Source organism: Micromonospora sp. NPDC000668 (genome assembly GCF_042897975.1).
Lineage (GTDB): Bacteria > Actinomycetota > Actinomycetes > Mycobacteriales > Micromonosporaceae > Micromonospora.
The window spans coordinates 821,848-937,190 of record NZ_JBIAYP010000001.1; the positions used below are offsets into that span (position 1 = coordinate 821,848).

At 69.0% G+C, this 115,343-nt stretch carries 101 protein-coding genes and 1 pseudogene (2 of these 102 only partly in view); 49 read left to right on the forward strand and 53 right to left on the reverse strand.

The genetic code is table 11. The annotated features are described in order from the left end of the window. Positions 1-1,178, forward strand: the 3' portion of a protein-coding gene (locus ACFY29_RS03720) for a carboxylesterase/lipase family protein (RefSeq protein ID WP_386983147.1). It extends 403 nt beyond the left edge of the window; only the last 1,178 of its 1,581 coding nucleotides appear in the window; its start codon lies beyond the left edge, outside the window; it ends in the stop codon at positions 1,176-1,178. Between the two features lie 80 nt (positions 1,179-1,258). Here ACFY29_RS03720 and ACFY29_RS03725 read toward each other — a convergent pair whose 3' ends face one another. Then, on the reverse strand, positions 1,259-2,320 hold the full coding sequence (locus tag ACFY29_RS03725) for a saccharopine dehydrogenase family protein (protein WP_386983148.1): 1,062 nt from the start codon (positions 2,318-2,320) through the stop codon (positions 1,259-1,261). A 104-nt stretch (positions 2,321-2,424) separates the two neighbouring features. On the opposite strand from ACFY29_RS03725, the gene ACFY29_RS03730 reads away from it, so the two are divergent. The 5 genes from ACFY29_RS03730 (at position 2,425) to ACFY29_RS03750 (ending at position 8,937) form a co-directional block, all read left to right on the forward strand. Beyond that, complete coding sequence (locus ACFY29_RS03730) at positions 2,425-3,363, forward strand: helix-turn-helix domain-containing protein (RefSeq protein WP_386983150.1); 939 nt, start codon at positions 2,425-2,427, stop codon at positions 3,361-3,363. A 71-nt stretch (positions 3,364-3,434) separates the two neighbouring features. Next, positions 3,435-3,983 carry a dihydrofolate reductase family protein gene (locus ACFY29_RS03735; protein WP_386983152.1) on the forward strand — a complete coding sequence of 183 codons (549 nt, stop codon included), beginning with the start codon at positions 3,435-3,437 and terminating at the stop codon, positions 3,981-3,983. An 83-nt stretch (positions 3,984-4,066) separates the two neighbouring features. Continuing rightward, positions 4,067-4,942, forward strand: a complete 876-nt coding sequence (locus ACFY29_RS03740) for an alpha/beta fold hydrolase (protein ID WP_386983154.1) — start codon at positions 4,067-4,069, stop codon at positions 4,940-4,942. Positions 4,943-5,082: 140 nt separating this feature from the next. After that, complete coding sequence (locus tag ACFY29_RS03745; protein ID WP_386983156.1) at positions 5,083-6,093, forward strand: Acg family FMN-binding oxidoreductase; 1,011 nt, start codon at positions 5,083-5,085, stop codon at positions 6,091-6,093. A gap of 93 nt (positions 6,094-6,186) precedes the next feature. Continuing rightward, the gene (locus ACFY29_RS03750) at positions 6,187-8,937 is read left to right on the forward strand and encodes a cation-translocating P-type ATPase (RefSeq protein WP_386983158.1); all 2,751 of its coding nucleotides are present in this window, start codon (positions 6,187-6,189) and stop codon (positions 8,935-8,937) included. A 22-nt stretch (positions 8,938-8,959) separates the two neighbouring features. Here ACFY29_RS03750 and ACFY29_RS03755 read toward each other — a convergent pair whose 3' ends face one another. Further along, positions 8,960-9,853, reverse strand: coding sequence for a universal stress protein (locus ACFY29_RS03755; protein ID WP_328418076.1), 894 nt, complete (start codon positions 9,851-9,853; stop codon positions 8,960-8,962). 437 nt (positions 9,854-10,290) lie between these two features. Further along, positions 10,291-11,355 (reverse strand): N-acetylmuramoyl-L-alanine amidase, encoded by a 1,065-nt coding sequence (locus tag ACFY29_RS03760; protein ID WP_386983160.1) that lies wholly within the window; start codon positions 11,353-11,355, stop codon positions 10,291-10,293. A gap of 227 nt (positions 11,356-11,582) precedes the next feature. Here ACFY29_RS03760 and ACFY29_RS03765 point away from each other — a divergent pair, with 227 nt between their 5' ends. Then, positions 11,583-12,293 carry a DNA alkylation repair protein gene (locus tag ACFY29_RS03765; protein ID WP_386983162.1) on the forward strand — a complete coding sequence of 237 codons (711 nt, stop codon included), beginning with the start codon at positions 11,583-11,585 and terminating at the stop codon, positions 12,291-12,293. 123 nt (positions 12,294-12,416) lie between these two features. On the opposite strand, the gene ACFY29_RS03770 is transcribed toward ACFY29_RS03765, so the two are convergent. From ACFY29_RS03770 to ACFY29_RS03790, 5 genes are all read right to left on the reverse strand, one after another. Further along, complete coding sequence (locus tag ACFY29_RS03770) at positions 12,417-13,529, reverse strand: RNA-guided endonuclease InsQ/TnpB family protein (protein ID WP_386983164.1); 1,113 nt, start codon at positions 13,527-13,529, stop codon at positions 12,417-12,419. Positions 13,530-13,649: 120 nt separating this feature from the next. Continuing rightward, positions 13,650-14,006: a nuclear transport factor 2 family protein gene (locus ACFY29_RS03775; protein WP_328418084.1), complete on the reverse strand. Its 357-nt coding sequence runs from the start codon at positions 14,004-14,006 to the stop codon at positions 13,650-13,652. Next, positions 14,003-14,470, reverse strand: coding sequence for an SRPBCC domain-containing protein (locus ACFY29_RS03780; RefSeq protein ID WP_386983166.1), 468 nt, complete (start codon positions 14,468-14,470; stop codon positions 14,003-14,005). Before ACFY29_RS03780 ends, ACFY29_RS03775 begins: the two co-directional genes overlap by 4 nt. Then, on the reverse strand, positions 14,467-14,814 hold the full coding sequence (locus ACFY29_RS03785) for a metalloregulator ArsR/SmtB family transcription factor (protein WP_328418088.1): 348 nt from the start codon (positions 14,812-14,814) through the stop codon (positions 14,467-14,469). The genes ACFY29_RS03780 and ACFY29_RS03785 overlap by 4 nt, the downstream gene beginning before the upstream one ends. 97 nt (positions 14,815-14,911) lie before the next feature. After that, a complete protein-coding gene (locus ACFY29_RS03790) occupies positions 14,912-15,118 on the reverse strand; it encodes a hypothetical protein (RefSeq protein ID WP_386983168.1) in 207 nt (68 codons plus the stop codon). A gap of 233 nt (positions 15,119-15,351) precedes the next feature. Between ACFY29_RS03790 and ACFY29_RS03795 the strand changes: the two genes are divergently transcribed. After that, positions 15,352-15,825 (forward strand): DUF2231 domain-containing protein, encoded by a 474-nt coding sequence (locus ACFY29_RS03795; RefSeq protein ID WP_386983170.1) that lies wholly within the window; start codon positions 15,352-15,354, stop codon positions 15,823-15,825. A gap of 29 nt (positions 15,826-15,854) precedes the next feature. Here the strand turns inward: ACFY29_RS03795 and ACFY29_RS03800 are convergent, their stop codons facing one another. The 4 genes from ACFY29_RS03800 to ACFY29_RS03815 all read right to left on the reverse strand — a co-directional run bounded on the left by ACFY29_RS03800 (position 15,855) and on the right by ACFY29_RS03815 (position 19,865). After that, positions 15,855-17,684 (reverse strand): glycoside hydrolase family 15 protein, encoded by a 1,830-nt coding sequence (locus ACFY29_RS03800; RefSeq protein ID WP_386983172.1) that lies wholly within the window; start codon positions 17,682-17,684, stop codon positions 15,855-15,857. A 73-nt stretch (positions 17,685-17,757) separates the two neighbouring features. Further along, on the reverse strand, positions 17,758-18,234 hold the full coding sequence (locus ACFY29_RS03805) for a hypothetical protein (protein WP_386983173.1): 477 nt from the start codon (positions 18,232-18,234) through the stop codon (positions 17,758-17,760). A 371-nt stretch (positions 18,235-18,605) separates the two neighbouring features. Beyond that, positions 18,606-19,220 (reverse strand): dihydrofolate reductase family protein, encoded by a 615-nt coding sequence (locus ACFY29_RS03810; protein ID WP_386983175.1) that lies wholly within the window; start codon positions 19,218-19,220, stop codon positions 18,606-18,608. A 147-nt stretch (positions 19,221-19,367) separates the two neighbouring features. Beyond that, positions 19,368-19,865 carry a DinB family protein gene (locus ACFY29_RS03815; RefSeq protein ID WP_355603835.1) on the reverse strand — a complete coding sequence of 166 codons (498 nt, stop codon included), beginning with the start codon at positions 19,863-19,865 and terminating at the stop codon, positions 19,368-19,370. Between the two features lie 181 nt (positions 19,866-20,046). Here ACFY29_RS03815 and ACFY29_RS03820 point away from each other — a divergent pair, with 181 nt between their 5' ends. Then, positions 20,047-20,535 (forward strand): nitroreductase/quinone reductase family protein, encoded by a 489-nt coding sequence (locus tag ACFY29_RS03820; RefSeq protein ID WP_386983177.1) that lies wholly within the window; start codon positions 20,047-20,049, stop codon positions 20,533-20,535. Between the two features lie 98 nt (positions 20,536-20,633). Here the strand turns inward: ACFY29_RS03820 and ACFY29_RS03825 are convergent, their stop codons facing one another. Continuing rightward, entirely contained in the window at positions 20,634-20,993 is a 360-nt protein-coding gene (locus ACFY29_RS03825) for a hypothetical protein (RefSeq protein ID WP_386983179.1), read from the reverse strand. 250 nt (positions 20,994-21,243) lie between these two features. On the opposite strand from ACFY29_RS03825, the gene ACFY29_RS03830 reads away from it, so the two are divergent. From ACFY29_RS03830 to ACFY29_RS03840, 3 genes are all read left to right on the forward strand, one after another. Next, entirely contained in the window at positions 21,244-22,185 is a 942-nt protein-coding gene (locus tag ACFY29_RS03830) for an ATP-binding cassette domain-containing protein (protein ID WP_386984621.1), read from the forward strand. Then, entirely contained in the window at positions 22,182-22,931 is a 750-nt protein-coding gene (locus ACFY29_RS03835) for an ABC transporter permease (protein ID WP_328418106.1), read from the forward strand. The genes ACFY29_RS03830 and ACFY29_RS03835 overlap by 4 nt, the downstream gene beginning before the upstream one ends. A gap of 186 nt (positions 22,932-23,117) precedes the next feature. Further along, the gene (locus tag ACFY29_RS03840; RefSeq protein ID WP_386983182.1) at positions 23,118-23,990 is read left to right on the forward strand and encodes a DUF4097 domain-containing protein; all 873 of its coding nucleotides are present in this window, start codon (positions 23,118-23,120) and stop codon (positions 23,988-23,990) included. On the opposite strand, the gene ACFY29_RS03845 is transcribed toward ACFY29_RS03840, so the two are convergent. Then, entirely contained in the window at positions 23,974-27,129 is a 3,156-nt protein-coding gene (locus ACFY29_RS03845; RefSeq protein WP_386983184.1) for a BTAD domain-containing putative transcriptional regulator, read from the reverse strand. The genes ACFY29_RS03840 and ACFY29_RS03845 overlap by 17 nt on opposite strands. Here ACFY29_RS03845 and ACFY29_RS03850 point away from each other — a divergent pair. After that, positions 27,105-28,049 carry an MBL fold metallo-hydrolase gene (locus tag ACFY29_RS03850; RefSeq protein WP_386983186.1) on the forward strand — a complete coding sequence of 315 codons (945 nt, stop codon included), beginning with the start codon at positions 27,105-27,107 and terminating at the stop codon, positions 28,047-28,049. The genes ACFY29_RS03845 and ACFY29_RS03850 overlap by 25 nt on opposite strands. 31 nt (positions 28,050-28,080) lie before the next feature. On the opposite strand, the gene ACFY29_RS03855 is transcribed toward ACFY29_RS03850, so the two are convergent. After that, a complete protein-coding gene (locus tag ACFY29_RS03855) occupies positions 28,081-28,773 on the reverse strand; it encodes a nitroreductase family protein (RefSeq protein WP_328418115.1) in 693 nt (230 codons plus the stop codon). After that, complete coding sequence (locus ACFY29_RS03860; protein ID WP_328418117.1) at positions 28,770-29,111, reverse strand: metalloregulator ArsR/SmtB family transcription factor; 342 nt, start codon at positions 29,109-29,111, stop codon at positions 28,770-28,772. Before ACFY29_RS03860 ends, ACFY29_RS03855 begins: the two co-directional genes overlap by 4 nt. A 182-nt stretch (positions 29,112-29,293) precedes the next feature. On the opposite strand from ACFY29_RS03860, the gene ACFY29_RS03865 reads away from it, so the two are divergent. After that, on the forward strand, positions 29,294-29,962 hold the full coding sequence (locus ACFY29_RS03865; protein ID WP_386983189.1) for a ThuA domain-containing protein: 669 nt from the start codon (positions 29,294-29,296) through the stop codon (positions 29,960-29,962). Positions 29,963-30,011: 49 nt separating this feature from the next. Continuing rightward, complete coding sequence (locus tag ACFY29_RS03870) at positions 30,012-30,404, forward strand: hypothetical protein (protein WP_386983191.1); 393 nt, start codon at positions 30,012-30,014, stop codon at positions 30,402-30,404. Positions 30,405-30,524: 120 nt separating this feature from the next. On the opposite strand, the gene ACFY29_RS03875 is transcribed toward ACFY29_RS03870, so the two are convergent. After that, complete coding sequence (locus tag ACFY29_RS03875) at positions 30,525-31,658, reverse strand: epoxide hydrolase family protein (protein WP_355604249.1); 1,134 nt, start codon at positions 31,656-31,658, stop codon at positions 30,525-30,527. A 75-nt stretch (positions 31,659-31,733) separates the two neighbouring features. On the opposite strand from ACFY29_RS03875, the pseudogene ACFY29_RS03880 reads away from it, so the two are divergent. After that, positions 31,734-32,675, forward strand: a pseudogene (locus tag ACFY29_RS03880) (helix-turn-helix transcriptional regulator); the annotation flags it as partial. 645 nt (positions 32,676-33,320) lie between these two features. Here ACFY29_RS03880 and ACFY29_RS03885 read toward each other — a convergent pair. Further along, entirely contained in the window at positions 33,321-34,850 is a 1,530-nt protein-coding gene (locus tag ACFY29_RS03885; RefSeq protein ID WP_386983193.1) for a hypothetical protein, read from the reverse strand. 63 nt (positions 34,851-34,913) lie between these two features. Beyond that, positions 34,914-35,492 (reverse strand): alpha/beta fold hydrolase, encoded by a 579-nt coding sequence (locus ACFY29_RS03890; protein WP_386983194.1) that lies wholly within the window; start codon positions 35,490-35,492, stop codon positions 34,914-34,916. A gap of 337 nt (positions 35,493-35,829) precedes the next feature. Here ACFY29_RS03890 and rph point away from each other — a divergent pair, with 337 nt between their 5' ends. Further along, positions 35,830-38,427 carry a rifamycin-inactivating phosphotransferase gene (gene rph / locus ACFY29_RS03895; RefSeq protein WP_386983196.1) on the forward strand — a complete coding sequence of 866 codons (2,598 nt, stop codon included), beginning with the start codon at positions 35,830-35,832 and terminating at the stop codon, positions 38,425-38,427. A 337-nt stretch (positions 38,428-38,764) separates the two neighbouring features. Here the strand turns inward: rph and ACFY29_RS03900 are convergent, their stop codons facing one another. Further along, positions 38,765-39,454 (reverse strand): NAD(P)-dependent oxidoreductase, encoded by a 690-nt coding sequence (locus ACFY29_RS03900; protein WP_386983198.1) that lies wholly within the window; start codon positions 39,452-39,454, stop codon positions 38,765-38,767. 60 nt (positions 39,455-39,514) lie between these two features. On the opposite strand from ACFY29_RS03900, the gene ACFY29_RS03905 reads away from it, so the two are divergent. Next, positions 39,515-39,886 (forward strand): winged helix-turn-helix transcriptional regulator, encoded by a 372-nt coding sequence (locus ACFY29_RS03905; protein WP_386983199.1) that lies wholly within the window; start codon positions 39,515-39,517, stop codon positions 39,884-39,886. Between the two features lie 87 nt (positions 39,887-39,973). On the opposite strand, the gene ACFY29_RS03910 is transcribed toward ACFY29_RS03905, so the two are convergent. The 5 genes from ACFY29_RS03910 to ACFY29_RS03930 all read right to left on the reverse strand — a co-directional run bounded on the left by ACFY29_RS03910 (position 39,974) and on the right by ACFY29_RS03930 (position 44,914). Then, positions 39,974-40,705, reverse strand: a complete 732-nt coding sequence (locus tag ACFY29_RS03910) for a cation diffusion facilitator family transporter (protein WP_386983201.1) — start codon at positions 40,703-40,705, stop codon at positions 39,974-39,976. Beyond that, complete coding sequence (locus tag ACFY29_RS03915) at positions 40,702-41,076, reverse strand: ArsR/SmtB family transcription factor (protein ID WP_386983203.1); 375 nt, start codon at positions 41,074-41,076, stop codon at positions 40,702-40,704. The genes ACFY29_RS03910 and ACFY29_RS03915 overlap by 4 nt, the downstream gene beginning before the upstream one ends. A 76-nt stretch (positions 41,077-41,152) precedes the next feature. Continuing rightward, positions 41,153-41,860, reverse strand: coding sequence for an alpha/beta hydrolase (locus ACFY29_RS03920; RefSeq protein ID WP_386983205.1), 708 nt, complete (start codon positions 41,858-41,860; stop codon positions 41,153-41,155). Between the two features lie 190 nt (positions 41,861-42,050). Further along, positions 42,051-42,893, reverse strand: coding sequence for an enoyl-CoA hydratase/isomerase family protein (locus ACFY29_RS03925; protein ID WP_328418143.1), 843 nt, complete (start codon positions 42,891-42,893; stop codon positions 42,051-42,053). Between the two features lie 185 nt (positions 42,894-43,078). Then, positions 43,079-44,914, reverse strand: a complete 1,836-nt coding sequence (locus tag ACFY29_RS03930) for a glycoside hydrolase family 15 protein (RefSeq protein ID WP_386983207.1) — start codon at positions 44,912-44,914, stop codon at positions 43,079-43,081. Between the two features lie 197 nt (positions 44,915-45,111). Between ACFY29_RS03930 and ACFY29_RS03935 the strand changes: the two genes are divergently transcribed. Next, entirely contained in the window at positions 45,112-45,720 is a 609-nt protein-coding gene (locus ACFY29_RS03935) for a DJ-1/PfpI family protein (protein WP_386983209.1), read from the forward strand. A 190-nt stretch (positions 45,721-45,910) separates the two neighbouring features. Further along, entirely contained in the window at positions 45,911-46,570 is a 660-nt protein-coding gene (locus tag ACFY29_RS03940; protein ID WP_386984624.1) for a DNA alkylation repair protein, read from the forward strand. Positions 46,571-46,590: 20 nt separating this feature from the next. Here ACFY29_RS03940 and ACFY29_RS03945 read toward each other — a convergent pair whose 3' ends face one another. From ACFY29_RS03945 to ACFY29_RS03980, 8 genes are all read right to left on the reverse strand, one after another. After that, complete coding sequence (locus ACFY29_RS03945) at positions 46,591-47,595, reverse strand: phosphotransferase family protein (RefSeq protein WP_386983211.1); 1,005 nt, start codon at positions 47,593-47,595, stop codon at positions 46,591-46,593. Positions 47,596-47,617: 22 nt separating this feature from the next. Continuing rightward, positions 47,618-48,244, reverse strand: coding sequence for an OmpA family protein (locus tag ACFY29_RS03950; protein ID WP_386983213.1), 627 nt, complete (start codon positions 48,242-48,244; stop codon positions 47,618-47,620). Then, the gene (locus ACFY29_RS03955; protein ID WP_386983215.1) at positions 48,228-48,809 is read right to left on the reverse strand and encodes a hypothetical protein; all 582 of its coding nucleotides are present in this window, start codon (positions 48,807-48,809) and stop codon (positions 48,228-48,230) included. The genes ACFY29_RS03950 and ACFY29_RS03955 overlap by 17 nt, the downstream gene beginning before the upstream one ends. Before the next feature lie 165 nt (positions 48,810-48,974). Then, positions 48,975-49,382 (reverse strand): hypothetical protein, encoded by a 408-nt coding sequence (locus ACFY29_RS03960; RefSeq protein ID WP_386983217.1) that lies wholly within the window; start codon positions 49,380-49,382, stop codon positions 48,975-48,977. Between the two features lie 39 nt (positions 49,383-49,421). Further along, positions 49,422-49,868 carry a hypothetical protein gene (locus tag ACFY29_RS03965; protein WP_386983219.1) on the reverse strand — a complete coding sequence of 149 codons (447 nt, stop codon included), beginning with the start codon at positions 49,866-49,868 and terminating at the stop codon, positions 49,422-49,424. Between the two features lie 262 nt (positions 49,869-50,130). Next, positions 50,131-53,949 (reverse strand): carboxypeptidase regulatory-like domain-containing protein, encoded by a 3,819-nt coding sequence (locus tag ACFY29_RS03970; RefSeq protein ID WP_386983221.1) that lies wholly within the window; start codon positions 53,947-53,949, stop codon positions 50,131-50,133. Between the two features lie 101 nt (positions 53,950-54,050). After that, a complete protein-coding gene (locus ACFY29_RS03975) occupies positions 54,051-56,645 on the reverse strand; it encodes a M4 family metallopeptidase (RefSeq protein ID WP_386983223.1) in 2,595 nt (864 codons plus the stop codon). A gap of 370 nt (positions 56,646-57,015) precedes the next feature. Next, the gene (locus ACFY29_RS03980) at positions 57,016-59,850 is read right to left on the reverse strand and encodes a BTAD domain-containing putative transcriptional regulator (protein WP_386983225.1); all 2,835 of its coding nucleotides are present in this window, start codon (positions 59,848-59,850) and stop codon (positions 57,016-57,018) included. A gap of 192 nt (positions 59,851-60,042) precedes the next feature. Here ACFY29_RS03980 and ACFY29_RS03985 point away from each other — a divergent pair, with 192 nt between their 5' ends. The 5 genes from ACFY29_RS03985 to ACFY29_RS04005 all read left to right on the forward strand — a co-directional run bounded on the left by ACFY29_RS03985 (position 60,043) and on the right by ACFY29_RS04005 (position 63,246). After that, positions 60,043-60,513 carry a PLAT/LH2 domain-containing protein gene (locus tag ACFY29_RS03985; RefSeq protein ID WP_386983226.1) on the forward strand — a complete coding sequence of 157 codons (471 nt, stop codon included), beginning with the start codon at positions 60,043-60,045 and terminating at the stop codon, positions 60,511-60,513. A 179-nt stretch (positions 60,514-60,692) separates the two neighbouring features. Next, complete coding sequence (locus tag ACFY29_RS03990) at positions 60,693-61,121, forward strand: hypothetical protein (protein WP_386983227.1); 429 nt, start codon at positions 60,693-60,695, stop codon at positions 61,119-61,121. After that, a complete protein-coding gene (locus ACFY29_RS03995) occupies positions 61,115-61,348 on the forward strand; it encodes a helix-turn-helix transcriptional regulator (RefSeq protein WP_386983229.1) in 234 nt (77 codons plus the stop codon). The genes ACFY29_RS03990 and ACFY29_RS03995 overlap by 7 nt, the downstream gene beginning before the upstream one ends. Continuing rightward, a complete protein-coding gene (locus ACFY29_RS04000) occupies positions 61,345-62,316 on the forward strand; it encodes an NAD(P)-dependent alcohol dehydrogenase (protein ID WP_386983230.1) in 972 nt (323 codons plus the stop codon). The genes ACFY29_RS03995 and ACFY29_RS04000 overlap by 4 nt, the downstream gene beginning before the upstream one ends. Before the next feature lie 78 nt (positions 62,317-62,394). Then, positions 62,395-63,246, forward strand: a complete 852-nt coding sequence (locus ACFY29_RS04005) for an SDR family oxidoreductase (RefSeq protein WP_386984626.1) — start codon at positions 62,395-62,397, stop codon at positions 63,244-63,246. Between the two features lie 146 nt (positions 63,247-63,392). Here ACFY29_RS04005 and ACFY29_RS04010 read toward each other — a convergent pair whose 3' ends face one another. Beyond that, on the reverse strand, positions 63,393-63,785 hold the full coding sequence (locus ACFY29_RS04010) for a YybH family protein (RefSeq protein ID WP_386983232.1): 393 nt from the start codon (positions 63,783-63,785) through the stop codon (positions 63,393-63,395). A 255-nt stretch (positions 63,786-64,040) separates the two neighbouring features. On the opposite strand from ACFY29_RS04010, the gene ACFY29_RS04015 reads away from it, so the two are divergent. Continuing rightward, positions 64,041-65,888: a glycoside hydrolase family 15 protein gene (locus ACFY29_RS04015; protein ID WP_386984628.1), complete on the forward strand. Its 1,848-nt coding sequence runs from the start codon at positions 64,041-64,043 to the stop codon at positions 65,886-65,888. Between the two features lie 77 nt (positions 65,889-65,965). On the opposite strand, the gene ACFY29_RS04020 is transcribed toward ACFY29_RS04015, so the two are convergent. Continuing rightward, on the reverse strand, positions 65,966-66,670 hold the full coding sequence (locus ACFY29_RS04020; protein WP_386983233.1) for a GntR family transcriptional regulator: 705 nt from the start codon (positions 66,668-66,670) through the stop codon (positions 65,966-65,968). A gap of 156 nt (positions 66,671-66,826) precedes the next feature. Here ACFY29_RS04020 and ACFY29_RS04025 point away from each other — a divergent pair, with 156 nt between their 5' ends. From ACFY29_RS04025 to ACFY29_RS04045, 5 genes are read left to right on the forward strand one after another with little or no spacing between them, the layout of a single operon-like run. Further along, entirely contained in the window at positions 66,827-68,026 is a 1,200-nt protein-coding gene (locus tag ACFY29_RS04025) for a CaiB/BaiF CoA transferase family protein (RefSeq protein ID WP_386983235.1), read from the forward strand. A 9-nt stretch (positions 68,027-68,035) separates the two neighbouring features. Then, a complete protein-coding gene (locus tag ACFY29_RS04030; RefSeq protein ID WP_386983237.1) occupies positions 68,036-70,111 on the forward strand; it encodes a hydantoinase/oxoprolinase family protein in 2,076 nt (691 codons plus the stop codon). 2 nt (positions 70,112-70,113) lie between these two features. Then, a complete protein-coding gene (locus ACFY29_RS04035; RefSeq protein WP_386983239.1) occupies positions 70,114-71,985 on the forward strand; it encodes a hydantoinase B/oxoprolinase family protein in 1,872 nt (623 codons plus the stop codon). Beyond that, positions 71,982-72,608: an isochorismatase family protein gene (locus ACFY29_RS04040; RefSeq protein WP_355613152.1), complete on the forward strand. Its 627-nt coding sequence runs from the start codon at positions 71,982-71,984 to the stop codon at positions 72,606-72,608. The genes ACFY29_RS04035 and ACFY29_RS04040 overlap by 4 nt, the downstream gene beginning before the upstream one ends. Before the next feature lie 5 nt (positions 72,609-72,613). Further along, positions 72,614-73,504: a hydroxymethylglutaryl-CoA lyase gene (locus tag ACFY29_RS04045; protein WP_386983241.1), complete on the forward strand. Its 891-nt coding sequence runs from the start codon at positions 72,614-72,616 to the stop codon at positions 73,502-73,504. 56 nt (positions 73,505-73,560) lie between these two features. Here ACFY29_RS04045 and ACFY29_RS04050 read toward each other — a convergent pair whose 3' ends face one another. From ACFY29_RS04050 to ACFY29_RS04080, 7 genes are all read right to left on the reverse strand, one after another. Further along, entirely contained in the window at positions 73,561-76,062 is a 2,502-nt protein-coding gene (locus tag ACFY29_RS04050) for a DUF4132 domain-containing protein (protein WP_386983242.1), read from the reverse strand. Between the two features lie 6 nt (positions 76,063-76,068). Further along, positions 76,069-76,497 (reverse strand): hypothetical protein, encoded by a 429-nt coding sequence (locus tag ACFY29_RS04055; protein ID WP_386983244.1) that lies wholly within the window; start codon positions 76,495-76,497, stop codon positions 76,069-76,071. 291 nt (positions 76,498-76,788) lie between these two features. After that, positions 76,789-78,312 (reverse strand): non-reducing end alpha-L-arabinofuranosidase family hydrolase, encoded by a 1,524-nt coding sequence (locus ACFY29_RS04060; protein ID WP_386983246.1) that lies wholly within the window; start codon positions 78,310-78,312, stop codon positions 76,789-76,791. A gap of 264 nt (positions 78,313-78,576) precedes the next feature. Continuing rightward, positions 78,577-80,190: an FAD-binding oxidoreductase gene (locus ACFY29_RS04065; RefSeq protein WP_386983248.1), complete on the reverse strand. Its 1,614-nt coding sequence runs from the start codon at positions 80,188-80,190 to the stop codon at positions 78,577-78,579. A gap of 137 nt (positions 80,191-80,327) precedes the next feature. Continuing rightward, positions 80,328-81,833, reverse strand: coding sequence for a tripartite tricarboxylate transporter permease (locus ACFY29_RS04070; protein ID WP_386983250.1), 1,506 nt, complete (start codon positions 81,831-81,833; stop codon positions 80,328-80,330). 20 nt (positions 81,834-81,853) lie between these two features. Then, positions 81,854-82,315: a tripartite tricarboxylate transporter TctB family protein gene (locus tag ACFY29_RS04075; RefSeq protein WP_386983252.1), complete on the reverse strand. Its 462-nt coding sequence runs from the start codon at positions 82,313-82,315 to the stop codon at positions 81,854-81,856. A gap of 1 nt (position 82,316) precedes the next feature. Next, positions 82,317-83,339: a tripartite tricarboxylate transporter substrate-binding protein gene (locus ACFY29_RS04080; RefSeq protein ID WP_328418185.1), complete on the reverse strand. Its 1,023-nt coding sequence runs from the start codon at positions 83,337-83,339 to the stop codon at positions 82,317-82,319. 145 nt (positions 83,340-83,484) lie between these two features. Between ACFY29_RS04080 and ACFY29_RS04085 the strand changes: the two genes are divergently transcribed. Further along, a complete protein-coding gene (locus ACFY29_RS04085) occupies positions 83,485-84,168 on the forward strand; it encodes a response regulator transcription factor (protein WP_386983254.1) in 684 nt (227 codons plus the stop codon). 6 nt (positions 84,169-84,174) lie between these two features. Further along, positions 84,175-85,656, forward strand: coding sequence for an ATP-binding protein (locus ACFY29_RS04090; RefSeq protein ID WP_386983256.1), 1,482 nt, complete (start codon positions 84,175-84,177; stop codon positions 85,654-85,656). Between the two features lie 26 nt (positions 85,657-85,682). On the opposite strand, the gene ACFY29_RS04095 is transcribed toward ACFY29_RS04090, so the two are convergent. The 4 genes from ACFY29_RS04095 to ACFY29_RS04110 form a co-directional block, all read right to left on the reverse strand. Next, positions 85,683-86,642 (reverse strand): TAXI family TRAP transporter solute-binding subunit, encoded by a 960-nt coding sequence (locus ACFY29_RS04095; RefSeq protein ID WP_386983258.1) that lies wholly within the window; start codon positions 86,640-86,642, stop codon positions 85,683-85,685. A gap of 190 nt (positions 86,643-86,832) precedes the next feature. Further along, positions 86,833-88,866 carry a hypothetical protein gene (locus ACFY29_RS04100; RefSeq protein ID WP_386983260.1) on the reverse strand — a complete coding sequence of 678 codons (2,034 nt, stop codon included), beginning with the start codon at positions 88,864-88,866 and terminating at the stop codon, positions 86,833-86,835. A gap of 104 nt (positions 88,867-88,970) precedes the next feature. Further along, the gene (locus tag ACFY29_RS04105) at positions 88,971-89,630 is read right to left on the reverse strand and encodes a LuxR C-terminal-related transcriptional regulator (protein WP_386983263.1); all 660 of its coding nucleotides are present in this window, start codon (positions 89,628-89,630) and stop codon (positions 88,971-88,973) included. Continuing rightward, entirely contained in the window at positions 89,621-90,805 is a 1,185-nt protein-coding gene (locus tag ACFY29_RS04110) for a histidine kinase (protein ID WP_386983265.1), read from the reverse strand. The genes ACFY29_RS04105 and ACFY29_RS04110 overlap by 10 nt, the downstream gene beginning before the upstream one ends. Positions 90,806-91,091: 286 nt before the next feature. Between ACFY29_RS04110 and ACFY29_RS04115 the strand changes: the two genes are divergently transcribed. Then, positions 91,092-91,793, forward strand: a complete 702-nt coding sequence (locus tag ACFY29_RS04115) for an ABC transporter ATP-binding protein (protein ID WP_386983267.1) — start codon at positions 91,092-91,094, stop codon at positions 91,791-91,793. Next, complete coding sequence (locus tag ACFY29_RS04120; protein ID WP_386983269.1) at positions 91,790-94,348, forward strand: FtsX-like permease family protein; 2,559 nt, start codon at positions 91,790-91,792, stop codon at positions 94,346-94,348. The genes ACFY29_RS04115 and ACFY29_RS04120 overlap by 4 nt, the downstream gene beginning before the upstream one ends. A gap of 40 nt (positions 94,349-94,388) precedes the next feature. On the opposite strand, the gene ACFY29_RS04125 is transcribed toward ACFY29_RS04120, so the two are convergent. From ACFY29_RS04125 to ACFY29_RS04135, 3 genes are all read right to left on the reverse strand, one after another. Beyond that, on the reverse strand, positions 94,389-94,832 hold the full coding sequence (locus ACFY29_RS04125) for an OsmC family protein (RefSeq protein ID WP_386983271.1): 444 nt from the start codon (positions 94,830-94,832) through the stop codon (positions 94,389-94,391). Between the two features lie 74 nt (positions 94,833-94,906). Then, positions 94,907-95,116 (reverse strand): VOC family protein, encoded by a 210-nt coding sequence (locus ACFY29_RS04130; protein ID WP_386983273.1) that lies wholly within the window; start codon positions 95,114-95,116, stop codon positions 94,907-94,909. A 133-nt stretch (positions 95,117-95,249) separates the two neighbouring features. Then, positions 95,250-96,461 carry a PucR family transcriptional regulator gene (locus tag ACFY29_RS04135; protein WP_386983275.1) on the reverse strand — a complete coding sequence of 404 codons (1,212 nt, stop codon included), beginning with the start codon at positions 96,459-96,461 and terminating at the stop codon, positions 95,250-95,252. A gap of 168 nt (positions 96,462-96,629) precedes the next feature. Here ACFY29_RS04135 and ACFY29_RS04140 point away from each other — a divergent pair, with 168 nt between their 5' ends. From ACFY29_RS04140 to ACFY29_RS04150, 3 genes are read left to right on the forward strand one after another with little or no spacing between them, the layout of a single operon-like run. Beyond that, positions 96,630-97,946, forward strand: a complete 1,317-nt coding sequence (locus ACFY29_RS04140) for a spinster family MFS transporter (RefSeq protein ID WP_386983277.1) — start codon at positions 96,630-96,632, stop codon at positions 97,944-97,946. Further along, complete coding sequence (locus ACFY29_RS04145) at positions 97,943-99,412, forward strand: flavin-containing monooxygenase (protein WP_386983279.1); 1,470 nt, start codon at positions 97,943-97,945, stop codon at positions 99,410-99,412. The genes ACFY29_RS04140 and ACFY29_RS04145 overlap by 4 nt, the downstream gene beginning before the upstream one ends. Next, positions 99,409-100,587, forward strand: a complete 1,179-nt coding sequence (locus ACFY29_RS04150) for a zinc-binding dehydrogenase (protein WP_386983281.1) — start codon at positions 99,409-99,411, stop codon at positions 100,585-100,587. Before ACFY29_RS04145 ends, ACFY29_RS04150 begins: the two co-directional genes overlap by 4 nt. 238 nt (positions 100,588-100,825) lie before the next feature. Here ACFY29_RS04150 and ACFY29_RS04155 read toward each other — a convergent pair whose 3' ends face one another. Next, positions 100,826-101,449, reverse strand: a complete 624-nt coding sequence (locus ACFY29_RS04155; RefSeq protein WP_386983283.1) for an HIT family protein — start codon at positions 101,447-101,449, stop codon at positions 100,826-100,828. A 191-nt stretch (positions 101,450-101,640) separates the two neighbouring features. Next, positions 101,641-102,255: a nucleotidyl transferase AbiEii/AbiGii toxin family protein gene (locus ACFY29_RS04160; protein WP_386983285.1), complete on the reverse strand. Its 615-nt coding sequence runs from the start codon at positions 102,253-102,255 to the stop codon at positions 101,641-101,643. Between the two features lie 116 nt (positions 102,256-102,371). Between ACFY29_RS04160 and ACFY29_RS04165 the strand changes: the two genes are divergently transcribed. Continuing rightward, complete coding sequence (locus tag ACFY29_RS04165; RefSeq protein WP_386983287.1) at positions 102,372-102,662, forward strand: hypothetical protein; 291 nt, start codon at positions 102,372-102,374, stop codon at positions 102,660-102,662. A gap of 286 nt (positions 102,663-102,948) precedes the next feature. On the opposite strand, the gene ACFY29_RS04170 is transcribed toward ACFY29_RS04165, so the two are convergent. Next, a complete protein-coding gene (locus ACFY29_RS04170; RefSeq protein ID WP_386983289.1) occupies positions 102,949-103,914 on the reverse strand; it encodes a GntR family transcriptional regulator in 966 nt (321 codons plus the stop codon). 136 nt (positions 103,915-104,050) lie between these two features. On the opposite strand from ACFY29_RS04170, the gene ACFY29_RS04175 reads away from it, so the two are divergent. The 5 genes from ACFY29_RS04175 (at position 104,051) to ACFY29_RS04195 (ending at position 108,578) form a co-directional block, all read left to right on the forward strand. Continuing rightward, positions 104,051-104,662: a GNAT family N-acetyltransferase gene (locus tag ACFY29_RS04175; protein ID WP_386983291.1), complete on the forward strand. Its 612-nt coding sequence runs from the start codon at positions 104,051-104,053 to the stop codon at positions 104,660-104,662. Between the two features lie 38 nt (positions 104,663-104,700). Next, positions 104,701-105,579, forward strand: a complete 879-nt coding sequence (locus ACFY29_RS04180; protein WP_386983293.1) for an alpha/beta fold hydrolase — start codon at positions 104,701-104,703, stop codon at positions 105,577-105,579. A gap of 318 nt (positions 105,580-105,897) precedes the next feature. Further along, positions 105,898-107,547 carry an MFS transporter gene (locus tag ACFY29_RS04185; protein ID WP_386983295.1) on the forward strand — a complete coding sequence of 550 codons (1,650 nt, stop codon included), beginning with the start codon at positions 105,898-105,900 and terminating at the stop codon, positions 107,545-107,547. 213 nt (positions 107,548-107,760) lie between these two features. Then, on the forward strand, positions 107,761-108,141 hold the full coding sequence (locus ACFY29_RS04190; RefSeq protein ID WP_386983297.1) for a hypothetical protein: 381 nt from the start codon (positions 107,761-107,763) through the stop codon (positions 108,139-108,141). Then, positions 108,138-108,578 (forward strand): MarR family winged helix-turn-helix transcriptional regulator, encoded by a 441-nt coding sequence (locus tag ACFY29_RS04195; RefSeq protein WP_386983299.1) that lies wholly within the window; start codon positions 108,138-108,140, stop codon positions 108,576-108,578. Before ACFY29_RS04190 ends, ACFY29_RS04195 begins: the two co-directional genes overlap by 4 nt. Before the next feature lie 82 nt (positions 108,579-108,660). Here ACFY29_RS04195 and ACFY29_RS04200 read toward each other — a convergent pair whose 3' ends face one another. Further along, the gene (locus ACFY29_RS04200) at positions 108,661-109,608 is read right to left on the reverse strand and encodes an RNA polymerase sigma-70 factor (protein ID WP_386983301.1); all 948 of its coding nucleotides are present in this window, start codon (positions 109,606-109,608) and stop codon (positions 108,661-108,663) included. Between the two features lie 199 nt (positions 109,609-109,807). On the opposite strand from ACFY29_RS04200, the gene ACFY29_RS04205 reads away from it, so the two are divergent. The 5 genes from ACFY29_RS04205 to ACFY29_RS04225 all read left to right on the forward strand — a co-directional run. After that, a complete protein-coding gene (locus tag ACFY29_RS04205; RefSeq protein ID WP_386983303.1) occupies positions 109,808-111,307 on the forward strand; it encodes an MFS transporter in 1,500 nt (499 codons plus the stop codon). Positions 111,308-111,538: 231 nt separating this feature from the next. Continuing rightward, positions 111,539-113,080 carry a phenylacetate--CoA ligase family protein gene (locus ACFY29_RS04210; protein ID WP_386983305.1) on the forward strand — a complete coding sequence of 514 codons (1,542 nt, stop codon included), beginning with the start codon at positions 111,539-111,541 and terminating at the stop codon, positions 113,078-113,080. Beyond that, the gene (locus ACFY29_RS04215) at positions 113,077-113,523 is read left to right on the forward strand and encodes a DUF4188 domain-containing protein (RefSeq protein ID WP_386983307.1); all 447 of its coding nucleotides are present in this window, start codon (positions 113,077-113,079) and stop codon (positions 113,521-113,523) included. The genes ACFY29_RS04210 and ACFY29_RS04215 overlap by 4 nt, the downstream gene beginning before the upstream one ends. Next, positions 113,520-114,674, forward strand: coding sequence for a GNAT family N-acetyltransferase (locus ACFY29_RS04220; RefSeq protein ID WP_386983309.1), 1,155 nt, complete (start codon positions 113,520-113,522; stop codon positions 114,672-114,674). The genes ACFY29_RS04215 and ACFY29_RS04220 overlap by 4 nt, the downstream gene beginning before the upstream one ends. Beyond that, positions 114,671-115,343 carry the 5' portion of a hypothetical protein gene (locus ACFY29_RS04225; RefSeq protein WP_386983310.1) on the forward strand. 221 nt of this gene lie beyond the right edge of the window, so only the first 673 of its 894 coding nucleotides appear in the window; the start codon lies at positions 114,671-114,673; its stop codon lies beyond the right edge, outside the window. Before ACFY29_RS04220 ends, ACFY29_RS04225 begins: the two co-directional genes overlap by 4 nt.

A 115,343-nucleotide genomic window follows, 5' to 3' on the forward strand; every position in this document is an offset into this window, starting at 1 on the left:
AGCTGCCGGTCATGGTCTGGTTCCACGGCGGGGGTCACACCCAGGGCACCGGCGTCATCTACGGCGGCGGAACGATGGCCGACAAGACTGACACCATCATCGTCTCGGTCAACTACCGCCTCGGGGCGCTCGGCTTCCTGGCCCACCCCGCACTCAGCGCGGTCACGAACGGCGGCTCCGGCAACTACGGCCGGATGGACCAGCTGGCGTCTGCCCAGTGGGTCCGCGACAACATCGCCAACTTCGGCGGCGACCGGAACAACGTGACGATCTACGGTCAGTCCGCCGGTGGACAGGCCGTCTGCGACATGCTGGCCATGCCGGCGGCCAAGGGGCTGTTCCACAAGGCGATCGTGCAGAGCCAGCAGTGCCTGGCCACCCGGAACACGCTCGCGGCCGGTGAGCAGCGGGGCGTCGGATTCGCCGAGTCGGTGGGTTGCACCGATGCCGCCACCGTCGTGAACTGCCTGCGCGCGGCGTGGCCCGCGAAGCTCATCGCCAACCAGGCGAACTACCTCGGCAACTCGAAGGTGGGCGGCTCGCTGCTCCCCAAGTCGTTCCCCGACGCGCTCGCCGACGGCACCTGGAACAAGGTGCCGGTGATGACCGGCACCACGCGCTCCGAGAACCGTCTCACCGAGACCGCCCTCGCCGGAATCACCGCGCAGGGCTACGTCGACACGATCAAGCGCGAGTACGGCGACAAGGCCGACCGCGTCCTCGAGCTGTACCCGCTGAGCAAGTTCAAGAGCCCGTGGGACGCCATCACCCAGGTGCACACCGACGCCGGGCGCGCGTGCCTCACCGAACGGGCCGCTCAGGTGATCTCGACCAAGACCCCGCTCTACCGCTACGAGTTCAACGACCCGACCTCGCCGACCCTCTACGGGTTCCGCGTCCCGGGTGAGGACGTCTCCAACGGACACAGCGGCGAGCTCGCCTACCTGTTCGACTTCACCCTCGGGGAGCGGCCCCTGACCGCGCAGCAGGAGCGGCTGTCGGACCAGATGATGCGGTACTGGGGCGCCTTCGCCCACAACGGGAACCCGAACTACCGGGGTGCCCCGGCGTGGCCGACCTACGGTGACGAGAACGTGCTGCAGCTGCGCACCGGCGGAGCGAGCCGCGTGATCAACACCTTCTCGGCGGACCACAACTGCGGCTTCTGGCTCAGCTGACCTCGCACGGCGCGCATCCATAGCAGAACAGTGCGGGCCCGCCCCGAACGGGGGCGGGCCCGCATCACGCCGCTGGGCGGTCAGGCGAACTGTGGCACGCGAGACTCCTGGCGCGGTTCGAGCGAGATGTACGCGGACAGCGCGCGGAGGAAGTCGGGCGCGTCGAAGATCTCGCCAGCGGAAGCGACGCCGCTCACCCTCGTCTGACTGCCGAGAATGCGATGGACCGCTTCCACCGCCAGCGGTGCGCTGATGGCGTAGATGTCCTGGCCGCTGGCGACGACGCGTCGCTGCGTGTCGCCGGAGCGCACGATGACGTCCACGGTGAACGTCTGCGCGGACCGGCCGCGCTTGTCGACCGCAGCCGGTGCGGGTGTGTCTCGCGCGGCCAGGTCCTTGGCCGCGTCGGTGGTCATGTACGTGCGCACCTCGGGGATGGACAGGTGGCTGGGGACGGTGACGACATCGGCCATCGCGAACTCACCGAGGACCGTCCGGGTGCCCATCGGAGCGGGGAAGTCCCACTCCAGAATCGGCAGGTCGCGCTCGTCGAGGTAATACTCCAGCCGGCCACCGGTGTAGCGGACACGTTGGCCATCGCGCCGTTGCCGGGAGACGGTGCCGGAGGCGAGGGTCCCGGCCGTAGGGTGCCAACTGCTCAGGCCGTACGCGACGTGCGCCTCGTCGGCCGCGACCCAATCGCCCATCGCCGTCGTGACCAGCAGATCGCCGAGTCCGCCGAAGAAGGCCATCGCCGGGACCACCGCGACGCCCGCGGCCTGAGCGCGGTCGGTGAAGTGCGTGAACGTGTCGAGGTTCGCCTCGATCTCGGCCGCCACGTCCACGTACGGGACCCCGGTCCGCAGGGCGGCCTCGATCACCGGCGCCGCCGTCGAGGCGAACGGGCCGGCGCAGTTGATGACCGCGGCCGCACCCCTCAATGCCTGGTCGAGCGAGGCCGGATCGTCTACCGACGCCACCCGGTACTCGAGCCCCGGATGCGACGCCGCCAGCGCCTGGAGCTTGCCCGCGTCGCGACCGAGGAGAAGCGGGACGTACCCGCGATCGCGCAACTCCGTCACCACGAACCGCCCGGTGTGTCCGTACGCACCGAATACCGCCACGGTCTGACCCGAACCCATCTGCGGTTCCTCCATGCTTTTCGAAAGATCGACTGAAGAGAGCCTGTCAGCAGCGCCCGACTCGGACGAGTGTCTGGAACGCCATGCCCCGTACAATTTCGGACATGGCCACTATCGCGCTCGCCGCCACCGAGGGGATGCTGCACTTCGAGCTCGCCATGGCCTGCGAGGTCTTCGTCCGCGACCCCTCCGGCCTGGCAGACCCGTGGTACGACCTCGTGGTCTGCGGCCCCGGCCCGGTCCGGATCGGCACATTCCATGTCGACCCTGACGACGGGTTGGACCGACTCGCCCGCGCCGACACCGTGATCATCCCTGCCGTGGAAGACATCGACGCGGACGTGCCATCCGACCTGCTCGACGCCGTCCGCACGGCCCACGAGGCGGGCGCTCGGATGGTCTCGCTGTGTACCGGTGCGTTCGTGCTGGCCGCAGCCGGGGTGCTGGACGGGCTGCACGCGACCACGCACTGGGCCCACACCGAAGCGCTGGCCGCCCGCTATCCCCGGGTGAAGGTCGACCCGGACGTGCTCTACGTCGACAACGGCAACGTGCTCGCCTCTGCCGGCAAGGCCGCCGCGATCGACCTGTGCCTGCACCTGATCCGCCGCGACCACGGCTCGACGGTCGCCAACGCCGTCGCCCGCCGCCTGGTCGTCCCGCCGCACCGCGCCGGCGGCCAGGCCCAGTTCGTCACCACCCCGGTGCCCGGCCGCGACGACCATCCCCTCGCCCACCTTCTTCCCTGGGCGATGGAGCGGCTGAACCGTCCGCTGACCGTGGAGGACCTGGCTCGCCAGGCGAATATGAGTTCGCGAAACCTGGCCCGCCACTTCAAATCGGTAACCGGCACCACCCCACTGCACTGGCTGTCAACGCAGCGGATCCGCCGGGCACAGGAACTGCTGGAGAACACCGACAACAGCATCGACGCCATCGCTCAGGCGGCCGGTATGGGAACCGCCACGACGCTACGCCGACACTTCAACCGCACCGTCGGTGTACCTCCGGACGCCTACCGTCGCACCTTCCGCAGCGCCTGACCCTCACGCCCACCGAACGGCGGGTACATTGATCGAACAATCGACCAACTCAGCAACGGGTGGGCCACGAGATGAGCAAGCTGCAGTACCAGTGCGCCATGTCTCTCGACGGCTTTATCGCCGGCCCAAACGGCGACATGTCCTGGCTCAGCAGCCAATCCGACGACACCCCCACTGACACAACCGAAACTGAAACCACGAACCCTCTCGTAGCGCAGGTCGGCGCGGTACTCACCGGGAACCGCACCTACCGTGGCGACGACCCGAACGCCGGCACCGACAAGGAAGGCGGCTACGACGGGCAGTACTTCGGGCCGTCCATTGTGCTCACCCACCACCTACCGGAAGTCTCCGAACCCGGCGTTACCTTCGTCGACAATCTCGACAAGGCCATATCCATGGCCAAAGAGGCCGCCGGGGAGAAGCTGGTCAGCGTACTCGGCGCCAACGTCGCCCGCCAATGCATCGAGATTGGCGCACTCGACGAGATCCTCGTCTACATCACACCGGTACTCCTTGGCGACGGCGTCCGGCTCTTCGATCACCCCGGCGGCTCTCTCGTCCGGCTCGAAGTCCTGGAAGCAGACAACCTGAGCATCCTCAGCCGCATCGTCTACTGACCGAGCGGCGCCATTTGAATGCCGCGCTGCGACCCGCACACATAGCACGCCGATCCGTTCCCGCCGGCCGTAGTCTCACCAGCATGACGAAAACGCAGACGCACACCCTCTCGGTACCCGGCGCCGACCTGGTCTACGACGTCCGCGGCCCGCTACCCCCGTCTGGCGGATCCCCCGCGCTGCTCATGATCGGCCAGCCGATGACGGCCGAGGGCTTCGAGGCGCTCGCCGAACACTTCACGGACCGCACAGTCGTCACCTACGACCCGCGCGGCCTGGGCCGCAGCATCCGCACGGACGGCCGGTCCGACCACACCCCGCAGCGTCAGGCGGCCGACCTGCACCTGCTGATCGAGGCGCTCGGTGCCGGCCCGGTTGACGTGTTCGCCAGCAGCGGCGGTGCGGTGACCGCACTCGAACTGGTCGCGACGCACCCCGGCGACGTCGTCACACTGGTGGCGCACGAGCCGCCGATCAACGCTGTGCTCCCCGACGCCACGGCCGCCGAGCGCGCCCGGGCTGCCTTCTACGAGGCGTACCAGGCGAAGGGCACCAGCGCAGGTATGGCCGCCTTCATCGCGATGACTTCCTGGCAGGGCGAGTTCACCGCGGCCTACTTCGCCCAGCCCACGCCCGACCCGGCGATGTTCGGCATGTCGACCGACGACGACGGCACCCGCGACGACCCGCTGCTGTCGAAGAACTCGTGGGCGATCAGCGACTACCGCCCCGACGCGAGCGTGCTCACCGCAGTACCGACCCGGATCGTGATCGCGGTCGGCGAAGAGTCGGCGGGAACGTACACCGCGCGTACAGCCCTGTGCACTGCGGCGTTGCTCGGCCAGGAGGCCACGGTGTTCCCGAGCCACCACGGAGGCTTCCTCGGTGGTCAGTTCGGTTACGCCGGCAAGCCCGAGGAGTTCGCGGCAAGGCTGCGCGACGTGCTGGACGCCGGCTGATCGTCGCGGGCCTGCGCAGCAAACGGGACGGCCACCGGCGACCGCCTGTCGCATCGCTGGTCGGTCCGCACGGACACGCCCGCAGCACCCCTGACTAGCCTGCGTAGGGTGATCATTCGAAGAGACGAAGGGGTCTGACGATGAGCCACGAGACGCCGGCTACCGATCACCCGCTGACCACCGCGCTCGCGGAAGCCGCCGGAATGGCCGGCCACGCACCCTCGGTGCACAACACCCAGCCGTGGCGCTGGACGGTCCTCCCCGACGCGCTGGAGCTGCGGGTGGTCCACGACCGCCAGCTCAGCACGACGGACCCTGAGGGCCGGCTGCAGGCGATCAGCTGCGGCGCCGCGCTGCACCACGCCCGGGTGGCGCTGGCCGCCAAGGGCTGGACACCGGTCGTGGAGCGGCTGCCCGACCCCGCCCAGTCCGACCTGCTGGCCCGGCTCACCAGCTTCCACCACACCGGCGCCGACCCGGACGCCACGCGTCTGGTCCAGGCCATTGAGGTGCGGCACACCGACCGCCGCCCGGTCAGTGACGAGCAGATTCCCCCGGCGACGCTCGGTGAGATCGAACGGGCGGCCACCCGCGAGGGCGCGAACCTCCAGGTCCTCGACGACACCCAGAAGCTCGAGCTGGCCAGCGCTGCCCAGCAGGCCGCCGCTGTCGAGGCGGCCAGCCCTGGGCTGCGCGAGGAGCTGGCGTACTGGACCAGCCGCGCCGGCGCCGGCACCGGGCTGCCGCCGGAGGTGCTGCCCGAACAGGCGCCACAGACCACCGTCCCGGTGCGCGACTTCGGCCGCGCGGGCACCCTGCCGGTCGGCTCCGGCCACGACCAGGCCGCCGTCTACGGGATCCTCTGGGGCAGCGAGGACGAACCGGACAGCTGGCTGCGCGCCGGCGAAGGGCTCTCCGCCGCCTGGCTCACGGCCACCCGGCTCGGGGTGTCCCTGGTGCCGCTCTCCGGCGTGGTGGAGGTCGACGGCACCCGCCAGACGCTGCGGCGAATGCTGTCCGGCCTGGGCTTCCCGTACCTCGCCATGCGGCTCGGCGTGGCCGACCCGACGCACGCGGACCTGCCGCACGCCCCGCGGCTGGAGACCGCGCAGACCGTCGACACCTCGGCGGTGGCCGGCCAGCTGCCATAGCACCGACGGTGACGCCGATCTCGTCCTGTCATGCGGGCAGCCGCAGACCTGGTCGGAAAGGATGGTCGGGTGATCAGTGGTAGTGATGGCCGCATGACCAAGACCGGCTCGGGCGATCCGGTCGCCTGGCACGCCGTCGCAGCAGACGGCGTCGCCACGGCCTTCGCGGTCGAGCCACCGTACGGGTTGACCGCGCTGGAGGTCGAGCGGCGGCGGAGTCAGTACGGGCTCAACCGCCTCGCCGAGGCACCCAGGGAGCCGTGGTGGAGGGCTCTCCTCCGGCAGTTCCAGGACCTGCTCATCGTGATTCTGCTGGTGGCGGCCGTGGTGAGCCTGCTGGTCAGCAGGGAGTGGGAGACACCGGCGGCGATCGCCGTCGTGGTGTTGCTCAACGCGACGATCGGGTTCGTGCAGGAGTCTCGGGCGGAGGCATCGCTGGAGGCGCTCAGACGGATGCTCGTGACGGCGGCGACCGTGCGCCGGGACGGTCGACTGCTTCGGGTCAACGCCGAAGAGCTGGTGCCGGGTGACGTGGTCGTGGTCGAGGCGGGCGACCGGATGCCGGCCGACGCGCGGTTGCTGCAGGCGATTTCGCTGGAGGTGCAGGAGTCCTCCCTGACCGGCGAGGCGCAACCCGTGACGAAGAAGGCGGAGGCCGACGTGCGGCCGGACGCCGCGCTGGGTGATCGCGTCACGTTGTTGTTCATGAACACAATGGCGACCCGCGGTCGTGGCGAGGCAGTCGTCACTGCCACGGGGATGGATACGGAAATCGGTCGGGTAGCCGGGTTGTTGCACGAGGCCCGGGCCGGTCTGACCCCGCTGCAACGGCAGATCAACGCCCTCGGTCGCACATTGGCGGTGACCGCCGGCATCGTCATCGCCATCGTGTTCGGCCTCGGACTGGCGCGAGGGCAGCAGTTCCACGAGCTTTTCGTCACCGCGGTCTCGCTCGCAGTGGCGACCATTCCCGAGGGACTGCCGGCGGTCGTGGCGTTCACCCTGGCGATGGGAACCGGCCGTCTCGCCCGCCGCGGAGCGATCATCAAGCGGCTGGCGTCGGTGGAGACGCTGGGCAGCACGTCGGAGATCTGCACGGACAAGACCGGCACGTTGACGTTGAACGAGATGACGGCGCGGGAAATGGTCTTCGCGGGCCGGCCGTTCACCGTCTCTGGTGAGGGTTACCGCACCGACGGGCAGATCCAGACCACCGACGGCGGCGTCGGGCCGGGTGGGCTGAAGGACGCGCTCACCGCGATGGCGCTGTGCAGTGACGCGGTGCTGCGGGACGATGCGCTGGTCGGTGACCCCACGGAGGGCGCCCTGGTGGTGCTCGCGGAGAAGGGTGACGTCGATGTCGCGCGCCTGCGCGCGCAACGTCCCCGACTCGCCGAGGTGCCGTTCGACGCCGATCAGAAATACATGATCACCTTCCACCTCTGGACCGGCGAGAACGGAGAGGAAATCGTCCGGGCCTTCATCAAGGGCGCGCCGGACGTCCTCGCCGAACGCGCCGACCGGCACCTTGACGGGGAGCACGTCGTCGCCTTCGACGACGACGCGCGGGTGCGATACGGCGAGGCCAACGCGGACCTTGCACGGCGCGGACTGCGAGTACTCGCGATCGGTGTGCAGGACCTGCCGGCGGCGGACTTCGATGCCGCAGCAGACCTGCGGAAACTACTCGATCGTGTGGTGCTGCTGGCGCTGGTGGGAATCGTCGATCCGCCACGCCCGGAGGCCCGCGACGCGATCGCCGCCTGCCGCGACGCCGGCATCCGAGTCCGGATGATCACCGGCGACCACGCCGTCACGGCAGCGGCCATCGCCGAGAATCTCGGCATCCAGGGCAGAGCCGTCACCGGCAGGGACCTGGACCGCATCGGCGACGACGACCTCGCCGACTACCTGGCCGACATCGGCGTCATCGCCCGTGTGTCCCCGGCCCACAAGATCCGGATCGTGCAGGCACTGCAGAACACCGGCAGCGTGGTCGCCATGACCGGCGACGGCGTCAACGACGCCCCCGCGTTGCGGGCCGCCGACATCGGCGTGGCGATGGGCGTCACCGGCACGGAGGTGGCCAAGGAAGCCTCCACCATGATCCTCACCGACGACAACTTCGCCACGATCGTCCGCGCCGTTCACGGCGGGCGGGGCATCTACGACAACATCGTCAACTTCACCCGATTTCAGGTGTCCACCGCGTTCGCATTCGTGATCACCTTCCTCGTCGCGTCGGTGACCGGCATCGCCGGCGGGGCACCCTTCACCGCTCTGCAAATCCTGTTCGTCAACCTCGTCATGGACGGTCCTCCCGCCATGTCGTTGGGTGTCGACCCGGTCAGCCCGGACGCGATGCGCCGACCACCACGGCCTGCGGGGGAACACATCCTCAACCGGCAGCGAATGGGTCGGATCGTGCTGGCCGCGGCCGTGATGGCTGCGGGAACGGTCGCGGTGCTGCAGTTGGCGCCCGGGCCCGCCCCGGCGGCGGCGCACGCCACGATCGCCGGCACCATGGCGTTCGTGACGTTCGTCTTCTTCCAGGTGTTCAACCTGCTCAACGTCCGCAGCTTCACCCGCAGCGTGTTCTCACGGGAAACGCTGCGCAACCGGTCTGCCTTCGTCGCCACCGGCGTAGTGGTGGCCCTGCTCGTGCTGGTCGTGGAACTCGACGTGCTGAACGGACTGTTCACCACGACCGACCTCAGCGCAGGCCAGTGGCTGGCCTGCGCTGCTGTCGGGTCAACGATCCTGATCGCCGGTGAAGTCGTCAAGGCACTGACGCGCAGCCGTCGGCACCGGCAGAGCCTGGCCGCCGGGGCTGGCGTGTCGTGACAGCACCCTAGGCGCAGGTGCCCTAGTCAGCTTCGTTGGCAGGAACCTCAGGGACCACCAGGACGGGCCGGTGGGCGCGGTGCAGGGTGGCCATGGCGACGCTGCCCAGCAGAATCTTGCGCACGGCCGAACGTCCGCGCGAGCCGACCACGAGCAGGCTCGCCTTTCGGTCCGCTGCGACCGCGGCCAGCGCGTCGGCCACGGCCCGCCCGGGGGCCCCAGCTCCAGCGCGCACACGGACGGTAGTCACGTGCTGATCGCCGGGCGCCGCCACCGCAGGGCTCTTCTCGCTGTCGCTGTCGCCGTCGCTCTCGACAGAGACCAGAACGACATCACGTTCGGGGAAGAGCCGCCGGGCGGTGGTGAGCGCAGCCTCGGCGCTTGCCGAGGAGTCCCAGCCGACCACGATCGGCCCGTCGGCGAGCGCGGCATGTTCGTCGGTCAACAGCGGGTGTGGCACCACCAGCACAGGACGCGGGCTGTAGTGCACGGCCATGTCCGACACGCTGCCGAGCACCGCCCGCGCGCCGCCCAGCCCTCGAGAGCCGATCAGCAGCACATCGGCCTGCTTCTCGTCGGCCGCCTCAGCCAGCTGCAGCCCTTCCCCGCCGTAGCTGCGGCACACGAGAGGCTCAGCGTCCCAGCCGGCAGCCCCGGCCAGCATCACGCCCATCGATGTCAAGCGATCGGCCTCGCGGCCGCCCTCACGCTCGACCGCCTGCACATACACATTGATGTTGCGGGTACCCGTCCACAGCCGCCGCCGCAACTCCTCGCTGGCGAACGGAGGCGTCCACAGATGCGCGATCCATGCGTGAGCCCCAGGAAACAACAGCCCCCCGGCTTCGATCGCAGAGCTCGCGGCCGGAGACCCGTCGTAACCCACCACTACTCGTCTGACGTTCGCGCCACTCACCGCACAACCTCCCTAACGTGCCCGAACAAAGCCGCGCCCCGGATGAGAGCGCGCGCCGCATGCCGATACCGACGCCTGCGGTGGCCGGCCGGCTGGATAAGTACGGCAGAAGGGCACAACCTGATCATATCTTCGGCGCAGGTCAGCACCGGCTCTCGCCCTGTCGCTACCAACCGGCGGCCCTATCGCGAAGCCTGACCGACCGCCGCGTCCGACGTGGCGATCACGGCGCCGCCCAAGGGGCCGATCAACGAAGACCAGCGCCCGACGTCGTTGGCAGTCGGGTGGTGATCGACCTCGCTGACAAGTACTACTGCGCGCAGGGCCGCCAGGGCCTGACGGAGAAAAGCCGTGGAGACCGGTCAGAGCATCTGACCTGTCTCCACGGCCGCCGGAAGGAATCGTGCAGCCGACTCTCCCTGTGGCTCCGCGGCGCGCTAGACCCGGGTGACCCGGACGGCGTCGGCCACGACGTAGCCGGCGGCGCTGGTCCACCGACTCACCGCGACCAGGTTGCGGTCGCCGGCAGCGAGCGAAAAGGTGCCGAGCGAACGCCAGACGCCACCGTTGGCACGCTGGTCCACGTTGACCGTCTGGGTGCCCGAGGCGGTGGCGATGACGTACGGGGTCGAGCTGTTGTACCCCGGATCGGCCGGGTGCCGTACCTCGATCCGGTAGTTTCCGGCCGCCGGGATGTCGACCTTGAACCAGGCGGCGTCGCTGGCGGGGGTGGGGTCGGCGAAGCGGTAGTCAGCGCCGTAGCGCTGGCTGGAGTAGCTCGAGGTCCCCCAGTTGGTGCTCGCCGTGAACCGCCCTGCGGTGGCGTTGTCCACGATGACGCTGAAGGTGGGCGGGGGGGTGCTGCCCAGCCCCAGATAGCTGGCGATGCCCTGAGCGTGCGCGCGGGCGGTGGCGGTGATGAAGTCGGCCCGTTTGAGCAGGTTCGCGTCGGCCAAGGTGTCGATGAAGAGATTCTCGGTGAGCACCGCGGGCATGTTCGTCTCGCGCAGCACGTGGAAGTTGGCCGTCTTCAGCCCCCGGTCGGTGACCGAACCGACCGACCGCATGCCGGCGATCACCTTCGGGTGCAACGCGTTGTGCAGATTGACGGTGGCGGCGTCCGCCGTCGGGTACCGGTAGCTCTCGAAGCCGGTGCCGCCCCCGGAGTTGATGTGCACACTCACGAAGAGGTTGGCACCCCAGGCGTTGGCGTCGTCGGTGCGGTAGGCCAGGCTGCGAGTGATGTCGGTCGTCCGGGACATGCGGACGTCGACGTTCCAGCTGGCCAGCAGGATACTGCGCAGTTGCAGGGAGATGTCGAGCGTCAGGGCCTTCTCCTGCAACCCGTTGCCGACCGCCCCAGAGTCGGTGCCGCCGTGGCCGGGGTCGATATAAATCTTGGGCAACGCGGCATGCGCGGCTCCCCCGAAGATGGGGGCGGCCGCAGCACCAGCGAGGGCCGCCAGCAGGGTACGCCGCCGTAGCGCCACGTCATCGAACATATGCACCTCTCATGGGGAACCGAAGAGATCAACGATGGACGGAATATAGCGGACCATCGATGGAGATGAAAGATGTCTTCGCCTAGCGATCCGACCGTCGGAGGTTTCCGCCACTGCGCCGCCGGTCAACCAACCGTGGGACGACGCAGGGCACTCAAGCGCACGGCGAGCAGTCCTCTTCGGATGCAGCACCGCAGCCACTGGCGGTCGCGGTAGGTTGCACAGTCATGGCCACGACCGCCGACGTCCGTCACGAACTCGCCAGCCTCGCCGACCCACGTCGAGCGGCGGCATCGAGCCAGTTTCTGCAGATGGTCCCGGGCGGGTATGGCGAGGGCGACAAGACCATCGGTGTCTCTGTGCCGGAACAGCGCAAGGTGGCCGCCCGCTACTGGCGCGAGCTCTCGCTGGCCGAAACGGCGAAGCTGCTGAGCAGCGGCGTGCATGAGGAGCGGCTGACGTCGCTGTTCATCCTGGTGCGCAAGTTCACCAAGGCAGATGAGGAGGAACGCGGCCGGATCTTCGGCATCATCCTGGCCAACACCGGCCGCATCAACAACTGGGACCTGGTGGACTCATCGGCGCCGTACATCGTCGGCCCTTGGCTGATCGACAAGGACCGGAGCGTCCTGGACCGGTTGGCCGAGTCGAGCCTGGTGTGGGACCGGCGCATCGCCATCATGGCAACTTTCGCCTTCATCAAGGCCGGTGACTTCCAGTGGACCTTCCGCCTCAGTGAACGGCTCCTGCGCGACCCACACGACCTCGTCCAGAAGGCGGTGGGCTGGATGCTGCGCGAGGTAGGCAACCGTGACAGAGCGGCGGAGGAGGAGTTCCTGGCCCGACGCTACCCAGTCATGCCGCGGGTCATGCTGCGCTACGCGATCGAAAAGTTTGAACCGCAGCGACGCAGGGAGTACCTGTCCGGCGTGGCCTAGTTGACATCCTCCATCGCCCTGAAGGGCGGGGATTCCCTCGGTCGCCCGAGGGGGTTCCTGTTTCACCGGGCCGCGCCTTCACCGCTTTCGCGGGTCGGGTCTTACCGTCCCTCCACAGGCGTTTTACCTCTCCGCCAGCCCGGCGGCGAGAATGTTCTTCGCGGCGTTGACGTCCCGGTCATGCACGGCGCCGCAGCCGGGACACGTCCAGACACGAACGCCAAGAGCCATGGCCGTGTTGATCCGCCCGCACGCAGAACAGGTCTTCGTGCTCGGATACCAGCGGTCAACGGCGATCACCGTCCGCCCATACCAGGCGGCCTTGTACTCGATCATGCTGCGCAGTTGCGTCCACGCCGCGTCGGAAATGGCGCGGGCCAGCGAGTGGTTGCGCAGCATATTGCGCACACTGAGATCCTCGATCACGACCGTTTGATTCTCACGGACGAGTCGAGTCGACAGCTTGTGCAGGTGATCCCGCCGCCGATCGCCGATACGGGCATGAATCCGGGCCACCGCCACGCGAGCTTTGGCCCGGTTGGCGGAGTCCTTGACCTTACGGGACAGGTTCCGTTGCGCCTTGGCCAACTTGCGCCGGTCAGCGCGCTCATGACGCGGGTTGGTGATCTTCTCCCCGGTGGACAGGGTGAGCAGACTGGTGATGCCCGCGTCCACCCCCACCGCCGTGCCGACCGGCGGGAGCGGCGTCACGGTGGGATCCTCGACCAGCAGGGAGATGAACCACCGACCGGCCGCGTCGCGGGACACCGTGACCGTGGACGGCTCGGCGCCGTCGGGCAGTGCCCGGGACCACACGATGGTCAGCGGCGCGTCCATCTTGGCCAGGGTGAGCTGTCCGTCACGCCAGCGGAACGCCGAGCGGGTGTACTCCGCCGACGCCCGGGATCTGCGCTTGGACTTGAAACGCGGGTAACGCGACCGCTTACCCCAAAACGCCGCGAACCCGGCTTGCAGATGCCGCAGCGCCTGCTGCAACGGCACGGAACTGACCTCATTGAGAAACGTCAGATCCTCGGTGCGCTTCCACTCGGTCAACCACGCCGACGACTGCACATAGGTGCTGCGCTGCCCGTGCACCGCCCACGCACGGGTCCGCGCATCCAGCGCCAGGTTGTAGACCTTGCGCACACACCCGAAGGTGCGGTTCAACTGCTCAGCCTGCAGCGGGGTCGGATAGAAGCGGTACTTGTACGCCCGCTTCACCACCTCACCCACGCCTCACATCCTACCAGTAGTTCATGTAAGTCTATCCCTGAGGGGAGGGAGCGGCGTTTCCTCCCCCGCCTGAAGGCAGGGGTATCCACGCCGCGACACCGAGGATTGATGCCCGCCGCTTCAGGGCAGCGGGACGAGGTAGGAGTCGACACGAGCGATGAGCCCGTCGCGGAATGTGAACAGGTCGTTGAAGGCGAACCGGAACGGCCCGTGCTCGACGCTGGCGCCGCGGCCCTCGCCCGTGGTGACGACGACTGGGCCGTCCTCGTGGACGCGGTGGACGTCGAGCTCGGGGCTGCCGGTGAACGCCGGATTCTCGATCTCGCCGTCGAACTCGGCCTTGCCCCGGGTGGTCCGATGGCCGTGGATGACCCACTCGACGTCGTCGGTGAGGGTCGCGAGGATTCGCGGGTGGTCGCTCGTCCGGAATCCGTCGAAGTACTCGGCAACGAGGTCGCGTTGGGTCGTCGGTGTCATGGCGTTCTCCACTCTGGTGTGGCCTCGTGGTGCTGCAGATGTGTGGCGAGGGCGTCGAGGATCGAGGCGAGCCCGTCGGCTGCTTGGGCGATCCGGAGCTCGGGGGGAAGCCTGCGCTGGTGGACGGTGAGGTTCGTGCCGCCGTTGGCGGGGCGGACGGTCACGGTCGTGCGGAGGCCGGTGACGGGCTCATCGAACACGAGTTCGTGCGGTGCGGTGATGCTCACGTAGACGAACCGGAGCCGGCGGGTCGCGCCGTCCGGCGCGCGGGTGTCGAGTGCGAACTCTCCCCCGGGACGCAGGTCGACGGTCACGGACTCAGGGGGCACGGTGGCGTGTGAGCCACCCCAGAACGCGGCGATGCTTGCCGGCGAGGTGAAGGCGGTCCAGACACGTTCAGGGTCCGCCGGGATGTGGCGTTTGGCGATCAGTTCGTCGCCGCGGAGCTCGGCGCTGGCGGTCAACGGACTGCTCCGTCGCCGGTGAGGTGCTGTTCGAGGGCGTCGAGCCGGTCGTCCCAGGCTCGGCGCTGGTCGTCGATCCACGTGCTGAGCAGCGACAGCTGATCGGCCCTCAGTCGGCAGGGGCGTCTGGTGCCCTCGCGTCGCTGCTCGACCAGGCCGCACCGCCGCAGGACACCGACGTGGTGGGAGATCGCCTGTGGGGTCAGGTCGAACGGTTCAGCCAGCTCTCCCACCGTGGCGTCACCCCGCGTGAGGCGAGTCACCAGGGCGCGACGGACCGGGTCACCGAGAGCGGCGAAGGCCGAATCGAGGTCTGGGCCAGGTGCCGCGAGCGAGGAGGGCATGGCTTCACCATAGCGCAAACGATCGTTTGCGCAAGCCATCTTTTTCAAAGATGGACCGCCGACCTCCACCCAAATCCAGGGCGGCCTGGCCCCACGACTACGGTCCGCTACGAAGCCGTCGGCGCATGGCTGTGGCGAAGCGGAGCATGGCCCGGTACATCCGGCGCGGCGCCGGCGGGGCCGGCAGGGGCTCGGCCGCCGTGGCGGCGCATGCCTGGAGGAAGTACGCGACCAGCCGGCGCGACGTTTCGGGTGCGGCGTCGGCGGTGGCGGTGAGGACGCCAGCGTTGGCCATCAGGAACATGACCATGTCCTCGGCGACCATAACCCCGTCGGGAGTTGCGGCCGGCGGTGTTCAGTGTCGAGGTCATCACGGCACCCTGCCCACCAGGCGCAACGCCTGGTGGGTCAGGCCGGCAACACCGCTAGATCCACTCCCCCGCCCCGACGAGGCACCGCGCGGAGCAAACGTGTAAACGCCGGATAAGCGGGTAACGGCTGCCTCGGCATCAGCGCCGCACGGCGAGGGGGACTTTGATGGAGAGCCGAGCCAAGGCCATGGGACACGGCATTCACCCAATGTTGATCGTTTTCCCGTTGGGGCTACTGGCCACCTCGGTGATCTTCGACATCCTGTATCTCATCACGGATCGAACCGGCTTTCAGATCTCCGCCGCGTACACCATCGCCGCCGGTGTGCTCGGCGGTCTCCTCGCCGCGCTGTTCGGCATGATCGACTGGAAAGCCATCCCGGCCGGGACTCGCGCCAAACGGGTCGGGGCCGCTCATGGGCTCGGGAACGTCGTCGTGGTGCTGCTCTTCGGCATCAGTTGGTTGTTGCGGCTGAATGCGGAGAACTGGGAGCCCCCTGCGGCGGCACTGGTCCTGAGCTTTGTCGGAATCGTTCTGTCCGGTGTCACGGCCTGGCTCGGTGGCGAACTCGTCGAGCGTTTGGGCATCGGGGTGAGCGCGGATGCCGGCGTCAATGCCCCGAGCTCCCTGGCCCGCTAGAAGCTGTCGGGATTGCGGGATGGGCGTGGTCAGCGCACGGTCTCCTGATCAACAGCCGGGGCATCTCGGATCGCGAGTGCGGCCTGGATGAGCGCGGCGTGGGTCAGCGTCTGCGGGTAGTTGCCGAGGAAAGCGCCGGTTGCGGGGTCCAACTCTTCGGCGTAGAGGCCGAGTGCGTTAGCGCGTCCGAGCAGTTCCTGGAACAATTCGACCGCCTCGGTGCGTCGTCCGGTGTGGGCGAGGGCCTGCACGAGCCAGAATGAGCAGGGCAGGAACGCGCCTTCGGAGCCGGGGAGGCCGTCGCGTCCTGGCGGGTAGCGGTAGAGAAGTGGGCCGCCGGCAGAAAGCCGGTCACGAATGGCGTCGATGGTGCCGCGTATGCGTGGCGACGCAATGTCGTCCATGCCCAGCAAGGGCAGGACGAGCAGAGCCGCGTCCAGTGCCGGTGAGCCGTAGCTGCCGACGTAGCTTTCCTGCGACGGGTCGAAGGCCCGGGCCCGGACATCGGTGGCGATGGCATCCCGGGCGCCCTGCCACCGGCGGCGCTGCCGCTCGGAGAGCCGGTGAGTAGCGGCGATGCGCAGGGCCCGGTCGAGAGCGAGCCAGCCCATGAGCTTGGAATGCACATGCTGGACGGGCTCGCGCACCTCCCAGATGCCGGCATCGGGCTCCGGCCAGCGCCGGGCGACCAGATCGGCAAAGCCGCGCACCGCCCGCCACGTCTCCGAATTCAGGCGGTGCCCGGCCTGCACGAGCACCCACGCGGCGTCGACCACCCAGCCATAGCCGTCGAGCTGGTGCTGCTCGGCGGCGGCATTGCCAACCCGTACCGGCGTGCTGTCGAGGTAGCCACCCCAGCCGGACAACTCCCGCTCTCGCGGTACGTGGCGGCCGTCCAAGGTGAGCAGCGCCGGCAGGCGCGGTCGCTGCAGCCGGCTGGCGTGCAGCAACCACGCGAGGAATCCGTAGGCCTCCCGGAGTTTGCCGACGCCGAGGAACGCGTTGACATTGATGCTGGCGTCTCGTGGCCAGACATAGCGGTAGTCCCAGTTGCGCACCCCGCCCGGATCCTCGGGCAACGATGTCGTCGGTGCGGCCACCGGCGCCTGCGACGGAGAGTAGGTCAACAACCGCAGGGTCAGCAGACTGCGTACGACGCTCTCCCGGAACGGCAGCGACGCGTCGATTTCTGCGGCCCAGTCCCGCCAACGGCCCTCGTCGGCGACGACAATTTCCCAGGCCGCGGCCGGCTCGACGTGGATCAACGGTTCGCGATAGGCGATGGCCAGGACGAGTGTGACCGGACGATCCGGCATGACGGTGACGGCGGTGGGCGTACCCGGTTCGACGGTGACTCCGGGGGCGCAGCCCAGCGACACCGCGAGCGACCCCCACTCACACACGAGATCCCGGCCGCGATGGTGGACCCGGGGTCGGCGGTGCTGGGCACCGAGCCGGGGATCGAACTCCACAACGGCGTCGACTGGACCTCCCTCGGCCGACAGGCGCCGCACGAGCATCGTCGTGGGCAGCAGGCGTCCGGCGAGCTCGGCCACCATGGCCTCGGTGAGGGTGAGCCGGCAGCCGTCCACCATCCAGGTCGTCTCCAGCGTGGCGGTGTGCTGCCGGTAACGCCGCTCGACGACTGTGGCGGGTCTGGCCGGCCCGACCCGAAAGGCCCCCGCCGCCGGGCCACCGACCAGCCGGCCGAACAGGGGGTCGCCGTCGAAGCGGGGCACGCAGAGCCAGTCAATCCCGCCGTCACTGGCGACGAGGGCAGCGGTGCGGGTGTCACTGAGCAGCCCATAGTCTCCGATCGGCGCCGGAGGCCGCTGACGGGTCGAGGGGACGGCGGTCATGAGGAATCTCCAGCGACGAGCTGCCGGCGGCGGCCGCGCGCCAGCCAGGAATGCTCATCGCGGCCGGTGCAGGTCAACGAGCCTGAAGGAGTAGCCCGAGGACCACCCCGTAGACGACATGGACGAGTGCCGTGACCGTCGGAGTCTGAACGCCATAGTTGAGGGCGAACAGGCCGGGCGGCTCCAGCACGGCGGTGCTGGCCGGGCCGGCCCGATGTGACGCCATGCGCGGATGGACACCAGGCAGCAGGGGCAGGAGCACAGTCAGCGCAATCGCGACGTGGAGTGCACCGAGCAGCGCCCCGATCCACCAGGTGGCGCGATGCAGCATGGCGAACACGGCCGCGTACCCGAGCGCGAAGCCCTGACCGGCAGCGAGGTGGATGAAGAACCCGACGACCCGGGCCCGGTCGGGATCCTCGGTGACGATGGTCCCGAGCACCAGAGGAAGGTCGAGACGGGTGAGCCCGGCCATCTGAGCAGTGATCGACGTCGCGGTGAGCGCCACGGTGGCGACCAACCCGAACAGTGCCCATCCAGCCCAGTCCATCTCAGCGAGAGCAGGCGGCCAACGCTGGCCCGGCCTGGCAGACATGCGCGGCCGCGCGTGAAGGTGACCGTGTCGGTACCGGTCGAACAAGCGCCGCCCCGCCCATCCGTACGCGGCAACGCGAATTGATCCCGGACATCGCACGCCTTCCGGCTAGCACAGGAAGAGTCATGTACGGCGCCGTCCGTAGCGCATGTGTTCGCACAGCTATCAGCCACGGTGGTCGCCCGGGTCTTACCCTAGGCGCACGGCACCTGCAGGACCGGCGGTTCGCCGGACGGCCTTGTTGAACACCAGAGCGACCGTGAACATCCGAAAGTTCCTCGGTGCTGGCTTCCTTGCCGACGCGGCGATCCTCCTCGTGGAGGCGACTAGTTCCCTCCGGGTACCTGGTCCTTGACCTCGTCGTAGCCTGCCTTGGTCGGTGCCGCGGTCGGCGAGTAGATCACCCGGATCACGCCCGTCGGAAACGCCTCCGTCGCCGTCAACTTCAGGTGGTACGCCGTATCGCCCTCGTCGAACAGCTTGCGGCCCTTACGCGCCGCTACCGGATGCACCAGCAGGCGCAGCTCGTCGACCAGCCCCGCGGCGAGCAGTTGCTGCACCACGGAGATCGACCCAGGGATGAGGATGCCCTTGATGCCGGCATCAGCCTTCAGTGAGGCGACCGCATCGAGGAGTTCCCCCTTGATCAGCTCGGAGTTGCGCCAGGAGAACTCCAGCGGCTGACGCGAGACGACCACCTTGCGTACGTCCCCGAGTTGCTTGGCGAACTGTGCATCCTCCCCACCGGCGGCCTCACGGTCGGGCCAGGCTCCGGCGAAGCTGTCGTACGTCTCGCGGCCGATGAGCAGCACGTCAGAGGTGTCATAGTCCTCGCCGACGGCGCGACCCATGTTCTCGTCGAAGTACGGAAAGTGCCAATCGGGGTCGATCTCGGCCACACCGTCGGCCGAGATGAACAGCGTGGAGATGACCTTTGCCATCGCGGTGATCCCTTCGAGTCAGGTGGTGTCGGCGGGTACACCGGCGCATCATCCCAAACTCATCGGCCAGCCACGGTCCGCCGCTACGAAGAGTTCGCGTGTCGAGCTCGTGAACGCCTGTCGGCGGCATGTGCGGACGCCCACGCGCTACTCGCTGAGGAGTTGCTCGCGCAGGATGTCTGCGTGCCCGCCGTGCTGAGCGAGCTCGCGCAGCACGTGGAGGTACACCCAGCGCAGCGGGAGCGGGCCGCGCCGGTTGCCGTGCACCGTGTCGTCCAGCCCGAGGGGTGACGTCGCGCGGCGTGACGCTTCGCATGCCTCGGCATGTGCTCGCCGAAGGGTAGCGATGGTGTCGTCGTCATCGAGGATGAACGACTCGTCTGGCGTCGCGGGGATGCCGATCTCGGCGCGCGATCGGCACGTGACGGCTTCGTCGAACCAGACCTTCTCGACGAAAGTCGCATGCTTTACCAAGCCCAGCAGCGTCGTCCGGGACGGCACCAACGATCGGCGCGCCTGCTCCTCGGTCAGCCCGTCCAAGCAGTCATTGAGCACGCGGCGGTGCTCATCGAGAAACGCCTCGAACTGGGCCTTCGCCGGCTGATTGATCACGTCTTCGGCGAATGTCGGCGGGAAGGAAGACATCTGCGCAGCATCTCAAGACCCGCCAACCAAGAGCAACTAGATCGGCTCTGGTGATTCAAGCTGGCGGGTGCCACGCTAGGCACCTGGCGAGGGAAAGCACGTTCATGGCCGATAGTCGTCGGCGCGGTGGTCAAACCCGCCGGGCCAGGCTGACCAGCCTGGCCCGCCAGAGGAGGTCGTGATGTCGGTAGAGAGTCGAGCGGAAAAACCAAAGCTTCCGCCACGCTGGTTCATCCGGCTGGCCTGGCACGTTCACCGGGGCCTGTATCGGGTCTTTCGCGGCCGGGTCGGACTCTGGCGGCCCCGCGCCAACCGCTGGGGCACCGTGCGGCTGACCACCACCGGGCGCCGCACCGGCCAGCAGCGCGGCGTCATCGTCGCGTACCTGGAGGATGGGCAGAATCTGTTCACGCTGGCGATGAATGGATGGGGTGAGGCTGAGCCCGCCTGGTGGCTCAACCTGCAGTCGCATCCGGATGCGACCGTCGACCTGGTCGACGGGCAGCGGCTGGTACGTGGGCGCGCCGCGACAGGCGAGGAGCGGGTGCGACTGTGGGCCCGGTGGCGCGAAATCGACACGAAACTCGACGCTTTCGCGGCACTGCGGTCGTCCGAGACCGCTGTGGTGGTCCTGGAGCCCCGGCCTGCCGTCGAGCACGTTACCGAGTAGTTGCGGCCCGGGTTCACGGCGCGGATCCGACGGGGTCTCCCCCGAGCGCCCGGTGGCAACTGGCCTTGATGGCGGGCCGGACGCTGTGGCCTGCTGGCCTACCGCAGCCACCGTAGTGCGGCGTCGGCAGTGTCCTCGGGGCTGCTGTTGAAGGCGATGGCCGCCCCGGGAGCACGCTGCCGAACGAGGTTGACCACCGTCTCGAAGAACTCGAGCAACGGCTCATGCTTGCGGATGCCGCCCCCAACCACCACGCAGGCGTAGTCCTTCCGGGTCAGCGCCTCGACGATCGCTCCCTCGGCGGTCTCGTCGGGCACCACCAAGCACAGGTCGGCCTCGATATCGAGATCAACGAAACGGGCCTGACCGCGTGCGATCGCCGCTACGACCGGCTCAGGGTCCCAGCCCGGGATCCTGACGGGATCGAGACCGATCACCAACACTGGCCCCCGTGCCATGCGTCCTCCTTCTTGCCATCGAAGGGTCTGGCCCTGGCGCTCGGTGCCCACAGGCACCGAGCGCGCGGAACACCGACACTTCGTCGGACGGCCATGTCACACGATCCCGATGCTGCCACAGGCGGCACCAGAGGTGCTGGACTCCCGACCGCCGCAGCGGACACCAACCGTTCCCTCGGACCAGACCGTGTCAGTGGCCGTGTCAGGGGCGTGTCAGGGCCGTGACAGGCCGGCTGCCGACAGTGGGCACATGACAAGTTCTGCGATTGCAGTTTCAGGGCTACGGAAAGCCTTCGGGGACAAGGTGGTGCTCGATGGCATCGATCTGGATGTGCGTGCGGGCACGGTGTTTTCCCTGCTCGGTCCGAATGGGGCGGGTAAGACCACGACGGTGAACGTGTTGACCACGTTGATGAAGGCCGACGCCGGGACGGTTCGGGTTGCCGGGCATGATGTCGCGACCGAGACCAAGGCGGTGCGGGCGGCGATCGGGGTCACCGGTCAGTTCGCGGCGGTGGACGAGCTGCTGACGGGGCAGGAAAACCTGCAGCTGATGGCGGACCTGAAGCGTCTGGGCTCTACCGCCGGCCGGCGGGTCGTCACCGACCTGCTGGAACGCTTCGACCTGGCCGAGTCGGCGCTGAAGCCGGTGTCCACCTATTCCGGGGGTATGCGCCGCAAGCTGGACCTGGCGATGACCCTGGTCGGCAAGCCCCGCATCATCTTCCTGGACGAGCCGACGACGGGACTGGACCCGCGCAGCCGCCGAACGATGTGGGACATCGTCCGCGAACTGGTCACCGACGGCGTGACCATTTTCCTCACCACCCAGTACCTCGAGGAAGCCGACCAGCTCGCCGACCGGATCGCCGTCCTCGACCAGGGCCGCCTGGTCGCCCAGGGCACCCCCGACGACCTCAAAGCCCAGGTCCCCGGCAGCCACGTCCGACTCCGGTTCACCACCGCCGCCGAACTCGACGCGGCCGCGCGGGTCCTCAGCGACTCCACCCGCGACAACGAAGCACTGACCCTGCGAGTGCCCAGCGACGGCGGAACCAAGTCACTGCGGGCCCTGCTCGACAGGCTCGACGAAAACACGATCAACGCCGAAGCGTTCTCCGTGCACACCCCAGACCTCGATGACGTTTTCCTCGCCCTGACCGGCCGCACCACGGAGGTAGCAGCGAAATGAGCACCCCATCCCACTCGATGGTCATGTTGCGTCGCAACTTCAAGCACATCGCCCGGAATCCGACGTCGGTGTTCAACGCGGTTTTGATGCCGATCGTGCTCATGTTGATGTTCGTGTACATGTTCGGAGACGCTTTCAACGTCGGTGTCGACTACATCGACTACGCCACGCCGGGGCTGATGCTGCTGGCCGTGTGTTACGGGCTGGGGGCCACCGCCACGGCGGTGAACTCCGACATGACCAAGGGCATCATCAACCGGTTCAAGGTCATGGACGTCTCCCGTGGTGCGGTGTTGACCGGTCACGTCATCGCCAGCCTGCTGACCAACCTGATCGCCATCGGATCCCTCCTCGGGGTGGCTTTCCTGCTGGGATTCAACCCGTCGGCGAGTTCCCTCGACTGGCTCGCTGTGCTCGGCATCATCGTGCTGCTCGGGTTCGCGGCCGGCTGGCTCACCGTCGCCCTCGGACTGTTCGCGAAATCCCCGGAAACCGCCGGTCTGGCCGCCGTGCCACTGGTCATGCTGCCGTTCTTCAGCAGCGCGATCGTCCCGGCGGAGAAGATGGGGCCGGGCCTCCGGCAGTTCGCCGAGTACCAGCCCTTCACGTCGATCATCGAAACCCTCCGCGGATTGCTCAACGGCACACCAACCACCAGCACCACGATCACCGCCATCGCCTGGTGCGTCGGCATCGCACTCATCGGGTACCTCTGGGCAGGCTCCACGTTCAAGAAGCGCGCGTGACCTCCCGGGCGATGACCTTCCGAGGACCGTGATCGGGCCGACCTCCAAGGCCGTGATCGACAGCTAACACGGCGCGCGCTCGCCAGCGACGAGCGCGCGCCGTGGCCGTGCGGATCGATGCTTCACCGGCTGGGGCGGCTCAGCCCTCACCACACGGACCAAGGATGAGACAAGAGGAGAGTTGTCATGCCTACCTTCGCCACGCCAGGACCCATCGTCGCCACCGTTGTTGTCGCCGGTGCTCAGGTGCGGGTCACCGCGAGCGAGCGGACCGACACCTCAGTGCTGGTCGAACCCATCAACAAGGCGAGCCAGTCGGATGTCAAGGTTGCCAACAAAACCAAGGTCGACTTCGCCGGCGGTCAGCTATCGGTCAAGACGACCGCGTCCGGAGACAAGAACGGTTCGGTCGCCATCACGATCGACCTGCCCGCCGGCTCCAGCCTGGTTTCGTACCTGACGTACTCGGATGTGCACGCCGACGGCTCGTTCGGAGAGTGCGAGCTGCACATGGCATCGGGTCGGGTCCACCTCGATCGCATCAACGCGCTGCAGGCGAACATCACCGCCGGTGAGGTCACGATCGGCCACATCGCCGAGTGCGCCACCATCGACGGTGCGTCGTTCGCAATGCGGATCAGCGAGGTCAAGGACACCGTCAAGCTCTCGAGCTCGGGCGGGCAGATCTGGATCGGCCACGCATCGTCCGACCTTGATCTCAGCAGTGGCAGCGGCGGTTTCGACATCGACCGCGCCGACGGCAGCGTCACCGCCAAAACAGGCGACGGCGCCATTCGGATCGGCCGGTTGACGCGCGGTCAGGCGGAGCTGATGAACGGCTCAGGAAACATCGAGGTCGGCATCAGCGAGGGCACCGCCGCCTGGGTGGACGCCAACAGCGAGCGAGGGTCGGTGCGCAACTCCGTTCCGTCCCCGGAAAACCCTGACACGTCGGACAACAAGGTCACGGTTCACGCCCGCACGCGGCACGGCGACATCAGCATCCAACGCGTAGCAAACCGACCGTGGGCGCCTGCCCCGTTCAGGCGGCGAGTGTGACCGTGACCAGTTGATGCCAACTCGTCTGCGTACCCTCCCGAGTCGCCTCAGCGAACCGTGTGTCGCCGAGGCGGAGCCGCGCGGCCTGCTCGATCCGGGCCACGTCCGGCTGGGAACGATCCGGCAGCCCGCGCACGGCGGCGCTCGCCGCGAGCAACCGCGCGGCCTGCTCGTGTTGTTCACGGCGCAGTGCCAGGTCCGCGATCCCGACGAGGACCTGCGCAATCACGGGTGCGTGCCCCGCCTCGGCCGCGGCCCGGCAGGCCGCTGCGCGGTATGTGCGGGCCTCGCCGAGGTCGTCGGCGAGGTAGCCGAGCAGATCGTGTGTCACCGCGCGGATGTGCGCACGCTCCGCAGTGTCGCCCAGCATGGTTGTCGCGACGCCGAGTTGCTGGTGTGCCTCCTCCGCGTCGCCGCCCCAACGGGCGAGTTCCGCCTTCGCCAGGGCCAGCTCGGCCAGCGCGTCCGGCCAGGTGACCCGTGCCGCGTGCCGTTGCGCCTCGGCTATCGCAGCCGCGCTGGACTCCTTGTCGCCCAGCAGCCAGTACAGCTGAGCCTGTCGCGACCGCATGCGGATGACATCCTCGATGGCACCGACTTCGGTGACGACCGCGATCGCCTGTTCGAAGTGCTCGCAGGCAGCGGCGAACTCGCCGCGCGCCGCGATGCGGTCCGCCAGCTCGGTCTGGGCGAAGGAAATCCCGAACCGTTCGCCGATTGCCCGGAACTCGGCGAGCGCCATCACGAGATGCGCGTCCGCATCCCGCCCGTCCTGGCCGAGGATGATCCGCATCTTGCCGAGGTGGAGCCGGGCCATCGCGCGGACCCAGGGATCTTCGTCGTCCAACAGTGCTTCGAACGCGGGCAAGATCTCGTCCGGCGCCTGCAACATGCGTTTCATGGCGGCGACGAACGCCAGCGCCGGGTGGCGGCCCTGGCCGCGCTGACTGCCCTGGCCGAACCGGTACGCCTTGTGGATCCACTCCTCCGTCTGATGTTCGTCGCCCCGCCCGGAACTCAGGAAATGCCCGACAAGGGCGTACACCGTCGCCCGGATCTCGTCGGTCACCTCGCCGGGCGTCTCGGTCGCCGCGGTGAGCAGCTCGATGCCTTCGGCCCGGTGCCCGCCGAGCCACCAGTACCAGCCGGCGTTCGCCGCGAGCCGCATCGTCGCGTGCGCCTCGCCGGCCGTGATTGCACCACGCATCGCAGAACCGATGTTGTCGTGCTCGACCTCGAGCGTGGCGAGCCATCGCACCTGCTCGGCGCGGCGAAGATGCGGCTCCGCGGTCTCGGTGAGTTCCGTGAAGTAGGCGAGATGCGCAGTGCGCGCCAGGTCCGACTCCCCCGCCTCCGCGAGGCGGTGCCCGGCGTACTCCTTGATCGTCTCGATCATCCGGTAGCGCGGTGCGCTGTCGCGATCGGCGACCAGGAGTGATTTCTCGGCCAGCGCGGTGAGCAGATCGAGCACCTGCTCCCGCTCGACCGTATCGCCGGCGCAGACCCGCTCGGCCGCTTCCAGGCTCGCCCCGCCGGAGAACACCGAGAGCCTGCGCAGGACCATCCGTTCGGCGTCGGTGAGCAACTCCCAGCTCCAGTCGACCACCGCGCGCAGCGTCCTGTGGTGCGGCAACGCGGTACGGCTACCGCTGGTCAGCAGGCGGAACCGGTCGTCGAGCCGGTGGGCGAGCTGATCGATCGACATGGTGCGCAGCCTGGCCGCGGCCAGTTCGATCGCCAGCGGCATCCCGTCCAGCGCCCGGCAGACGCGCACCATCGTCGACAACGTGTGGGCGTCGAGCGCGAGATCCGTGCGCACCGCGCCCGCCCGGTCCCGCAGCATCTGGACGGCGGGAGAGGACTCGATCTCGCCGGGGCTGGCGTCCCCCTCCGGCAAGGTCAGTGGCTCGACCAGCCACAGCGCCTCCCCGGTGATGCCGAGCGGTTCCCTGCTCGTCGCCAGGATCCGCAGTCGCTGGCACTCCCCGAGCACTCGATGGGCGAACGCCGCCGCCGACTCGATCACATGCTCACAGTTGTCCAGAATCAGCAGCGCCTCCCGATCGCGGATCGCGGCGATGAGCCGGTCCGTCGGCTCCACGTTCGGTGCCCCGCCGAGCAGAGCATCCCGGAGGCCGAGCCCGGCGAGCGCCGACTGCGCCAGGTCAGCATCCGCGCCGATGGCTGCGAGCTCCACCAGCCAGACCCCGTCCGGCAGGTCGCCGAGCAGCGTGCGCGCGGTTTCCGTGGCCAGCCTGGTCTTCCCCGAGCCGCCCGGCCCGATCAGAGTGGTGAGCCGATGCTCGGCGAGGAGTTCGCGGACCGCGGCGATATCGGCGTCCTTGCCGATGAAGCTGGTCAGCTCGGCACGCAAGTTGGTCTTCCGGTTCTCCTCCCGCCGTCGTCCCAACCCGCCCCGCAGCAGCGCGACGTGCAATGCGGACAGCTCCGGAGAGGGGTCGACGCCCAGCGCGTCCGCCAGTGCCTCTCTCGCGCGCTGGTACACGAGCAGCGCGTCGGTGTCGCGGCCGGCCGCGACGAGGGCACGCATCAGCGCGGCGACAAGCCGTTCTCGCACCGGATGCGCGGCCACCAGGTCGGTCAGCTCCGTGACCAGCTCCACACCGTGGCCGAGGCGGATCTCGGCATCGAACCGATCCTCCATGGCTGTCAGGCGTAGCCCTTCGAGCCGGGTGACCGCCGCGTCCAACGCGGCACTATCCGGCAAATCGACGCCCTGCATGGCCGCACCGCGCCACAGTGCGAGGGCCTCGCGCAGCAGCCGTACCCGCCGCGAATCATCATCCGTCTGGACCTGGCCCGCCGTGATGAGGCGTTCGAACCGCACGGCGTCGACAGCGTCGGGTTCCACCGTCAGCCGGTAGCCGTCCGGCTGCCCCTCGATCCAGCCTTCCGGCAGCGCCTTTCGCAGCCGGGAAACCAAGCGTTGCAGGGCATTCGTCGCGTCGGAGGGCGGCCGCTCACCCCAGATCCAGTCGATGAGAGTCGCCTTCGGGACCACGTGTCGTGGTTCGAGCGCGAGGGCAATCAACAGACCGCGCAACCGGGCACCCGGCACGTCGGCCAAGACGCCGTCGTCCGCACGAACCTCGAATGGTCCAAGCATCCCGATCTGCACCTGGCAGATCTTGCCACGGGCGATTGGCAGCCTCGCCGACGGTGAGCTGGGCGGAGGTCGAATCCGGCGCCATTGGGGGTACTGCCGCATTTGCCGACCTCGAGCAGGCACACGTCGTCGATGATGGTGATGTCAAGCGACACAGGGAAACCGAGGAGAGCACCTTGAACAGGCTGACCGTACGCGCCATCGGCGGGCCGACGGCCGTCCTCGACTACGCGGGCTCGCGCATCGTGTTGGACCCGACCTTCGACGAACCACGGATGTACCAGAACGGGCCGGTCACCGCGACCAAGCTGACCGGCCCGAGCGCCGCGCCCGAGGACCTCGACCAGGCCGATGCGGTACTCGTATCGCACGAGCACCACGTCGACAACCTCGACATCTCCGGGCGGGAGTACGCCCGCCGGGCCCGAAGGGTGTTCACCACCACGGCGGGGGCACAGAATCTTGGCCCCGGGTGCATCGGCCTCCGGCTGTTCGAGCACGCCATGGTCGGCGACCTGCGCGTCACGGCGGTTCCGGCGCTGCACGGGACGCCGGAGATTGGCGTGGTCAACGGTCCGGTGATCGGATTCCTGCTGGAGGCCGATGGCTGGCCGACGGTCTACGTCAGCGGGGACAACGCCTCACTGGATGTCGTGGCGGTGGTCGCGGAACAGTTTCCGGCGATAGAGATCGCGATCCTCAACCTCGGCGCGGCCCGGATCGCGGCACGCGGCGAGGGGTACCTCACCTTGACGGCAGAACTGGCGGCACGAGCGGCGGCTCTGCTCGGTGTCCGGGCGATGGTTCCGGTGCACCAGGACGGCTGGGGGCACTACACCCAGGATGCCGACGACGTCGTGCGCGCCTTTGAAAAGGCGGGCTTGACGGACGTGCTCGTCGACCTCCGGCCCGGCGACTCGGCGACTCTCTGACGAGGACACGGCGACCTCACCGGCGGTTGTCCTACCAACGGTCCCAGTGGGCGAAAGACTCGGCTTCGGCGCGAGGGCCGGGCTTGAAGTCCGTGCCGAGGGTGTAGGCCACCGGTGTGAGGGCTACCTGCACAACCGTGTCGTACGGGATGCCGAGCAGGTCGGCCATCTCCCGCTCGTAGCTGAGATGACTCGTGGTCCAGGCGGTGCCGAGCCCGCGTTCACGTGCGGCCAGCATGAAACTCCAGAACGCCGGTATGACCGAACCCCAGGCACCAGCCTGCCCGCGAACGCTGTCGAGCTCGGCGCGTGACTCAACGCGCAGGCACGGGACGAGAAGCAACGGCACCTCGTGCAGGTGTTCGGCGAGGTGTTGCAGGCTGCCCGCGATGCGACTCCACTCGGTCGAGGCGAAGTTCATGCGGCTGAAGGCGGGCCCGGCCGTTCCGGAGGCCGGCGGCGGCGCCATCAGACCGCGCCGCCACAGATCCGCGACGGCCGCCCGGGTCCGCTGGTCTTGGACGAAGATGAAGTCCCAGCGCTGCCTGTTCCGGCCGCTCGGCGCTTGCAGGGCTATGCGGAGGCACTCCTCGATCACGTGGCGCGGCACGGGGCGGCGCAGGTCGAGACGCTTGCGCACGGCGCGGGTTGTGGTCAGGACCTCGTCGGCGGACAGACCGAGGGTGCCCGGCGAGCTCTGCGGTGCCGATCCCGAGTCGGTCATGCCAGCGCTCCCCCGGTCGTCGTCTCGCAGATGCCCAGGTTGGCGGTGACCGCAGGAAGCAGCCCGGGAAACCGGTCGTCGATCTCGTCGGCACGCAATTCGTGACGGCGAAAACTCCCGTTCGGCGTGACGCGGAGGATGCCGGCCTCACGGAGGACCTTCAGGTGGTGCGAGAGGGTCGACATGCTCACCTCGGACAGCGCTTCGAACTTCCCGCAGACGACACCACCCGACTGCGCCAACTGCCGTACGACACTCAAGCGGACCGGGTCGGCGAGCGCGCTGAGCAGCGTGGCCAGGTCGACCGCGGCGAGGTCGGGATGATGCAGAGCCCTCATGGGCGCCATGCTACCGTTCATTTCGTCATTTCGCGAATCATCGAAATGGCGGTCTGGACGGCCCCGGGGGCCGGCACCGAACCGGGACACGGCTCGCATCGGTCGAAGATCGACAGGGTGTCCGCTCCCCCACCCACCGTGGGCCAGTCACCCTGGCATCAAGCAAGCAGGATCGGAGCATCATGGCGCAGCCCATCGAAACCATCATCTTCAGCGGAGAAGGCCCGTACGCCGACCCGTGGCACCCGCTGGCCGACACCAGCGCAAAGATCGCCGAGATCGTCGGCGACGCGAGTTCCGTGGCGACCGTGACGTCCATCAGCCAGCTCGACACCGCCCTCAACGGTGTCGACCTGCTGGTCGTCAACGCGAGCGCCAACCGCGCGACACCGATCGCCGAGGATGACGACTTTGCCCGCATCCTTGACGCCTTCCTCGCCCGCGGCGGCAACGTTCTCGCCACCCACAGCGCGACAATCGCCTTCCCCCGCCTGCCAATCTGGCGGTCCACGATCGGCGCCGTCTGGGACTACGACAAAACCTTCCACCCGCCGATCGGCCAGACTCTCATCCGGCGCAGCGGCGTGGAACACCCGATAGTCGATGGACTCGGCGACTTCGAGGTCCACGACGAGCGCTTCACCAACCTGGATCTGGTCGACGATGGAAGCAGTGAGCCGCTCTACGTCCACGAGGAGAAGGGTGCCTCCCACCCGCTCGTCTGGGCACGCATCGTCGGCAGCAGCCGGGTGATCTACGACGGTCTCGGTCACGACCTCAGGTCGTACGAGTCGCCGGGACACGTCGACCTGCTCAGGCGCACCGTGTCCTGGCTTCGCCACCACATCTGACCCAGCGCGAGGCGGAGCCGGTACTGCTGGTGGCGGCGTTGACCGCTAGGTGTCGGACTGGCCGCAACGGCACCGCCGGCGGCTGATCACGCCGCTACAGATCCTGCTGGCGGCCCCGTTCCTGCTGTTCGCACTGCCTCTACCGTATGGCGACGCCCTGACCGCCGCGGCGCTCGGAGCGACTGGCTACAGCGCCGGTCTGCTGCTGCAGGAACGCCTGCTCGCTCAGACCGGCGACGACATCCGCGGCCAGGCGCTCGGCCTTCACTCGGCGGGCATGCTCACGATGCAGGCGGTCGGCGCCACCATGGCCGGGGCCGCAGCGCAGATCCTGCCGGTCGGCACCGCGATGGCTGTCATGGCGCTGGCATCGCTGTGCATCAGCGCCACCCTCGCCGCAGCGATACGCCGCCCGATCACGGTTCCGGTCCACGTCGGCTGAGCCCGCACGGTCTCTTCGCTACGGGACACCCCGTCCTCACCAGCATGATCGGGCGTACTCCTGCTGGCCCGGACCGGGGCGGTCCGGGCCAGCAAGACCTCTACCCTGACGCGTTTGTGGTCAGCGGAGCGGGCGGAAGAATTCGCGCATGTCGTCGACCAGGAGATCGGGTGCTTCCAGGGCGGCGAAGTGACCGCCGCGGCTGTACTCGGCCCAGTGCACCACGTTGTGGTCGCGTTCGGCGAGGGGTCGGATGGTGATGTCGTTGGGGAACACCGCCACCCCTGTCGGCACTGGCGACCGGGTCTGGGCCTGACCCCAACTGCGGGCCCCTTCGTAGTAGATGTGGGCCGCGGATCCGGCGGTGCCGGTCAGCCAGTACACCGAGACATCGGTGAGGATCAGGTCGCGGTCGATGGCGTCCTCGGGCAGGTTCGCGCTCGGGTCGGTCCATTCCTTGAACTTCTCGACGATCCAGGCGAGCTGCCCGACCGGTGAGTCGGTGAGGGCGTAGGAGATGGTCTGCGGCCGGGTTGACTGGACGATCGCGTATCCGCTCATGTCCTGGCCCCACGTCGACATGAGCGCGAGTCGGGCCTGATCGGCCTCGGTGAGGTCGGCCAGCTCAGCCGGATCGCCGGAGGGGAAGGTCCCCAGGTTGTTGACGTGCACGCCGATCACCCGGTCGGGATCGATACGGCCGAGCTCGGGGGACACAATCGCTCCGGTGTCCCCGCCCTGGGCGCCGTAGCGGTGGTAGCCGAGGCGTTCCATCAGGGTGGCCCAGGCCCGGGCTACCCGGCTGGTGTCCCAGCCCGGGGCGGACAGCGGGCTGGAAAAGCCGAAGCCAGGCAGCGACGGGGCTACCACGTGGAAAGCGTCGGCAGGGTCGCCGCCGTACCGGGCGGGATCGGTCAGCGGGCCGATGATCTTCATGAACTCCACGATCGAGCCGGGCCAGCCATGGGTGATGATGAGCGGCAGCGCCCCCGGCTCGGGCGAACGGACGTGCAGGAAGTGCACGGTCTGGCCGTCGATGGCAGTGGTGAACTGCGGAAACTCGTTCAGCTGCGCCTCATGGGCACGCCAGTCATAAGAGGTGCCCCAGTAGTCGGCCAGATCCTTCAGGTAGCCCAGCGGCACCCCGGCCTCCCAGCTCGTGCCCGGCAGCTGGCTCGGCCAGCGGGCGTCGGCGAGCCGCCGGCGCAGGTCGTCGAGGCGGTCCTGAGAAATCTCGATCTTGAATGGGGTGATCTCTTCGCTCATGACTGCCACGCTACGGACCAGCTAGGACAGGTTCCGCCCTAGGCGCATGACAAACTTCTGAGCATGTTGGAAACCTCCGCGCGACTGCTGCGGCTTCTCGGACTGCTGCAAACCCCGCGCGACTGGACCGGCGCAGACCTTGCGCAGCGCCTGGAGGTCGACGTACGGACCGTGCGGCGTGACATCCAGAAACTGCGTGATCTGGGCTATCCAGTGCACGCCATCGCTGGCGCGGCCGGCTACCGGCTCGGCGCCGGGACGAAGCTTCCGCCGCTGCTGCTCGACGACGACGAGGCCGTCGCCGTCGCCATCGGGCTGCACACCGCCGCAAGCGGCACGGTGACCGGTATCGAGGACAGCTCACTGCGCGCACTCGCCAAACTCGAACAGGTCCTGCCCTCGCGCGTACGACACCGCGTCAACCTGCTGCACTCGGTCACCGTCACGGTCCCGGCCAGCGGACCGACCGTGGACCCAGCCGTACTCACCGCCGTCGCCGCCGCCTGCCGCGAGCACCACCGGCTCCGCTTCGACTACCAACGCCACGACGGCACGAGCTCGGTACGCAACATCGAACCGCACCGACTGGTCCACACCGGCCGACGCTGGTACCTGATCGGCTGGGACACCGACCGGCGCGACTGGCGCACGTACCGCGTCGACCGGATCCGTCCCCGCATCCCGACAGGCCCGCGATTCACCCCGCGACAAGCGCCCGACGTCGACCTCGCCGGCTACCTCACCCACGGCGTATCCACCGCCCCATACCGTTACCAGGCCCTGATCACCCTGTACGCGCCAGCCGAGACGGCCGCCGAACGGTTCCCACCCACTGTCGGCGTCATCGAAGCCATCGACCCGCACACCTGCCAACTGCACACCGGATCCAACTCCCTCGACGAAATCGCCATCTACGTCGCGCTGTCCGGCTTTCCCTTCCAGATCCACGAACCACCCGAACTGATCGCACACATCCGACACCTCGCCACCCGACTCATCGACGCCACCATCCCTATTGGGCACGATGTGCAGGCCAAGCGTGCGGCAAGGTCAACTGGGGAGAACGTGGGCGCATCAGGATGGTCATACAGCGTCACCTACCAGCCGGACGTCGCCGCCGCGCTTGAACAGTTGCGCCAGGACGTGTACGCCCGAGGTGCCTACTACAGCGAGGAGCCGAACCCACTCCTTGCCCTGACCGCAGACGAGTTTCGTGCCACGCTCAATCCCGCGGACAACGAGAGCGGGATCAACGAGTTCCTCCTCGACGAGTGGCGCGCCGCCCAGCAGCGACCCAAGCCGATTGACCCGGACACGTTGTTCGCAGCGCAGCCTGACTCCGGGACGCACTCCATCATCGATATGGCCAACGGCGTGTCGGCCGAGCCGGCGCTGTTCACCGTCTCTCCGTTGACCGACGAGCAGATGCAAGGGTTCTTCGGGACCCTGACGCCCGCGCCGGACCAGGTCATGGAGTGGATGAAGAGCGACGCCCCATACTCGGTACGCGAACGATGGCACGGCATCTACATCGTCAGTTACGTCGACGGACGTCCCGAGCAAATCCACTTCGCTGGGTTATCCGGCGACTGAAGGACGCCGCGCGTGTGTGTTCGACGCCGGGCTAGCCGACATCTCGGTCGTCTGGTGTTAGCTCGCGGTGGTCCCGTCCAGGATGTGCAGCATTTGTTCGACTGTCAGGGCCGGGTTGGCCGCGGCGGCCTCGGCCAGTTCAGGATCATTGAGGAGTGCGGCGATCCGCGGTGCCGAGAGGCGAGGGCTGGTTGCCATCGCCTGCCGCACGGTGGCGTCCGGGTCGGTGCTGAGCCGGTCGACGAGTTCGGGATTGGCGTGCGGGTCGAGGGCAACGAGCCGCCGTACTGCCGGGTCGGGGTCGTCGGCGAAGCGGGCCAGTCCTTCGGTGGGAAACTGCGGTAGCTCGCTGAGGCGGTCGCGGCCGCAGCAGTGGTACTCCAGGAAGCAGCGCAGCAGCAGCGCTGGCGGCGCGGCCGGGTGGTGCTGGGCGAGCAGGACCCGTACGCCCAGGTCAGAGTCGTCGGCGAGGATGGTGACCGTTTCCACCGGCAACTCGGCGTTGCGGGCCGCTCGGCGGCGCAGCAGCGGATTAACCGAACGGGCCCAGCACAGCGCCTCAGTGAGCTGCGGCGAGGCATCGTCGGGATACGGGATCGAACGGCAGCGGACGTCCGCGGAGCCGAAGTGTCCGTCGTCCCGCACAGTGGTCACGTCGATGTCGATGTCGGCCCGCTGTAGCTCGGTGAGGCCAGGATGGGTGGAGACCGCAGTGCGGACCTCGACCACCGGATCATTGGCGAGCCTGACGAGTTGGTCGCCGGTCAGGTCGACGCGACCGGTGACTCCCTGCCGCACCGACGGGTCAGGGTGGCATAGCAGCGTCTCGACCACGTCCGGCGGCACCGTCGGGTTCTCACCCATCACTCGCAGCGCAGCCGTGTCGCCGCTGGCGAGCACGTGATCGACCAGCGCTCGGGAGAGGGGACGCTGCAGCACGTACCAGAACGTGTGACAGTGCTGATCCGGCAGATCCGCAGGCTCCATCACCTGCTGCCGGTGCGCGACGGATGCCACGGCCGCCGCCCGCACCTCGGGCGCCTCATCGTCCAGCAACGCCTGGCGCGACCGCTCGTCCAGCCAGTACAGGGAACCGGCCGCGAACCGGCGCACACCCGGCCGGGGGTGCGCGGCGGCCAGCCGGAACAGACGCCGGTCATACCCCATTGCGTCGAGCAACTCGCCGATCAACTCCTCCCGCGTGAACGGCATGTCGGAGGGTCGGCCGTCGAGCTCGGTCAACAAACTGACCAGCACGTCGTCGGGCAGCGGCTCCTGTCCGGGTCGGCCAAACGCGCGTACTCTCACCCGCCACGCCGGGTCAGCCAGCAGCTTGGCACGCACCAGAGGGTCGACTCCCGGGTGGGCGGCCAGCGCTCCGCGGATCCTGGGCGAGGGATGGCGCAGCATCGCATCCCGCACCGGCGGTGGCAGCTCGCGGCGGCGGCGTAGCCCCTCGCACACCTGCTCCGGCCATGTCTCCACCAGTCGGAGCAGCACGCTGCTCGGTGCTGCCGGGTTCCTCGCCAGACCACGCAGCAACGGCGACGGCGACGAACACCGATCCAACCAGGCATCCCCGATCACCGACCGCACCTTACGCCCAGGCAGGTCGCACCGAAGCCCGCTTATCGGCCTCTGGACTCTTCGCTATTCCGGGGCGACGGGTCGGAGGTCGTCAAGCTTGATCACCCTCGCCACCTCGCTCAGGTCACTGTCCAGTTGGTGATCGCGCCTGGGCAGCAGGTGCAGCTGTGCCTGCGGGATGACGCGGGTGTAGAGGTCGGCATGCGACGGTGGAGCAGTTTCGTCCTGGAGTCCATGGAACACATGCACCGGCACGCCTTGCGGCAGCCGCGCGCCGAGGTTGTGCGGCGGCTCGAACTCGTCGCCGGGCCAGCCACCCGCACCGACGAACGGAGCGGCGATCAGCACGATCGCCTTGAGCTCCCGCTCCGGTGGCCGCTCGGCGAGCGCGTTGATGAGGATCGTCCCGCCCACTGAATGGCCGGCGACGACCGCCCCGTCGTCCAGGGCCGCGATCTCCCGCCGGATGGCCGCGCTCCACTTGGCGAAGCTCGGGTCGCCCTCGTCGGGCATGCGCGGGTAGCGAACCTCGTACCCGTCCCCGAGCTCCCGCCTCAAGCTGTCGAACAGCTCGTTGTCCCATTCGTCGTGCACGTCGGCGCCGCCACCCTGAATGAACAAGATCTGCGGGGTCACCGCCATGACGATCCTCCTTGGGCACCGCCTGCGGGGGGAGCAGCGACGGCCTCGCGGAGTTGGCTAGCTCACCACGCCAACGCTTCGCGAGAACGGTTTCCGTCTGCAGCGGCTAACAACAAAGGGAAGCGATCCCACTTTAACGTATATCGCACCGGGGGGCTTGCCGCAAGACCCGGGTCTTGCCGCAGAATCGTCGGCCGGAGCCAGGAACGGACGAAGAAATGGGGCACGACGTGCGTGTGTTGTTGTCGACCTACGGGGGGCGCGGTGACGTCGAGCCACTGGTGGCATTGGGGGTCAGTCGAGTGCAGCGGACGACGGCTGCCTCGGAGGTATCGCGATGATCGAGCAGTACCTGTTGGGTCTCCAAGAGGTCGACGAGGCGCAGGTCGCGATCGTTGGCGGCAAGGGCGCGCACCTGGGGGCGTTGTCGCGGATCGAGGGCATCCGCGTGCCAGCCGGCTTTTGCGTGACGACGGACGCCTTCCGGCGGATCATGGCCGAACGGTCGTCGATCGACGATCGGCTCGACCAATTGTCGCGCCTGAACCCGGGCGACCGGGAGGCGATCCGCACGCTCAGCGCGGAGATCCGTCGGACCATCGAAGGGATCGTCCTCCCCGACGATGTGGCGGCGGCAATCACCCGGGCCCTCACCCAGCTCGGTGAGCGAACTGCCTACGCCGTCCGATCCAGCGCGACGGCGGAGGACTTGCCGACGGCCTCCTTCGCCGGCCAGCAGGACACGTACCTGAACGTCGTGGGGTCGGCGGCGATCCTCCAGCACGTCAGCCGGTGCTGGGCCTCGCTCTTCACCGAGCGGGCGGTGACCTACCGTCAGCGGAACGGCATCGACCACCGCTCGGTCCACATGGCCGTTGTCGTGCAGCAGATGGTCTTCCCGCAGGTTGCCGGCGTCCTCTTCACGGCCGACCCCGTCACGGGCAACCGGAAGGTCGCCACCGTGGAGGCCAGCTTCGGCCTCGGCGAGGCCCTGGTCTCCGGGCTGGTGAACGCGGACGCCTACAAGGTCCGCGACGGTGAGATCATCGACAAGGCGATCGCCACCAAGCGGCTTGCCATCCACGCCCTGCCGACCGGCGGGACGCAGGAACAGGCGATCAGCTCGGAGCAGCAGGAGCAGCCGGCGCTGACGGATGCACAGGTCGTACGGCTCGTGCAGCTCGGGCGGCGGATCGAAGCACACTTCGACCACCCGCAGGACATCGAATGGTGCCTGGTCGACGATGACTTCCAGCTCGTCCAGAGCCGGCCAATCACCACGCTGTTCCCCGTTCCCGAGACCGGCGACGGAGAGAACCACGTCTACGTCTCCGTCGGTCATCAGCAGATGATGACCGACCCCATGAAACCCCTGGGGCTCTCCATGTGGCAGCTGACGGCCATGGCGCCGATGCACGGCGCCGGCGGGAGGCTGTTCGTCGACGCCACCCGGGCCCTGGCCTCGCCCGCGAGCCGCGCCGGCCTGCTGGAGGTGGTGGGGAGGGGCGATCCGCTGATCAGGGACGCGCTGGAAACAGTCCTCGACCGCGGCGACTTCGTTCCGACGCTCCCCGATCGGGGTCCAGCAGGGCCGCCCGCTGGCGGCTCGCCCGCCCCCATCGAGACCGATCCGGCCATCGTCACCGAGCTGATCGAGCGCAGCCAGGCATCCATCGCCGCCCTGCGGCGCGACATCCGGACGAAGACCGGACCGGCACTGTTCGACTTCCTGCTGGAGGCCTTCCAGGAGCACAAGCGAGTCCTCGGTGATCCATTGAGCATGCAGGCGATCATGGCGGGGATGGAGTCCACCTGGTGGCTCAACGACCAGCTGCAGGAGTGGCTGGGCGAGAAGAACGCGGCCGACACCCTCACGCTGTCCGCCCCCGGCAACGTCACGTCGGAGATGGGACTGGAGCTCCTGGACGTCGCTGACGTCATCCGCCCCTACCCGGAGGTGGTGGCCTTCCTGCAGGAGGTCGAGGACGAGGGCTTCCTGGACGAGCTGGCCAAGCTCCCTGGCGGCCAGGAAGCGCGCGACGCCATCGAGGCCTACCTCGACCGGTACGGCATGCGCTGCGCCGGCGAGATCGACATCACGAGGCCACGCTGGAGCGAACGCCCCACCACGCTCATGCCCGTCATCCTCGACAACATCAGGAACTTCGAGCCGGGCGCTCGCAAGCGACGCTTCGAGCAAGGGCGACAGGAGGCGCAGAAGAAGGAACAGGACGTCCTGGAGCACTTGCGGGCCCTGCCGGACGGGGAGCGGAAGGCCGAAGAGACCAAGCGGATGATCGACCGAGTCCGGACCTTCATCGGCTACCGGGAGTACCCGAAGTACGCCATTGTCAGCCGCTACTACGTCTACAAGCAGGCCCTGTTGGAAGAGGCCGAGCGCCTCGTACAGGCCGACGTGCTTCGCGAGAAGGAAGACATCTTCTACCTCACGTTCCAGGAGCTTCACGACGTCGTGCGCACGAACCAGGCCGACGATCAGCTCATCCACCGCCGGAAGGACGCGTTCAGGTCGTATCAAGCGCTCACACCGCCCCGGGTGCTCACGTCGGAAGGTGAGGGCATCACCGGGGCGTACCGACGCGACGACGTGCCGACCGGGGCGCTGGTCGGCCTCCCGGTTTCCGGCGGGATCGCCGAGGGCCGAGCCCGCGTCATCCTGGACATGGCCGAGGCCGATCTCGAACCAGGCGACATCCTGGTCACCGCCCACACCGACCCGAGCTGGTCACCCCTGTTCGTCGGGATTGAGGGGTTGGTGACGGAGGTGGGCGGCCTCATGACCCACGGCGCGGTCGTCGCCCGGGAGTACGGCTTGCCCGCCGTCGTCGGTGTGGAGCATGCGACGAAGCTGATCCGGGATGGGCAGCGGATTCGCGTGCACGGAACCGACGGGTACATCGAGATCCTGCCTTGACGGGCCACCGACCGAGAAGGCTGTTCGTGGCTTCCGGCCCGAAGCAACGCTGAGCAGGGTCCACCGAACTCCAGCGCCGTCCAGTAGGCGCGCCCGCCGCCGGGTGGTCGGGCAGGCTCAGCAGGCGCCGCGGTCCCTGGCGGCGCTGGCGATCAGCCTGGCGGCGGGCGGCGTCACGTTCGATGTCGTTCGTTCACCAGATGTGGCAGCGGCGGCGTTACCGGCACCTCGTCAGGCAAGTCGCGATCAGGCGCCACGGCACCTGTTCGGCCTGTGACCATGGCCTGGTGAGTCAATACACCGTTTCTCCAGAGATTCCGAGGTGTGAGTAAGACGGTCATTCGTCGCGGTGGGCTGACTGCCGGATGTCACTGAAAATGGACACGCGAGTGCGATGGTGGCGGGGCGCCTCGATCTCGTCGATTGTCGCTACGGCCAAGTCGGCGTACGAGAGATGTGCGACCTCCCGGTCCGGGACGCGCTCCCCGCCGACCTGGTAGCGGCCGGTGTGTGGGGCGTCCATGTGCAATGCGGCGGGTGGGGTGAGCATGAGCCAGTCGACCATCGTGTCTGCTGCCTGGAGTCTGTCCAGACCGGCCGTGTGGGCAAGGGCGAAGGGTCGGAACTCGCCGGGTAGTACGGCGGGATCGTCGAGCAGGAGCCGACCTTCCGCGTCCTTGAGGTTGGCGAACAGGCCGATCACGATCAGTCGGGGTACGCCGGCTTGGGACAGTCCGTAGAGGAGAGCGTCAGCGGCCTTGACGAAGAAGCCCGGATCGAGGTCGAGGGTGGCGAGCGCCTCTGGTCCGGATGCGGGGCTGACCGCGTGGACCACGGCGTCGTGGCCGTGCACGATCGCGGAGACTGACTGCGGGTTGGTGACGTCACCGCGTACCGCGGAGGTGATGTCGGGGTGTTTGTTGGGGTTCCGGACAATCGAGGTGACGTGATGTCCGCGGCGGTGCGCCTCGGCGGCTACGGCGCGACCCGCCCGGCCGCCGGCTCCGAAGATCGCGATGCTGGTCATGGCGCGACGCTAGTCGGCTGGGGGCCGGTTACTGCAACGGTACTGGGGTAGGTTCGAGCGGTGACGTTGAAGCTTGACGCGGACATGTTCGATCCAGCGTGCCCGTCGAGTGTGCTGCCGTTCCAGATCGGTGACAAATGGACTGCGATGGTGGTGCTGTGCCTGGAGCATGGGCCGCGTCGGTTCAGTGAACTCCGGGTGCCGTTGCGGACGGTCACGCCGAAGGTTCTGACCGAGACACTGCGGGCCATGGAACGGAATGGCACCGTCACCCGTACGTCTTACGATGAAAACCCGCCGCGCGTTGAATACGCACTGACGCCGCTTGGTCGGAGCCTGCTGACTCTTATCGAAGCTGCGCGGTCCTGGACCAGAGAAAACAGGTCCGAGCTGGTGGCCGCCCGAAAGTCGTATGACTCGCGCTTGTCGTGATTCGTCAGAGGCGAGGGCGCTAAAGCGTCCTGAGAGCAAACTCCCATGAGTCGAGAACTGTAGTTCGCCGGTCCGGAACCGCCGCGGCTACCGGAGGCTGCGGTCTTGGTTGGCGCAGCAGGCATCAGTGCAGCCAGGGCCGCAGCCGCAGCTCGCCGCGCCGTCGGTCTCGCCGCCAACGGCGGGCAGGGCGCAGTCGTCGCACTGCTCGCCGCGCCACGCCTCGACGCCTTCGCGGACGGCGACGGCGGCGATGACCAGCGCCGCGATGGGATCGGCCCACCACCAGCCGAGGGCGGCGTTGGCCAGCAGCCCGACGAGCACGATCGCGGACAGGTACGTGCAGAGCATGGTCTGCATGGAGTCGGCGACGACGGTGGCCGAGCCGAGCTCGCGCCCGGTGCGCCGCTTGGCCCAGACCAGCAGCGGCATGACACCGACGGAGACGGCGGCGATGCCGATCCCGATCGGCGACGTCTCGGCCCGCTCGCTGCCGAGCAGGCTGCGGGCGGCGTCGACGGTGACCCAGGCGGCCAGAGCGAAGAACGACACGGCGATGAGTCGCAACGCCAGGCGCTCGCGGTTTTCGGGGACGCGGGAGCGGAACTGCCAGATGACGACCAAGGCGCTGGAGACCTCGACGAAGGAGTCGAGGCCGAAGCCGAACAGCGCCGTCGAGGACGCCGCCGCGCCAGCGGCGACGGCGATGACGCCTTCGAGCAGGTTGTAGCCGGCTGTGGCGTAGGCCAGGTGCAGGCTGCGCCGATTGAGCTGAGCGCGCCGCGGTGGGCTTGGTGCCGTGCGGAGCGGGACACTCACCTCGTCACCGCAGGGGTGTCGGTGCCGTAGGTGGGGCAGAGCGCAACGGCGGAGCCGGTCGCGGCGAGCACGCCTTCGGTGGCTTGCAGGAGGTCCATCAGCTCAGGCCTCGTGAGGGCGTAGAACGACTGCCGGCCCTCGGCGCGGTAGTCGACCAGGCCGCAGTCACGCAGGCAGGCGAGATGCTTGGACACAGTGGACTGGGCGAGGCCCAGCTCGCCGGTCAGGTCCACGACCCGGGCCTCCCCGGCGGCCAGCCGCCGCACGATCCGCAGCCGCGTCTCATCGGCCAGGGACCGGAACAGCGCTACCGCAGGGCTCATCCCGCCCGCGACTGCCGCAGTCACACACCCGTCGTCCATCATCGCCATGGCGCGATAATAGCCCAGTCGGGCGATGCCGGGTGGCGGACCCTTCGGGATCGGGCCGCCATAAGCGCGTGGCGGACTATGCAGCGCTGTTCAATCCGCTGGCCGCGTCCTTGATCAACGATGCCACCGCACCGGGCTGGGACACGTAGATCGCGTGACTTCCGGCGACCTCCACCACCGTGGAGCCGGTACGCTCGCTCATTGCCCGCTGCGCGGGTGGCGGGATCATCCTGTCCTCGGTGGCGACCAGGTACCAGCTCGGCTTGCCGCGCCAGGCGGGTTCGGTCACCTGACCGGCCAGCGCGTCCGCGCCCCACGGCACCTGCGAGGCAGCCATGAAGGCGGCCTGCTGCGCGGGGAGGTCGCCAGCGAACGAGTCGGCGAATTTCTCCCGGTCGAGCATCAGGAGACCGTCCCTGGGAGGCAGGATCGGCGGCACGGGGGCGCCGGGCGGCGGGTTGGCGATCAGAGTGTTGACGGATTCCCCCTTGTCCGGGGCGAATGCCGCGATGTAGACCAACGCAGCAACCTTGGGGTGGTTTCCCGCCTCGCTGATGACGACGCCGCCGAAGGAGTGGCCGACGAGGATGACAGGCCCGTCCTGCTCATCGAGGGTCCAGTTGGTGGCAGCCACGTCGCCCGCAAGCGAGGTGGTCGGGTTCTGCACAATGCTGACGTTGTAGCCGTCGTTGGTGAGCTCGTCGTAAACGGCCTGCCAGCCGGACCCATCCACGAAGCCGCCGTGTACGAGGACGACGTTCTTCGTCGTCGAGTCTGCACTCACTGTGTTCCTCCTGTTGCTGAGCGACGCCGTCCGGCGCGACGTTGACAGTAGGGCGACCCGATGACCGCCGATTCAGTCTTTTGACTGGCATCTGGGCGGGCCCAGCGGGTACTTACCTGCTTTTCCCGCCTCCATGCCTGGATGACGTCACGGTCCCGCCCAACCGCTGCGCACCATCCAGCGGCGGCGCTTACCCGGCGGCCGGCAGATCAGCGACCCGTGTGCCGAGATCAAGCTCCAGCGACCCCCGGGTCTGAAAGCCCCGGCCGAACAACTCCTTCGACCGGTCCTGCACCTCCGGGGCGGCGACCAACTCCTGGAACCGGCGGCCGTCGGCGCGTACGGCCTCGGCCGGTGGCAGTGTCAGCTCGTTGATCGCCCGCTTCGTGGCCTGAATCGCCGCCGGGGGAAAGGACGCGATCCGCCGGGCCAGCGTGGCCACGAACTCATCGAGCTCGGCGTCCGGCAGCGCCCGGTTGATCCACCCATACCGCTCCGCGAGGTCGGCGTCCGCGTCCTGCGCGCCGAGGATCATCTCGAGGGCCCGTCCTCGGCCGAGCCGGCGCGCTAGATGTTGTACGCCACCAGCTCCGGGTGCCACGCCGAAACCGCACTCGGGCTGGCCGAGCAGCGCGTTCTCCCGTGCCGCGAAGCACATGTCGCAGGCGAGCACGAACTCGCTGCCCGCTCCCCGAGCCCGTCCGCGCAGTTTCGCGATCGTGACGACCGGCACCTCGCTCAGCTTGCGCAGCACCATCCCGAGAAAGGCGTCCTGTGGACCCCCGCCCGCCTTGGCCGCCTCGGCCGTGTACTCGGCGACCTTGGTCAGATCGACGTGGGAGATGAAAAAGTCCGGGTCGGCGGTGTCGAAGACGACTACCCGTACCTCTGTGGCTCTGGTCAGGCGGTCAAGCAGAGTGACCAGGTCCCGCACGAACTCCGGGCCGATCATGTTGATCGGCGGCGCGTCCAGCGTCACCGTCAGGACGCCGCCGGTCAGCTCGGTACGCAGGGTCTCGAACGAGGTGTTCATCCGCCTGCTCCTCTCCGTCGCGAGACCGAAGCCGCGGGCAGCGGCGGTGAGATCCGCGGGGCGACCAGCGCCGGGGCCTCACGTCATGCGACGGATCGGTGCCCGATGGTCGCTGTCGATGGTACGGACTGGCTCCGCCCAGCCGTGGCGCTTCACCAGATCCCCAGGGCGCACCGCGCGACTCCTCAGGGGCGGCGGGCGTCGAGCAGGTGGTCGAGGCTCACCGCCGTGCCAATCAACGAGAGGTGGCTGAACGCCTGCGGGAAGTTGCCGGTCTGCTCACCGGTGGGTGCGATCTCCTCAGAGTAGAGGCCGAGAGGACTGCTGTAGGTGAGCATCTTTTCGAAGGTCAGCGTGGCGTCGTCGAGCCGTCCGGACTCGGCGAGGGCCCGGACGTACCAGAAGGTGCACATGGTGAAGGTGTTCTCCTGGCCGGGAAGGCCGTCGGGCGAGGCGGTCGGGTCGTATCGGTAGACCAGGCTGTCGGACACGAGATCCGCGTCCATCGCCCGCAGCGTGGACTGCCACATCGGATCCATTGATGAGACCAGTCCGACGCCGGGCATGGCGAGCAGCGACGCGTCCAGGACGTCGGTCGCGTAGTGCTGCACGAAGGCACCGCGTCCGGGGTGGAAGCCGCGGGCCATGATCTGGTGGTAGATCTGGTTTCGGTTTTGCACCCACCGGGCGGTGTCGGCCGGTCGTCCGCTTCGGTGCGCGAGGCGGACAGCCCGGTCGAGGGCGACCCAGGACATCAGCCGCCCGTAGGTGAAGTCCTGGCGGCCGCCCCGGGTTTCCCAGATCCCGTCTTCGGGCTCGTCCCAGTGCTCGCAGACCCAGTCGACCAGTCGCACGGTGTTCAGCCACAACTGGTGAGAGGTCTGCAGACCAAGGCTGGCGGCTTCGTGGAGGCCATTGAGTAGCTCGCCGTAGATGTCGAGTTGCAGCTGGTTCGCGGCGGCATTGCCGATCCGCACGGGCGCTGATCCGCGGTAACCCTCGAAGTGGTCGAGCACCTCCTCGGAGAGATCGGGTGAGCCGTCGATGCGGTACATGATCTGCAGCGGCACCTCCCGGTCCCTGGCCTCCCGGACCCGTTCGTCGACCCAGTGGATGTACTGCCACGCCTCCTCGGTGAAGCCCAGCTTGAGCAGGGTGTGTACGGAGATTGACGCGTCGCGGATCCAGGTGTAGCGGTAGTCCCAGTTGCGTTGGCCGCCGACCTGCTCGGGCAGCCCGGCGGTGGGGGCGGCGATGAGCGCGCCGGTCGGCGCGTACGTCATGAGCTTGAGCGTCATCGCCGACCGCTCGACCATCTCCCGCCAACGACCGGTGTAACGGGAACGGCCCAGCCAACGCCGCCAGAAGTCGCGGGTTTGCTCCAGCAACTCCTGCACCTCGCCCGGCGTGTAGAAGCGTGGCAGGTCAGGCGACACTCCTGTTTCCAGAACGGCACCCCCGGCCTCGCCCTCGCGCAGCGTGGCGATGGCCCATATGCCATCGTCCTTGCGCTGGACTCCCTGCTCGCCGGGCTGGGTTTCGGGGTATCGAACGAGGCTCACGGCGAGGGAGAGCGCAGAGCTGCGGAAAACGTGACCGGCGGGGTACGCGTCGAGTTGGTGCGGGTCTCGCCCGTAGTTGAAGCGGGGTTGGCAGTCGACCCGGAACCGCATGACACCTCGGACAACCCGCAGCATCCGCACCAGGCGGTGGCGGTCGGTGGGCTGATCCCCCGCGACGGGCATGAAATCCACCAGCTCACCCACGCCGTCCGCGCTCAGGAAGCGGGTGATCAGGATCGGCGTGCCGGGCAGGTACAACTGCTTACTGACGTAGTCGACGCCCTCTGGCGACACCTGGAAGTACCCGCCCTTGTGCCGATCGAGCAGGCCGCCGAACACGCTAGGCGAGTCGAACCGAGGGGCACAGAACCAGTCCAGCGTCCCGTCCTTCGCGACCAGCGCCGCGGTCTGCAGATCACCGATCAAGCCATGGGCTTCCATCGCAGGGTACGAATCCACCCATGCCTCCCCAAATTATCTCAGCGTTACCAGACTACTTTCTAACGGACGAAGCACCAATAACGCACCACTGTGCCTGATGATCTTCAAACAGCCATTGGGCGCGGTTGGCATGCCGCCAGCCGCTGATTGGCTCTCGACCTGTAGAGGCCCGCCAGGGAGATTGCAGATCTGATGCCGTACTTGAGGGAGTTGTGATGCAGGTAGCCGTGGTGACCTTCGACGGGTTCAACGAGCTCGACAGCTTCATCGCTTCCGCGCTGATCAACCGGTGCCGTAAGGGCGGCTTGGAGGCCTTCATTACGACGCCGACACCGGTGGTCACGTCGATGAACGGCGTCGAGGTGACCGGACAGCGCCCGATGGAGTTCGTGACCGAAGCCGACGTCGTGCTGATCGGTAGCGGGGTGAAGACGCGAGACGTGGTCGCCGACGACCAGTTGCTCTCCAGGCTGCTGCTCGATCCCTCGCGACAGCTGATCGGTGCGCAGTGCTCCGGCGCGCTCGTGCTCGCCCGGCTCGGGTTGCTGGCCGGCATGCCGGCTTGCACGGACAGGACGAGCCGGCCCTATGTCGAAGCCTGCGACGTCACCGTGCTGGACGCGCCGTTCCACGCCGAGGGAAACGTCGCTACGGCGGGCGGTTGCCTGGCGTCCCAGTATCTCGCCACCTGGGTGATCAGCCGAATGCTCGGGGAACACGCCGCGCGCGACGTCCTCGATTACGTGGCTCCGGTCGGCGAAAATCAGGAGACTGTCGAGCGCGCCGTACGCGCCATCCACGCAGGTGAGGTTGCGCTGCGCTGACGCCCCGCGATGAGCCTTCCCGGGCCCGCCTGCAGTCATAGCGGCGACTCCTGAGCGCATTGGAGGGATTTCGTGTCGGTGGCTGCCGTCGAGTCGGCATGTACGACAGGTGGCCGACTTCCGTCGTAGGCTGCATCTCGCACGCGATGGGCAGGAGGCTGAGGTGGCCGAGACGGCGCTGACCGAGACGATGGTGGCCGAGGTGATGGCCGAGCTGGCCGAGCTCGAGGACCCGAAGACTCGCGAGGTGAACGAGAAACACGGTGACGATCACGGTGTGCACCTCGGCAAGCTGCGCGCGCTCGCGAAGCGGCTGAAGACGCAGCAGGAACTCGCGTGCCAGCTCTGGCAGACGGGTGACACCGCGGCAAGACTGCTAGCGATCTTGATCTGCCGCCCGAAGGCGTTCGAGCGTGACGAGTTGGACGTCATGTTGCGCGAGGCGCGCACACCCAAGGTGCACGACTGGCTCGTGAACTACGTGGTGAAGAAGAACCCGCACTCCGAAGAGCTGCGCCTGGCCTGGTCCGCCGATCCGGATCCAGTGGTCGCGAGTGCCGGCTGGGCGCTGACCACCGAACGCGTGACGAAGAAGCCCGAGATCCTCGACCTCCCAGGACTGCTCGACATTGTCGAGACGGAGATGAAAGACGCCCCGGATCGCCTGCAGTGGGCGATGAACCACTGCCTGGCTCAGATCGGAATCGAGCACGCCGAGCACCGCGCCCGTGCAATCGACATCGGTGAGCGCTTGGAGGTGCTCAAGGACTACCCGACTTCCCCGGGCTGCACCTCTCCGTTCGCGCCCATCTGGATCAGCGAGATGGTGCGCCGACAGCACGGTAGGTAGAAGATCCGAACCGGCTTCGTTCAGCCCACGAGCGCTCGTACGACGTCGGGCCGGTTCAGGGCCGCGACACACCAGGCGAAGTGGCCGTCCCTGCCCTGGGCGTCGTAGGCGTTCGCCGTGATCAGGGAGTACGCCGCACGGTAGACCAGGAGCGCCTCCCGCTCATAGCCCAGGCGCTTCTCGATGTGCGCGTAGAGACCGAGCTCGGTGTCCAGGGCGTGCTCCCCGTACATGTCGAAAATCGAGGCTGCCACGGAGGCGTCGAACACCGGGTCGCCCTCGGTCGTGAGGAAGCCCCAGTCAAGAACCGCAGTAGGACCGCCGGCGTCGTTCACCAGGATGTTGCCCAGGATCATGTCGCCATGGACGACGGACCGCCGTCCGCTGTCGACATCACGCAGGCGGTCCTGCAGCGCGTTGAGCTTCTTGTCGAGGTCGTCGACAGCCGGGTCGAGCACCGGCCGGAATCGGGCGACGCGACGCTTCACCGCTGCGTGGAGCGCATCCGGGAAATCGGCGGCCGCGTCGTAGAGCGACACGTCCTCATCCATGACCGACAGCGCTCGCCCCTCGGGCAGGGGCCCACTTCCCGCCAACTGAGCCAGCACGTCGACGAACGCCGACCTGGCCTCGTCAACGCTGATGCGACCGGCCTCCAGTTGGTCGGTCATGGTCGTGCCGGCCAGCCGCTGCTCGATCGTGACGCAGCGGTCCTCGATCACATGGACCTCGTGGATCCGCGGGACCGCGAACTCGAAGGGCTTCCCGGCCAACGCGTGGTAGAACACCCGGGTGCGCTGCAGCGATACCTCCGACTGGCCGAACCAGACCTTGGCGACCCGCTCCTGGTCGATCTCGTAGACAAGCCCTTCCATCCCCCGACCCAGCAGTCGGGGGTCCGCCTCGCCCGTCCAGCGGTGCAGGAGCCGGACCACTTCGTCATTGGTCGGGTAATCCACAAGGCCGCATTCTCTACCCCCGCACGTGGGCGGGCCGGTCGTGGACGGTGACTCGCGCCCCCGCACGCGCCTCAGCCGGCGTACACCGCTATTTGTCGAAGCGGATCTCGACCCGGCGGTTCTTCGCCCGGCCGGCCGGTATGTCCCTACCTTCCGGGGTGGTCTCCACCGCGATCGGCTCGCTCTCGCCGTGACCGGCGGCCTGCATGGTCACCGGAACGCCGGCCAGCAGCGCCGCGAGCGCGACCCGGACGGTCTCGGCACGCCGCCGCGACAGTTCCTGGTTGTCGGCCGGGTCACCGATGCCGTCCGTATGCCCGTCGATCCGGACCACGCCCTTGGCCTGCTGACGGATCCGGTCGGCGATCTGTGCCAGCCGCTGGTGCGCGGCCGGGGACAGGTCGGCCTTGCCGAACGCGAACAGCACGTCCGCGCCGAGGGTCAGTTCGACCCGATTGGTGCTCTCGGCCTCGGTGCTGTCACCCTCGACGCTGCCGGTGACGACGAAAACATCCACCGCCGGCGCCACCACGTCGATCACCGGAGCTGTCACCTGCCCGTCGTCGGCTTCCAGCCGTGGCCCGCCCACCGCGATCGTCGGCGGGTCGAACACGGCTCCGGGCGCCGCCCACGCCGCCGTCGGGCAGAGGAGCAGCAGGCCGACGACGATCGTGACTGTGACCCGCCCGAGCGGGCGGCTAACCGAGCGGGACATTCTCGAACACCGGAATCTGCGGGATGGCCAGGTCGACGGCGGTCACGTCTGCCGGCGGAGCCCCGAACGTGGCGAAGAGTTCGGCCGCCTGCTGCGGCTTCACGAACACCGCGTTCAAGTTGGCCGAGGCGAGAAACTCCTCGTTGGCGTTCCGCGCCACCAGGTACTGCTTGTGGTTCTTCCGATCGAGCAGGTAGACGCCGGAGAAGCTCTGCTTGCCGCCGACGCTTCTGGTCGACCCGGCGAAGGCGTCGTTGATCTGCCAACCCAACGACGAACCCTGACCCTCCGGCGTCAGGTTCGTCACCCGGACGTTGACCGTCACGAACCCTTGGTCCCGGCGCGGCCCAAACAGCTCGACCTTGAGTGGCACGACATGGCCCGCGTGGCTGACCTGCGCCTCCACTGTCGCGATCACCGGTGCCCGCTCGTCGGGCTTTCCCGGCGCCCCACCGCCTGCGGCCGCCTGCTCCCGTTCCGGCTTCGACCCGGGCATGCAGCCGGTGGTCAGCAGCGTCGCGGCCAATGCCAGCGTGATCGCGGTCATCGCCTTGGGCACTCGCACGGTGGTCCCTTTCATTCGTGTCCCTCTGAGGATCAAGCGATGACCGCTCCCCCACCCGCGGCAGGGTCACGAAGTGTCACTGCCGCGGGTGGAGCGCGATGTAGCTGCCCGTCAGAGGCATGGGCGCCGAGGCGATACGCATCCTGCCCCTCGACGGACAACGGGTCAGGCGCTGTCGAGGGCCCAGGCGCTGCAGGCATACGGAGAGCCACTGGCGCCATCGGTGAGACAGACCCGGTAGCGCACGTCTCTGCCTTCGGGAATGTCGTAGTCGTGGACCGCTGTCCAGCCGTTGCCGTACCCGTTGTAGAGACCGCTGGACGGGGTGACCCAGTGCCAGCTCGAGTTGTAGTACTGCTGGAGGAATCCCTTGACGCCGTGGCCATCTGCCTCGACATCGAGAACCTTGAGGATCTCGTCACTCGATACGAAGTTGACTTCGCCCGAGCAGAACTCGCCGCCGTACCACACGGTGCACACGGATCCGCTGGCCTGGGCCGGCTGCGCGGACAAGCCCACCATGAGGGTCGCGCTCGCGATGACTGCCATAACGGACCACTGTCGCTTGGCCATCGTGCTCCTTCTTGTCGTCGGGTGCTCGTCCAACGTTCCTCAGCAGTCGGACCGCTTCGCTGCGTTGTCGTTCCACCAGGCGGCCTTGTCCTCGCTGCCGGAGACGTAGTGAATGTCGTCCCACAGGCGGATGTTGAACAGGTAGCAGCCCCGGCTGCTGGAACGTTCGTTGAGGTCATAGGAGCCACCCTGGCTGGCCCGCCGGGTGGTGCAGTTGCCGTTGCCGGACGCCTGGACGCTGTAACCGGCGCCGGTGAAAATGTCGTGGAGCACGACGTTGACGTGCGCGCCGTCGGCCTGGATGTCGCAGACCTGGACGATGTCCCCGTCGGGCCAGAAGTCCACGCGGCCACCGGGATTGCCGTCGTTCGTGTACATCCAGTAGTGCGGTCCCGAGTACGCCTGGGCCGGACTGGCGATCACCGCCGATGCCGTCAGGGTGGCTACCAAGGCGACCAACGCGGTCGCAATGCGTCGTAGATTCACTGCGTACTCCTTTTTGAAGGGTGTGCACGGCGTCCCGTCACGGCAGCCGCAGGTTGGATGATTTCCTCCACCGAATGCAGTCCGCTTGCAACCGCCTTGCAGTGCGACGGTTCGAGAGGTACTGATCCTGGGCCCCGGCAAAGTCGTCAGTTGATGCCCCGTATGGCCGTCTGAGGATGGACGCATCTCCACTGTGCCGACGGACCGAGCTGACCGGCGGTGGATGCGGGGCGGTCACCGCCCCGCATCCACCCCACCGCCGTCAGCCGATCGGTGTCAGCGTCACATCGCGTCGTACCGTGCCGTACGGTGCGTCGAGCCGTTGTTGCGCGGTGCCGGGGAAATGACCGGCGGCGTCGACCGCCAGGTCCCACGTGCCCAGGGGCACCCGCAGCGTGAAGGTGCCGGTGGCATCGGTGACGGTCTCCTCCTCGACCTCCTCCAGCCGCAGGAACTCCACCGTCGCCCCCGCCAGCGGCGCGCCGGTCGTGGCATCGGTGACGACGCCGGTGACGGTGCCGGGCGGCAGGAACCGCACCGACTGTCCGGAGCGCAGCCACTCCTCGTTGTAGCTGTACTCCTGCGCGTACGAGGAGTCGGCGTCCTCGATGCCGACGGTGGCGCCGTCGCCGCGCCCGTCCGCGGTGTCGGGCAGGGACCGATGCTGCACGTCGATGCGGCCGTTTTCGTGCAACACCGCGTCGACGCTGAGCCGCTCACCGTCGAGCAGCATGTCCTGCCAGGAGACCATGAAGCGCCGGTTCGGCGCGGTGCCGGCGGTGCCGTGGGCGACCCGGGACGACCCGTCCATGGCCAGGCTGTCCCAGAAGGCGTAAACCGCCGCGTCCGGGGCGGACGCGCTGTTGCTGGGCAGCGTGCTGTTGGAGCCGCTCTGGTAACTCGCCGGCTCGAACGTCAGGTAGCCGTAGCGGGACACGTATGCCGTACTGAACTGCTGGCCGTACAGCCGGAACGGGAACGGCAGCGGGACCGCGGTCGGTGCCCCGTACTCGCTGGTCGTCACCGTCGTGGTGGCGAAGCTCGGCTCCACCGCGCCCAGCAGGCACTGGTGGCCGAACCCGTCGGCGCCGTCGATCACGCCCATCGGGGAGACCACCGTGATGTCGTTGACCGCGTCGCCACCGATGAGAGTCGGCAGGTAGAGCCGCCCGTCACGCTGACAACTGTTGACGCTCGCGTAGACGTACGTGGCCACGTCGGACTCGGGGACCTTGGTGAACCGGTACGCCCCGTCCGCTGCGGTGGTCATCCGCACCGTCGGCAGATCGCTGTGCGCGAGCCACACCTCGGCGCCCCGGACCGGCTGTCCGAGTGAGTCCCGGATGACGCCGCTGACCGTGCGCTCGTTGAGTGACAGCCGCACGTCGTGGCGCATCCGCTCCCCGCTGGTGTCGAGCACGATGGTGGAGCGGTGGATCCCGAAGGTGACCAGCGAGACGTCCACGGTGTACGTGCCCAGCGGCAGGTGCAGCACGTACGTGCCGTCGGCCGCCGCGGTGGTGGTCACCGCGGAGGTGTCCCCCGTGACGGCCGAGATCAGCGCGTTGGCGGCCGGTGACCCGTCCGGCTTGGTGACAGTGCCGTGTAGGGATCCGGCCGCCCGGAACGTGATGGCGCTGTTCGGGCGAAGCGCCGCCACATCGCGGGAGTATTCGAGCCCGATGGTGCCGGCCTGGTTCTCCACGCCCACGCTCGCCCCCGCGCCCCGGGCCACGGCACCTGTGGTCAGGTCGCGGTAGTGCACGGTGACCGCGCCGGTCTCCGAGAGCTCGATGGCGAACGTGACCCGCTGCGTCCCGTCCTCGTAGAACGTCACGTTGCGCCACTCGACCACGAACCTCCGGTCGGGTGCGGCACCGTAGCTGGCGGTGCGCACCTCGGCCTGGGCGTCGACGATCAGGTCGTCCCAGAACCCGAAGACCGCCGCGTTCGGGGTGGACGGGTTGGGCACCTCCCGGTTGATGGAGTTGTCCGTGGCCCGGTCGAAGGTGAGGAATCCGTTGGTGGCCACCCACATGGTGGTCTGGTTGCGGCCGTAGAACGGCACCGGGAAGGGCAGGTTCACCTGCGTCGACTCGTCGTCGCCGGTGAGCGCCAGGGTGGTGGTGCCCGCCGGGAACGGCGCCGTCGTGCCGTTGCACTGGTAGCCGGAGGCGTCCACCTGGGCGGGCGGGCGCAGGTCGACCGTCTCCGCCCCGTCCACCGTCACCTGCCGGCTGCCCGCGCTGAGGCAGCGGCCCGCCCCGAAGGTGAGGGTGTACCCACCGACCGGCACGCCGTCGATGCGGTAAGCGCCGTCGGGCCCGGTGACTACCGCGGGCAGCGGTGTGGCCAGCAACTTCACCGCGATACCGGGGGTGCCCAAGCCGCCCGGGTCGCGGACCACGCCGGTGATGGCGTGCCGCGCCAGCGCGACGAGGTTCAGGTCGGTGATCGCGGTGCTGTTGGCGGTCACGGTGGCGGAGATGGCGCCGTCGCTGAACCCGAACGCTCTGACCGACAGGGTGTAGGTGCCGGGCGCCACGGTGACGGTGTAGCGGCCGGCGGTGTCGGTGGTGGCCACCCGCTCAGTGCGGTTGGGCCCGTTGAGCCGCACCGACGCGCCGACAACCGGTCCGGCGGGCCCTCGGGCAACGCCGGTCAACGTGCCGCGGGGGCCGTGCGGCGCGGCGACGACCGCAGCGTGCACGTCGAGCCGGCCCTTGCCCCAGACGGGATTGTCGGCCACTGTGCCGCCGCACTGCGTATCGGCGACGTCGACCGCGCCGCCATCGAGCAGGGCCCGGGTCGCGGGGATGTTGCCGATCAGTTCCGGTGCCGCCGACCACAGCAGCGCCACCGCCCCGGAGACGTGCGGCGCCGCCATCGAGGTCCCGTTGTACGCCTCGTAGCGTCCGCCCGGCACCGAGGACACCACGGCGACGCCGGGCGCGGCGATGTCCGGCTTGATCTCCGCGGCGGCCGCGCCGCGGCTGGAGAAGTCGGCGATGGCGTTGTCGGCGTCGAACGCGGCCACCGCGTACGCCTGGGTGTAGTCGGCGGGCGAGCCGACAGTGTCGCAGGCCGGGCCGCTGTTGCCCGCCGAGAAGACCGGCATGATGCCGACGTCGATCCACCGGCTGACCACCTGGCTGTAGAACGGGTCGCTGACCGGCGAGCCCCACGAGTTGTTGACGATGTGCGGGGCGAGGTCGGGACGGAAGGTGAAGGTGTCGTCGAACGGCGCCATGACCCATTCGCCGGCCAGCAGCAGGGCCAGTTCGGTGCAGCCGCCGCCGACGCAGCCGCGGGCGGCCACCCAGCGCGCGCCGGGCGCGACGCCGATCTGGGTGCCGTCGCCGTCGTCGCCGACCATGGTGCCCATGGTGTGCGTGCCGTGGCCGTGGGTGTCGCAGGGCGCGGTGAGGCACTGACCGTACGGGTCGTACCAGTTGAACCGGTGGTCGAACACGCCGTTGCCGACGTTGCCGCGATACTGGCGGACCAGCGCGGGGTGGTCGAACTGCACGCCGCTGTCGATGCTGGCGACAACGATGCCCTCGCCGCGCACGCCGAACTGCGACCACACCTGCGGGGCTTTGATGCGGTCGATGTTCCACTCGACGGCTGCGGCCGCCGCGGTTCGCTGCGCCGGGGTCGGTTCCGGCAGCTGGAAGGTGCGCATGGTGCGTACGGTGCGTACCTCGGGCCGGCCGGCCAACTCGGCGGCGAGCTTCGCGTCGGCGTGCTCGACGTGGACCGCGTTGACGATCCAGAACGGATGGTGGTCGACCTTGCGTTGGGTGAGCAGCTGCCGGATGCCGCGCTGGCTGCGCTCGGCCAGCGTGGACAGGGTCCGCTGCCCGTAGGCGGTGCGCTGGGCATGTGTCCGCAGCCCGCGGGCCGCGCTCAGGTCGGCGCTCTCGGCCAGCTCGACGATCAGGTCGGCGGTGCGCCCTCCGGTCAGCGCCTGGCGCGCCGCGGGTTGGAGCTTGTCGGCCGCGGCACCAGCCGCAGGAGCGGGAGCGGTCAACAGGGTCGTTGCCAGTACGACGGCCACCGCGGCGGCGAGCCACCGCACGGGCCGCGACCGTGGCGCGGAAGGGGAGGTATGCATGGAGTCCTCGTCTGGGCGTGGGGCGGTGGCGGACGCGCGTGCGCCCGCCACCGCCGGAGAGGGAATCAGCCGACGTGCGTGTCGAGGTACGACAGCGCCTGGTTGGCGGTCAGCCCGGACAGCGCCGGGAGGTTCGCCTTGCCGAGCTCGGTCTCGATGACCGAGGCCAGCGCGCCGCCACCAGCCGCCCGGTCGGCGGCCGCGTAGTCACGTAGCAGCGTCTCCACCTCGGCGAGCATCTCCGCCCTCACCACTGTGGCGTCACCGTCCGGTGTGCCGACGGTCTGTAGCACCGGTTGCAGCGTCTGCATCGCGTGGGCGGTGCGCCGGCGCAGGTCGTCGTCGGCGGCCATCAGCGCGATCGCTCGGTCGCCACCGCCGGCGTAGACGACCTCGTAGTGCCGTAGCGCCGGGGTACGCCCGTCGGCGAACAGGTCCCGTACGTGCAGCAGCGCGCCGAGCACCGCGTCGACGCCCGGACCCTGCGGCTCCAGGCCCTCGGGGCCCACCCCGGACAGCGAGGTGTCGGCGATGCACAGGCAGTCCTGTCTGGCCTGCTCGTACACGCCATCGACGCCGACCGCCGTCCACGCCGCGGCCGACTCTTTGGCCTCGGTTGAGCCCTTGCCGTAGAGCTTGTTGGCGGACTCGATGAAGCCGACCCGGGAGTCGGTGAACCGGGCCCGCGGCGACAGGTAGGTGGTCAGGGTGCGGTAGGCGATCCGCGCGGCTTTGTCGATGCCGATCTTCTGCGACAGCAGGTAGAACGCCTTGTTCTGGATGCCGGAGTTGGTGTGCACCCCACCCATGTCCAGGCAGCTGCGCTCGAAGTCGCGATAGTGGCCGGGATCGCCGTACAACGACGGGTCGGCCATGCTGCGCAGTGCACCGCCTGGGATGCCGGTGCCGACCAGCCAGTCGTTGCTGCCGGTCGCGAACTTCTCCACAGCCTCGGCGAAGATGTCGGAGAAGCTCTCGTTGAGAGCCCCGGACTGGTACATGTACCACAGGTCGGCGGTCTCGAAGGTGACCCCGTGCGTCATCTCGTGCGCCACCACGTCCAGCTTGGTCATCTCCTCGCCGAAGAGCATCGTGTCGATGACATCCGGCACGAACGCCGCGTTGCGCATCGGCTCATCCGGGTCCTGGCGGACCCGGACCAGCGCCCGCAGCTGCCCGCCGGAATCGTCGAAGCTGTCCCGGCTGAACGTCTGCTGGTAGTAGTCGTAGGTGTGGCCGAGGTTGACGTACGCCTCGTCCACGTCCTGGATGCCGCTCGCTCCGTCGCCCTCCTTGCGCTTCGGGAACGCCGGCACCTTGTCGTCGGAGAGCTTGTTCAGGTCGTAGATGCGCCGGTCCTTGGCATGCGCGGAGCGCGGCAGCGCATACACCAGCCGCCCGGTCGCCGCGTCGACGAAGTACGACGTCGACACGCCCTCACCGACGTCGGTCAGCCACACGTGCCAGGCCAGCACGGTCGGCGTACGGCGGCCCGGGTCCGCCGCGGCGGGCAGCAGGTACAGCTTCGCCGGCTCCACCAGCGAGCCATCCGGCAGCGCGACGCGGGCGTTCGCCGTCGCGGTCTGCGCGCTGACCGAGGCGCTGCGTCCGTCCACGACCAGGTCCGGCTCCAACGAGTTGGTCAGGAACTCCACCGTGCGCCCGGCGGCGTCCAGGTGCACACCGACCCGGGAGCCGTAGACCGGCACCCCGCCCACGTGCTGCTCGAACCACACGTGCCGCTCGCCGGTGCGCTCCCGCTGCTCACGTAGCGGCCGTAGCTGGGCACTCGCGTCGGCCACGCCGAACAGGCCCGAGTTGCGCCGCAGCCAGCCCGGCACATCCCCGCCGAGGCGGCTGGACAGGCTCAGCATCGACGGCGTCCCCCGCCACGGCTCGAACGCGACGACCGGCGCCTGTCCCTGCTCGGTCCCCACACGTGCGAGGGCGTCCGCGACACCGGCCCGCTGGTAGCCGCCAGGCGCCGGCGTCGGGTCGCCCGCGAACGGCACCACCCGCTCGGCCGGGGACCGCGCCGGCTGCGCCGCGGCGGGCTGCCCGACCACCATGCCCGCAGCCACCACCACCAGGGCCAGCACGCCGGCCCGGGCCGGCGTGGCCAGCCGCCTCGCCGCGCGTGGCGCCAGCGCGGCCGCAGCCAGCTGGGCGAGCGACGCCCAGGCCAGCGCGGCCAACGCAGCGAGCCAGGCGGGCGACGCGAGGTGCACCAGCGGATCCGTCGCGGTGGCGGCGCCCGTGGCGGACAGCCCCCCGATCAGGGCCGCATAGCCGCCCGCGACCAGCGCGGCCTGACCGAGTGACCGGCGGCGGCAACCGGCCCGCCAGGCCAGCAGCACCGCCGCGGCCAACGGCCCGGCCACCAGCAGCGCCAGCTGCGAACCGCTCAGCAACATCGAGATCGGGTACAGCCGGCCGCCCGTGGCGCCGATGCTCCAGTCCAGCGGCGCGCCGGTGCTCGCGGCGACGGCGGCAGCAAGCCCGGCCAGGTCACCGGCCAGGTAGGCGCCGACCGGCCCGGCCGCGCCGCCGGCCAGTGACCGCAGCACCAGCCAGCAAACGATCACGGTCAGCGCCGTGGCGAGCAGAGCGTCACCGCCGGCAACCAGCCACGGCCGCAGACGGCGTACGAACACAGGCACGATGAACCTCCCCAGTGGACACGGTGCCGCGTCAACCCCCGTCAGGGAGATGGATGACGCTCCCACCGATGTATCGGCCCTCATGAGTTTCAGGCGTGCGGAGGATCGCGCCATCCGCTTGCAGAACGCCTGCAGACGGCTTGCGGTGCGACGGCCATACCGAACGGCCGGGGGATGTCCAGGTGGAGCTGTCCTGGCGGCTGGCACTGCACCCGGGCGAGAGCGGCGGCCTACATGCCGCGGCGGGGCGGCGCATCGGCTCAGCGACGGCGGTCACGCCGGCGGCACGGTGGTGCTGGTTCGCTGAGCCCGCGCCAGCCTCGGCGGCCGTGGTCGGGACCCTGGACATCGCATCTGCACGATCGGCGGGTCAGGCGCAGGGTGACGGGGTTGTGGAGCGTACGAGGGGGTGGGTGCGGTCGCGGCGGAGGATGGCGCGGAGCCGGTCGGCGTCGGGATGGCCCAGCGCGCCGAGAATGTCCAACGCCCGCAGCCAGGCGAGCCGGGCGGCCTCCGGGTCGCCCGCCGCCTGGTGGCTCTCCCCCGCGTGGGTGAGCGTGTCGGCCTCGTAGTAGCGGTCACCAAGGTCGCGGAACAGCTCCACCGCCCGCTGGTAACAGGCGGTGGCCTGCTGGTAGTCGCCGAGGTGGTGGTGGGCATAGCCGAGGCTGTCCCAGGTGTTGGCCTCGCCGAACCGGTCGCCCACCTCGCGCACCAGGCGCAGCGCCCGCCGACAGTGGTGCAGGGCCGCACCGTGGTCGCCGAGCTGGGCGTACTGCCAGCCGACCGAGTTGAGGGCGCGGGCCTGCAGGGCGCGGTCGCCGACGGCTTCGAACAGCTCGAGTGCGTGCTGGGCGTGGGTCAACGCCTCCCGATGACGCCCCTGCCGGGAACAGACCCAGGCGATGCTCCGGGCAACGTGCGCCTGGCCGGTCACGTCGCCCAGTAGGGCGTACAGGTGGGCCGCCTGCCGGAGCTGGGCGTGCGCCTCGGCGAACTGGCCCAGTTGGGCGCGGGCACGGCCGAGGCCACGGCGTACGCTCGCGGCAGCCCGACGGTCGACCAGCAGGTCGGCGGCGGTGAGCGCGGTCTCGTGAGTCGCCGCCCAGTCCTGCCAGTGACCCTTGCGGTCGAAGAAGTCGGCCATGGTCCAGGCCAGCCGCCAGGCGTGCGCGTACAGCCCGTCGTCGGCCGCGCGAGTAACGGCGTTGAGCAGCACCGGATGCTCCGCGATGAACCAGGCCATCGCCTGCTCGGCGTCGACGGGCGCCACCGCTGCGACGCCACGGTGGGCTGGCTCCAGGTCGATCGGATCGCGAAACGGATGGAGTAGCCGGGCACCGGCATACGCGACGTGCAGGTAGGAGTCGAGCACCCGGCGCACAGCAACCTGACGCTCACTGTCGCTGTCGAGGTCGTGGGTCAGCTCGGTCGCGTAGACGCGTAACAGATCGTGGATCGCGTACCGGCCGGGCGCGTGCTCGTAGAGCAGGTGGGCGCGGGCCAGCTCGGCCAGCAGCATCCGGGCCTGGCGCAGCGAAATGCCGGCCAAGCTGGCCGCCGCGGGTACCGCGATGTCCGGACCGGGGTGCAACCCCAGCAGCCGGAACACCCTGCCGGCCGCCGGGCTCAGCGCCTGGTAGGACCAGGAGAAGACGGCGCGTACGTCGGTGGCCGGGTCACCGCCGTCGAAGGCGTCCAACGCGTCGGCCGCGTCGCGCAGCTCACTGGCCAGCGCCGCCAGCGGGAAGCCGGGGCGGGTGGCGGCCCGCGAGGTGGCGACGGCCAGCGCGAGGGGCAGCCGGGCGCAGCTCGCGATGATCTGGTCGACGGCGGTCGGCTCGCCGGCCACCCGGTCGCTGCCCAGCCGGCTGGCCAGCAGGTCCCGGGCCTCGGCCGCGGGCAGCAGGTCGAGAGCGAGTGGCTGGGCGCCCTCGCTGGCGACCAGGGAGGTGAGCTGGTTGCGGCTGGTCACCACGGCAAGGCAGCCGGCCGAGCCGGGTAGCAGTGGGCGGACCTGCTCAGCGTCGCGGGCGTTGTCGATCAGGACGAGGACCCGCCGGCCGGCCAGCAGGCTGCGGTACAGCGCGGCCTGGGCGGACAGGCCAGCCGGAATGCACTCCACCGGTACGCCGAGAGCGTCCAGGAATCCGCGGATCGCGTCGGCAGGATCCAGCACCGCCCCACCGGCGTCGAAGCCGCGCAGGTTGACATAGAGCTGGCCGTCCGGAAAGCGGTCGGCGACCTGGTGAGCCCAGTGCACGGCCAGCGTGGTCTTGCCCACCCCCGGCGTGCCGGAGACGGCCGAGATGACCATCGGCGGCGGATCGGGCTCACCCGGCCGGCCGAGTCGTTCGTCGAGCCAGCGCAGTTCGTCGCGACGACCGGCGAAGGCGCGTACCGCCGGGGGTAGTTGGGCTGGCGCGGACGCCCGGACCGCGACCGCGACCACCTCGCCGGCCGGCGCGGACCAGGCGAGCGCCGGGTCCTGCGACAGGATGGCGCTCTCCCGGTTGCGCAACGCCGGGCTCGGCTCGATGCCCAGGTCGTCGCGGAGCGTGCGGCGCAACCGCCGGTACGTCGCGAGTGCGTCGGACTGCCGGCCGGCCCGGTAGAGCGCCACCATGAGTTGGTCGTGGATGTGCTCGTCGAGGGGATGTTCCTGGGTCAAAAGCTCCAGCTCCGGTACGAGCTGCGCGTGCTCACCGAGCGCCAGTCGGCTGTCGACCAGTGCCCGGACCGCGACCAGCCGCAGGTGTTCCAGGCGTTCGGCCTGCTCGTGCAGCCAGTCGAAGCTGGCGACGTCGACCAACGATCGACCCCGCCACAGCTCAAGGGCGCTGGCCAGCACCGTGCGGGCGTGCCCGTGGTCGGTCGACCGGGTGCCTTCGCGGATGAGCCGCTCGGCCACCTCCACGTCGGTGGCCTCGCCCGGCAGATCCAGCACGTACCCCGGAGAGCGACCCACGATCGCGCTCCGGGCGCCGATGATGCGCCGTAGGTAGGAAACGTGGCTTTGCAGGCTGTTCGGCGCGGTCGCGGGAGCCTGGTCGCCCCAGATCACGTCGATCAGGCGGTCGGTGCTGACGATCACGCCCGGGTGCAGGGCGAGCACCGCGAGTACGCCTTTGCGCCGGATTCCGGAGACCGAACCGGCCGTGGTGCCCGCGGCCACGTCGACCGGTCCGAGAAGCCTGACTCGCATTGGTCCGCCCCCGCCTCAACCACCGTATTCGGCTCAGGTTATCGACGGGACAAGCGCTCTGGACGGCTCAGTCGGACACCGGACGGTGCCGGCATTTCAGCGCCACGTCAGCCGCGCAACAGCGACCGCTGTCAGAGTTCGTCAACTGCAACAGCAGAAACCATCCACACTTTTCAGCAGGAGGAAGTCAGCATGAGATTCCGGATCCCAATCGCGGTCGGGGGCGCTCTCGTCATGATGATGATGACGCTGGGTGGCGGTACCGCCGCCAGCGCGGCCCCGGCCGCCAAGGCCGGCGGCATCGGCATCAACGCTGTTCAGAAGTACACGATCTTCGTGCACACCGCGAACATCGACGGGGCCGGCACCGACGCCACCGTGCGGATGAAGGTGTACGGCACGCTCGCCGAGTCTCCCGGCTACGTCAACCTCGACAACTCGGCCGACAACTTCGAGCGCAACAGCAACGACTATTTCGGGCCATTCTCGTGGTTCGACATCGGACGCCCTGATTTCATCGGCGTCTACAAGGGCAGTAATGGTTCCGAGTGGTACCCGGAGTACGCGCAGATCTACGCGCACGCCACCGGGACCTGGTACCGCTGCCCGATGAACGCCTACTACGGCGATGGCGAGGAGACCCGCTGGTTCGACTGCCCGTGAGGTCGAATCCGATCCAGTGATCACGGTGCAACCTCAGCTACGAAGGTGTCCCCGGCCGACTGACGGCCGGGGACGCCGCCGTGCTCCTGCCCGAGATTGATGTAAAGCTCTCTAGACACGAGGTCAAAGATTCGCTACCTTGCTGGTGTCAAAGATTCTAGACACCGAAGGGGCTGATCATGACGCACGACGAGAAACGCGCGTGGATCGGGCTATTCGTCGCCGTGCTCGGCTACTCCGCCTACGTGGCCGTCATCGCGAGCCGCGCGGACGGACGCTCGCTGCCTGACGTGCCGTACGCGAGCACCCTGTTGTGGACGGTCGGCGCGGCCATCGTCGCGTCGATCGTGGCCGAGATCGGCATGGCCATCGTGAATCCAGGCGCGTCCCGCACCAGGGACGTGCGGGACCGTGACATCGGGCGGCTCGGCGACCACGTCGGCCAGTCGTTCGTCGTCGTCGGCGCGGTCGCGGCGATGCTCATGGCGATGGCGGACTGGGACCGGTTCTGGATCGCCAACGTGATCTACCTCTGCTTCGTGCTGTCGGCGGTACTCGGCGGCATCACGAAGGTCATCGTGTACCGCAGGAGCTTCCCCCAGTGGTGAAGCCGACGCAGGTCACCAACTGCATCCGCGCGCTGCGCTTCGCGCACGGCGAGATGACCCAAGCCGAACTCGCCGAGCGCATCGGCGTCACCCGACAGACCCTCATCGCCATCGAGCAGGGCCGCTACTCGCCTTCGCTGGAGATGGCCTTCCGGATCGCCCGGGTGTTCCGCGCTCCGCTCGACGACGTGTTCCAGTACCCCGACTCCCCCGAGGAGAAGTCATGAAAGCGATCGCCCGCGACCGGTACGGCTCGGCCGACCTGCTCGACCTCCGCGACATCGACACGCCCTCGATCGGCGAGGACGAGGTGCTCGTCAAGGTGCGCGCCGCCGGCGTGGACCCGGGCGTGTGGATCCTCATGACCGGCCGACCCATGGCCGTGCGCCTCGCGGTCGGGCTGCGCCGACCCAAGGTGGCGGTGCTCGGCCGGGACGTCGCCGGTGTGGTGGCGGCGGTCGGCGCCGGCGTGACCCGCCTGCGTCCCGGCGACGAGGTGTTCGGCACCTGCGGGAGCGGCTCGTTCGCCGAGTACGCGACGGCGCGGCAGCACCGGCTGGCGCCCAAGCCGGCCAACCTCACCTTCGTGCAGGCGGCGGCGACGCCCATCTCCGCGGTGACGGCGCTGCAGAGCGTCCGCGACGCCGGGGTGCAGCCCGGGCAGCGGGTGCTGGTCACCGGCGCGGCCGGAGGGGTCGGGTCGTTCGCCGTCCAGCTTGTCAAGGTGTACGGGGCACACGTGACCGGCGTCTGCAGCACCTCGAAGATCGAGCTGGTGCGTTCCATCGGTGCCGAGGACGTCATCGACTACACCCAGCACGAGATCGACCGCGGCGGTGCGCAGTACGACATCATCATCGACACCGCGGGCAGCCGGCCGTTGTCGTTGCTCCGGCGCGCACTCACGCCGCGTGGGACGATCGCCCTCGTCGGCGGCGGGCACGCCAAGGGCTGGCTGCTCGGCGGCTTCCAGCGCCAGATGGCTGCGCCGTTGCTCTCGCTGTTCGGCGGCCAGCGGGTATGTGGCGTGACCGCTCGGGAGCGCTACGAGGACCTCGAGGAACTGACCCCGCTCATCGAGTCGGGCTCGGTCACCCCGGTCATCGACCGCACCTACGCTCTCGCCGACGCGCCCGACGCGATCCGTTACCTCGCCGAGGGTCACCCCGCGGGCAAGGTCGTCGTCACGGTGTAGCGCGCCGACCGCCCGCCGATGGTGGATGCTTTCGGTGTCCTGCTCTTGAATGTCCTGTGTGGAGATCGTGTGAGGACGATGTCGGGCAAGACCTGCCTGGTGACCGGCGCGACCAGCGGGATCGGCAAGGAGACAGCGCTGCGGTTGGCCATGCTCGGCGCTACCGTGATCATTGTCGCCCGCGACGCGGCACGCGGTGAGACGGCCTGCGACGAGATCCGCCGGCACGTACCGCTCGCGCAGATCGAGACCGTGACCGCGGACCTGTCGAGGCTGGCGCAGGTACGCCGGCTGGCCGACGAGGTCATGGCCCGGTACGACCGGCTCGATGTGCTGGTCAACAACGCTGGCGTGATCTCGATGCGCCGGCAGCTGACCGCCGATGGGTTGGAGACTATGTTCGCGACCAACCATCTGGGGCCGTTCCTGCTCACCAACCTGGTGCGTGGGCTGTTGGAGCGCAGCGCTCCCGCACGGGTGGTCACGGTCTCGTCCGCCGCCCACAAGCAGGCCCGGACAATCCCGTGGGATGACCTGCCCCGCGGGGTGCAGGCCGGGCAGGCGCAGACCTATCCCCTCTCGAAACTGCTGAACATCTTGTTCACCGTCGAGTTGGCCAAGCGTCTGACCGGCACCGGAGTCACCGCAAACTGTCTGCATCCCGGCTTCGTGCGTACCGCCCTTGGCCGCGACGTCACCGGTGCGCTCGGCGCGGTTGTGCGGCTCGTCCTGCGTATTCAGCCCGGCCCCGCAACTGGTGCCGAGACCTCGGTATACCTTGCCAGTTCGCCGGAGATCGCCGACGTGACCGGCGGCTACTTCGTCAGGTGCAAGCCTGCCGAGCCAAGCGCTCTGGCCAGAGACGCCCGGGCTGCCGCGAGGTTGTGGGCGCTCAGCGAAGAACTTGCTGGCCTTGACCCAGGCCGGTAACCAACAAGACGACCGGAAGCCGGACCAAGGGACGGGCCGCGACGTCAACGGTGCACGACCGGGTCGGTGCGCCTTGGCTGGCCAGCCCTTCGATGATCGAGCCGTGGAGCACACCGGCCGTCGCTCGGCGTAGCAAATTCCTCGGGTCACGATCCGTCCGGAGGGTTGGCCGGCTGCTGTCCCGGCCAGAACGGCCACTCCTCGAACGACCGGCAACGTCCGTCGTCGGCGAATCGCATGATCCACAGGTCGCGGTACTCCTGGTCGACCGGGTCGCCGTAGTGGACCTCCTGGCGTGACACCGCGGTGTCGCCGTCAACCGCAACGATCTCGCTGGTCATCTGGAACACCTCGTCGGGACCTCTGCGCTGCTTTTCCCACATCCGGGCGATGGCCGGCAGGCCGACGACGGGCGTCCAGTACGGCCCCTGCTGGTAGCTCGCGTCCTCGGTGAAGATCGTTGCCAGCGCGTCCGTGCCCGGCGTCCGCCAAATCTGCTCATAGGCGGCGAGCCAATCGGCGACGTGCTTCCTGTCCATGGACATCCACCTTGCCATCGGCGGGGCGGGCAGGCGGCGAGAACCGGCCGGCTGCGGGCATGCACTCGTCAACCAGCCGCCGGTGTCAGGCGTGACGGCCGCGGAGCGGACCTGCGCGCTGCAGTGGATCTCAGCACGCCCCGTGGGGTAATGGTGCGGAACGCGCGAGAGGGTGGCTGATCACGAATCGGCCCAAACTTGACAATTCCTCCCTTAGGTTACTGCGCAGGAGGTGTGTCGAGACCTGGGGGCGACGTGGAGAGCTATCCGGCGATCGAGGATCACGGGCTCATCGGAGACCTGCAGACCGCCGCGCTGGTGACGTGCGACGGGACGATCGACTGGTTCTGCGCGCCGCGCTTCGACTCGCCGAGCATCTTCGCCGCGCTGCTGGACCACGAGCGGGGTGGCTACTTTCGCATCGCCCCGCACGATGTCCGGTACGTCACCAAGCAGCTCTACCTGCCTGGCACTCCGATCCTGATCACCCGGTTCATCAGCGCGGACGGCGTCGCCGAGGTGATGGACTTCATGCCGGTCACCGGCGATCAGGCCGTTGACGCGCACCGCCTGGTCCGCATGGTCAACATGGTCCGGGGCAGCATGCGGTTTCGGGTGGAGTGCCGGCCCCGGTTCGACTACGCCCGGGAGAAGCACCAACTGGAGCGCCACCGCAATGGGTACGTCTTCCGCAGCCGGTCGGCGGTGCTCACCTTCAACCCGGTTGACCCGGTGCGGCAGTTGATGTCGCAGGGAGGCGACATCCGCCTGGAGGACGACGACCTGGTCGTGTACGGCACCCTGAACGAGGGTGACACCGGCGGGGTGGTCCTGGAGACGGCCGGCACGGAGCCACGGATCATCGCGCCGGCAGAGGTCCAGGGGATGTTCGAGTGGACCCGGGACTACTGGCGGCGCTGGGTCGAGCGCTCCCGCTACACCGGGCGGTGGCGGGAGATGGTCGAGCGCTCGGCCATCACGCTGAAGCTCATGACGTACGCGCCGACCGGCGCGATGATCGCCGCGCCCACCGCCGCGCTGCCCGAGCTGGTCGGCGGCACCCGCAACTGGGACTACCGCTACACCTGGGTACGCGACACGTCGTTCTCGGTGCACGCGCTGCTCGGCCTCGGCTTCACCGAAGAGGTCAGCCGGTACATGAACTGGCTGGACGAGCGGATCCGCGAGGCCGGTGACCACCAGGACCCGCTGAAGATCATGTATCGGGTGGACGGCTCCTCCGATCTGCACGAGGAGATCCTCGACCACCTGGAGGGCTACCGCGGCTCCCGACCGGTGCGGATCGGCAACGGCGCCGCCGACCAGCTCCAACTCGACATCCACGGCGAGGCCCTCTACGCCATGCATCTCGCGGACGAGCAGGGCATCCGCGTCTCGCACCAGGTGTGGAAGAGCACCGTCCGGCTCGTCGACTGGCTCTGCCAACACTGGGACCAGGCCGACGCCGGCATCTGGGAGAGCCGCCACCACCCCCGCAACTACACCTTCGGCCGGGTGATGTCCTGGGTCGCGCTGGACCGGGCCATCCGCCTCGCCACCCGCACCGGCCGCCCCGGCGACATCACCGGCTGGGGCGAGCAACGCAACCGGATCTACAACCAGGTCATGGCCCGCGGATACCACCGGGAACGCGGCAGCTTCGTGCAGGCGTACGACGAGAACGTGCTGGACGCGGCACTGCTCGCCATGCCGGCGGTCGGCTTCGTGACGCCGAGCGACCCCCTCTGGCAGTCCACCTTGAACGCGATCGAGCGCGAGCTGGTCTCCGACAGCCTGGTCCACCGGTACGACCCGGTCCACTCCCCCGACGGCCTTCCCGGCCACGAGGGCACCTTCAACATGTGCACGTTCTGGTACGTCGAGGCGCTGGCCCGCTCCGGCCGTCTGGACGACGCCCGGCTCACCTTCGAGAAGATGTTCACCTTCAGCAACCATCTCGGCCTGTACGCCGAGGAGATCGCCGCGACCGGTGAGCAGATCGGCAACTACCCGCAGGCGTTCAGCCACCTCTCCCTGATCAACTCGGCGCTGGCGCTGAACGACCTGCTCGACGTCCAGGCCGACGCCCGGCGCCGCCAGTAGAGCGTCCTCAGCCCCAGACGCGCTCGCCCCCCAAAGAGGGCTGATCAGAGTGGCGGGTGACCTGCGGTTGTGCTGACCTACTTCGGCAGTTCCGGGTCAGGTGCCTGGTCGCCGCCGTCTCGCAGGCGGATGGAATGCCACGCCGCGCGTACGTGGCTGCGCATGACCGACTCCGCCCAGTCGGGGTCGGGCGCGGCCAGGGCCGCCACCAGTTCGTGGTGGTGAGCCAGGCTACGGCGCAGCGCGTCCGGGGTGTACCGGGAGAAGGTGCGCCAGACGAGCGGCATCTGGATCACCGAGGAGACGACGCCGGCCAGTCGGCTGTTGTCGGACGCCTCGAGGATCATCCGGTGGAACTGGTTGTTCAGCTCGGTGAGCTCGTCCACGTCGGTCGGTCGTCCGTCCGGCGCGACCTCGTCCATCCGGTGGGCCAGCGCGGCTAGCGCGTCCACGTCGATGGTGCCCCTGGTGGCCGCCAGTCGGCAGCCCCACGGCTCGAGCACGGACCGCAGGCTGAAGATCTCGTCGAGATCGTGGATGCTCCATGCCTGGACCTGCACGCCGCGGTTGCGTTCGTGGCGGACCAGTCCCTCCGCGGTCAGGCGTCTGAGCGCCTCCCGGACGGGTGTACGGCTCACCCCGATCGACTCGGCCAGCTCGCCCTCACGGAGCCACTCACCCGCCGACCGCTGCCCGGACAGGATCTGTTCCCGGATCAGCCGATAGGCATCGTCGGCGGCGTGGCCGTTGTCGGCCTCCCGCAGCGGCGTGTGGTCACTCATGATGCTCGGCACCGTAGCAACACGGCTGGTTGTATGCAATCAACCCGCCAGGCATTGACACCGGAGGACCAGAAGCCTACTTTCCCAGCACAACGTGCTGTAACGACAGTCACAGACCTGCTGATTGCATGCAAAGAGACGCTGATTGAGGGATGCATGAGCACTCCACTGCCGCTTGATGACATCCGGGTGATCGAACTCGGCCAGCTGCTGGCGGGGCCGTTCTGCGGTCAGCTCCTGGGTGACTTCGGCGCCGAGGTGATCAAGGTCGAGGACCCGGGTCAGGGTGACCCCATGCGGCAATGGGGGCGCGAGAAGCCGTACGGCAAGTCGCTCTGGTGGCCGGTGGTGGCGCGGAACAAGAAGTCCGTGACCGCGAACCTGCGGACCGAGCAGGGTCAGGACCTGGTACGCCGGCTCATCGCGCGGGCGGACGTGCTGATCGAGAACTTCCGGCCCGGCACGCTGGAGCGCTGGGGGTTGGCCCCGGAGCAGCTGTGGGAGATCAACCCTGGCCTGATCGTCACTCGCGTGACCGGCTTCGGGCAGACGGGCCCGTACTCGTCACGCGCCGGATACGGATCGATCGGTGAGGCGATGGGCGGAATCCGTTACGTGACCGGCGATCCCGACCGCCCCCCGGCCCGGGCCGGCGTCTCCCTGGGCGACTCGCTGGCGGCGACGTTCGCCTGCCTGGGCACCCTGGTGGCGCTGCACCAGCGCGGACGTACCGGTCGAGGCCAGGTGGTGGACTCGGCCATCTACGAGGCCGTGCTGGCGATGATGGAGTCCCTCATCCCCGAATACCAGATCGCCGGCTACCAGCGGGAGCGGACCGGAACGACCCTTCCGAACGTGTCCCCGAGCAACGTCTACCCGACGGCCGACGGCGAGATGGTGCTGATCGCGGCGAACCAGGACACGGTGTTCCGCCGGCTCGCCGAGGCGATGGGGCGAGCCGAGCTGGCCACCGACGAGAAGTACGCCACCCACAGCGTCCGAGGGCGGTGGATGGAGCAACTGGACGGCCTGATCGCCGAATGGAGCTCGACGTGCGCGTCCGACGAGCTGCTCGAGCGGCTGCACGCCCATGGCGTTCCGGCAGGCCGCATCTTCAGAGCCAGGGACATGCTCGAGGACCCACACTTCGCCTCGCGCGAGGCGATCGTCCGGCTGACCCACCCCGGTCTGGGGGAGTTCGCCATGCACAACGTCGTACCCAAGCTTTCTGACAGCCCGGGACGGGTCCGGCACGTCGGCCCCGAGCTCGGTGAGCACAACGACGACATCTATCGCGACCTGCTGGAGCTCGACGACGACGCGATGGCGTCGCTGCGTTCTGCCGGCGTCATCTGAGGAGGAACCATGACCTACCGACTCGGCGTGGACGTGGGGGGAACGTTCACCGACATCCTGCTGATCGACGAGGCGACCGGAGAGACCTACCGGGCCAAGACCTCCTCCACGCCCGAGGACCAGTCCATCGGGGTGCTGCGTGGCATCGAGCGGGCCTGCGAGGCCGCCGGCGTGCCCATGTCGGAGATCACTGAGGTGTTCCACGGCACCACGGTCGCCACGAACGCGATTCTCGAGGGCAAGGGCGCCCGGGTCGGGCTGGTCACCACCGACGGCTTCCGGCAGGTGCTCCAGATCGCCCGGTCCTTCGTGCCGGGTGGCCTGGCCGGCTGGATCATCTGGCCGAAGCCGGAGCCGCTGGCGGCCCTGGAGGACACCGTGGAGGTCGTCGGCAGGATCGGCGCCGACGGCGCGGTGGTGACCGAACTCGACGAGGCTGACGTCCGTGCGAAGTTGCGCAAGCTACGCGCGCAGGGCATCGAGGCGTTGAGCGTCAGCCTGATCAACTCCTACGCCAATCCGCAGCACGAGCGCCGCGTGGCCGAGCTGTCCGCCGAGGAGCTTCCGGGCGTACCGGTGTCGCTGTCGACCTCGGTGTTGCCGGAGCTTCGCGAGTACGAGCGGACCATCACCACCGTGGCGAACGCGGCCGTGCAGCCGCAGGTGGCCCGCTACGTGGCGAACCTCGAAGCGCAACTGCGCGAGTCCGGGGTGGACGGCCGGCTGTGCATCCTGCGCAGCGACGGTGGTCTGGTCTCCGCGGCCGTCGCCGCGGACAACCCGGTCAACCTGCTGCTGTCCGGTCCCGCCGGCGGGGTGACCGGCGCGACCTGGGTGGCGGAGCAGGCCGGCTACCCGGACTTTCTGACCTTCGACATGGGCGGTACCTCCACCGACGTCGCCCTTGTTCAGGGGCTCACGCCGCGGGTGGGTCGGGAGACCACCGTCGGGAGCCTCAAGGTCCGCGCCACCTCCGTCGACGTGCGAACAGTGGGTGCCGGGGGCGGATCCATCGCCCACGTACCACCGCTGACCCAGGCGCTGCGGGTAGGGCCGCAGTCGGCCGGCGCCGCACCCGGTCCGGCCGCGTACGCAGCGGGCGGTGACCAGCCGACGGTGACCGACGCGAACGTGGTGCTCGGCTACCTGCCCACCGACCTGGCCGGGGGCGAGATCAGGCTGGACCGTGCGGCGGCACGAGCCGCGGTGAAGTCGATCGCTGACGCCACCGGGCTGGAGTCGGTCGAGGCCGCCGCTGCGGGCATCATCGACATCGTCAACGAGAACATGTTCGGGGCGTTGCGGCTGGTGTCGGTGCAGCAGGGCTTCGACCCGCGCGACTACGCGCTGGTGGCCTTCGGTGGGGCCGGCCCGCTCCATGCCAACGCGCTCGGCAAACTGACCGGGGCCTGGCCGGTGATCATCCCGCCGTCGCCGGGTGTGCTGTGCGCCTACGGCGATGCGACGACCAACCTGCGCGACGAGTCGGTGCGGACGTTGGTGCGCCGCTTCAACGAACTCACCGACGAGCGCCTGCGCGCGATACTCACCGAACTCGCGAGCAAGGCGTGCTCCACGCTCACCGAGCAGGGCGTCCCCGAGGATGAGCAGCGCGTCGTCTACTCCGCCGACCTGCGGTACCACGGACAGGGTTTCGAGATCCCGGTGGCCATCGACATCGACACCTTCGACGGGACCGGCGGTGGGCTCGCGGCCCTGCGGTCGGCGTTCGACGCCGATCACCAGCGACTGTTCTCCTTCGTTCTCGATGCCGAACACGAGCTGGTGACCGTCCGGGCCACCGCTCACGGTCCCCGACCCGAGGTCGCCGCGCCCGAACTGGAGCACGGTGACGCGGACCCGAGCCCCGCGCTGCGGGCCCACCACCGCATCTGGGTCGAGGGCGCCGAAGTGGAGGCCGGCGGCTACGACCGGGCCCTGCTGCGAGCGGGCAACGTCGTGCCCGGTCCGGCGATCATCACCGAGATGGACTCCACCACCCTCGTGCTGCCCGGACACACGGCGGTGGTGCACCCGAGCGGCAGCCTCCTCATCCGCCCCGTCGACAGCCACAGGGAGAACTGACCATGGCACGCCTCATCGAGACCGCTACCGGACCACTTCGCTCCGTGGATGTCGACGTGGTCACCCTCGACCTGATCGAGAACGGGCTGCGCAACGCCCGCTACGAGATGGACGAAGTGCTCTTCCGGACCGCGCTGTCGCCGGGGATCCGTGAACAGCACGACGAGTTCCCGCTGATCGCCAACCCCGAAGGCAAGATGATGGTGGGACAGTTCGGGCTGTCCATCCCCGACTTCCTGGAGAACTTCGATGGCGACATCGAGGAGGGCGACGTCCTGCTGACGTCGGACCCGTACTCCTGTGGTGCGGCGATCAGCCACGCGAACGACTGGCTCGTGGTGCTGCCCATCTTCTTCGAGGGCCGGATCGTGGGCTGGGCGGCGATGTTCGGGCACATGTCCGACGTCGGCGGCAAGTCACCGGCGTCGATGCCGACCGATGCCCGCACCATCTTCGAGGAGGGCGTGGTGATCCCGCCCTTCAAGCTGTACAAGAAGGGCGAGCTCGCCGAGGACGCCCTGCGGATCATCCTCAACCAGGTGCGTAAGCCCGACTGGAACCGCGCCGACCTGAACGGAATCGTCGCGGCGTGCCGGACCGCTTCCCGGCGGGTCCAGGAGATGTGCGCCCGGTTCGGGGTGGACACCTACAACTCCGCGCTCGACCAACTCCTGGACCGCAACTACCGGGCGATGAAGACCCTGCTCGGGGCGGTCTTCAAGGAGGGCGAGACGCTGTCGTTCACCGACTACATCTGCGACGACGGACTCGGCTACGGCCCCTACGAGCTCAAGCTCAGCCTGACCCGTACCGGTGACAAGGTGCTGCTGGACTTCACCGGCAGCAGCCCGCAGGCGCAGGGTCCGATCAACTACTACATCAACGAGAACCTCGTCCGGATGTTCTTCGGGATCTACATGATCACCGTGGCCGACCCGCAGATCCTCTGGAACGACGGCTTCTACCCGCTGGTCGACGTCACGATCCCCGACGACTCGTTCTGGAAGCCCAAGTACCCCGCCGCCCTCAACGCGCGGAACCACGGCATCGGTCGCGTCTTCGACCTGTTCGGCGGTCTGCTCGGTCAGACGAACCCGGGGCTGCTCAACGCGGCCGGCTTCTCGTCGTCGCCGCACTTCATGTATTCGGGCACATACGGGCCCGGTGAGCGCAAGGGCGAGTGGTTCCAGCTGTACTCGATCGGATTCGGCGGGATTCCCGGCCGGCCGGTGGGGGACGGCCCGGACGGCCACTCGCTGTGGCCGTCGTTCGTCAACATCCCGTGCGAGTACCTGGAGTCCTACTACCCCCTGCGGATCGAACGCTGGGAGACCATCGCTGACACCGGCGGCGCTGGGCTACATCGCGGCGGGAACGGCGTCGACGTGGCCTACCGGTTCCTGGAGGCCGGCACGATCGCGATCCACGACGACCGCTGGCTCACCTATCCGTGGGGGGTCAACGGTGGCGAGCCCGGTGCCCGCGGCCGTAAGTGGCTCGTACGCGCCGACGGCGGCACCGAGATCCTGGGCAGCAAGGTGCACGACGTGCCCGTGGCTCCCGGAGACGTGCTGCACTTCGTCACCTGGGGTGGCGGCGGCTGGGGTGACCCACTCGCCCGCGACCCGGAACTCGTCGGCCTCGAGGTCCGCCGGGGCCTGGTCACCCCTGCGGGTGCCCGCCGCTTCGGCGTGGTCTGCGACGAGGCCGGCACCGTCGACGTCGCGGCCACCGAGGAGGTACGGGCCGAGCTGCGCCACGGACGCCCGGACCCACTGCCCACCTTCGACATGGGGCCGCCGATGGAGACCATCCTGGACCGGTGCCTGGAGGAGACCGGTCTTCCCGCCCCTCGGCCGCCGGTCGCCCGATGAGCCCCGTGCCGGACAGCAGCGACGACGGATTCGGGGGCGCGCTCCTGCCCGGCGCCCGTCCCGCCGTGCTCGTCATCGACCTGATGCGGGCCTACTTCGACCCGGCCAGCCCCCTGTGCCTGCCGTCCGCGGACTGCCTGCAGTCGGCTGGCCGGGTCATCGCCGCCGCCCGCGACCACCGGCTTCCCGTGCTGCACACCCGCGTCGCGTACGGGCCCGGCGGTGTCGACGGAGGCCTGTTCGTCCGGAAGGTCACCGCCCTTCGGCAGCTCTTCTCCGGCGGTGGCGCGATGGGAGAGCTGATGCCGCAGGTCTCGCCCGCCGAGGACGAACTGGTGCTGGTCAAGCAGTACGCCAGCGCCTTCTTCGGCACGTCGCTGGCTTCCACCCTGCGGGCGGAGCGCATCGACACCGTCGTGCTGGTCGGCGTGAGCACGAGCGGTTGTGTCCGCGCCACCGCGGTGGACGCGATGCAGCACGGGCTCGTCCCGCTGGTGGTCCGGGAGGCGGTGGCGGACCGCGCCACCGGCCCGCACGAGGCGAGCCTGTCCGACCTGCAGGCCAAATACGCCGAGGTGATCAGCGAGGCCAGTGCCGTCGCGTACCTGTCGGAGGAACGATGACAGCAATGATCGACATTATCGAGGTCTCGCCCCGCGACGGCCTGCAGAACGAGGCGACGCTACTCACCACCGCCGACAAGATCGAGCTCATCGAGCGGGCGGTGCGAGCGGGCGCCCGGCGAGTGGAGGTGACCAGCTTCGTCAACCCCGCCCGCGTTCCGCAGATGGCGGACGCGGACGACCTGATGGCCGCGCTCCCCCGCCACGACGGCGTCCGGTACGCGGGCCTGGTGATGAACCGCCGCGGCCTGGACCGAGCTCTGGCCGCGGGCGTCGACGAGATCAACGTCGTCGTCGTGGCCACGGACACCTTCTGTGGCCGCAACCAGGGCATGACCACGGCCCAGGCCTGTGACACGGCGGCGGCGCTGGTGCAGGCGGCCCGCGCGGCAGGGGTGTTCGCGACGGTGACCATCGGCGCCTCGTTCGGATGTCCGTTCGAAGGTGAGGTCCCGCTGAGCCGGCTGCGGGAGGTGCTCACCCGGGTGCGGGACGCAGGTCCGGATGAGCTGGCTCTCGCCGACACCATCGGGGTGGCCGTACCCTCCGATGTCACCGATCGGCTGGCCCTCGCCCGGGAGGTCACGGAATCCCGGACACCGCTGCGGTTGCACCTGCACGACACTCGGCACACCGGCGTGGCCAACGCGGTCGCGGCGGTCCAGGCAGGCGTCACGACCCTCGACGCCAGCATCGGCGGAGCAGGCGGTTGCCCGTTCGCGCCGGCGGCGACCGGAAACGTCGCCACCGAGGACCTCGTCTACCTCTTCGACCGGATGGGGCAGCCCACCGGCCTGGACCTGGAGGAGGTCACCTCGGCCGTCTCCTGGCTGGAACGGAGGCTCGGCAATCACCTCCCGGGCGCTCTGCTCCGGGCGGGCGGTTTTCCCGCCTGAGCCTGCGCCGAGGGCACCTGCCCGACGAGGGTCTGACCGTCCAGCGTCACCTGCGGTCAGGCCCGTGGACCAAGCTGGGCCAGGATCGTCGGGTCGGTGATCTTCTCGTCCTCGTTGAGCAGAAGCACCTTGCTGAGAATGATGCTGGTGATCCGGTCCTCGTCGGCGAACGGCAGGAACAGGCTGGGATGGGCCGTGCCGCCGAACGAGGCTGGTACCACGCACAGGTAGCCACCGGGCTCGACGTGAATGCTGCCGCTGTTGAGGTGCACTCGATAGGTGGCCCGGGAGCCACGGACCACGGCCGATGTGCCGTCGACGGTCACCCGGGCCAGCCCGAGATCATCGATCAGGCTGGCCAGCAATTGGGCCCGGCTCGCCCCGTGTAGCGGTGAGGCGTATCCGGCCGGGTCGATCCCGGCGACCGACACGACGAGGTCCAGATCCCGCATGACCTCGGAGAACGCCACCGGCGGCACGTCGGCCAGGGGGACCACCGAGCCTGCGGCCAGGAAACGCAACTCGCCGACGACCACCTCTCCCCCACCGAAATAGCCGGGCAGGTTGCAGACCAGCGCGGCGGTGATCTCGGTGGTGACCGGCCGGGTTGCCTGGTGCTCCTGATACTGGCCATGAGTCGACCAGCCGCGCCCGGACAGCAGCTGACCCGACACCTTGCCGTCGACCGTGTGTCCGGCGAACCGTCGCGACACGTCGACAGCGTCGCGTTCGGCCGGAGTCAACAGATACAGCTCCCGGAAGGCCTGCTTTACGGGTTGTCGGATCCGGTGCCGGACGACCTCCGCCTGCCAGTGGGCGAGCAGGCCCCGCTCGTACAACAGCGACGGATGCACCACGGCGACCGGACCGTCGAGGTCGACCTGGTCGAGCAAGCCGATCGTGCCCACCTGGTCCTGCCAGATCAGCGCAGGGAGCATCACCGCGCCGGCTGGCAGGCTCCGCAGGCGGGCGAGCTCGTCAGGCGCGAGGGTGCCGCCGGTGGCGACGAGTCGCTCGATCAGCCCGGTACGTAGGCGGCGGGCCTGGTCGCGTAGCCGTTCCTGGTGTTCGCGGACCTCGGGGTACCGCGGGTCGGCGCGTACGGCAGCCGGCACCGACGTCAGCTGCCTGCCTGCCCTGCTGATCGTGATGAGCGGCTCGGCATCGGACAGACGCAGCGCGACGGTGTAGTCGCCGATGTGCCAGTCGCCGGGCGTCTCAGTGGCGATGCGGGCCTCGCAGTCCCACTCCAGGCGCTCAGCGTCTGGGAAAGCGGTCACCTGGGCGAGATGGTCGAGGGCGACGGCAACCGCGGCGGCGTGGCTGTGCCTGCGGTTCGGACCCAGCTTCGGACCCCGCTTCGCCACCTCCCGCAACGCCATGTAGCGGTCGAGCACCGTCTCCCCGTCGGCCAGCGGCAGCAGGCCGAAAGCGGCGATGCCCGCCAGCGCGTTGTGCTTGACGCGCTTGGAGACGGCTGCGCGGTTCCAGCCCAGCGCCGCGGAGACGATCTCGCTCGGGCAGATCCGCAGCAGCCGGCGCGCACCGTCGACGCCGGCCTGCCGCACGGCAGCGAGGATGGCGCTCCTGTCCTGCCGCACAGCCTCCGTTGTGGAGGTCGCCTGCACCAGCCGCAGCAGCGGCTCCGCGCCGGGCAGCCCGAGCAGTGGCAGCAGCACCCCGGCGTCACCCGCCGGCAGCCGTAGGTCGAAGGCGTACCGCCGCTCCTCTGCCGGCCGATCGCGCAGGTGTTCCACCAGCGCCGTCCGCTCGCCATCGGTCAGCTCAGCGGCGCCGAGGCGCACGGCCATCCGGCGATCCGTTGGTCGCTCCATGGCCCGGAGCACGAACCGCAGGCCTCGTGGCACCAGCACCTCGGGTAGCGCGGCCCACTCGGGCTCGGGTGGCGAGGTCAGGCGCCAGGCCACCTCGTCGAAGTAGTCGCGGACAGCGGGCGTGCACGCGTGGGGCATCGACCGTTCGGCGCCGTCCGCCGGGGAGCGTCCGACGATGGCGTTGCCCAGGTACTCGTCGTCGGTGAACGCCTGCTCGATGATCTCGACATCGAGCGCGCCCACCTCGTGCAGAGCGTCCAGGACCCGCACCACGGTCCCCCGACTCGCGCGGCCCAGCGGAGTGAGGACCAGCAGCCGCAGCAGGTGAACGTCGTTGGCGGCGATTGCGCGGTCGGCCAGGGGCTCGAGCGGTGGTTTCGGCCAGCCCACGTGATCCACGATGGAGGCGAGCAGGGCCGTACGGCTGGCGGTCGGCCACGGCGTTTCCAGGACGTCTGCCGGATCGTCGCGGTTCTGCACCGGAAACGCCGCGTCGTAGATGTCGTCCAGCGACGCGTAGATGTCACCGACGTTCGAGTCCAGATGTCCACCGGTACGGTCAATGCTGTTGCCGGCTTCCAGCCCACGCCGGATCTCCTTGGCGTGGGCCCGCAGACCTGGCAGGTCATCGGCCTTCGCCAAGGCCGAGGCCTCGTCGACCATCCCCCACAGGGCGTCTCGCTGGCGACGGACCTCGTCGGCGTACATCTCCGGCACGTCCACCACGGGTCACCCACCGACCAGCGCGGTCAGCCGCAGGAACACGACGGGCTCGCCGGGGCGAAGCACGATCTCCTCGTCGAGCCGCTCGACCTGGCGTCCTCCCACGAACAACACGAACACGCTCCGCTCGAACGCCCGGCACGCCCGAGCCACATGCTCGGCGACGTCCGGCGAATCGAGCTGCGGTGAGGGCATCCGGACCATGCTGGTGGATGCCTGTGCCCGGATCTCCGCCGCGGAAAGATACTGGCGATCGAGCACGGTCTGGCAACGCGTGGCGTCGACGCCCAACGACCGGATCTGCTCCTCAACCGCCCTGCGGATCAGCTCCCGCACCGTCGCACGCTCGCTCGCGAGCTCGACCAGCACGTCCGGCATGCCGGACCGGTCCGCGCCGGACACCACTGCACGCACCTTCACCTGCAACACCGACATGCGTCCATCCTGTCAGCCGCAACTCAGCACCGGCACATCGTGCCGGCGCTGCTGCTGCTACCAGGGTCGGTGCGATGGTCTGCCGCAGCGGACCGGAGAACTCCGCACATGAGGTTGAACGGTTTGGCACCGCACCCCTCTGCGAGGCCCTGGGCGGGCTCGGCCTTGCACCGAGCCCGCCCTTCCAACTCCGCTCGATCCCGATCGTGAGCCGTGACAACGTTCCTGCGGTTTGGCGTACGCCGCGGTCGGCGTATATCAAGAACACCTGAGCCGACCTGCGTCACGCCATTAGCGCTGCAGTGTCAGTAGACCCGGCCGGTAAGGCAGTAGTCCGTAGTCGCCGCCGGAGTTCGGGGCACGTCCCTGGTAGAGCAACTGCAGATTGCAGGGATCAACTGTCATGGTCTGGTCGGCGTTGCCGCGAATCAGTTCGCCGTGGCTGATGTCGTTGGTCCAGGTGGCGCCACTGTTGGCCTTGCCGGCGAAGGGATTGCTCTCGGTCGCGGCCTGCGGCGTCCACGAGCCGCCCAGACTGGTGGCCGTGAACGAGCGGAAGTAGCGACCCTGCGAGCCGATCGCCTCGACGAGCATGAGGTACCTGTTCTGGCCCTGGAGCTTGTAGACCTGAACGGCTTCGAACAGGTTGTTCGTGGTGTCACTCATAATCACCGTCGACGTCGAGCCGAAACTGCCAGGGAAGTTTCCGATCGGCATGCTGGCCCGGTAGATCTTGCCGTTGTCCCCTGCGAAGAACAGGTACATGTTCGTGCTGTCACCGATGAGCGCCTGGTCGATGGGTCCCGTACCGGAGCCGGAGATGCTTCCCGAGAAGAGCACCTGCTCCGATGACCATCCATTCGGATTGGTGGGGTCACTCGACGTCCGGTAGGAGAAGGCGGTCCCGCCCCACTGATAGGCCAGCACCCAGATGTTCCTCGGGGCGAAGTAGAAGAGCGTAGGCGCGACAGTGGAGAAGGACATCGTGTTCTGGCTGGCCGAGGCCATCTCGGACCAGTTCGTGAAGAGGCCGAAGTTCATCGAACCCCACCTCGTTCCGGTGTCGTGCGTCGTCGCATAGACAAGGTGCCTGCCGTTGTAGGGGGCGTAGGTGAAGTCCTTGAGCGAGACCCACCCCGACTTCGGGTTTGCCAGCGAGCCCGTCGATGTCCAGCGGTACGTCGACGGCAGAGCGCACGTGCCGGGCGGCGGCGTGGTGGGGTTACCCCCGCCGTCGACGCGGACGAGTTGCCACTGCTGGTTGCTGCCGTTCCAGTCGTCGTACTGCACGATGTTTCCCCCGTCGGCGGTCGAGGCGCCCTGAACCTCCACCACCTTGTTGCTGTTTCGGTTGATCAACCGGACGTAACCACCGTCGGAGTCGGCCAACCGGAACTGCTGGTTGGTCCCGTTGCCGTCGGTCCACTGCACGATGCTGGCACCGTTGGCCGTCGAGAAGTTGTAGACGTCCAGCACCTTGCCGGACAGCCGCGACCGCAACCGGTAGTAGCCACCGCCGGAGTCCACGAACTGCCACTGCTGCTGGTTGCCGTTGTTCCGTGCCCACTGCGTGATCCGCGCACCGTCGTTTGTGGCCAGGTTGTACACGTCCAGGGCCTTGCCGCTGTTGCGGTTGATCAACACGTACCACGCGCTCGTGTCGACCGTCGCCGCGGCGGCGGGTGTCGACACCACCGCCGCAGCGGCAACACCGGCCACCAACGCCGCCACGCCAGCGGCGACGACCCGCAGCAACCGCCCCCGCCGCCGCAGCGGTGGCAGAGCTATCGATGGAAATCTATCGAAGGCAGACATGATCCTCCTCTAATAACGAAGAGCCGAGCGGTCTACCCGAAGATGGGCGCACCGCGCCGCGTGGCCGGGCGCAGGCAGAGATTGTCAGCGCTAACAAGACGTCTGCATGGCCTTGGCGCACGCCTGATTCGAGGCCGACGAAGCGGGCTTGCCCGGTAAGCCACAGGTGCCGTCGTCCTTAGACATCGACTGTGAGCGATAACATCCCGTACGTCAAGTCGTAATGTTCGGGGTTCACCAGCCGGTGGCGCACCGCAGCCGACGTCAGCGGGCGGGATCGACGAGGACGCCGGGGTTGAGGATCCAGGACGGGTCGAGGGCGCTTTTGGCGGCGCGCAGTGCGAGCGCGATCGGGTCCGGACGCTGCCGGTCGTACCACGGTCGGTGGTCGCGGCCGACGGCGTGGTGGTGGGTGATGGTCCCGCCGGCGGTGAGCAGCGCGTCGGAGACGGCATGCTTGACCTGGTCCCACTGAGTGAGGGTGGCGCCCCAGCGGCCGGTGGCGTACACGCCGAAGTAGGGGGCGGGGCCGTCCGGGTAGACATGCGTGAAGCGGCAGGTGACCACACCGGTCGCGGCGACGGCGCGCAGCGCCTCGCCGGCAGCGGCGAGCACGGCCGCGCGCAAGGCGGGGAATCGGTCCCAGGTGCAGGCGGTCTCGAACGTCTCCACGATCATCGACCGGGCGGCGAGCGCGTCGCGCTGGTACGGCATCCGCAGGAACGCTGACCGCCAGGCGTCGGCGGCGGCGGTCCGCTGCCGTGGGCCGGACGAGTCGTCGCTGCGGGATGGCTCCGGCAGGGTTCCGCCGTGGTCGCGGCACAGCTCGACGGCGCGGTCCAGCCATGGTGTGACCGGATGGTCCGCGGACTCGAATCCCAGAACGAGCACGCCGCCGGTGGTGGCGGCGCCCGCGTTGAGGAGCGCCTCCACCGGGTCGAGCAGTCGGCAGTTGCTCGGGTGCAGACCGGACTGGGCGATGGCCCGGGTGGCGGTGACCGCCCCGTCGTAGTCGGTGAAGTGCACCGAGGCGCCCGCCCGCCAGCGGGGCCGGTCCTGCAGCCGCATCCACGCCTCGGTGATGACGCCGAGCGCGCCTTCGGAGCCGAGGAATAGACGGTCCGGGGACGGCCCGGCGCCGGAGCCGGGCAGCCGGCGCGACTGGCTGGTGCCCGCTGGGGTGACCACCCGCATCGACTCCACCAGGTCGTCGATGTGGGTGAGGACGGTGGCGTAGTGACCGCCGGCGCGGGTGGCTAACCAGCCGCCCAGGGTGGAGAACTCGAACGACTGCGGGAAGTGCCGCAGTGTGAGGTCGTACCGCCGGAGTTGGTCCTCCAGCGCCGGGCCGAACACGCCGGCCTGGATGCGGGCCGCCCGGCTGGTCGGGTCCACCTCCAGCACCCGGTCGAGGCGCCCAAGGTCGAGACTGACCGCTGCGGGATACGCGTCACCCAGCCGCGGCTCCACACCGCCGACCACTGACGAGCCGCCGCCGTAGGGGATTACCGCGATGTCCCGGCCCGCGCACCAGTCCAGCACGTCGACGACGTCCTGCTCGGTCACCGGCCGGACCACCAGGTCCGGCGGGTCGTGGACATCCCCGTGCAGGTTGCGGACGACGTCCCGGAACGCCTTGCCATGGGTGTGCGCCGCCCGGTCGGCCGGATCCGTCGAGCACAGCCTGGCGAGTGACGTCGGCGGACTGACCCGCGGTGGGCGCAGGCCGAGTTCGTCCACCGGCGGCGCAACGTGCTCGGTCAGGTCGACGTCGGGCAGCAGGGTACGCACCCGGGTTGCCAACGCCGTCGCCTCCGCGCCGGTCACTGCGTCCTCGACGTTCCCCCAACCCCACCACGAACGGTGTTTCCCGGCCATGCGGCCTCCCCGCCGTCCACCATCGCCAGATCGACTCGCCGGTAACGTACATCGACGGCCAGCACCGCGTCGATGCTGTCGTGCTGGTCAACGCCGCCTTTCAGCCCCGGATCGCCCGGTTGCCACCGCCGCTGCCCCTACTCCTCCTCGGCGAACACGACCTCGCGGCGCCTGCGAATCGTCGGGAGGACGGCGACGACGAGCGCTGCCACGGCCAGGGCCAGGAGTACTGCGGAGATCGGTCGGGTCAGGAAGACCGACGGGTCGCCGCGGGAGATGATGAGCGCCCGCCGCAGGTTCTCCTCAAGCAAGGGACCGAGGACGAAGCCGAGCAGGAGTGGCGCCGGCTCGCAGCCGCACTTGATCAGGATGTAGCCCAGGATCCCGAAGAACGCGATGGCGTAGACGTCGTACGCGTTGAAGGCCAGGGAGTACGTGCCGATCGCGGCGAACAGGATGATCATCGGGAACAGCACCTGGTACGGGATGCGCAGCATGCGCACCCACAAGCCGATCAGCGGCAGGTTCAGCAGCAGGAGCAGCACGTTGCCGATCCACATCGACGCGATCAGGCCCCAGAACAGCGCCGGTTCGTCATTGATGACGTTCGGGCCGGGGGTGATGCCGTGGACGATGAACGCGCCGACCATCAGTGCCATTACCGGGTGGGCGGGCAGACCCAGGGTGAGCAGCGGGATGAACGACGTCTGCGCGGCGGCGTTGTTCGCCGACTCGGGGCCGGCGACGCCCTCGATCGCACCGCGCCCGAACTCCTGCGGCCGCTTCGAGATCCGCTTCTCGACGGCGTACGAGGTGAACGAGGCCAGCACGTGGCCACCGCCGGGCAGGACGCCGAGCGCGGCGCCGAGACCGGTGCCCCGCAAAATCGGGGCGACGATCCGGCGCCGGTCCTCGCGGGTCGGCCAGAGGTTCTTCACCTTGCTGACGACCGCCGTTCGGGTCTGCTCGTTCTCCAGGTTGCGCAGGATCTCGGCCACCCCGAACATGCCGACGGCGACCGACACGAAGTCGATGCCGCCGTACAGCTCGCGCTGGTCGAACACGAACCGGGGCGTGCCGGTGTAGATGTCCTGGCCGACCGTGCCGAGCAGCACGCCGAGGGCGATCATCGCCAGCGCCTTGAGCGCCGTGCCACGCGCCAGCGCGATCGACACGATCAGGCCGAACAGCACGAGCGAGAAGTACTCGGCCGGGCCGAACTTCAACGCGACGCTGGCCAGCGGTGGGGCCGCCACGGCCAGCGCGACGGTGGCCACCGTACCCGCGATGAAGGACCCGACCGCAGCGGTGGCCAGGGCCGGGCCGGCCCTGCCCTGGCGGGCCATCTCGTGCCCGTCGAGCGCGGTGACCGCCGCCGACGACTCACCGGGCAGGTTGATCAGGATGGCGGTCGTCGAGCCGCCGTACTGTGCGCCGTAATAGATACCGGCCAGCATGATCAACGCCGTCACCGGCTCGAAGCTGAACGTGATCGGCAGCAGCATCGCCACAGTCGCCGTTGGCCCGATGCCGGGCAGCACGCCGACCGCGGTCCCGAGCAGCACTCCCACGAAGCAGTAGAGGACGTTCTGGACCAGGAAGGCGGTCGAGAAGCCCAGCGCGAGGTTGTCGAGAAGTTCCATGCCTCAATCCGGATGCCGCGTCAGAACCCCAGCCAAGGGCCCCATAGCGGGATCCGCAGCTGAAGTCCGACGACGAAGATGAGCGTGCTGGCCACGGTCAGCCCGGCGGCCACGGCCACGGCTGTGACCAGCCGTACGCGTGAGCTGGCCAGCGTGGTGAGCAGGGCGGTCACCGCCGACGTCGGTACGAATCCGAGGCGCCGGACGGTGAATCCGAAGAACACGACCGCGAGCACGATGGCGGCGACCGCGCGCCACGGGATCGGTCCGAACGAGATCACCTCGCCGGCGATCAGTCCCTTGATGACGATCGCCAGGCCCAGGACGGCCACCGTCGCGCCGACCAGCAGCGGGAAGGCGCCGGGGCCCATCCGCAGTGGGGTGCCCAGCTCATAGCCGAGCGACCCCACCACGAATGCACCACCGATCAGGACGAAGACTCCCCCGGCGAGGACGTCCGGAAACGACCGACGACGCTCCACCTCAGGAGACCTTGACCCCGGCGTCCGCGATGATCTTCCCCCAGGTGCCGAGCTGCTCCTCGAGCTTGGCCCGGTGCGCCTGCGGGGTCGCGTCCTGGGCCGGGACCGGCGCGGTGCCGAGCTTGGCCATCTGGTCGATGACCCCTTGGTCGGCCAGTGCCACCTTCAGCGCCTCGGACAGCTTCTCGACGATCTCCTGCGGGGTGTCGGCCGGGACGTAGAGACCGTGCCACACGCTGACCTGAAGCTGGGGCAGCCCGGCCTCGACCGTGGTGGGCAGGTCGGGAAGGCTCTTCACCCGCTCGGGCGTGGTGACCGCGTACGCCTTCACCTTTCCCGCGGCGATCTGGCCGCTGGTGTTGGTCGTCTGGTCACACATGAAGTCGACCTGGCCACCGACGAGGTCGGTCAGCGCGGGGCCGGTGCCCTGGTACGGGACCTCTTGGAGCTTCACACCAGTGGCGGTCTGGAACAGTAGGCCGCACAGGTGGGACGCGGCGCCGATGCCGGCGTTGGCCAGCGTGACCTTGTTGGCGTTCGCCTTCACGTGGGTCACGAGGTCCTGGAGTGTCGTGGGCGCGAAGTCCTTGCGGGCGACGACCGTCATCGGCACCTCGGTGACGAGCCCGACCATCTCGAAGTCCTCGAGCGGCTTGTAGCCCAGGTCCTTGTACAGGGCGGGTGCCGTCGACATGCCGATGTGGTGCATGAGCACGGTGTAGCCGTCCGGTTCGGCCCGCGCGACCTCGCCGGCGCCGACCGTACCGCCCGCGCCCTCGACGTTCTGGACGACGACCTTGCCACCGAGTTTGGCGGCCATCGGCTCGGCGATCATTCGGGTGACCGTGTCCGTCGGGCCGCCCGCACTGAACGGCACGACGATCGTGATGTTCTGGTCCGGGTAGCCTGCGGCGTCGCCGCCGCCGTTGGCGCCTCCATTGCCGGAACAGGCGGCAACGAGCGTGACGACGCCGATCGCGGCGATCATCCGCGCGGCGGCCCGGTACCTGCTGGTCTCTCTCACAGCGGCCTCCTCATCAGCGCATGCACATACCTGGGTGAGTGAGTGGCCCCCAGTCTCGACTGGTCGGGACGCGGATGGTGTCAGAGAAATCCCAAGAACTCGCGGGCTGACACGAGGGCCGGCCCGGGCCGTAGAATCCGCTGGTATGCGGATAACCGTCATCGAGGATGACGACCGCGTGGCGCTGGGTCTGGTGACCGTCCTGACCCAGGCGGGCTTCGAGGTTCACCGCATCGCCACCGCCGCGGAGGCCGTGCGTGCCGCACCGGCCGACGTGGTCCTCGTTGACCTGGGTCTGCCCGACGGCGACGGGCTCGACGTGATCCGGAAGCTGCGTGACCACCCGGAGACCGCCGTCATCGCGGTGACCGCACGGTCCGAGGAGCACGAGCGGGTCCGTGGGCTGCGCGCCGGCGCCGACGACTACATCGTCAAGCCGTTCGGCATCGCCGAGTTGCTCGCCCGGATCGACGCCGTGCTGCGGCGTACCCGGGCGGCTCGTGCCCTGAGCCACTCGGACGAGCCGCTCCTGCTCGGCCCGATGCGGATCGGCGTCGGCACCCGCGAGGTCACCGTCGACGGCACGCCCGTGGCGTTGACCCGCAAGGAGTTCGAACTGCTCCTGCTGCTGGCCCGGCGGGCACCCAACGTGGTCAGCCGTGACATCATCCTCGACCAGATCTGGGGCGCGACGTGGGAGTCGTCGAGTCGCACCCTGGACACCCACATCGCGGCGTTACGGCACAAGCTGGGGACGGACGTGGTCATCCGCACGATCCACGGCGTCGGCTATCGGCTCCTGGCCGACCAGCCGGAGCTGATCGGCTGACGCGCCGTGCACCGCCGCCTGCTCGTCGTCCTGGTTCCCCTCGCGGTGCTGCTCGTCGCGGCGCTCGGGGTGCCGCTCAGCATCACTGTGGCCGAGCGGGAGATGCAGGAGACCTACGTCAACCGGCTCAACGACGTCGGGCGGTTCGCCTCGCTGGCCGAGACCGCGCTGGCGACCGGGCGGACCGAGGCGCTGCAACAGGAGCTGACGCGCTACCACGAGCTCTACGGCATCCCGGTCGCGCTGGTCGACACGTCGGGCAATGTGTTGCTCGGACCGGCCGATGCGTACCGGGAGGCGGCGCGGACCGAGCCGACGTTGCCCCGGATCGTGACCGCGGCGCTGGCTGGGGCGCGGTCCGAGCCGTCCTGGGAATGGGCGCCGTGGGACGACTCCGCACTCGTTGTGGCCGAGCCGGTGGGTCGGGACAGTGAGGTCGTCGGCGCGGTCGTGACGATCTCCGACCTGTCGAAGACACGCGAGACCATCCTCGTACGCTGGGCCCGGCTCGCCGGGCTCGGGCTGCTGCCGTTGATCGCATTGGCGGCCGTCGCCTGGCCGGTATCAGCGTGGGTGCTGCGGCCGGTGCGGAAGCTGGACGCGGCGACCTCACGGATCTCGGAGGGCGACCTGACGATCCGCGCCGACGCCGAGGCCGGCCCGATCGAGCTGCGGCGGCTGGCAGCGTCGTTCAACACCATGATGGACGCCGTCGAAAACGCCGCGCAGCGGCAGCGGGCCTTTGTGTCCGACGCGTCGCACCAGTTACGCAACCCGTTGACCAGCCTCCGGCTCGCGGTGGAGAGCCTCGCGCCGCACCTGCGGCCGGAGGGCAACGGGCAGCAGGTGTACGACGTCGCCGTCGACGAGCTGAAGGCGATGCAGCGGATGCTGAACTCGCTGCAGGCCAGTGCGCGGATGGAGAGCCTGCGGACGGCGTCGCCGGTGGATCTCGACGAGGTGCTGGCGACCCGGGTGGACCGGTGGCGGGCGTTGACGGCGACGGCGGGGCAGACACTGGCGGTCGACGTGCCGCCGGGGCTGCGGCTGCTGGAGCCGCCGGGCGGACTGGGCAGCATCCTGGACGAGCTGATCAGCAACGCGTTACGGCTGTCGGGCGCGCAGGCGGTGGAGGTGACCGCCCGCGTTGTTCCCGCTGGTGCGGGCGAAGGAAACCGCAACAGCTCCGCGGCCGGAGGCGTGGTCACCGTCGCTGTCCGAGACGACGGGCAGGGGATCGACGTTTCCGAGCGGGCCCAGGCGCTACGACGGTTCTGGCGGTCGCCGCGGCACCAGAACGTGTCCGGAACCGGCCTGGGACTGGCGATCTGCGCCGACCTGGTCGGGGCGGCCGGGGGCGAGCTGCGGCTGGAGGAGGGCCTGCCGCGTCCAGACGGGTCCGGGCACGGGTTCGCCGCGGTGGTCGCGTTGCCGGTCGTTCCGCAGGTGGCGTCGTCGTCCGGCGCCCCAACTCCGTCGCCGGTCTGAGGACCCGGTCGCGTCGCTGTCTCTGGTCAGCGCTTGCGGTCGCGGAACCAGGCCGCCGCGCCCGGATGGAGCGGCACCGATGCGGTGGAGATCCCGGTACGTACGTTGATCTGCCACGCTTCGGGAACGGCCGCGGCGTCACCGCGACTGGCGGAGGTGATCGTGCCGGTGTGCGTGAAGATCGTGTCGGTGATCGCGTAGACCAGGTCGTCGGGCAGGTCGTTGCGCGCTAGCAGCACGTTCGGCACGGCGACGGTGCGGGTGGCCGGGACGCCGGCGTAGGCAGTCGCGTGGATCATGGCGGGAGCGTAGGGACCCGGGTACGCCCCGAAGAGTGCGTCCGCCTGTGCGTCCAACGGGATCAGCCGGATCGGGTGCCGCTGCGCCAGCTCCGTGATGGCGGGTGTCGGGACGCCGGTCAGGGAGAACATCGCGTCGATCTTGCCGTCGCGCAGTGCCGCCGCCGATTCCGCCTGGCTGAGGTACCGACCGTCGGCGTTCACCGGGCCCAGCTCCAGAACCCGCAGTGACGTGAACTCGGTGCCCGAATTGCGGGCACCGAGGGATATGCGCTTGCCCTCAAGGTCCCGGAACTCTTCGATCGCTGAACCGGCCATGACCACGAGATGCAGATGACTGTCGTAGAGCCGGCATACCGCAGAGAGCCCCTCGGGCGCGCTGCCGTCGGTCGTGATCAGCGCATCCAGGCTCGTCAGCCCGAGGTGCGCCTCGCCGGCCCGCAGCATCCGGATGTTGTCGGTGGACGCCCCGCTCGGCACGGTGGTCACCGTGGCACCCGGCACCTGCTCGGAGATGTGTTCGGCCAGCGCACCGCCGATGCGTCGGTATACCGCACCCGCCGGCCCGGTGGCCAGTCGCAGGTGGACCTCGTCGGCCTCGGGCTGCGGGGAGCAACCGACGAGCAACCCTCCGGCGGCCAGGAGCACCGCCCGTCGGCTGATCCGTGGCTCCAGGTTCAGCACCATGCCGAGATGATACGGACGGTGACCGTCGGTCGCCGATGACCTCAGGGCGTCATCAATGCATCGCAACCACGTCACCCTGCGCCGCCCTCCGGCAAGGTCTCATCGACGTCAATCCGGCGCACTGGTGCAGCCCGCCGGGACTTCCCCAGCTCGCCTCCCGACGGGCCTTCCGGCGTGACCGGTTACCGCGTCACGGGCAGGGCGTCCGTGCGCAGACGTCGATGACCTTGCCAGTGAGCAGGAACATCGCCTTCTGTTTCTGGGCTCCGGCCTGGGCGCGCGGGAACTCGTGCGGATCGTCGCCGTACTCCGGCCCGGCCGGGGCGAGGTTGGTCGGCGGTGGCGCGTAGGCCGCGCCGCTGTTCCAGATCACGATCGCCGAGCCGGTGTACGGGTACCTGCGGATCGGCGTGATGCCCCAGTACGGGCGCACGTCCAGTGACCAGCCGTCGGCGAGCGCGGGGGTGTGCAGGCGGGCGCCGATGGTGCGCGCCTGGACCTCCGCCGCGGCGGGCGACACCTGCTGGTCGCCGAAGGCCACGTGCATCAGCACCTGGTGCGCCGGGGTGCCCGGCAACGGCCGGTCGGTCATGTGCTGGGCGTACCCGTTGGCCTCGGACCGGTCCCACAGCATCTGCAGCAGCGCGAGGATCAGCTGCTGGTCGGCCTTGTCCGGGTAGTAGCCGTCCATGATGGTCTGGAACGGGGCGAAGTCCACGCTGCGTTGCAGCAGCGTGGAGTAGTTCATCGCCGGTACGCCGAGCACCGACCGGGTCCAGTCCTGGGCGATGGCGGTGAGCGCGCCGCCGTTGATGCCGCCCTGGCTGTTGCCGTCGTAGTGCAGCCCGCCGGCCACGTTGATCAGCGGCCGTGCGCTGGCGTCCCGGAACGCCGGGTGGGCGGCGAACCCGCCCGGGTGGATCATCGCGCGGCCCAGGAAGAGGAAGTTCAGGTAGCTCTGCTGCAACCGGTCCGCCACTGCGGGGAAGGCACTGAGGTCGGTGAAGGCGCCTGCCACAAAGGGGACGTCGGCGGCGGCCATGCCGATCCAGCTGGTCGCGCAGAAGGTGAAGTCGTGCGTGTTCGACATCGTCTTGACGTTGCCGGCGTTGATCTCGGTCGGCCTGCCGAGCAGGCCGTGGCCGTAGAGCGAGAGGTGCGCCGGCTTCGCGGCCGAGGCACTGCGCGGGATGTTGCAGACGAAGTCCGCCGCCACCGTCGCACCGGACGGCGTGGGCAGGGCGTTCGGCGTCAGCGGCGTCCCACCGCCGCCGGCCGGCCCGTAGTGCAGCCGGGAGCCGGGCCCGCCGTCGCCGGTCAGATAGGACGGTACGCCGATGGTGCCGGTCACCTGCCGAGCGATCAGCGGATCCTGCTCGGGCGAATAGTCGGTCACCTGGGTGACGGTGAACGACGGTGCGGCCCGGCGGAGGGCGGCGAACGCGCCGTCTCGGACCGCCAGCATCCGCCCGGTCAGACCGTGCCGGCTGGCCACGGTGAAGTCCCAGGCGAGGTAGAGGCTGTGCCGTTTGACGCCGGTCCTGGACAGGTCGGCGATGATCCGCTTCATCTGCGGGACGCGACTGTCCCGATGGCCGAGGCCGGCACCGGTCACGTACGACGTGAACGCCTTCGGCGCCGGGATCAGCGCCCCGTTGCCGTCGCGCAGGCCGCGCAGGCCGACGACGTACCGGGTGCCCTCGGTCAGCGCCACCGCCGGCCGGATGATCAGCAGCTGCCGGTCCGGCTGGCCGGCGGCGTGCGCGTCCAGCTCGGCCCAGTACGGCGTGCGCTTGCCGGTCCGGGCGTCGAGCAGCACGATCGGCGCGTCCGGCGCCAGGGAGCGGCCGATGTCGGTGACCGGCGCGATCCCGGTCGCCGCAGCGTCGAGGCCGGGTACGTGCACCAGGATCGGTGAGCCGGGGCTGAACCCGTCCTGCCGGTTCCATTCCGTCGGGTCGATCGGGGTCCGCTGCACGTTGGCGGGCATCGCGGAGGCCGCGATCCGCACCCGCTTGCCGGTGGGGCTGGTCCGATCCGGCACGGTGAAGTAGTCGTTCGGGAACGGCAGCAGGCAGGCCGTCGGGTCGATCGGGTCGCAGCTCCGGTGCCCGGCCGATGCGGGAGTCGCGGGCGGTGCCGCGGCGGCGGCCGGGCTGAGCAGGACGGCGCCTGCGGTCACGAGCACGGACACGGCGAGACGGAACCGTCTGGGTGTGGTCACGCGCATCTCCCTCGACACAGGACGGTGATTCGACGCAGGGGTCGACGGTGGTGGGTGGATCGTCGTGTTCTTCCTACGCTCGTGAAACGATCTCGGCAAGAGGGTCACGGAGAGGACCGAGCACCCGCCGCGTTGAGGTAGGTGAGGACGGCGAGGACGCGGCGGTGGCCGCTGTCGGTCACCGCGAGGCCGAGCTTGGCGAAGATGTTGCCGATGTGCTTGTGTACGGCGTTGTCGGTGATGACAAGCTGCTGAGCGATCGTGTCGTTGTCGTGTCCCTGCGCCATCAACGCGAGTACCTCGCGTTCGCGGGGGGTGAGCGCGGCGATCGGGTCGCCGGCGCGTTGGACGAGCTGCGCGATGACCTCGGGGTCCATGGCGGTGCCACCGGCGGCGACGCGGCGCAGCGCGTCGACGAACTCGTCCACTCGGCTGACGCGGTCCTTGAGGAGGTAGCCGACGCCGCCGCCGGTGGTGGAGAGTAGTTCGGCGGCGTACTGCTGCTCGACGTATTGGGACAGCACCAGGACCGGCAGGCCGGGGTGTTCTCGTCGGGCCTGCAGGGCGGCTCGGATGCCCTCGTCGCGAAACGACGGCGGCAGCCGGACGTCGACGATGGTGACGTCGGGTTGGTGGTCCCGCACGGCGGTGAGGAAGCCCGCCGCATTGTCAGCGATGGCGGCGATGTGGAAGCCCACGCGGTTGAGCAGCAGTTCCAGTCCGGTGGACAGCAGCACGTTGTCTTCGGCGATCACTACCCGCACAGCAGCTCCATGGTGATGGTCGTCGGCCCGCCGGCCGGGCTGTCGACGTCGACGGTGCCGTCGAGCGCGAGCACCCGACGACGGATCCCGGCCAGGCCGGTGCCCCGCCGATCGTTGGCGCCGCCGGTGCCGTTGTCAGTGATCATTACCGACAACCGGTCTGCCGTGCGGCTGACCCCGACGCCGGCCGCGGTCGCGTGGCTGTGCCTGACGACGTTGGTCAGTGCCTCGGCGACGGCGAAGTAGACGACAGCCTCCACTGCCGCCGGGACCCGTCCGAGGTCACCGATGTCCAGTCGGGTCGGCACGCCGCAGCGGGCTGTCACGGCGGTCAGAGCGCCGTCGAGGCCCCGGTCGGCGAGAATCGGCGGATAGACGGTGCGGATCACCTCGCGTAGCTCTGTCATCGCCTCTTCGGTTCCCTCATGTGCGTCCCGCAGAAGCCCTTCCACGAACTGCTCGTCCCGCGGATTGTCGGACAGCGCCTGCCGGGCCACGGCCAGCCGCATCGCGATGGCCACCAGCCGGGCCTGGGTACCGTCGTGCAGGTCGCGCTCGATCCGGCGCAGCTCCGCACCGTGTGCGTCGAGCACGTCCGCCCGGGTGCGGGTCAACACGGCGACCCGGTCGGCGAGCTGTTCGACCGTCGAGTGCGACAGCACTCCCAGGCAGATCCGGGCGTGCGCGCGAGCGATCGGCGGGAAGGCCAGGTACGCCAGCGCGGCGAGCAGCAGGATCTGCAGTGGCCCGAGGGTGAGCGCCGTCGCCCAGCCGGTCACCGGAATATCGATGAACAGCCGTGGCCGGTCCTCCAGCCGGAAAGCCCACCAGAGTGGTGTCGCGATCGTGGCGAGCAGGACGTTGCCCGCGCACAGCAGCGCGGGCAGGCCGAGCGCCACCCCGGTCATGGCGTTCACTGGCAGCCAGAGCAGGTCGCGGCGCGTGGTCGGATCGGCCCAGGCTCGGCGTCCCGTCGCGCGCAGGGCAGGACGCGGTGCCGACGGCGTACCGAGCTGCCGGCCGGCGCGGTCACGGTGCCGATCCGCCCAACGCTGGGCGAACCGCGGATGGCACAGCAGCGGCAGCGCGAGCACCGTGGCGATCCCGGAGGCCAGCGATCCCAGCAGGTAGACCCCGCCGCGCCACACCTGCACCCACCGCCGACCCGACGTCACAGGATGCCCTTTCTGCGCACCCACGGAGGCAGCGTCCCTTCGAGTTCCCGACACGGCGTGAAGTCTGCCCTGTGGCTGCCGCCCGCGGCACTACAGCCAGCTGTACCTCAGATCCGGTGGTAAGGGGTAGCGGTTCGCGCCGACATGACTCGTAGCGTCGGACGGCATGAGGTTGAACAGCAGAAACCCGTCGAGGCGACGCGTGGCACTGGCCGAGGCCACCGCGACCGACTCACTACACCCGGGTGCAAGGACGTCGTGTACGTACGCGGTGCAGTTGGATTCGGTGTCCAAAACATACGGGTCGGGGAAGAACGAGGTACGCGCTCTCGACGGGGTGACGGTCGGATTCCGGCGCGGTACGTTCACCGCCGTCATGGGCCCGTCCGGCTCCGGCAAGAGCACGTTTCTGAACTGCGCGGCCGGTCTGGACCAGCCGACGTCGGGCCGGGTCGTGCTGGGTGACACGGAGTTGTCCGGCCGGTCGGAGACAGAGCTGACGGAGCTGCGCAGGGACCGGATCGGGTTCGTCTTCCAGGCGTACAACCTGCTCGGTGCGCTGACCGTGGCGGACAACGTCACGTTGCCCGTCCGGTTGGCCGAGAAACCGGTCGATCCCGAGCAACTGGCGAGCGTCCTCGCCGCGGTCGGGCTCGCCGGCCATCACGACCGCCGCCCGAGCCAGCTCTCCGGTGGACAGCAACAGCGGGTGGCGATCGCCAGGGCGCTCATCAACCGGCCCGACCTGGTGTGCGCCGACGAGCCGACGGGCGCGCTGGACAGCCGCAGCGGTCGCCAGGTCCTGGCACTGCTCAGGAAGATCGTCGACGACCTGGGGCAGACCGTGCTGATGGTGACGCACGATCCGGTCGCGGCCGCGCAGGCCGACACCGTGGTGTTCCTCGCGGACGGCCGGTTGGCCGGCGAGATGCCCCGACCGTCCGCCGAGCAGATCGCCGAGCGGATGACTCACCTGGGGGAGGCGTGAACCGCCGAATGCTGGCGTTGGCCTGGAGCACGATCAAGGGACGGAAGGGCGGGTTCGTCGCGGCGTTCGTCGCGGTGCTGTTCGGCTCGGCGGTGATCACGGCCTGCGGGATCCTGCTGGAGAGCAGCGAGCGCTCGGGCGTGCCGACCGAGCGCTACCAGGCTGCCGACCTGGTGGTGGGCGCCCCGCAGGCACTGCCGGTGGCCGACGACGTGGATCCGAGGTTCGGCGAGCGGGCTACCCTACCGGCCGACCGGGTCGGGGACATCGCGCGAGTGCCTGGCGTCCGGGCGGCGATCGCCGACGTCAACGTCCCGGTCAGCCTCGTGACGGCGGACGCCGAGGTGCTCGCCGGCACCCCCGCGCTGGGGCATGGCTGGCGGTCGGCCGCGCTCGGCCCGTTCACGACGAGCGCCGGCCAGGCCCCGACCGGGCCGGACGACGTGGTGCTGGACTCCGCGCTGGCCGAGCGGGCCAACGTCGCCGTCGGCGCGTCGGTTCGGCTCGCGGTCGGCTCGAACACGTCGACCTACCGGGTGACCGGCATTGCGGGTCTGCCTGGAGGCAAACTCGCCCGGCAGCCCACACTGTTCTTCACCGAAGATCGGGCCCGGGAGTTGACCGGCCAACCGGACCGGGTGGACGTGATCGGTGTGCTGGCCGCACCCGGTGTCAGTGCCGACGAGCTGGCACGCGCCATCGAGGCGGCGATCTCGGACGTGGTCGTGTACACCGGCAGTGACCGCAGCGAGGCCGAGTTCCTCGACATCGGCAGCACGCGTTCGTTCATCAGCGAGCTGTCCCTGGCGTTCGGCGGCACCATGGTTGTGGTGATCATGATCGTCGTGGCGAGCACACTCGCTTTGTCCGTTCGGCAGCGGCTGCGGGAGCTGGCGCTGTTGAGGGCGATCGGCGCGACCCCGAAGCAGATGCTTGGCATGATCGCCGCCGAGACCATGGTGGTGGGCACGCTCGGGGCGGTGCTCGGGGTGATTCCAGGCATCGGGCTGAGCTTCCTCCTCCGCGAAACCTTCACCCTGGTCGGCGCGATACCGGACGACTTCGAGCTGTCGATCAGTCCGCTGCCGGTACTCGTGGCGGTGGTGCTGTGCCTGGTCGGCGCCCGTCTGGGCGGTTGGATAGCCGCACGGCGCGCGGCCAGGCTCAGGCCGGTGGACGCGCTCGGCGAGGCCGCGTTGGAGCCGCCCAAACTCGGATGGCTCCGGTTGACCGTCGGCTTGCTGCTGGTCCCCGCCGGTCTCGCCATGGCGTTCGTGCTGCCGCTGGTGCTGCCCGGTGAAGGGGCCGCTGAAAGCGCGGCCTTCTCGGCGTTCCTGCTCATCTTCGCCATCGCGCTGCTGGGGCCGCGGCTGCTCAGTGGCGCCGTCACCGTGCTGGGTCCCTGGCTGAACCGCAGGTCGGGCGTCAGCGGGTACCTCGCGACCGCGAACGCGCACGCCAACTCCCGGCGGCTCGCCGCGGCGACCACTCCGCTGATCATGGGCATCATCCTGGCCGCCGGGCAGCTCTTCAGCGGGACGACCGCGAGCGCGTCCGCGCAGGATCAGGCCGAGGACGGCCTGCGTGCGGATTACGTCGTCACGTCCACGTCCGCCGGTGTGTCGCCCGAGGTCGCGGACGTGCTCCGGGACGTGCCCGGCGTCTCGGCGGTGACCCCGGTCGTCCGTACGCGGACGCTGGCGACCTTCGCCTCGGGAGACAGCCCTCAGATCAGGACCTACTCGGCACAGGGGATCATCGGCGACCGGCTCGCCGAGACTTTGGATCTCGCCGTTCTCGAGGGCGATGTCGCGGAGGTGCGGGGCAACACGGTGGCGTTGAGCCGGATCGCGGCAGGCACCCTCGGTGCCGCTCTCGGTGACACCGTCGACCTCCGTCTCGGTGACGGCACGCCGATCAAACCCACGGTGGTGGCGCTCTACGAGAGAGGACTCGGCCTCGGTGACGTCACGCTGCCGCACGACCTCGTACTGGAGCACACCACCGACCGCCTGGACTTCGCGGTCCTGATCGCGGCGGCCACGGGAACCGACGTCGGGGCACTCGGCGACGCGTTGCGATCCGCTGTCCAACACCTCCCGACCGTTCAGGTCAACAACCGCGAGTCGTTCGTCGCCGCGCAGCGCGATGCCGCCGCCGGAGAGTCGGCGGTCGGCCTCATCCTCAACGCGGTCCTGCTCGGCTACCTCGCCATCGCCGTGGTGAACACCCTGGTGATGGCGACCGCCGCACGCTTCCGCGAGTTCGCCCTGCTCCAACTGGTCGGCGCCACCCGTCGCCAGGTGTTCGCGATGATGCGCAGCGAGACGAGGATCATCGTCGTCGCCGCCGTTCTCATCGGTACCCTGGCCGCGATCCCGTCGTTGATCGGCACGAGCCTCGGGCTGACCAGGACACTGATTCCGTCCATCCCACCGCTCATCTACCTGGGAATCGTCGCGGTCGCCGCGCTGCTCGGCTGGGCCGCCATCATGATCTCGACCCGGACCGCCATGCGGTCGCAGCCGGTCGACGCGATTGGCGTTCGCGAGTGACGCCGGCGGCATCGGTACCCCCGGATGACGCCCGAAGACCTCAGTCTTCGGTGGATCCGGCAGCCTCGACGACCGAGACGGGAGTGCCAAGTTCGACGGTACGGGAGACGGTGCACAGTCGTTCGTGCGACTGCTGCAGCGACCGGGGCAGCGCCTCGCGCGCCCGGTCGCCGTCCCCGCCCACCGGGAACGTCACGGTGAACTCGACCTTGAGGTTCTGCATCCGATTTCCTCCGGCCTCGTCCCGGATTTTGTCGCCACTGACCTCGACGGAGAACTGGGTCGGCTCGGCGCGGCGGCTGGTGATGTAGTCCACGTCTACCGCAGTGCAGCCACCGATGGCAGCCAGAAGCAGTTCCACCGGCGTAAAGCTGGCGTCCTCGCCCGTGCCCATAGACATCGACCCGCCGCGGACATTCCGCGCGACGTAGTTCCCCACGCTGGTGCGCTCGATCTCCACCGAGCGGAAGGTGTCCTCATTCATGACAGGGAAACTACCCCGGGCCTCCTGGTCCCCGAGCCACCGGCCTGCCGGCCGATCGTCATCCCCGATAGGAATCAGACGTCGGCTTCGAGGGCAAAGGTATTGCCGTCCGGGTCCTGGAACCAGGCGATACGTTCCCCGCCGGCCCGAGCAGTGATCCCCTTGGCGTCGTGTTCGAACTGGTCGTACCGGACGAACTCGACGCCGGACGAGACGAGCTCGTCAACGATCTGGTCGATGTCGTCGACGTACCACGTCGCCAGTGTCGCCAGGGTGATGGCCACGGTGGCCGGTGCCGTATACGTGGCGGTCGCGCCATACACCCAGGGCCACTGAGCTGATCTCCTGCGTGAAGCCGATCCAGCAGCTCATCGAGTCGGGTGAATGACACGTTGAACCCTCGCAGCGGCGTGCCCGTCATGGAGATGAGGGACGACGGCGATGCAGCAGCCACCACGCCGTGACCAGATCCTCGGTGCGGCGCAGGTCGAGGCCGGTGAGTTCAGTGAAGCGGTGCACCCGGTAGCGCACCGTGTTCTGGTGCACGGCGAGCCGCTGGGCGGTGTCGCGGACCTGCTGATCGCAGTTCAGGTAGACCCTCGTGGTCTCGGCGATGTCCTTGTTCGCCCGGCCGGAGCGGTCGAGGGCATCCAGGTGACGCGCGACGAGGCCAGCCGCGATCTGCGCGCCGGCCAGCACCAGCGGTCGTGGCCCGAGGTCCGCCAGCCGTACGACGCCGGTTTGGCCGAACCGTTCGGCGGTGTCCAGGGCCAGCACCGCTTCGGCGAACGCCGCATGGAGTTGATCCAGTGGGACCGCCGGGCCGGCCGCGACGAGGTGGCCGGTGAGATGGTCGGGCGCCTGCGGGGCGATGAAGCCGAGACTGGCGCCGACCTCGGCGAAAAGTAACCGGTCCGCGGGCAGATGCAGCGCGGACGCGATCGCGCGGCGGATCGTGTCGGCGTCGCCGGTCGATGCGGCCCGCGCCGCGAGCGGCACATGGCGTACGCGCGGATCGAAACCGAACAGGTGGGCGTCGCGGTTGACCTGCTCGGCGGCGAACGTGCCGCGCAGCACCCCACCGGCGTACGTGGAGCGGCGTTCGGCGTCGAAGTGTGCCCGCTCCAGCGCGAGGTCGTGGTGCACCCGCGCGAACACCGCGGACGCCTCGTTGGAGAACTCCCAGGTGCTGTCATGGATCGCCAGAACCAGATCCGGCGGCAGGCCGACCTCGGCGCCCACCTCGTCCAACATGGCCAGCATCACGCGTGACCCCAGCTGGTAGCCGGCGGCCAGCACGTCCGGCGGGATCCCGCGAGCCGCACTGCGGGCGGCAAACGCCTGGACCAGCCCGCGCAGGGCCTCATCGGGGACGCGCAGGTAGGACAGTTCGGCGACCAGGGTGTCCATGAAGCGCTGCGCGTTCGCCCGGATTTCGTCGTCCGGCAAACCCCGGTAGCTGGGCAGGTGCTCCCGCGTGATCTTCAGGAACTGGTCACCGTACGCGTCCTTGCGCGCCCGCAACAGTTCGACGGCTGCGGCCACCTTCTGCCTGGTCGCCTCGTCGAGCGTGACGAGATCCGGCATCCGTCGCCGTACCGGCCACACCACCGGCGTCGCACCCGTCATCGCCCGAGCGTATGGCATGGACTTTGTTCCCCGGCACAAAGTAGCGCCCCCCAATCTTGGTTGACGCTCCGTAGCTAGCCGCGTTCTTCCCCGGCGAGACTGTGATGCAGCTCATGGGCGAGTGCACCGACACCGTCCCGAGCATGCTCCTCGGCGAAGGGAAAGCCCATGACGAAATCCCCGGTGGGGGCTGCACGCTCGCACTCCGCAGCCGGTTACGTGCTGGCGCTCCTGTTCATCGGCAACCTGCTCAACTTCTACGATCGGGCGTTGCCGGCGGTCGTGCTGGAGCCGATCAAGGAGGAATACGGGCTCGACGACACCCAGGTCGGCATCCTCGCCTCGGCGTTTGTGCTGGTCGCCGCCGTCGCCGGGGTTCCGCTGGGCCGCCTCGCCGACCGGATTCCGCGCACGATGGTGGCGGGCTGGGGCCTGATCGTGTGGAGCGCGTTCACCGCCGCTGGCGGCGTGCTGACCAGCTTCTGGAGCTTCCTCGCCTCCCGCGTCGGCGTCGGGGTCGGCGAGTCGAGTTACGGGCCGGCGACCGGCTCACTGATCTCCGACCTCTACCCCAGCGAACGCCGCTCCCGGGCCAACTCCCTGTTCATGCTGGGCTTCCCGATCGGCACGCTGCTGGCGTTCTTCACCGCCGGCGCCCTCGCCGTCGCGTTCGACAGCTGGCGGGCGCCGTTCCTCATCGCAGCGGTCCCCGGCTTCGTCGTCGCGGTCCTGGTCCTCCGCATCCGTGAACCTCGGCGCGGAGCCGCCGACGAAATCGCCGTCGCGGCCGCACCGCACCGGTCGTCACTGCGGTCGCTGCTGCGGGTCCGCTCGATGTACGGCCTGATCATCGGCTTCGCGGGCTACAACTTCGCGGCGTACGCGATCGGCACCTTCCTCACCCCGGTCCTGCAGCGCTACTACGGCCTCGACCTGGTCGACGCGGGCGTGATCGGCGGGGTCGTCATCGGCATCACCGGGCTGATCGGCCTGCTCATAGGCGGCCGCCTGCTGGACCGCGCAGCCCGCAGGTCGTTCACGGCACGAGTACGGGCCGCCGCGTACAGCCTTGCCGCTGCCGCCGTGTTCGCGCTCGCGGGCTTCGCCGCGAACCGGGACAGGCTGTGGCAGCTGGTGCTGTTCCTGAGCCTGGCCTATCTGCTCGGCATCGTCTACCTGGCCGCGGCCGTACCCATCGTGTCGGACGTGATCCGGCCGCAGCAGCGCGCCGGCGCGATCGGCCTGATGTTCGCCGTCGGCTATCTGCTGGGCGGCGCGGGTGGCCCGATCGTCGTCGGCATCCTCTCCGACGCCCTCGCCGCACAGTCGGCGGATACCGCCGCTGCCACGGCACAGGGCTTGCAGACCGCGATGATGATCGGCGTGCCCATAGCCTTCGCCGTGGCGGCGATCGGCATGCTGGCCGCCTCCCGCTTCGTCAAGGCGGACCACGAGGCGATGCTCACGGGAGAGGTGCCGGCGTGAACCAGCATGTGCGGGTTCTGATCGTCGGCGGCGGATTCTCCGGGATCGGGCTCGGGCGCGCCCTGCGCAAGGCCCGGATCACCGACTTCGCCATTCTCGAACGCGAACCCGAGGTCGGCGGCGTCTGGCGGACGAACACCTACCCGGGCTGCACCTGCGACGTCCCGTCCCACCTGTACTCGTTCTCGTTCGCCCCCAACCCGGACTGGTCCTCGACCTACTCCCCGCAGCCGGAGATCGGCGCCTATCTGCGGCGCTGCATCGACGACTTCGGGTTGCGCCCGCACCTGCGCACCGGCGTCGGCGTCCAGGCGGCCCGATGGAACGAGGACGACCAGCTGTGGCATGTCGCCACCAGCGCGGGCCAGTGGACCGCCCGGGTGCTGGTCAGCGCGGTGGGCCCGCTGACCGAACCCAAGCTCCCCGAGGTGCCGGGCATCGACATCTTCCGGGGCAAGATCATGCATTCGGCGCGGTGGGACCACGACTACCACCTCACCGGCAAGCGGATCGCGTCCATCGGCACCGGAGCCTCGGCGATCCAGTACGTGCCGCACCTGGCCGGCGTGGCCAGCCGGCTCTTCGTGTTCCAGCGCAGCGCCCCGTGGATCACCCCGCACGACAAGCGGCCGATCAGCGACGCGGAGCGGGCCAGGTTCCGGGCGCAGCCGTGGCGGCAGAAACTCGAACGTGGCAAGGTCTACCTCGGCAAGGAACTGCTCGTGCTCGGCATGGCCAAGCACCCCAAGCTGATGACTGTTCTGGAGAGCGTCGCTCGCAAACACCTGGAGCGGCAGGTCGCCGACCCGCAGCTGCGGCGGCTGCTCACCCCCGGCTTCACGCTCGGCTGCAAACGGATCGTGCCGTCGAACACCTGGTATCCGGCGCTGCAGCAGCCCAACGTCGAACTCGTGCCGCACGCCCTGCGGGAGATCCGCGAGGACGCCGTGGTCGGCGCCGACGGCGTGGACCGCAAGGTCGACGCGATCATCTTCGGCACCGGCTTCCACGTCACCGACATCCCGTTCGCCGACAAAGTACGCGGACGCGACGGCCGGCTGCTGAACGACGTCTGGGCCGGCTCACCCAAGGCGTACCTCGGCGTCTCCGTGCCCGGCTTCCCGAACTTCTTCATGTTCCTCGGGCCGAACTCGGGCCTGGGTCACAGCTCGATGGTCTACATGATCGAGGCGCAGCTGAAGCACGTGACGGACGCCATCCGCGCCCTCGGACGGTCGGGGGCCACGGCCATCGAGGTGAAGGGGCAGGCGCACGAGGCGTACAACGCCGAACTGGACCGCAAGCTGGCCAGGACAGTGTGGGAGGTGGGCGGCTGCCGCACCTTCTATCAGGACGCGAACGGCCGTAACGCGACCATCTACCCGGACTGGACCTTCCGCTACCGCCGGCAAGCCGTCCGCTGGCGCGAGGACGTCTACCGGCTCACCACTGGAGACCGCCGATGAAAGCCGTGACCCTCACCGGAGGCCGCCTCGAACCCGTGGAGCTGCCCACCCCGCAGCCCGGCCCGGGGCAGCTGCTCGTGGCGGTGAGGCGATGCGGCATCTGCGGTTCGGACCTGCACGCCCGTACGCACGCCGACGAGCTGGCCGAGGCGTTGACGCTGTGCGGCTACCCCCGGTACCTGCGCTCGCACGAGAGCGTCGTGCTGGGCCACGAGTTCTACGGCGAGGTGGCCGGCCGCGGCCCGTCGACCACCGGCCGCATCAGACCGGGAGCGCCGGTCGTGGCCGTCCCGCTGGTCCGACGTGACGGCCAGGTCGACGGCATCGGCCTGTCCACCGCCGCCGCCGGCGGGTATGCCGAGTACGTCGTCGTACAGGAAGCACTGACCATGGCCGTACCCAACGGGCTCGCCGCCGATGTCGCCGCACTCACCGAGCCAATCGCGGTGGCCTGGCACGCCGTCAACCGCGGCGAGGTGGCCAAGAAGGACGTCGCGATCGTGCTGGGCTGCGGCCCGGTCGGGCTGGCGGTGATCGCCGTGCTCAAGGCGCGGGGCGTGGCGACGATCGTCGCCAGCGACTTCTCGGCCGGCCGGCGGGCGCTGGCGAAGGCATGCGGCGCCGATGTGGTCGTCGACCCGGCCGTCGAGTCACCGTGGGCGGCCACCGGCGGGCACGGTTTCCACGAGACGATGCCCGCGGAGTACGACGCCGGCATCGACGCGATGCAGGGCCTGCACAGGCTGCCCGTCCCCTGGTGGGCGACCTGGCGGCTGCTGGACAGGGCCGGCGTGACCCGTCCCAAGCGGCCGGTCGTGTTCGAGTGCGTCGGCGCACCCGACATGATCGACAGCATCCTGGCCGCCGCGCCCCGGCACTCACGCATCGTCGTTGTCGGCGTGTGCATGAGCGCCGACACGTTCCGGCCCTCGCTGGCCGTGAACAAGGAGCTGGACCTGCGGTTCGTGGTCGGATACACGCCGCTGGAGTTCCGCGACACACTGCACGCACTGGCCGCCGGCACCATCGACGCGGCACCGATCGTCACCGGGCGGGTCGGGCTGGCGGGCGTCCCCCGCGCCTTCGAGACCCTGGCCGACCCGGAGACCCATGCCAAGGTTCTCATCGACCCTGCAATGCCGGGGGACACGATCGTCGCGTTCTCACACCGCTGACCACACCATCCATCAGACACGTCCGCTGCCGGAACGCCCGCCAATCTCGCTCCGCGCACACCGCGAGCGCAGCTGATGCCGCTCAACCCGAACAAACCGCTCGGCGAGATGAGTGACGCCTGACCTGCCCACGGGGACGTGGGCAGGTCAGGCGTTCCGTCAGGTGTCAGGACCGGGACAGCGCGATCGGCGGTGGCAACAGCCGTCACGGTGACATTCGGGTCGTGGATCAGGCCGGTCAGGCGGCCGGTTCGCTGGTGGGCGATCGGTGGCCTCCGTGGCACGCGACCAATGCGTCTGCCACGATTTCAGCGTCAGCTTCTGCGACCTCCGCTGGATACTCCGGCAGCAGGTCGTCCCAGACGACCAGCCACGACCCGTACAACTGGGCCTGCCCCTCGGGACGAGCGAAGAACCAGATGTGCAGGTGGGCGCCACCATCTCCGATGCGGTAGACGTGGGCCCGCGAGACGTGCGGCAGCGCCTGCATGTGGCGGACGAGGCGAGTGCTCAACAGCCCCAGTTCGGCGGCCAGTTCGTCAGGTAGATCCGCCATGTCGTAGTGATCGCGCGGATACAACATGAGCACCAGCGGGACACCCACTCCCGGAATCCGGACCAGCCGCCAGTGATCGTTGAACCAGATCCCCTCGTCCCGATCGCGGCAGGCGTTGCAGTCCGACGGATCCTCGCCGTGCCGCGCGGGCTCCGGGAGCACCGGCGGGCGCAACGGCGCTACGCGGAGCCCGTCCGGCTCGAACGGGCTGATCTCCCATCCCGTCATGCGTGCCAACGGGAGTCGGCGTTCGCTGTCCGCGACGGCGACTGCGTGGTCATAGAACTCGTCCGGTCGCAAGGCCATGCGGCGAAGACTAGTACGACAAGATTCCAAGTGATCAATAGGCCCGTTGTGGCTGCCAGGCACCGCCCGATGGTCTCGTACTCGATGGTCCGAATCAGGCCGACCGTGTCAACTCCGCCCAGCAACCCCTACACCTCGGACGGACCGGCAACGAGGATCCCCGAAGGTTTCAGGGGCGGCGGGTATGACGCTCACGCTTCGAACAGCACCTGCACCGCCCGGGCGAGCCTGACCAGCCACGGTTCGGCGTCGGCGCCCAACGGACCGGAACCGTCAATCGCCCAGCTTCGGACCGCGTCCGAGCTGAGGAGGGCCGTGCCGAGCACCAGGTGGCGCAGACGGCGGGATATCCGGATGCCGTCGAGTTCCGCGAGGAGCACCGCGTCGTACAGGTCCTTCCCCGCGGAAACCCCTCTTTCAGCCTGGTCGGTGCAGAGCCATCGCAGCTTCCAGACCAGTGACAGCTCCCGGCTCGCTGTCCACAGAGCTGCGGGGGGCCGGCCGTCACGGCGCGGCACGGCGGTAAGCACCGGCGGCTCGGGTAAATATTCGTCGTACGCGAAATCGAGCTGAACACTTCCCGTGGAACCGTCCGGCGCGTGCCACGGAACATGCAGCCGGACACCCGCTCCCTCGTAAGAGTTTCCGTACTCGGTGTATCCCCACACGTCACGGTTGGCGGCTTCAGCATCGAGCCGAATAGCGTTATCGGCGTAGGGCTTACGCGCCACCACCTCGAGCAACTCGTCGTGCGGATGATTCAGTTCCTCGACTGCGGACAGCCAGCTGAGCCCTTCCGGCGGCAACCGCGGGTGCTGACCGCCGGTTTCGAACTCCTCGTACGTCCAGATCTCGTTGCGGGCTGCCCCGTGGGCTGCCTCCGGCCAATGCTGGACAGGGTCCAGCCGGGGCAGGTAGGGATATGGGTCCCGGTCACCGCGCCTCGGCCTACACCCCCGTCCGGGTCGCCGCGGCCGTAGCCCGTCAGCGGCTGTTGGAGGCCGCATCGGCCACGTTCGGCTCGCCCGTCGCCTACCTGCGGCTCAACGCCGGCGTCATCACCGATGGCTCCGGTCGGCGCCTCGACATCGGCGCCCTCGCCACGAAGGCCGCCAGCACGAGCACCGTCGCTGTGGCGTTGGAACTCTCCCCGCGGGAATGCTCCACCGTCACCAGCCATCCCGCAACCGGGTCGGCGCGCGGCAGGCGGTGACCGGGCGCAAGACGGTCGCCGATGGACCGCCCAGCTACGCGGTCGCACTGAGATCGCCATCCGGCGCTGAGCTGCTGAAGCGTGACTGGCGCTACTGCCTGGTGAGCTGGCACTTCGACCCGACCGTCCGGGACATGCAGCTTCCGCACCACCGGCCACAGCAACCTGAGCAGGTAACCGACAGACCAAGGCGCGGGGGCGGGAGTCGGACGAGTCCCGCCCTCGCGGCATGTCCGGCACCGTGCGGGTGGGCGCCGACGCCGTCGCCGCCGGCCCCGCCGCGCCCTCATGACTGTGTTCGGGCCTGATCCTCCAGCAGGGTGGCGAAACCGTCGAGATGGCGTGCGAGACCGTACTCGAACAGTCCACTCAGGTCCGACGCCGCTTCCGTCGGGACCGTCGCCAGCAGTGGAAATCTTCCACTGTCGAGGAGCTGGTCGGCTCGCTTCTGCTGTGCCAGCCGCCACCCATCGAGCGTGACACCGGTTTCCTGCTCCGATTCGACCTCGGCCGCCATGGACAGCGCGACGGTGACGACCAGTCCGTGAAGCGTGAGCGCCTCGCGGATCCGTGTCGTCACGGGCAGCCCGAGCCCGTCGAGCGCGCGCAGGGTCCACTCGGTGTGCGCCATCACGTTGGGCACGAGCGCCGGACGGGTGAACGAGACGGCCCTGGGCAGCCAGAGGTGTCGCCGGCACAGTTCCCACTGTTGGCGGGCGATCAGTTCGAGTTTTGCCCGCCAGCCGGGCGGTCCCGGGTCGGGCAGCTCGGATTCGCCGAAGACCTCGTCGGCCATTTGCGTCACCAGCTCGTCCTTGGTCGCCACGTGCCGGTAAAGCGACATCGGGCCGGCTCCGAGGTCGGCCGCGAGACGTCGCATCGACACTGCGTCGAGTCCCTCGACGTCGGCGATCGCGATGGCGGCGCGGAGAACGTGCTTCCGGCTCAGTGGCTGCTTGCGGGTGCCAGCCTGCCGCGGCCTGTGCGATTCGGCCGGGCCGACAGGGTGCTTGCGACGGGTGTGGTTGCTGACCACCGTGCCGGACCCGACCGTCGCTTCGACCAGCCCGTTGTCGCGAAGGGTCGCCATCGCTCTGGTCGCGGTCGCGACCGCGACGCCCCATCGCTGGGCGATTTGCCGGACTGAGGGTATCCGGTCCCCCGGCCGCAGGTCGCCGGTCAGGATTCGGCCGCGGATCTCCTCGACGATCCGCCGGTATGGCGGATCTGGGCGCGGCGTCGGCGAAGGCATGGGTGCCCTCCGATCTACTGGTGAGGTTGTCTCGCGCCTGGAATGTACTAGTTCAATTATCGTGGTTAGTACACTTCCGCTGCCCAGCCAGGCGACATTGACTCAACTTTGCCTGACCCAGCGATACGGTGTACGCATGGCGAAAGATACACCGTACGCACTCGTGCGGCAGGCGGATGAAGCAGACCGGCAGGTGGTATCGGACATCCTCACCGAGGCGTTCATTGACGATCCGGTCGCCTGTTGGCTCTTCCCCGCATCGGGCGAACGCGGAAGTCTCCAGTCGCACGTCTACGGCCATCTGCTGGATCGGGGCTCCGCCGAGGCATACCTGGTCGGCCGTGGTGAGGGTGCCTCGGTGTGGCTGGCGTTGGCCGCTGGCCAGGCGCCCGACGAGGAACGTCCGGACGCGCCCGACGTGGACCGGAACTCGGTCTTCGGCGAGAACGGCGCGCGGTTGCGGATTCTGGGGCTGGCACTGGCCGAGCGGCATCCCCGTCGCGAACCGCACCTCTACCTCTCGTGCATGGGCGTGGTGGGCGGGCGGCAGGGCGCCGGACTCGGCTCGGCGATGTTGCGCCACCGGTTGGAGCGAGCGGACGCCGACGGGCTCGCCGCGTACCTGGAGGCGAGTTCACCCCGGAGCCACGCCCTCTACCTTCGGTACGGCTTCGAGGACCTCGGCGAACCGGTTCGCGTGGCGGACAGCCCACTCCTGTGGCCGATGTGGCGCCAACCGCGCGCTTGACCACCCCACCACTTCCCCAACCACAAGGGAGAACCTCGATGACGACGAAAGACACCACCGGCGACCGCCGACCGCCGACCCTGGTCTTCGTACACGGCACCAACTCCTCGTCGCACTTCTGCTCGGGACTGATCACCGAACTCACCTTGCGGGGGCACCGGTGCGTGGCCGTCGACCTTCCGGGACACGGCGCTGAAGGGTTCTTCCCCCGCTCGTACCAGGCCCCGCAGGACCGCGAAGGGCTGGCAACCGAGCCGTCGCCGCTCGCCAAGATCACCATCGACGACTACGTCGAGCGCGTCGTGGACGTGGTGCGCCGCGCTCGCCGCCACGGGCCCGTGATCCTGGCCGGCGCCAGCCAGGGCGGCGTCACCGTGAACAGGGTCGGCAACGCCATCCCCGAACTGCTCGACCGGGTCGTCTACCTGGCGGCGTACTGCTGCGTCGACCTCCCGAACGTGGCCGCCTACCTTGCCACACCAGAGAACAGCGACAGCCTGCTCCCCCTGGTGACCCGGGCAGTGGTCGCCGATCCGGCGATCCTCGGAGTGGCCCGGATCAACTGGCGCTCGGCCGATCCGTCGGTGTTCGACGGCATCAAGCAGTGCCTCGCCGGCGACTTCACCGACGAGGCGGTGAGCCGGCTGCTCAACATGCTCGAGCCTGACGAGCCCGTCAGCATCCCGCTGGCCGACGCCCGCGCCGAAGCAGGCACCTGGGGCCGGATTCCCCGAACGTACGTGCGCTTCACCCACGACCGGCTGATCCCACCTGCGCTACAGGACCGGTTCATCACCGAGGCCGACCGTCTCACCCCGGACAACCCGACCGACGTTCGAAGCGTCGCGGCACCCCACGTCGGCCCGTTCGACCGACCCGAACTGGTGGAGATCTTCGCCGAACTCGCCGGCCGCTGACCGGACGCACAACGGCCGACCTTCTCAGCCTCGACCAGCCTCCCCGCGCTATCTGGCTTGGTGGCTGAAGTCCCAGCGGGTGGCGCCGGATGGCTCGGCGGAGGCCAAGCCGACCGCCGTGTGCAGCGTGAGCTGGGTACAGGTGCCACGGCGAGGGACCCGCACTGGGCGCGCTGTACGGGGCGTTCACCCCGGCGCCTGCCACGGTGCACGACGACCTGTCCGCTGAGTGCAGCTGTTGACCTCAACGGCTGTTCAACTTCTAGCGTCAACGACAAGCGGGTCAGTCGCCTGCAGCCCACGAGACAGGGGAAGTTCATGACGACGATCGCCGCACCCCGCGCGGGCAGGAAAGAGTGGATCGGACTGGCTGTGCTGGCCATGCCCACGCTGCTCATCGCGATGGACATGACCGTTCTGCACCTGGCGGTTCCTTCGCTGACCGCAGACTTGCGTCCGAGTACCGCGCAACTGCTGTGGATCATGGACATCTACGGGTTCCTGGTCGCAGGCCTGCTCATCACCATGGGAACGCTCGGTGACCGGATCGGGCGGCGCAAGCTGCTGTTGACCGGTGCCGCCGCGTTCGGCGTCGCCTCGGTGCTCGCGGCGTTCTCCACCAGCGCCGAGATGCTGATCGTGACCCGGGCGCTGCTCGGCGTCGCGGGTGCGACGCTGATGCCCTCCACGCTGTCCCTGATCCGCAACATGTTCCATGACGCGGCCCAGCGCACGGTCGCCATCAGCGTCTGGATGACCTGCTTCGCGGTCGGCGGCGCCCTCGGCCCGCTGCTCGGCGGATTCCTGCTCAGCTACTTCTGGTGGGGCTCGGCGTTCCTGATCGGCGTCCCCGTCATGGTGGTCCTGCTCGTGCTCGGCCCTGTGCTGCTGCCCGAGCACCGTGACGAGCCCGAGCACCGTGACGAGAAGGCGGGCAAGCTGGATCTGGGCAGCGCCGTGCTGTCCTTGGTCGCCGTGCTGTCCGTGGTCTACGGCCTCAAGCTGATCGCCGAGGACGGCTTCGGGCTGCTGCCGGTCGCTTTCATGGTGCTGGGTCTGGCCGTCGGGGTCGCCTTCGTCCGCCGGCAGCGGACGCTCGCCGACCCGCTGCTCGACCTCAGGCTGTTCCGTGAGCGCACCTTCAGCGCCTCGGTGGCTCTGCTCACTGTCGGCATCCTGGTGATGGCCGGCTCGCAGCTCTTCACACTGCAGTACCTCCAGCTCGTGCACGGACTCTCCCCGCTGGTCGCCGGCCTCTGGTCGCTGCCCAACGCGGCCGGTCTGATGGCCGGCGCCATGACGGCCCCGGCCCTCGCCGCGAAGATCCGCCCCGGTTTCGTCATCGCGGGCGGCCTGGTCGTCGCGGCCATCGGACTGGGAATGCTCACGCTGGTCAGCGCGACAGCGGGTCTGGGCATCCTGGTAACGGCGTCCGCGATCATGGGTGCGGGTCTGGGGCCGATGGCGGCTCTCAGCACCGACCTGATCGTCGGGGCGGCTCCGCCCGAGCGTGCCGGTGCGGCCTCGGCCATCTCCGAGACGGGCACCGAGCTGGGCGCCGGTCTGGGCATCGCGGTCCTCGGCAGCATCGGCTTCGGTGTCTACCGCAGCCAGATCGCGGACACCATGCCGGCAGGCGTCGACTCCGATGCGGCGCACGAGTCGCTCGGTGGCGCGGTGGCGGTGGCCCAGGACCTCTCCGGGAAGACCGGTGATGAACTGCTCACCGTCGCCCGTGAGGCGTTCACCCACGGGCTGCATGTCACGGCCCTCGTCGGCGCCGGCGTCGCGCTCGTCCTGGCACTGCTGGCAACGGTGCTGCTGCGCGGCGTCAAGCCGGGCGTCAGCGGTCACGACGAGGCCGCGGAGGGCACCCCGCAGGCCGGAATCCCGGACGGCGCGGCCACGACGCAGACCGCGGCGAACGCCGAAGCGGTGAAGACAGAGACCGCGGTCGGAAGCATCTGAACCACCCGGACCGGATGACGGCCCGACCGCACGGACCGGAGCACGGAGAGTGCGGTGGTCCGCTTCCGGCACCGTCGGCCGAACCAACCGGCGTTGCGGGAAACACCCACCGCGTCGTCGCCGCAGGACACCGGCACAAGATGGTGCGAAGCAGGAGATTGCTGACGCTCCCGGGATGACAAAGATGCATGCGTTTCGCATATAGTTACTGCCATGGAGTCGAGCCTTGAAGCAGCAATCAACGAGTGGCACGCGAGTGTGAATGAGGGGGATCTGCAGCGGTCGGCAAGGGCGGTGGGTGATCCGATCGTCGTCTTGGGGCCGAAGGGGGCTGGGTCGATCACGCCTGAGCAGTTCGCGGAGTGGGTCGAGCGTTCCGGGATCAAGCTGACCCCGCGGTCATGGCACCCGATCAGCGAGCGACTCATGGTGGTCGAGGAGGACGCCACCTGGCCTGAGAGCAAGACACCGACGCGTGTAGCGACGGTTTTCCGTGCTTCCGGTGGCAAGGTGACCGCTTCGCTGCGGTTGCCCGACCTCAAGTCGGCACTCGAACTGGCCTACGTCTGCCGTGAAATGGCGGCATCCGAGTGACCAGCCAGGGGCCGGGCCAGGTCTTGTTCGGCTTCGTCCGGCACTGGTCACGCCGATCGGCGACTGGTGATCCGGGAGTGGCCGAGCAAGGCCGACTCGTGCTTGTCAGCGAGGCAGTCCACTGCCTCACTGAGCGCGGGATCTCCGCAACCGTCAACGCGGTCGCGCACGAGATCGGGATCGACCAGAGCGGAGCCTCACGCCTGATCAAGAGCGCCACGGCGGCCGGCTACCTGGTCATGGAGGCTTCCGCGGCCGATGGCCGACGACGCGAAGCGTCACTCACACCCGCGGGCCGATCCATGCTGAACCAGGCTCATCGCTGGCAGGACGAGGTCTTCGACCAGCTGGCCGCAGGTTGGAGTGAGCAGCGGCGCCGCGAATTTCAGCAGGCCATGACCGATCTCGTGGACCGGTCTTACGCGACGGAAGCATGAGCCACGCGATCGAGACCTGGCGTGGTTGTGGCAATGGCCGCGTGTGATTAGCGGGCGCTGCGGGCTGTCAGTCGTTGCGGCCTCAGCGGCTCACGGCGGTCTCCCGCTCCACACGCGACAGCTTTTCGGGATTGCGCACGTGGTAGGCGCCGGTGATGTAGCCGTTCTCGACCCGCACGGCCAGCACGCCGTCGATCTCCCCGTTGACTCGGACGAGCAGTCCAGGGCCACCATTGATCTGTGCCACCTCGACCGATCGTTGGGCGTCGCGTTTCCACCAGCCGACGGCCAGCAAGCGAGCCACGTTGCCGGCCCCCACGACGGGCCGAAGCAGGGCATGTTTGATACCGCCGCCGTCGCTGAGGGCGACGACGTCCGGCGCCAGGATGTCGAGCAGGCTCTGCAGGTCGCCGTTTTCAACCGCGCGTTGGAAGGCACCGAGTGCGGCGCGGGTCTCGGCCGGGGAGGCGACGCCGCGTGGCCGGCGCGCGGCGACGTGTGCCCGTGCCCGGTAGGCGATCTGGCGTGTCGCCGCTGAGGTCTTGTCGACGGCGTCGGCGATCTCGTCGTAGTCCAGGTCGAACACCTCGCGCAGCACGAACACCGCCCGCTCGATCGGCGCGAGCGTCTCCAGCACCAGCAGCATCGCCATCGACATGCTTTCGGCCAGTTCGACGTCCTCGGCCACGTCGGGCGTGGTCAGCAACGGTTCGGGCAGCCACGGCCCGACGTAGGACTCCTTACGCCGATCGAGTGCGCGCAGCCGGTCCAGCGCCTGCCGGGTGACGATCCGCACCAGGTAGGCGCGCTTCTCCCGGACGGTGGCCAGATCGACGCCCACCCATCGCAGCCAGGTCTCCTGCAGGACGTCCTCCGCGTCGGCGGCCGAGCCGAGCATCTCGTAGGCGACGGTGAACAGCAGATTGCGATGGGCAACGAACACCTCGGTCGCCGAATCCATGAAGTCCACGCGGTCGCCACGATCGGGCGGCTCGGCGGTATCCGTCGTCCGGTCGCTGCGCTGGCTCATGCCTGGCTCCTGCCTGTTCAACCTTCGTCCTGCCACACGCACTAGACGTCGCTGCCCACCGCTTCGTAACAGCCACCAGCGATGACCCACGTCATACACCCACGCTGTTACGGGCCTCGGGTCGCCGACGTCTTGTGATCGTCAGAACGCCGCACGAACGCTCCGCGCGGCACGCAACACCACGAGTGAGGACGACGTCATGGCAACCACGAAAGCACAGGCCCCGACGGCCGATTCGCGCCGCTGGGCCGCGCTGTTCTTCATAGGGTTGGCCCAGCTCATGATCGTTCTGGATGGGACGGTCGTGAACATCGCGCTGCCGTCGCTCCAGCGGGATCTGGGGATCTCCGACGGCGACCGGCAGTGGATCATCACCGCGTACACGCTCGCGTTCGGCAGCCTGCTGCTCCTCGGTGGCCGGATCGCCGACTACACCGGCCGCAAGCGGACCTTCCTGATCGGACTGCTCGGCTTCGCCGGCGCGTCGGCGCTCGGCGGCGCGGCGGACGACTTCGAGATGCTGCTGAGCGCCCGTGCCCTGCAGGGCGGGTTCGCCGCGCTGCTCGGGCCGTCCGCGCTGTCGCTGCTCACCGTGACGTTTACTCAGCCCAAGGAGCGCGCCAAGGCGTTCGGGATCTGGGGCGCCGTCACCGCCGTGGGTGGCGCGATCGGGCTGCTGGCCGGCGGGGCGCTGACCGACTACCTGGACTGGCGCTGGTGCCTGTACGTCAGCGTCCCGATCGCCCTGATCGCGGTGGTCGGCGGGTACGCGATGCTGGCCGAGTCGCGGAGCGGGGGCAGGGCCCAGTTCGACATCCCGGGCGTGCTGCTGGTGACCGGCGGGCTGGTCGCGATCGTGTACGGCACGAGCCAGGCGGAGTCCGACGGCTGGGGCTCGGCGAAGGTCATCGGTCTGCTGGCCGGGGGCGCGGTGCTGCTCGCCGCGTTCGCCTTCGTCGAGAGCCGGGTGTCGCAGCCAATGCTGCCGCCCCGCCTGATCGCCAACCGAACCCGCGGCGGCGCCTATCTGAGCGTGGGACTGGCCATGGTCGGAATGTTCGGGGCGTTCCTCTTCATGACCTACTACCTGCAGGTCGTCAAGGAATACTCGCCGATCAGGACGGGCGTGGCCTTCCTCCCGATGACCGTGGCGGTCCTGATGTCGGCCGGCGGGCTCGCCACCCGACTGCTGCCCAAGGTCCCGCCGCGGATGCTGATCGTGCCAGGCATGCTGCTCATCGCTTCCGGCATGCTGTGGCTGCGCACCATGGAGACCGACACCGCCTACGTCGAGGGCGTGCTGGTCTCGGGACTCCTGCTCGGCTTCGGAGCGGGCATGATCATGCCGGTGGCCTTCAACTACGCCACCCACGGCGTCGACCAGCGCGACGCAGGCGTCGCCTCGGCCAGCGTCAACACCGCGCAGCAGATCAGCAGCTCGATCGGAACCGCGCTGCTCAACACCATCGCCACCAGCGCGACCGCGGGCTACTTGGCCTCGCATGCCTCGCAGGGCAGGAGCCCGGCCTTCGCCAAGGAGGCGATGCTGGAAGGTTTCGTGACAGCCGGCACCTGGGCCGCGGGGATCCTCCTGGCCGGTGCGCTGATCGTCGCTGTCCTGATGAACACCCCGCGCCCCGAACACCAGGCGGTCACCGAGGACGCCGAGGGCGCCGAGCCGGTGCTCGCTCACCCCTGATCCCTCCGGCGGAGGTCCCCAGCGGCACCGGTCAGCCGCGGTTCATGGATCTCGACCGGGTCGACCTCGCCTGACAGGCACCAACCGACGAGCCCGCCGATCCCTCAGCGATCGACCGGGCTCGTCGGCTTGAACCCGGCCGCGCCGACGGGCGCCGGCCGGCCCGGGATACTTAGACACCTGAGTATCCGTCATCAGGCTTCTGGCTCGACGGTTCAATAGTGTGGCCGCGTGGTGACATTCCTGCGTCGGTGGACCCTACGCTCCGCGAGCTTCGCCCTGACCTGGCTCTACACGCTCTACCGGATCCATCCGGCGGTGTGGCGGCTCACGGCACGTCAGTACCGTCCGTACATGGGTCGCTTCGCCCGGCTGCACGCCTGGATGACCTGCCAGTTCGCCGCGATCGACGTGCCCGCGTACGGCGACTTCCTACGCCGCAACCATTGGCGGTTCCGGTGGTTCGACCTGTCGTCGTACCCGCAGACGGACAAGCGGTCGTACGTGCAGGCGTACCCGGAGGCGCAGCGTTGTTGGCACGGTGAGATCGAGATCGCCGGCAGCGTGGTCGATGAGTCGTCGGGCTCGTCCGGTCAGCCGTTCAACTGGATCCGCAGCCGCCGTGAGTTGCGCTCGGTCCACAAGAACCTGGCCGGCTACGCGACCATGGTGTTTCCGTCGAAGCGGCGGTTCGTCATCAACGCGTACTCGATGGGCGCCTGGGCTACCGGCACCAACACCGGCATCGCCATGTCCACGATCGCGATGGTGAAGAACACCGGGCCGGACCTGCAGAAGATCGTCGACACCCTGTTGTACTTCGGGCCCGGATTCGACTACATCGTCACCGCGTATCCGCCGTTCCTCAAGCACCTACGCGACAAGCTCGACGCTGAGGACTTCCCGTGGGCCGAGTACCGCATCAGCGGTCTGGTCGGTGGTGAGGGGATGACCGAGGCGCTGCGCGACTACCTGCAGGAGCGCTTCGTCAAGGTGCGCTCCGGCTACGGAGCCAGTGACCTCACCATCGGCATCGCCGGGGAGAGCGACTTCAGTGTCTGGGTCCGTCGACGACTGCGTACCGACGCCGCACTGCGGACCGCCCTGCTCGGCGCCGACGAGCACCGGCTGCCGATGGTCTTTCAGTACAACCCGCTTGAGACGTACCTGGAGACCACCCCGGACCATGAGGTGCTCTGCACGATCAACTCGACGGCGGTGCTCAATCCCCGAGTCCGCTACAACATTGGCGACGAGGGCCGGCTGATCTCGTATCCGCACGTCCTGGCCGCGATCGCCGACCCCGCGGCGAGGGCCGCCGCGGACCGCGCCTGGCAGATCGACCGGATGCGGTTGCCACTGCTCTTTTTGTACGGCCGCAAGGACAGCACGATCTCGTACATGGGCGCCAACATCTACCCCCAGGACGTCGAGTACGGCCTCTACACCGGCAATTCCCAGGCGCACCTGCTGCAGAGCTTCTGCCTGCAGTTGACCGAGCAGGCCGACCTGGAGAGCCGGCCGGTCGTCAACCTGCAACTTCGCGAGGGCCTGGCGCTCGGCCCCGATGAGCGGCAAACCCTCATCCACACCTGCCGCGCGGGGGTTTTGCGTCACCTCGCCGAGGTCAGCCGGGACTTCGCCGAGTCCCTCGCCGAGGATCCGTCCGCCGCCGACCTGCGGGTGGAGGTCCACGAGTATGGCACCGGCCCATTCGCCGACGCCGCCTCCAAGATCAAGAACGTATACCTGGTGAGGGGCGTGACGGCGTGAGGACCACCGACTTCTCCGCAGCGCCTCCGGTGGGCCAGGCGACCGCCATGTTCGTCGGCGCCACCCGCTACCGCGGGCCGCGCTCGATTCTCACGCTCACCCGGACGTGGTTCAAGATGGTCCGGCAGATGAGACGGATGGACGGGTACCGGTGGCACACCGTGTATTACCAGTTCCCGTTCACGCTCGGCACCATCGCCTTCTTCAGCGACCGCGACGCGCTGCTGAAGTTCGCCCGCAGCCGCCACCACCGCGACCTGATGTGTTGGGTGACCGATCACGGCACGAAGAACGCGACCGGTGGCTACATCCGCCTGTACGGTGCCGAGCCCGAGGGTTACAGCAACGGCATCTGGCGCGCTGAGTCGGACGGCATGGCGCACGTACCGACCTTCACCCCTCTGTCTACCGAGACGTCCGGCCCGCCGGTGCACCGCGCATGAGACTGGTTCCCGTGCAGTCGCGGGCCGACCTGCGAGCGTTCGTCGACTTCCCGCTCCGGCTCCACCCGACGGACCGGTACGTACCCCTGCTGTCATCGGTCATCGCGACCCACCGCCGCACCGCCGAACTGTTCCTGGTCCGCGACCGCAACGGCGTCGTCGTGGGGCGCACCAGCATGCACCGCAGCGCGGCCTTCGACGCCAAGGTGGGCCCACGGCAGCTGTTCGGGCACACCGAGTTCGTCGATGACGACGGCGTCTTCGCCGCCATCATGGACACGGTCGAGACCAGGGCGAACGGCCGACCACTGTTCGGACCGGTGGCACAGCTGCCGAACCAGACCGGTGGGGTGATCACCTCCGGCTTCGCCGACCGCGGCTTTGTGGACTCCGCGTGGAACCCCGCCTACTACCCGGACATGTACGAACGGCACGGCTTCCACCGTCGCTTCGAGGCCGACACCTGGCTGGTCGACCTCAACGGCACGGCCACGGGTGCTCCGGTCGCCGCCGGTGCTCCGCTTGCCGCCGGTGCTCCGCTTGCCGCCTGTGCTCCGGCCGCCGCCGACCATGACCACGGATTCGCCTTCGACGACGGCCGGATCGCCGCCGAACAGCTCGTCATCCGGCACGGCTCCCGGTGGCACCTGCGCAGCCAACTGCCGATCCTGCGGCGGATGCTCAACGCGAGCTTCGCGCAACTCGGCTACTACACCGACATCTCCGCCGATCAGCTGGCCGAGCAGACCGACGGCCTCGCGTTCCTGCTCGACGAGGCGCTGCTTCTCTGGCTGGAGAAGGCCGGCCGACCCGTCGCGTTCGTCGTCACCGTGCCGGACATCTCCGAGTACCTCATGAGCGTCGGTGGCCGGCTCGGCGTCATCAATCAGCTCCGCCTCCTCGCCACCCGCGGCCGGTACCGGAGCGACGCCGTCCTCATCATCAAGGGCACCATGCCCGACGAGCAGGGCAAGGGGTACCTGACGCTGCTGTCCAGGGAACTGCACCGCAACCTCGCCAGCAACGGGTACCGGACACTGCGCAGCACCTTCGTCGAGCGGACAAACGTCGCCTCGGCCGCTCAGTACCGGCGCGCCGGCGGGCGGCCCCTGCACGGGTACACCTTCTACGAGAGAGGGGCGGCGGCGTGAGCTGGGTCGAGCAGTTGCGGGCCAACGAGGCGGTCTGCCGCCGGGCACCGAGCGCGCACAACACGCAGCCGTGGCGACCGGAGTACCGCGCCGACGAGATCATCATCGGCGTCGATCCCGCCCGCCGCCTACCCGACTCCGACCCGACCGGGCGTGACCTGGCCCTCGGCATCGGCGCATTCGTCGAGACGTGCCTCATCGTCTCCGCCGAACTTGGCCTCACCGTCACCGCGGCGCCCGGTCCGCGACTGATCCCCGCAGCAAATCGGTACGCCACTCCGTTCACGATCGCCGACGTCGAGGCCCGCCGGGTCGCCCGTGGTCCATACGCGCCCGGGTACGTCGACGCCGCCGTCATCGCCGACCTCGGGCCCGGCATCGCGCACGTTCCGACCCGAGATCTCGCTCCGGATCTGGCGGTCGCCGACCGGTGGCTGTTCGGCACACCAGCCGTCGCGGTCGAGTTGCGTGACTGGCTGCGCCTCAGCCCACACCATCCTCGATACCACCTCGACGGGCTCACCGACCGGGCGCTCACCCTGTCCCGGTACGAAGCGCGGGTCCTGTCCGCCGCACTTCGCGCGTACCCGGTCACCCGCCGGCTGGGCCTTCCGGCGCTGCTGGCCGCCAGCGGCCGCGGCCTGTTGCGCTGCGACGGCAGCATCCTGG

What these genes read in the sequence shown, in the direction of transcription:
- ACFY29_RS03725 (WP_386983148.1), bottom strand. Translation starts at nt 2,320, where the DNA reads ATGGGTTCGGGTCAGACCGTGGCGGTATTCGGTGCGTACGGACACACC.
- ACFY29_RS03730 (WP_386983150.1), top strand. Translation starts at nt 2,425, where the DNA reads ATGGCCACTATCGCGCTCGCCGCCACCGAGGGGATGCTGCACTTCGAG.
- ACFY29_RS03735 (WP_386983152.1), top strand. Translation starts at nt 3,435, where the DNA reads ATGAGCAAGCTGCAGTACCAGTGCGCCATGTCTCTCGACGGCTTTATC.
- ACFY29_RS03740 (WP_386983154.1), top strand. Translation starts at nt 4,067, where the DNA reads ATGACGAAAACGCAGACGCACACCCTCTCGGTACCCGGCGCCGACCTG.
- ACFY29_RS03745 (WP_386983156.1), top strand. Translation starts at nt 5,083, where the DNA reads ATGAGCCACGAGACGCCGGCTACCGATCACCCGCTGACCACCGCGCTC.
- ACFY29_RS03750 (WP_386983158.1), top strand. Translation starts at nt 6,187, where the DNA reads ATGACCAAGACCGGCTCGGGCGATCCGGTCGCCTGGCACGCCGTCGCA.
- ACFY29_RS03760 (WP_386983160.1), bottom strand. Translation starts at nt 11,355, where the DNA reads ATGTTCGATGACGTGGCGCTACGGCGGCGTACCCTGCTGGCGGCCCTC.
- ACFY29_RS03765 (WP_386983162.1), top strand. Translation starts at nt 11,583, where the DNA reads ATGGCCACGACCGCCGACGTCCGTCACGAACTCGCCAGCCTCGCCGAC.
- ACFY29_RS03775 (WP_328418084.1), bottom strand. Translation starts at nt 14,006, where the DNA reads ATGACACCGACGACCCAACGCGACCTCGTTGCCGAGTACTTCGACGGA.
- ACFY29_RS03785 (WP_328418088.1), bottom strand. Translation starts at nt 14,814, where the DNA reads ATGCCCTCCTCGCTCGCGGCACCTGGCCCAGACCTCGATTCGGCCTTC.
- ACFY29_RS03790 (WP_386983168.1), bottom strand. Translation starts at nt 15,118, where the DNA reads ATGTTCCTGATGGCCAACGCTGGCGTCCTCACCGCCACCGCCGACGCC.
- ACFY29_RS03795 (WP_386983170.1), top strand. Translation starts at nt 15,352, where the DNA reads ATGGAGAGCCGAGCCAAGGCCATGGGACACGGCATTCACCCAATGTTG.
- ACFY29_RS03800 (WP_386983172.1), bottom strand. Translation starts at nt 17,684, where the DNA reads ATGACCGCCGTCCCCTCGACCCGTCAGCGGCCTCCGGCGCCGATCGGA.
- ACFY29_RS03805 (WP_386983173.1), bottom strand. Translation starts at nt 18,234, where the DNA reads ATGGACTGGGCTGGATGGGCACTGTTCGGGTTGGTCGCCACCGTGGCG.
- ACFY29_RS03810 (WP_386983175.1), bottom strand. Translation starts at nt 19,220, where the DNA reads ATGGCAAAGGTCATCTCCACGCTGTTCATCTCGGCCGACGGTGTGGCC.
- ACFY29_RS03815 (WP_355603835.1), bottom strand. Translation starts at nt 19,865, where the DNA reads ATGTCTTCCTTCCCGCCGACATTCGCCGAAGACGTGATCAATCAGCCG.
- ACFY29_RS03820 (WP_386983177.1), top strand. Translation starts at nt 20,047, where the DNA reads ATGTCGGTAGAGAGTCGAGCGGAAAAACCAAAGCTTCCGCCACGCTGG.
- ACFY29_RS03825 (WP_386983179.1), bottom strand. Translation starts at nt 20,993, where the DNA reads ATGGCACGGGGGCCAGTGTTGGTGATCGGTCTCGATCCCGTCAGGATC.
- ACFY29_RS03830 (WP_386984621.1), top strand. Translation starts at nt 21,244, where the DNA reads ATGACAAGTTCTGCGATTGCAGTTTCAGGGCTACGGAAAGCCTTCGGG.
- ACFY29_RS03835 (WP_328418106.1), top strand. Translation starts at nt 22,182, where the DNA reads ATGAGCACCCCATCCCACTCGATGGTCATGTTGCGTCGCAACTTCAAG.
- ACFY29_RS03840 (WP_386983182.1), top strand. Translation starts at nt 23,118, where the DNA reads ATGCCTACCTTCGCCACGCCAGGACCCATCGTCGCCACCGTTGTTGTC.
- ACFY29_RS03850 (WP_386983186.1), top strand. Translation starts at nt 27,105, where the DNA reads ATGGTCCAAGCATCCCGATCTGCACCTGGCAGATCTTGCCACGGGCGA.
- ACFY29_RS03855 (WP_328418115.1), bottom strand. Translation starts at nt 28,773, where the DNA reads ATGACCGACTCGGGATCGGCACCGCAGAGCTCGCCGGGCACCCTCGGT.
- ACFY29_RS03860 (WP_328418117.1), bottom strand. Translation starts at nt 29,111, where the DNA reads ATGAGGGCTCTGCATCATCCCGACCTCGCCGCGGTCGACCTGGCCACG.
- ACFY29_RS03865 (WP_386983189.1), top strand. Translation starts at nt 29,294, where the DNA reads ATGGCGCAGCCCATCGAAACCATCATCTTCAGCGGAGAAGGCCCGTAC.
- ACFY29_RS03890 (WP_386983194.1), bottom strand. Translation starts at nt 35,492, where the DNA reads ATGGCGGTGACCCCGCAGATCTTGTTCATTCAGGGTGGCGGCGCCGAC.
- rph (WP_386983196.1), top strand. Translation starts at nt 35,830, where the DNA reads ATGATCGAGCAGTACCTGTTGGGTCTCCAAGAGGTCGACGAGGCGCAG.
- ACFY29_RS03900 (WP_386983198.1), bottom strand. Translation starts at nt 39,454, where the DNA reads ATGACCAGCATCGCGATCTTCGGAGCCGGCGGCCGGGCGGGTCGCGCC.
- ACFY29_RS03915 (WP_386983203.1), bottom strand. Translation starts at nt 41,076, where the DNA reads ATGGCGATGATGGACGACGGGTGTGTGACTGCGGCAGTCGCGGGCGGG.
- ACFY29_RS03925 (WP_328418143.1), bottom strand. Translation starts at nt 42,893, where the DNA reads ATGAACACCTCGTTCGAGACCCTGCGTACCGAGCTGACCGGCGGCGTC.
- ACFY29_RS03935 (WP_386983209.1), top strand. Translation starts at nt 45,112, where the DNA reads ATGCAGGTAGCCGTGGTGACCTTCGACGGGTTCAACGAGCTCGACAGC.
- ACFY29_RS03940 (WP_386984624.1), top strand. Translation starts at nt 45,911, where the DNA reads ATGGTGGCCGAGGTGATGGCCGAGCTGGCCGAGCTCGAGGACCCGAAG.
- ACFY29_RS03950 (WP_386983213.1), bottom strand. Translation starts at nt 48,244, where the DNA reads ATGTCCCGCTCGGTTAGCCGCCCGCTCGGGCGGGTCACAGTCACGATC.
- ACFY29_RS03960 (WP_386983217.1), bottom strand. Translation starts at nt 49,382, where the DNA reads ATGGCCAAGCGACAGTGGTCCGTTATGGCAGTCATCGCGAGCGCGACC.
- ACFY29_RS03980 (WP_386983225.1), bottom strand. Translation starts at nt 59,850, where the DNA reads ATGCGAGTCAGGCTTCTCGGACCGGTCGACGTGGCCGCGGGCACCACG.
- ACFY29_RS03985 (WP_386983226.1), top strand. Translation starts at nt 60,043, where the DNA reads ATGAGATTCCGGATCCCAATCGCGGTCGGGGGCGCTCTCGTCATGATG.
- ACFY29_RS03990 (WP_386983227.1), top strand. Translation starts at nt 60,693, where the DNA reads ATGACGCACGACGAGAAACGCGCGTGGATCGGGCTATTCGTCGCCGTG.
- ACFY29_RS04000 (WP_386983230.1), top strand. Translation starts at nt 61,345, where the DNA reads ATGAAAGCGATCGCCCGCGACCGGTACGGCTCGGCCGACCTGCTCGAC.
- ACFY29_RS04005 (WP_386984626.1), top strand. Translation starts at nt 62,395, where the DNA reads ATGTCGGGCAAGACCTGCCTGGTGACCGGCGCGACCAGCGGGATCGGC.
- ACFY29_RS04010 (WP_386983232.1), bottom strand. Translation starts at nt 63,785, where the DNA reads ATGGACAGGAAGCACGTCGCCGATTGGCTCGCCGCCTATGAGCAGATT.
- ACFY29_RS04020 (WP_386983233.1), bottom strand. Translation starts at nt 66,670, where the DNA reads ATGAGTGACCACACGCCGCTGCGGGAGGCCGACAACGGCCACGCCGCC.
- ACFY29_RS04025 (WP_386983235.1), top strand. Translation starts at nt 66,827, where the DNA reads ATGAGCACTCCACTGCCGCTTGATGACATCCGGGTGATCGAACTCGGC.
- ACFY29_RS04030 (WP_386983237.1), top strand. Translation starts at nt 68,036, where the DNA reads ATGACCTACCGACTCGGCGTGGACGTGGGGGGAACGTTCACCGACATC.
- ACFY29_RS04035 (WP_386983239.1), top strand. Translation starts at nt 70,114, where the DNA reads ATGGCACGCCTCATCGAGACCGCTACCGGACCACTTCGCTCCGTGGAT.
- ACFY29_RS04040 (WP_355613152.1), top strand. Translation starts at nt 71,982, where the DNA reads ATGAGCCCCGTGCCGGACAGCAGCGACGACGGATTCGGGGGCGCGCTC.
- ACFY29_RS04045 (WP_386983241.1), top strand. Translation starts at nt 72,614, where the DNA reads ATGATCGACATTATCGAGGTCTCGCCCCGCGACGGCCTGCAGAACGAG.
- ACFY29_RS04055 (WP_386983244.1), bottom strand. Translation starts at nt 76,497, where the DNA reads ATGTCGGTGTTGCAGGTGAAGGTGCGTGCAGTGGTGTCCGGCGCGGAC.
- ACFY29_RS04060 (WP_386983246.1), bottom strand. Translation starts at nt 78,312, where the DNA reads ATGTCTGCCTTCGATAGATTTCCATCGATAGCTCTGCCACCGCTGCGG.
- ACFY29_RS04065 (WP_386983248.1), bottom strand. Translation starts at nt 80,190, where the DNA reads ATGGCCGGGAAACACCGTTCGTGGTGGGGTTGGGGGAACGTCGAGGAC.
- ACFY29_RS04070 (WP_386983250.1), bottom strand. Translation starts at nt 81,833, where the DNA reads ATGGAACTTCTCGACAACCTCGCGCTGGGCTTCTCGACCGCCTTCCTG.
- ACFY29_RS04085 (WP_386983254.1), top strand. Translation starts at nt 83,485, where the DNA reads ATGCGGATAACCGTCATCGAGGATGACGACCGCGTGGCGCTGGGTCTG.
- ACFY29_RS04095 (WP_386983258.1), bottom strand. Translation starts at nt 86,642, where the DNA reads ATGGTGCTGAACCTGGAGCCACGGATCAGCCGACGGGCGGTGCTCCTG.
- ACFY29_RS04125 (WP_386983271.1), bottom strand. Translation starts at nt 94,832, where the DNA reads ATGAATGAGGACACCTTCCGCTCGGTGGAGATCGAGCGCACCAGCGTG.
- ACFY29_RS04135 (WP_386983275.1), bottom strand. Translation starts at nt 96,461, where the DNA reads ATGACGGGTGCGACGCCGGTGGTGTGGCCGGTACGGCGACGGATGCCG.
- ACFY29_RS04140 (WP_386983277.1), top strand. Translation starts at nt 96,630, where the DNA reads ATGACGAAATCCCCGGTGGGGGCTGCACGCTCGCACTCCGCAGCCGGT.
- ACFY29_RS04150 (WP_386983281.1), top strand. Translation starts at nt 99,409, where the DNA reads ATGAAAGCCGTGACCCTCACCGGAGGCCGCCTCGAACCCGTGGAGCTG.
- ACFY29_RS04155 (WP_386983283.1), bottom strand. Translation starts at nt 101,449, where the DNA reads ATGGCCTTGCGACCGGACGAGTTCTATGACCACGCAGTCGCCGTCGCG.
- ACFY29_RS04165 (WP_386983287.1), top strand. Translation starts at nt 102,372, where the DNA reads ATGGGTCCCGGTCACCGCGCCTCGGCCTACACCCCCGTCCGGGTCGCC.
- ACFY29_RS04170 (WP_386983289.1), bottom strand. Translation starts at nt 103,914, where the DNA reads ATGCCTTCGCCGACGCCGCGCCCAGATCCGCCATACCGGCGGATCGTC.
- ACFY29_RS04175 (WP_386983291.1), top strand. Translation starts at nt 104,051, where the DNA reads ATGGCGAAAGATACACCGTACGCACTCGTGCGGCAGGCGGATGAAGCA.
- ACFY29_RS04180 (WP_386983293.1), top strand. Translation starts at nt 104,701, where the DNA reads ATGACGACGAAAGACACCACCGGCGACCGCCGACCGCCGACCCTGGTC.
- ACFY29_RS04185 (WP_386983295.1), top strand. Translation starts at nt 105,898, where the DNA reads ATGACGACGATCGCCGCACCCCGCGCGGGCAGGAAAGAGTGGATCGGA.
- ACFY29_RS04190 (WP_386983297.1), top strand. Translation starts at nt 107,761, where the DNA reads ATGGAGTCGAGCCTTGAAGCAGCAATCAACGAGTGGCACGCGAGTGTG.
- ACFY29_RS04200 (WP_386983301.1), bottom strand. Translation starts at nt 109,608, where the DNA reads ATGAGCCAGCGCAGCGACCGGACGACGGATACCGCCGAGCCGCCCGAT.
- ACFY29_RS04205 (WP_386983303.1), top strand. Translation starts at nt 109,808, where the DNA reads ATGGCAACCACGAAAGCACAGGCCCCGACGGCCGATTCGCGCCGCTGG.
- ACFY29_RS04220 (WP_386983309.1), top strand. Translation starts at nt 113,520, where the DNA reads ATGAGACTGGTTCCCGTGCAGTCGCGGGCCGACCTGCGAGCGTTCGTC.